The sequence below is a fragment of the Streptomyces sp. NPDC059861 genome (genome assembly GCF_042731435.1).
Lineage (GTDB): Bacteria > Actinomycetota > Actinomycetes > Streptomycetales > Streptomycetaceae > Streptomyces.
In genome coordinates, this window is sequence record NZ_JBHWJQ010000016.1 from 1 (window position 1) to 109,409 (window position 109,409).

The 109,409-nt window shown below is 72.1% G+C and carries 108 protein-coding genes and 3 pseudogenes (1 of these 111 running past the window's edge); 50 read left to right on the top strand and 61 right to left on the bottom strand.

The window, feature by feature from the left end; all coding sequences use genetic code 11:
- Window positions 1–155 precede the first annotated feature (155 nt).
- Entirely contained in the window at window positions 156–2,495 is a 2,340-nt protein-coding gene (locus ACFV6X_RS16250) for an ATP-binding cassette domain-containing protein (protein WP_385383438.1), read from the bottom strand.
- A 163-nt stretch (window positions 2,496–2,658) separates the two neighbouring features.
- Between ACFV6X_RS16250 and ACFV6X_RS16255 the strand changes: the two genes are divergently transcribed.
- Window positions 2,659–5,130 (top strand): ATP-dependent Clp protease ATP-binding subunit, encoded by a 2,472-nt coding sequence (locus ACFV6X_RS16255; RefSeq protein ID WP_385383441.1) that lies wholly within the window; start codon window positions 2,659–2,661, stop codon window positions 5,128–5,130.
- Here ACFV6X_RS16255 and ACFV6X_RS16260 read toward each other — a convergent pair.
- Entirely contained in the window at window positions 5,125–6,123 is a 999-nt protein-coding gene (locus tag ACFV6X_RS16260) for an LLM class flavin-dependent oxidoreductase (protein WP_385383444.1), read from the bottom strand. The genes ACFV6X_RS16255 and ACFV6X_RS16260 overlap by 6 nt on opposite strands.
- 358 nt (window positions 6,124–6,481) lie before the next feature.
- Between ACFV6X_RS16260 and ACFV6X_RS16265 the strand changes: the two genes are divergently transcribed.
- Entirely contained in the window at window positions 6,482–6,973 is a 492-nt protein-coding gene (locus ACFV6X_RS16265) for a hypothetical protein (protein WP_385383447.1), read from the top strand.
- 11 nt (window positions 6,974–6,984) lie between these two features.
- Here ACFV6X_RS16265 and ACFV6X_RS16270 read toward each other — a convergent pair whose 3' ends face one another.
- Window positions 6,985–7,200: a dodecin gene (locus ACFV6X_RS16270; RefSeq protein ID WP_365448582.1), complete on the bottom strand. Its 216-nt coding sequence runs from the start codon at window positions 7,198–7,200 to the stop codon at window positions 6,985–6,987.
- A 222-nt stretch (window positions 7,201–7,422) separates the two neighbouring features.
- On the opposite strand from ACFV6X_RS16270, the gene ACFV6X_RS16275 reads away from it, so the two are divergent.
- Complete coding sequence (locus tag ACFV6X_RS16275) at window positions 7,423–8,682, top strand: extracellular solute-binding protein (protein ID WP_385383450.1); 1,260 nt, start codon at window positions 7,423–7,425, stop codon at window positions 8,680–8,682.
- On the opposite strand, the gene egtD is transcribed toward ACFV6X_RS16275, so the two are convergent.
- From egtD to egtA, 4 genes are read right to left on the bottom strand one after another with little or no spacing between them, the layout of a single operon-like run.
- The gene (gene egtD, locus ACFV6X_RS16280) at window positions 8,683–9,645 is read right to left on the bottom strand and encodes an L-histidine N(alpha)-methyltransferase (protein ID WP_385383453.1); all 963 of its coding nucleotides are present in this window, start codon (window positions 9,643–9,645) and stop codon (window positions 8,683–8,685) included.
- Window positions 9,642–10,433, bottom strand: coding sequence for an ergothioneine biosynthesis protein EgtC (gene egtC / locus ACFV6X_RS16285; protein WP_385383456.1), 792 nt, complete (start codon window positions 10,431–10,433; stop codon window positions 9,642–9,644). Before egtC ends, egtD begins: the two co-directional genes overlap by 4 nt.
- Window positions 10,433–11,773, bottom strand: a complete 1,341-nt coding sequence (gene egtB / locus ACFV6X_RS16290) for an ergothioneine biosynthesis protein EgtB (protein WP_385383458.1) — start codon at window positions 11,771–11,773, stop codon at window positions 10,433–10,435. Before egtB ends, egtC begins: the two co-directional genes overlap by 1 nt.
- Entirely contained in the window at window positions 11,770–13,071 is a 1,302-nt protein-coding gene (gene egtA / locus ACFV6X_RS16295) for an ergothioneine biosynthesis glutamate--cysteine ligase EgtA (RefSeq protein ID WP_385383461.1), read from the bottom strand. Before egtA ends, egtB begins: the two co-directional genes overlap by 4 nt.
- 256 nt (window positions 13,072–13,327) lie before the next feature.
- Between egtA and ACFV6X_RS16300 the strand changes: the two genes are divergently transcribed.
- Window positions 13,328–14,149 (top strand): TIGR02452 family protein, encoded by an 822-nt coding sequence (locus ACFV6X_RS16300; protein ID WP_385383464.1) that lies wholly within the window; start codon window positions 13,328–13,330, stop codon window positions 14,147–14,149.
- On the opposite strand, the gene ACFV6X_RS16305 is transcribed toward ACFV6X_RS16300, so the two are convergent.
- The 5 genes from ACFV6X_RS16305 to ACFV6X_RS16325 all read right to left on the bottom strand — a co-directional run bounded on the left by ACFV6X_RS16305 (window position 14,134) and on the right by ACFV6X_RS16325 (window position 19,026).
- Window positions 14,134–14,622: a type II toxin-antitoxin system PemK/MazF family toxin gene (locus ACFV6X_RS16305; RefSeq protein WP_385383467.1), complete on the bottom strand. Its 489-nt coding sequence runs from the start codon at window positions 14,620–14,622 to the stop codon at window positions 14,134–14,136. The two genes, ACFV6X_RS16300 and ACFV6X_RS16305, sit on opposite strands and share 16 nt — an antisense overlap.
- Window positions 14,623–14,677: 55 nt before the next feature.
- Window positions 14,678–16,102, bottom strand: coding sequence for an amidase (locus ACFV6X_RS16310; protein WP_385383469.1), 1,425 nt, complete (start codon window positions 16,100–16,102; stop codon window positions 14,678–14,680).
- Between the two features lie 138 nt (window positions 16,103–16,240).
- Window positions 16,241–17,008: an NPP1 family protein gene (locus ACFV6X_RS16315; protein WP_385383472.1), complete on the bottom strand. Its 768-nt coding sequence runs from the start codon at window positions 17,006–17,008 to the stop codon at window positions 16,241–16,243.
- 25 nt (window positions 17,009–17,033) lie between these two features.
- Window positions 17,034–18,176: a glycoside hydrolase family 19 protein gene (locus ACFV6X_RS16320; protein WP_385383475.1), complete on the bottom strand. Its 1,143-nt coding sequence runs from the start codon at window positions 18,174–18,176 to the stop codon at window positions 17,034–17,036.
- Between the two features lie 289 nt (window positions 18,177–18,465).
- Window positions 18,466–19,026, bottom strand: coding sequence for an NAD(P)H-dependent oxidoreductase (locus ACFV6X_RS16325; RefSeq protein ID WP_385383478.1), 561 nt, complete (start codon window positions 19,024–19,026; stop codon window positions 18,466–18,468).
- Window positions 19,027–19,138: 112 nt separating this feature from the next.
- Between ACFV6X_RS16325 and ACFV6X_RS16330 the strand changes: the two genes are divergently transcribed.
- Together ACFV6X_RS16330 and ACFV6X_RS16335 are read left to right on the top strand one after the other, a co-directional pair.
- On the top strand, window positions 19,139–19,861 hold the full coding sequence (locus ACFV6X_RS16330) for a TetR/AcrR family transcriptional regulator (RefSeq protein WP_385383481.1): 723 nt from the start codon (window positions 19,139–19,141) through the stop codon (window positions 19,859–19,861).
- A gap of 101 nt (window positions 19,862–19,962) precedes the next feature.
- Complete coding sequence (locus ACFV6X_RS16335) at window positions 19,963–20,997, top strand: LacI family DNA-binding transcriptional regulator (RefSeq protein WP_385383484.1); 1,035 nt, start codon at window positions 19,963–19,965, stop codon at window positions 20,995–20,997.
- 151 nt (window positions 20,998–21,148) lie between these two features.
- Here the strand turns inward: ACFV6X_RS16335 and trxA are convergent, their stop codons facing one another.
- Window positions 21,149–21,532, bottom strand: a complete 384-nt coding sequence (gene trxA, locus ACFV6X_RS16340; protein ID WP_365448609.1) for a thioredoxin — start codon at window positions 21,530–21,532, stop codon at window positions 21,149–21,151.
- Between the two features lie 146 nt (window positions 21,533–21,678).
- Between trxA and ACFV6X_RS16345 the strand changes: the two genes are divergently transcribed.
- On the top strand, window positions 21,679–23,112 hold the full coding sequence (locus ACFV6X_RS16345; protein WP_385383487.1) for a dihydrolipoyl dehydrogenase family protein: 1,434 nt from the start codon (window positions 21,679–21,681) through the stop codon (window positions 23,110–23,112).
- A 10-nt stretch (window positions 23,113–23,122) separates the two neighbouring features.
- On the opposite strand, the gene ACFV6X_RS16350 is transcribed toward ACFV6X_RS16345, so the two are convergent.
- Window positions 23,123–23,770, bottom strand: a complete 648-nt coding sequence (locus ACFV6X_RS16350) for a peptide deformylase (protein WP_385383490.1) — start codon at window positions 23,768–23,770, stop codon at window positions 23,123–23,125.
- Window positions 23,771–23,897: 127 nt separating this feature from the next.
- Between ACFV6X_RS16350 and ACFV6X_RS16355 the strand changes: the two genes are divergently transcribed.
- Complete coding sequence (locus ACFV6X_RS16355) at window positions 23,898–25,328, top strand: PepSY-associated TM helix domain-containing protein (protein ID WP_385383493.1); 1,431 nt, start codon at window positions 23,898–23,900, stop codon at window positions 25,326–25,328.
- Window positions 25,329–25,390: 62 nt separating this feature from the next.
- Here ACFV6X_RS16355 and ACFV6X_RS16360 read toward each other — a convergent pair whose 3' ends face one another.
- From ACFV6X_RS16360 to ACFV6X_RS16405, 10 genes are all read right to left on the bottom strand, one after another.
- Complete coding sequence (locus tag ACFV6X_RS16360; RefSeq protein ID WP_365448617.1) at window positions 25,391–25,741, bottom strand: tetratricopeptide repeat protein; 351 nt, start codon at window positions 25,739–25,741, stop codon at window positions 25,391–25,393.
- A gap of 64 nt (window positions 25,742–25,805) precedes the next feature.
- Window positions 25,806–26,927, bottom strand: coding sequence for a PP2C family protein-serine/threonine phosphatase (locus ACFV6X_RS16365; RefSeq protein ID WP_385383496.1), 1,122 nt, complete (start codon window positions 26,925–26,927; stop codon window positions 25,806–25,808).
- Window positions 26,928–27,045: 118 nt separating this feature from the next.
- Window positions 27,046–28,002, bottom strand: a complete 957-nt coding sequence (locus tag ACFV6X_RS16370; RefSeq protein ID WP_385383499.1) for an alpha/beta fold hydrolase — start codon at window positions 28,000–28,002, stop codon at window positions 27,046–27,048.
- Window positions 28,003–28,089: 87 nt separating this feature from the next.
- Entirely contained in the window at window positions 28,090–29,085 is a 996-nt protein-coding gene (gene dhaK / locus ACFV6X_RS16375; RefSeq protein ID WP_385383502.1) for a dihydroxyacetone kinase subunit DhaK, read from the bottom strand.
- 72 nt (window positions 29,086–29,157) lie between these two features.
- On the bottom strand, window positions 29,158–29,814 hold the full coding sequence (gene dhaL / locus ACFV6X_RS16380; protein WP_385383505.1) for a dihydroxyacetone kinase subunit DhaL: 657 nt from the start codon (window positions 29,812–29,814) through the stop codon (window positions 29,158–29,160).
- Between the two features lie 22 nt (window positions 29,815–29,836).
- On the bottom strand, window positions 29,837–30,694 hold the full coding sequence (locus tag ACFV6X_RS16385; RefSeq protein ID WP_385383508.1) for an HAD-IA family hydrolase: 858 nt from the start codon (window positions 30,692–30,694) through the stop codon (window positions 29,837–29,839).
- A 4-nt stretch (window positions 30,695–30,698) separates the two neighbouring features.
- Complete coding sequence (locus ACFV6X_RS16390) at window positions 30,699–31,559, bottom strand: class II fructose-bisphosphate aldolase (RefSeq protein WP_385383511.1); 861 nt, start codon at window positions 31,557–31,559, stop codon at window positions 30,699–30,701.
- A 302-nt stretch (window positions 31,560–31,861) separates the two neighbouring features.
- Complete coding sequence (locus ACFV6X_RS16395) at window positions 31,862–32,743, bottom strand: helix-turn-helix domain-containing protein (RefSeq protein WP_385383514.1); 882 nt, start codon at window positions 32,741–32,743, stop codon at window positions 31,862–31,864.
- 50 nt (window positions 32,744–32,793) lie between these two features.
- Window positions 32,794–33,642 (bottom strand): oxidoreductase, encoded by an 849-nt coding sequence (locus ACFV6X_RS16400; protein WP_385383517.1) that lies wholly within the window; start codon window positions 33,640–33,642, stop codon window positions 32,794–32,796.
- Between the two features lie 726 nt (window positions 33,643–34,368).
- A complete protein-coding gene (locus ACFV6X_RS16405; protein ID WP_385383520.1) occupies window positions 34,369–35,073 on the bottom strand; it encodes a LuxR C-terminal-related transcriptional regulator in 705 nt (234 codons plus the stop codon).
- A gap of 381 nt (window positions 35,074–35,454) precedes the next feature.
- On the opposite strand from ACFV6X_RS16405, the gene ACFV6X_RS16410 reads away from it, so the two are divergent.
- Window positions 35,455–39,774 (top strand): GH92 family glycosyl hydrolase, encoded by a 4,320-nt coding sequence (locus ACFV6X_RS16410; protein ID WP_385383523.1) that lies wholly within the window; start codon window positions 35,455–35,457, stop codon window positions 39,772–39,774.
- 172 nt (window positions 39,775–39,946) lie between these two features.
- Complete coding sequence (locus tag ACFV6X_RS16415) at window positions 39,947–40,465, top strand: hypothetical protein (protein ID WP_385383526.1); 519 nt, start codon at window positions 39,947–39,949, stop codon at window positions 40,463–40,465.
- A 48-nt stretch (window positions 40,466–40,513) separates the two neighbouring features.
- Here the strand turns inward: ACFV6X_RS16415 and ACFV6X_RS16420 are convergent, their stop codons facing one another.
- Window positions 40,514–40,861, bottom strand: coding sequence for a winged helix-turn-helix transcriptional regulator (locus ACFV6X_RS16420; protein ID WP_385383529.1), 348 nt, complete (start codon window positions 40,859–40,861; stop codon window positions 40,514–40,516).
- Window positions 40,862–40,925: 64 nt separating this feature from the next.
- Between ACFV6X_RS16420 and ACFV6X_RS16425 the strand changes: the two genes are divergently transcribed.
- On the top strand, window positions 40,926–41,825 hold the full coding sequence (locus tag ACFV6X_RS16425; RefSeq protein ID WP_385383532.1) for an LLM class flavin-dependent oxidoreductase: 900 nt from the start codon (window positions 40,926–40,928) through the stop codon (window positions 41,823–41,825).
- Window positions 41,822–43,882: an FAD-binding protein gene (locus ACFV6X_RS16430; RefSeq protein WP_385383535.1), complete on the top strand. Its 2,061-nt coding sequence runs from the start codon at window positions 41,822–41,824 to the stop codon at window positions 43,880–43,882. The genes ACFV6X_RS16425 and ACFV6X_RS16430 overlap by 4 nt, the downstream gene beginning before the upstream one ends.
- A 55-nt stretch (window positions 43,883–43,937) precedes the next feature.
- On the opposite strand, the gene ACFV6X_RS16435 is transcribed toward ACFV6X_RS16430, so the two are convergent.
- From ACFV6X_RS16435 to ACFV6X_RS16445, 3 genes are all read right to left on the bottom strand, one after another.
- On the bottom strand, window positions 43,938–44,363 hold the full coding sequence (locus ACFV6X_RS16435; RefSeq protein WP_385383538.1) for an SsgA family sporulation/cell division regulator: 426 nt from the start codon (window positions 44,361–44,363) through the stop codon (window positions 43,938–43,940).
- A 108-nt stretch (window positions 44,364–44,471) separates the two neighbouring features.
- The gene (locus ACFV6X_RS16440; protein ID WP_385383540.1) at window positions 44,472–44,855 is read right to left on the bottom strand and encodes a hypothetical protein; all 384 of its coding nucleotides are present in this window, start codon (window positions 44,853–44,855) and stop codon (window positions 44,472–44,474) included.
- 168 nt (window positions 44,856–45,023) lie between these two features.
- Complete coding sequence (locus ACFV6X_RS16445) at window positions 45,024–45,743, bottom strand: hypothetical protein (protein WP_385383543.1); 720 nt, start codon at window positions 45,741–45,743, stop codon at window positions 45,024–45,026.
- Window positions 45,744–45,938: 195 nt separating this feature from the next.
- On the opposite strand from ACFV6X_RS16445, the pseudogene ACFV6X_RS16450 reads away from it, so the two are divergent.
- Window positions 45,939–46,115, top strand: a pseudogene (locus ACFV6X_RS16450) (LLM class flavin-dependent oxidoreductase); the annotation flags it as partial.
- 141 nt (window positions 46,116–46,256) lie between these two features.
- On the opposite strand, the gene ACFV6X_RS16455 reads toward ACFV6X_RS16450, so the two are convergent.
- From ACFV6X_RS16455 to ACFV6X_RS16475, 5 genes and pseudogenes are all read right to left on the bottom strand, one after another.
- Window positions 46,257–46,478 carry a DUF2180 family protein gene (locus ACFV6X_RS16455; protein ID WP_385383545.1) on the bottom strand — a complete coding sequence of 74 codons (222 nt, stop codon included), beginning with the start codon at window positions 46,476–46,478 and terminating at the stop codon, window positions 46,257–46,259.
- Between the two features lie 36 nt (window positions 46,479–46,514).
- Window positions 46,515–46,988 (bottom strand): VOC family protein, encoded by a 474-nt coding sequence (locus tag ACFV6X_RS16460; protein ID WP_385383548.1) that lies wholly within the window; start codon window positions 46,986–46,988, stop codon window positions 46,515–46,517.
- A gap of 145 nt (window positions 46,989–47,133) precedes the next feature.
- Window positions 47,134–48,039 (bottom strand): LysR family transcriptional regulator, encoded by a 906-nt coding sequence (locus ACFV6X_RS16465; RefSeq protein ID WP_385383551.1) that lies wholly within the window; start codon window positions 48,037–48,039, stop codon window positions 47,134–47,136.
- A 111-nt stretch (window positions 48,040–48,150) separates the two neighbouring features.
- Window positions 48,151–48,330, bottom strand: a pseudogene (locus ACFV6X_RS16470) (DUF1062 domain-containing protein); the annotation flags it as partial.
- Window positions 48,331–48,343: 13 nt separating this feature from the next.
- A complete protein-coding gene (locus ACFV6X_RS16475; RefSeq protein WP_385383553.1) occupies window positions 48,344–49,309 on the bottom strand; it encodes a pirin family protein in 966 nt (321 codons plus the stop codon).
- 107 nt (window positions 49,310–49,416) lie between these two features.
- Between ACFV6X_RS16475 and ACFV6X_RS16480 the strand changes: the two genes are divergently transcribed.
- The 5 genes from ACFV6X_RS16480 to ACFV6X_RS16500 all read left to right on the top strand — a co-directional run bounded on the left by ACFV6X_RS16480 (window position 49,417) and on the right by ACFV6X_RS16500 (window position 53,591).
- The gene (locus ACFV6X_RS16480) at window positions 49,417–50,523 is read left to right on the top strand and encodes a CapA family protein (protein ID WP_385383556.1); all 1,107 of its coding nucleotides are present in this window, start codon (window positions 49,417–49,419) and stop codon (window positions 50,521–50,523) included.
- 67 nt (window positions 50,524–50,590) lie between these two features.
- Window positions 50,591–51,043, top strand: coding sequence for a YbhB/YbcL family Raf kinase inhibitor-like protein (locus ACFV6X_RS16485; protein ID WP_385383558.1), 453 nt, complete (start codon window positions 50,591–50,593; stop codon window positions 51,041–51,043).
- A gap of 400 nt (window positions 51,044–51,443) precedes the next feature.
- On the top strand, window positions 51,444–52,127 hold the full coding sequence (locus ACFV6X_RS16490) for a transcriptional regulator (RefSeq protein ID WP_385383561.1): 684 nt from the start codon (window positions 51,444–51,446) through the stop codon (window positions 52,125–52,127).
- On the top strand, window positions 52,124–53,101 hold the full coding sequence (locus ACFV6X_RS16495; protein WP_385383564.1) for a threo-3-hydroxy-L-aspartate ammonia-lyase: 978 nt from the start codon (window positions 52,124–52,126) through the stop codon (window positions 53,099–53,101). Before ACFV6X_RS16490 ends, ACFV6X_RS16495 begins: the two co-directional genes overlap by 4 nt.
- Window positions 53,102–53,231: 130 nt before the next feature.
- The gene (locus tag ACFV6X_RS16500; RefSeq protein WP_365448657.1) at window positions 53,232–53,591 is read left to right on the top strand and encodes a cupin domain-containing protein; all 360 of its coding nucleotides are present in this window, start codon (window positions 53,232–53,234) and stop codon (window positions 53,589–53,591) included.
- Window positions 53,592–53,636: 45 nt separating this feature from the next.
- On the opposite strand, the gene ACFV6X_RS16505 is transcribed toward ACFV6X_RS16500, so the two are convergent.
- A complete protein-coding gene (locus tag ACFV6X_RS16505) occupies window positions 53,637–54,611 on the bottom strand; it encodes an NAD(P)-dependent alcohol dehydrogenase (RefSeq protein WP_385383567.1) in 975 nt (324 codons plus the stop codon).
- 189 nt (window positions 54,612–54,800) lie between these two features.
- On the opposite strand from ACFV6X_RS16505, the gene ACFV6X_RS16510 reads away from it, so the two are divergent.
- Complete coding sequence (locus tag ACFV6X_RS16510; protein WP_385383569.1) at window positions 54,801–55,502, top strand: SDR family oxidoreductase; 702 nt, start codon at window positions 54,801–54,803, stop codon at window positions 55,500–55,502.
- Here the strand turns inward: ACFV6X_RS16510 and ACFV6X_RS16515 are convergent, their stop codons facing one another.
- Together ACFV6X_RS16515 and ACFV6X_RS16520 are read right to left on the bottom strand one after the other, a co-directional pair.
- Window positions 55,503–56,855: a VWA domain-containing protein gene (locus ACFV6X_RS16515; protein WP_385383572.1), complete on the bottom strand. Its 1,353-nt coding sequence runs from the start codon at window positions 56,853–56,855 to the stop codon at window positions 55,503–55,505.
- Window positions 56,852–57,709 carry an AAA family ATPase gene (locus tag ACFV6X_RS16520; RefSeq protein WP_385383574.1) on the bottom strand — a complete coding sequence of 286 codons (858 nt, stop codon included), beginning with the start codon at window positions 57,707–57,709 and terminating at the stop codon, window positions 56,852–56,854. The genes ACFV6X_RS16515 and ACFV6X_RS16520 overlap by 4 nt, the downstream gene beginning before the upstream one ends.
- 144 nt (window positions 57,710–57,853) lie before the next feature.
- Here ACFV6X_RS16520 and ACFV6X_RS16525 point away from each other — a divergent pair, with 144 nt between their 5' ends.
- Window positions 57,854–58,432, top strand: coding sequence for a TetR/AcrR family transcriptional regulator (locus tag ACFV6X_RS16525; RefSeq protein ID WP_385383577.1), 579 nt, complete (start codon window positions 57,854–57,856; stop codon window positions 58,430–58,432).
- 324 nt (window positions 58,433–58,756) lie between these two features.
- On the opposite strand, the gene ACFV6X_RS16530 is transcribed toward ACFV6X_RS16525, so the two are convergent.
- A complete protein-coding gene (locus ACFV6X_RS16530) occupies window positions 58,757–60,067 on the bottom strand; it encodes an FtsX-like permease family protein (protein WP_385383580.1) in 1,311 nt (436 codons plus the stop codon).
- A gap of 3 nt (window positions 60,068–60,070) precedes the next feature.
- Window positions 60,071–60,856 carry an ABC transporter ATP-binding protein gene (locus ACFV6X_RS16535; RefSeq protein ID WP_385383583.1) on the bottom strand — a complete coding sequence of 262 codons (786 nt, stop codon included), beginning with the start codon at window positions 60,854–60,856 and terminating at the stop codon, window positions 60,071–60,073.
- 167 nt (window positions 60,857–61,023) lie between these two features.
- On the opposite strand from ACFV6X_RS16535, the gene ACFV6X_RS16540 reads away from it, so the two are divergent.
- From ACFV6X_RS16540 to ACFV6X_RS16550, 3 genes are read left to right on the top strand one after another with little or no spacing between them, the layout of a single operon-like run.
- Window positions 61,024–61,701, top strand: coding sequence for an ABC transporter permease (locus ACFV6X_RS16540; RefSeq protein ID WP_385383586.1), 678 nt, complete (start codon window positions 61,024–61,026; stop codon window positions 61,699–61,701).
- The gene (locus ACFV6X_RS16545; RefSeq protein WP_385383589.1) at window positions 61,698–62,369 is read left to right on the top strand and encodes an ABC transporter permease; all 672 of its coding nucleotides are present in this window, start codon (window positions 61,698–61,700) and stop codon (window positions 62,367–62,369) included. The genes ACFV6X_RS16540 and ACFV6X_RS16545 overlap by 4 nt, the downstream gene beginning before the upstream one ends.
- On the top strand, window positions 62,366–63,316 hold the full coding sequence (locus tag ACFV6X_RS16550) for an ABC transporter substrate-binding protein (RefSeq protein WP_385383592.1): 951 nt from the start codon (window positions 62,366–62,368) through the stop codon (window positions 63,314–63,316). Before ACFV6X_RS16545 ends, ACFV6X_RS16550 begins: the two co-directional genes overlap by 4 nt.
- A 55-nt stretch (window positions 63,317–63,371) precedes the next feature.
- Here the strand turns inward: ACFV6X_RS16550 and ACFV6X_RS16555 are convergent, their stop codons facing one another.
- Window positions 63,372–64,526: an ABC transporter ATP-binding protein gene (locus tag ACFV6X_RS16555; protein WP_385383595.1), complete on the bottom strand. Its 1,155-nt coding sequence runs from the start codon at window positions 64,524–64,526 to the stop codon at window positions 63,372–63,374.
- 208 nt (window positions 64,527–64,734) lie between these two features.
- On the opposite strand from ACFV6X_RS16555, the pseudogene ACFV6X_RS16560 reads away from it, so the two are divergent.
- Window positions 64,735–65,180 (top strand): annotated as a pseudogene (locus tag ACFV6X_RS16560) (alpha-L-rhamnosidase C-terminal domain-containing protein); the annotation flags it as partial.
- On the opposite strand, the gene ACFV6X_RS16565 reads toward ACFV6X_RS16560, so the two are convergent.
- The 6 genes from ACFV6X_RS16565 to rhaI form a co-directional block, all read right to left on the bottom strand.
- Window positions 65,153–65,821 (bottom strand): lactate utilization protein C, encoded by a 669-nt coding sequence (locus tag ACFV6X_RS16565; RefSeq protein WP_385383598.1) that lies wholly within the window; start codon window positions 65,819–65,821, stop codon window positions 65,153–65,155. The pseudogene ACFV6X_RS16560 and the gene ACFV6X_RS16565 sit on opposite strands and share 28 nt — an antisense overlap.
- Window positions 65,818–67,302 (bottom strand): lactate utilization protein B, encoded by a 1,485-nt coding sequence (locus tag ACFV6X_RS16570; protein ID WP_385383601.1) that lies wholly within the window; start codon window positions 67,300–67,302, stop codon window positions 65,818–65,820. The genes ACFV6X_RS16565 and ACFV6X_RS16570 overlap by 4 nt, the downstream gene beginning before the upstream one ends.
- Window positions 67,299–68,054, bottom strand: coding sequence for a (Fe-S)-binding protein (locus tag ACFV6X_RS16575; RefSeq protein WP_365459036.1), 756 nt, complete (start codon window positions 68,052–68,054; stop codon window positions 67,299–67,301). Before ACFV6X_RS16575 ends, ACFV6X_RS16570 begins: the two co-directional genes overlap by 4 nt.
- Window positions 68,055–68,125: 71 nt before the next feature.
- Window positions 68,126–69,574, bottom strand: a complete 1,449-nt coding sequence (locus ACFV6X_RS16580; RefSeq protein ID WP_385383605.1) for a rhamnulokinase family protein — start codon at window positions 69,572–69,574, stop codon at window positions 68,126–68,128.
- Window positions 69,571–71,610: a bifunctional aldolase/short-chain dehydrogenase gene (locus tag ACFV6X_RS16585; protein WP_385383608.1), complete on the bottom strand. Its 2,040-nt coding sequence runs from the start codon at window positions 71,608–71,610 to the stop codon at window positions 69,571–69,573. Before ACFV6X_RS16585 ends, ACFV6X_RS16580 begins: the two co-directional genes overlap by 4 nt.
- A 116-nt stretch (window positions 71,611–71,726) precedes the next feature.
- Window positions 71,727–72,893 carry an L-rhamnose isomerase gene (rhaI, locus tag ACFV6X_RS16590; protein ID WP_385383610.1) on the bottom strand — a complete coding sequence of 389 codons (1,167 nt, stop codon included), beginning with the start codon at window positions 72,891–72,893 and terminating at the stop codon, window positions 71,727–71,729.
- 259 nt (window positions 72,894–73,152) lie between these two features.
- On the opposite strand from rhaI, the gene ACFV6X_RS16595 reads away from it, so the two are divergent.
- The 10 genes from ACFV6X_RS16595 to ACFV6X_RS16640 all read left to right on the top strand — a co-directional run bounded on the left by ACFV6X_RS16595 (window position 73,153) and on the right by ACFV6X_RS16640 (window position 83,433).
- Window positions 73,153–74,667 (top strand): sugar ABC transporter ATP-binding protein, encoded by a 1,515-nt coding sequence (locus ACFV6X_RS16595; RefSeq protein WP_385383613.1) that lies wholly within the window; start codon window positions 73,153–73,155, stop codon window positions 74,665–74,667.
- Between the two features lie 91 nt (window positions 74,668–74,758).
- A complete protein-coding gene (locus ACFV6X_RS16600; RefSeq protein ID WP_385383616.1) occupies window positions 74,759–75,799 on the top strand; it encodes an ABC transporter permease in 1,041 nt (346 codons plus the stop codon).
- Window positions 75,792–76,766 (top strand): ABC transporter permease, encoded by a 975-nt coding sequence (locus ACFV6X_RS16605; protein ID WP_385383619.1) that lies wholly within the window; start codon window positions 75,792–75,794, stop codon window positions 76,764–76,766. Before ACFV6X_RS16600 ends, ACFV6X_RS16605 begins: the two co-directional genes overlap by 8 nt.
- Before the next feature lie 94 nt (window positions 76,767–76,860).
- On the top strand, window positions 76,861–77,943 hold the full coding sequence (gene rhaS, locus ACFV6X_RS16610; RefSeq protein ID WP_385383622.1) for a rhamnose ABC transporter substrate-binding protein: 1,083 nt from the start codon (window positions 76,861–76,863) through the stop codon (window positions 77,941–77,943).
- Window positions 77,944–77,960: 17 nt separating this feature from the next.
- Window positions 77,961–78,281, top strand: a complete 321-nt coding sequence (locus ACFV6X_RS16615; RefSeq protein WP_385383625.1) for an L-rhamnose mutarotase — start codon at window positions 77,961–77,963, stop codon at window positions 78,279–78,281.
- Window positions 78,282–78,462: 181 nt separating this feature from the next.
- Window positions 78,463–79,506: a LacI family DNA-binding transcriptional regulator gene (locus ACFV6X_RS16620; protein WP_385383628.1), complete on the top strand. Its 1,044-nt coding sequence runs from the start codon at window positions 78,463–78,465 to the stop codon at window positions 79,504–79,506.
- A gap of 158 nt (window positions 79,507–79,664) precedes the next feature.
- On the top strand, window positions 79,665–80,966 hold the full coding sequence (locus ACFV6X_RS16625; RefSeq protein ID WP_385383631.1) for an alpha/beta fold hydrolase: 1,302 nt from the start codon (window positions 79,665–79,667) through the stop codon (window positions 80,964–80,966).
- Window positions 80,967–81,002: 36 nt separating this feature from the next.
- Complete coding sequence (locus tag ACFV6X_RS16630; protein WP_385383634.1) at window positions 81,003–81,746, top strand: PIG-L deacetylase family protein; 744 nt, start codon at window positions 81,003–81,005, stop codon at window positions 81,744–81,746.
- Between the two features lie 40 nt (window positions 81,747–81,786).
- Window positions 81,787–82,617 carry a pentapeptide repeat-containing protein gene (locus ACFV6X_RS16635; protein WP_385383636.1) on the top strand — a complete coding sequence of 277 codons (831 nt, stop codon included), beginning with the start codon at window positions 81,787–81,789 and terminating at the stop codon, window positions 82,615–82,617.
- Window positions 82,618–82,707: 90 nt separating this feature from the next.
- The gene (locus ACFV6X_RS16640; protein WP_385383640.1) at window positions 82,708–83,433 is read left to right on the top strand and encodes a DUF2470 domain-containing protein; all 726 of its coding nucleotides are present in this window, start codon (window positions 82,708–82,710) and stop codon (window positions 83,431–83,433) included.
- Here ACFV6X_RS16640 and ACFV6X_RS16645 read toward each other — a convergent pair.
- The 3 genes from ACFV6X_RS16645 to ACFV6X_RS16655 form a co-directional block, all read right to left on the bottom strand.
- Window positions 83,401–84,597, bottom strand: coding sequence for a lactonase family protein (locus ACFV6X_RS16645; protein WP_385383643.1), 1,197 nt, complete (start codon window positions 84,595–84,597; stop codon window positions 83,401–83,403). The genes ACFV6X_RS16640 and ACFV6X_RS16645 overlap by 33 nt on opposite strands.
- Window positions 84,598–84,804: 207 nt before the next feature.
- Entirely contained in the window at window positions 84,805–86,058 is a 1,254-nt protein-coding gene (locus ACFV6X_RS16650) for an aromatic acid exporter family protein (protein ID WP_385383646.1), read from the bottom strand.
- A 116-nt stretch (window positions 86,059–86,174) separates the two neighbouring features.
- Window positions 86,175–86,669, bottom strand: coding sequence for an FBP domain-containing protein (locus ACFV6X_RS16655; protein WP_385383649.1), 495 nt, complete (start codon window positions 86,667–86,669; stop codon window positions 86,175–86,177).
- A gap of 321 nt (window positions 86,670–86,990) precedes the next feature.
- Here ACFV6X_RS16655 and ACFV6X_RS16660 point away from each other — a divergent pair, with 321 nt between their 5' ends.
- Complete coding sequence (locus ACFV6X_RS16660) at window positions 86,991–88,277, top strand: ROK family protein (protein WP_385383652.1); 1,287 nt, start codon at window positions 86,991–86,993, stop codon at window positions 88,275–88,277.
- Between the two features lie 84 nt (window positions 88,278–88,361).
- Complete coding sequence (locus ACFV6X_RS16665) at window positions 88,362–88,643, top strand: hypothetical protein (RefSeq protein WP_385383655.1); 282 nt, start codon at window positions 88,362–88,364, stop codon at window positions 88,641–88,643.
- Window positions 88,644–88,696: 53 nt separating this feature from the next.
- On the opposite strand, the gene ACFV6X_RS16670 is transcribed toward ACFV6X_RS16665, so the two are convergent.
- The 3 genes from ACFV6X_RS16670 to ACFV6X_RS16680 form a co-directional block, all read right to left on the bottom strand.
- Complete coding sequence (locus ACFV6X_RS16670) at window positions 88,697–89,725, bottom strand: SDR family oxidoreductase (protein WP_385383658.1); 1,029 nt, start codon at window positions 89,723–89,725, stop codon at window positions 88,697–88,699.
- A gap of 320 nt (window positions 89,726–90,045) precedes the next feature.
- Window positions 90,046–90,711, bottom strand: a complete 666-nt coding sequence (locus ACFV6X_RS16675) for an HAD family hydrolase (protein ID WP_385383814.1) — start codon at window positions 90,709–90,711, stop codon at window positions 90,046–90,048.
- Between the two features lie 157 nt (window positions 90,712–90,868).
- Complete coding sequence (locus ACFV6X_RS16680; protein ID WP_385383661.1) at window positions 90,869–91,903, bottom strand: PHP domain-containing protein; 1,035 nt, start codon at window positions 91,901–91,903, stop codon at window positions 90,869–90,871.
- Between the two features lie 110 nt (window positions 91,904–92,013).
- On the opposite strand from ACFV6X_RS16680, the gene ACFV6X_RS16685 reads away from it, so the two are divergent.
- Window positions 92,014–92,250, top strand: coding sequence for a hypothetical protein (locus tag ACFV6X_RS16685; protein ID WP_385383663.1), 237 nt, complete (start codon window positions 92,014–92,016; stop codon window positions 92,248–92,250).
- Window positions 92,251–92,299: 49 nt separating this feature from the next.
- On the opposite strand, the gene ACFV6X_RS16690 is transcribed toward ACFV6X_RS16685, so the two are convergent.
- Window positions 92,300–93,529: a ricin-type beta-trefoil lectin domain protein gene (locus ACFV6X_RS16690; RefSeq protein WP_365454474.1), complete on the bottom strand. Its 1,230-nt coding sequence runs from the start codon at window positions 93,527–93,529 to the stop codon at window positions 92,300–92,302.
- A 129-nt stretch (window positions 93,530–93,658) separates the two neighbouring features.
- Window positions 93,659–94,105, bottom strand: a complete 447-nt coding sequence (locus tag ACFV6X_RS16695; RefSeq protein ID WP_385383817.1) for a VanZ family protein — start codon at window positions 94,103–94,105, stop codon at window positions 93,659–93,661.
- 455 nt (window positions 94,106–94,560) lie between these two features.
- On the opposite strand from ACFV6X_RS16695, the gene ACFV6X_RS16700 reads away from it, so the two are divergent.
- From ACFV6X_RS16700 to ACFV6X_RS16725, 6 genes are read left to right on the top strand one after another with little or no spacing between them, the layout of a single operon-like run.
- Entirely contained in the window at window positions 94,561–94,743 is a 183-nt protein-coding gene (locus ACFV6X_RS16700) for a hypothetical protein (protein ID WP_385383666.1), read from the top strand.
- Complete coding sequence (locus ACFV6X_RS16705) at window positions 94,740–95,192, top strand: monovalent cation/H+ antiporter complex subunit F (RefSeq protein ID WP_385383669.1); 453 nt, start codon at window positions 94,740–94,742, stop codon at window positions 95,190–95,192. Before ACFV6X_RS16700 ends, ACFV6X_RS16705 begins: the two co-directional genes overlap by 4 nt.
- The gene (locus ACFV6X_RS16710; protein ID WP_385383672.1) at window positions 95,185–95,445 is read left to right on the top strand and encodes a hydrogenase subunit MbhD domain-containing protein; all 261 of its coding nucleotides are present in this window, start codon (window positions 95,185–95,187) and stop codon (window positions 95,443–95,445) included. Before ACFV6X_RS16705 ends, ACFV6X_RS16710 begins: the two co-directional genes overlap by 8 nt.
- Complete coding sequence (mbhE, locus tag ACFV6X_RS16715) at window positions 95,442–96,182, top strand: hydrogen gas-evolving membrane-bound hydrogenase subunit E (RefSeq protein ID WP_385383675.1); 741 nt, start codon at window positions 95,442–95,444, stop codon at window positions 96,180–96,182. The genes ACFV6X_RS16710 and mbhE overlap by 4 nt, the downstream gene beginning before the upstream one ends.
- Window positions 96,179–96,538: a sodium:proton antiporter gene (locus ACFV6X_RS16720; RefSeq protein WP_385383678.1), complete on the top strand. Its 360-nt coding sequence runs from the start codon at window positions 96,179–96,181 to the stop codon at window positions 96,536–96,538. Before mbhE ends, ACFV6X_RS16720 begins: the two co-directional genes overlap by 4 nt.
- Window positions 96,538–98,319 carry a complex I subunit 5 family protein gene (locus ACFV6X_RS16725; RefSeq protein ID WP_385383681.1) on the top strand — a complete coding sequence of 594 codons (1,782 nt, stop codon included), beginning with the start codon at window positions 96,538–96,540 and terminating at the stop codon, window positions 98,317–98,319. The genes ACFV6X_RS16720 and ACFV6X_RS16725 overlap by 1 nt, the downstream gene beginning before the upstream one ends.
- Here ACFV6X_RS16725 and ACFV6X_RS16730 read toward each other — a convergent pair whose 3' ends face one another.
- From ACFV6X_RS16730 to ACFV6X_RS16740, 3 genes are all read right to left on the bottom strand, one after another.
- On the bottom strand, window positions 98,320–98,970 hold the full coding sequence (locus tag ACFV6X_RS16730; protein WP_385383684.1) for a DUF4230 domain-containing protein: 651 nt from the start codon (window positions 98,968–98,970) through the stop codon (window positions 98,320–98,322).
- A 126-nt stretch (window positions 98,971–99,096) separates the two neighbouring features.
- Complete coding sequence (locus tag ACFV6X_RS16735) at window positions 99,097–99,549, bottom strand: anti-sigma factor antagonist (RefSeq protein WP_385383686.1); 453 nt, start codon at window positions 99,547–99,549, stop codon at window positions 99,097–99,099.
- A gap of 130 nt (window positions 99,550–99,679) precedes the next feature.
- On the bottom strand, window positions 99,680–100,630 hold the full coding sequence (locus tag ACFV6X_RS16740) for an NADP-dependent oxidoreductase (RefSeq protein ID WP_385383689.1): 951 nt from the start codon (window positions 100,628–100,630) through the stop codon (window positions 99,680–99,682).
- A gap of 71 nt (window positions 100,631–100,701) precedes the next feature.
- Here ACFV6X_RS16740 and ACFV6X_RS16745 point away from each other — a divergent pair, with 71 nt between their 5' ends.
- The 3 genes from ACFV6X_RS16745 to ACFV6X_RS16755 all read left to right on the top strand — a co-directional run bounded on the left by ACFV6X_RS16745 (window position 100,702) and on the right by ACFV6X_RS16755 (window position 103,060).
- A complete protein-coding gene (locus ACFV6X_RS16745; RefSeq protein WP_385383692.1) occupies window positions 100,702–101,649 on the top strand; it encodes a GlxA family transcriptional regulator in 948 nt (315 codons plus the stop codon).
- A gap of 68 nt (window positions 101,650–101,717) precedes the next feature.
- Window positions 101,718–102,578 (top strand): hypothetical protein, encoded by an 861-nt coding sequence (locus ACFV6X_RS16750; RefSeq protein WP_385383695.1) that lies wholly within the window; start codon window positions 101,718–101,720, stop codon window positions 102,576–102,578.
- 89 nt (window positions 102,579–102,667) lie between these two features.
- On the top strand, window positions 102,668–103,060 hold the full coding sequence (locus tag ACFV6X_RS16755; protein ID WP_385383697.1) for a VOC family protein: 393 nt from the start codon (window positions 102,668–102,670) through the stop codon (window positions 103,058–103,060).
- Window positions 103,061–103,072: 12 nt separating this feature from the next.
- Here ACFV6X_RS16755 and ACFV6X_RS16760 read toward each other — a convergent pair whose 3' ends face one another.
- The gene (locus tag ACFV6X_RS16760) at window positions 103,073–103,375 is read right to left on the bottom strand and encodes a DUF4235 domain-containing protein (protein ID WP_385383700.1); all 303 of its coding nucleotides are present in this window, start codon (window positions 103,373–103,375) and stop codon (window positions 103,073–103,075) included.
- Between the two features lie 73 nt (window positions 103,376–103,448).
- A complete protein-coding gene (locus ACFV6X_RS16765; protein WP_385383703.1) occupies window positions 103,449–104,480 on the bottom strand; it encodes a glutathione S-transferase family protein in 1,032 nt (343 codons plus the stop codon).
- Window positions 104,481–104,679: 199 nt separating this feature from the next.
- On the opposite strand from ACFV6X_RS16765, the gene ACFV6X_RS16770 reads away from it, so the two are divergent.
- Window positions 104,680–105,648 carry a cation diffusion facilitator family transporter gene (locus tag ACFV6X_RS16770; RefSeq protein WP_385383706.1) on the top strand — a complete coding sequence of 323 codons (969 nt, stop codon included), beginning with the start codon at window positions 104,680–104,682 and terminating at the stop codon, window positions 105,646–105,648.
- A 97-nt stretch (window positions 105,649–105,745) separates the two neighbouring features.
- Here the strand turns inward: ACFV6X_RS16770 and ACFV6X_RS16775 are convergent, their stop codons facing one another.
- The gene (locus ACFV6X_RS16775; protein ID WP_385383709.1) at window positions 105,746–106,195 is read right to left on the bottom strand and encodes a nitroreductase family deazaflavin-dependent oxidoreductase; all 450 of its coding nucleotides are present in this window, start codon (window positions 106,193–106,195) and stop codon (window positions 105,746–105,748) included.
- 189 nt (window positions 106,196–106,384) lie between these two features.
- On the opposite strand from ACFV6X_RS16775, the gene ACFV6X_RS16780 reads away from it, so the two are divergent.
- Window positions 106,385–106,831, top strand: a complete 447-nt coding sequence (locus ACFV6X_RS16780; protein ID WP_385383712.1) for a nuclear transport factor 2 family protein — start codon at window positions 106,385–106,387, stop codon at window positions 106,829–106,831.
- Window positions 106,832–107,063: 232 nt separating this feature from the next.
- Here the strand turns inward: ACFV6X_RS16780 and ACFV6X_RS16785 are convergent, their stop codons facing one another.
- Window positions 107,064–107,648, bottom strand: coding sequence for a TetR/AcrR family transcriptional regulator (locus ACFV6X_RS16785; protein ID WP_385383715.1), 585 nt, complete (start codon window positions 107,646–107,648; stop codon window positions 107,064–107,066).
- A 136-nt stretch (window positions 107,649–107,784) separates the two neighbouring features.
- Here ACFV6X_RS16785 and ACFV6X_RS16790 point away from each other — a divergent pair, with 136 nt between their 5' ends.
- Window positions 107,785–108,243, top strand: a complete 459-nt coding sequence (locus ACFV6X_RS16790; protein ID WP_385383718.1) for a DUF1348 family protein — start codon at window positions 107,785–107,787, stop codon at window positions 108,241–108,243.
- A gap of 9 nt (window positions 108,244–108,252) precedes the next feature.
- Window positions 108,253–108,771 carry a flavoprotein gene (locus tag ACFV6X_RS16795; RefSeq protein WP_385383721.1) on the top strand — a complete coding sequence of 173 codons (519 nt, stop codon included), beginning with the start codon at window positions 108,253–108,255 and terminating at the stop codon, window positions 108,769–108,771.
- Here ACFV6X_RS16795 and ACFV6X_RS16800 read toward each other — a convergent pair.
- On the bottom strand, window positions 108,768–109,409 hold the 3' portion of the coding sequence (locus tag ACFV6X_RS16800; protein WP_385383724.1) for a CE1758 family FMN-dependent luciferase-like monooxygenase. 492 nt of this gene lie beyond the right edge of the window; the window shows 642 of its 1,134 coding nt (coding positions 493–1,134); its start codon lies off the right edge, out of view; the stop codon is at window positions 108,768–108,770. The two genes, ACFV6X_RS16795 and ACFV6X_RS16800, sit on opposite strands and share 4 nt — an antisense overlap.

Here is a 109,409-nt window from a genome sequence, read left to right on the forward strand (position 1 = left end):
CCTTCACGCCTACAACTACCATCGGTGCCACACCGCACTCGGAGGCCAACCCCCGATCAGCCGAGTCAACAACCCTGCGGGTCAATACACCTAGGACCTGGCCGGCCGAGGGTCTTCCGGTCGCCGTGGGGCGTCCACCGGCGGCCGGAGGGGCACTACCGTCCCCGCGCCAGCACGCGCGCCAGATAGGGTGCGGTCCGGCTTCGGCGCGCCGTCGCCACCTCCCTGGGCGGTCCGGCCGCCACGACGCGGCCGCCCGCCTCGCCGCCGCCGGGCCCGAGGTCGACGACCCAGTCCGCGCCGGCGGCCACGGACATGTCGTGCTCGACGACGACCACGGTGTGGCCGGCGTCCACGAGACCGTGCAGCTGGCGCATCAGGACCTCGACGTCGGCGGGGTGCAGCCCGGTCGTGGGCTCGTCGAGGAGGTAGAGGGTGTGGCCACGGCGGCCACGCTGCAACTCGCCCGCCAGCTTGATGCGCTGGGCCTCCCCGCCGGACAGCTCCGTCGCGGGCTGTCCGAGCCGCAGATAGCCGAGGCCCACGTCGAGCAGCGTGCCGAGACTGCGCGACACCGCGGGGTTGTCCGCGAAGAACTCCGCGGCGGCCTCGACGGTCAGGTCCAGCACCTGTGCGATGTTCCGTCCCCGGTACGTCACCTGGAGGGTCTCGGGGTTGTACCGGGCCCCGCCGCAGTCCGGGCACGGCGTGTACGTGCTGGGCAGGAACAGCAGCTCGACGCTGACGAACCCCTCTCCCTGGCAGGTCTCGCAGCGTCCGCCCGCGACGTTGAAGGAGAACCGCCCGACGCCGTACCCCCGTTCGCGTGCCGCATCCGTCGCGGCGAAGACCTTGCGGACGACGTCGAACAGGCCCGTGTACGTCGCCAGGTTGGAGCGCGGGGTGCGGCCGATCGGCCGCTGGTCGACCGAGACGAGGCGCCCCACGCCCGCCGGCTCCCGCGTGATCTCGCCGATGAGCGTGGACTTCCCCGACCCCGACACCCCTGTCACCGCCGTGAACACCCCCAGCGGGAACTCCGCCGTCACCCCGTGCAGGTTGTGCCGCGTGACCGGCCCGACCTTCAACCACCCCCGGGGCGTCCGCACTTCACGCACCGGCGCGGGGGAGTCGTCGAAGAGGAAACGGGCCGTCGCCGAGTCCGCCACCTCCGCGAGACCGGCGACCGGACCGCTGTACAGCACCTCGCCGCCGTGCTCCCCGGCGAGCGGGCCGACGTCCACGATCCAGTCGGCGTCCCGCACCACGTCGAGGTGGTGCTCCACCACGAACACCGAGTTCCCGGCCGACTTCAGCCGGCCCAGCACCGTGAGGAGGGCCTCCGTGTCCGCCGGGTGCAGCCCCGCCGACGGCTCGTCCAGGACGTACACCACGCCGAACAGCCCCGAGCGCAGCTGGGTCGCGAGGCGCAGTCGTTGCAGTTCGCCCGCCGAGAGGGTGGGGGTGGCGCGGTCGAGGCTGAGGTAACCGAGGCCGAGTTCGGCGACCGGGGCGATCCGGGCCTTGAGGTCGGCGGTGAGGAACCGGGCCGTCTCGCCGGTGGCGACGAGGGCGTCGGCCAGACGGGACAGCGGCAGCGCGGCCAGCTCCGCGATCGTACGGCCCCCGAACGTCACCGCCAGCGCCTCGGGCCGCAGCCGGCTGCCGCCGCAGGCGGGGCACGGCGCGCCGGTCAGGAACCGCTCCGCCCTTGCCCGCAGCGCCGGGCTCCTGGAGTCGGAGAAGGTCTTCATGACGTAGCGCCGGGCGCTCATGTAGGTGCCCTGGTACGGGCGCTGGATGCGGTGCGCGTCGCGCACCGGGTGGACGGTGACCACGGGCTGCTCGTCCGTGAACAGGACCCACTCCCGCTGCTCGGCGGGCAGTTCCCGCCACGGCCGGTCCACGTCGTACCCGAGGGCGTCGAGGACGTCGCGCAGGTTCTTGCCCTGCCAGGCGCCCGGCCACGCGGCGATCGCGCCCTCGCGGATCGACAGCGACGGGTCGGGGACCAGCAACTCCTCAGTCGTGCGGTGCACTTGGCCGAGCCCCTGGCACCGCGGGCACGCCCCGGCCGCCGTGTTGGGCGAGAAGGCGTCCGAGTCGAGCCGCTCGGCGCCCGGCGGGTGGTCGCCGGCCCGGGAGAAGAGCATCCGCAGCGAGTTGGAGAGGTTCGTGACCGTGCCGACCGACGAGCGGGACGTCGGTGCCGAGCGGCGCTGCTCCAGGGAGACCGCCGGAGGCAGGCCGGTGATCTCACCGACCTTCGGCGCGCCGACCTGGTGGATCAGCCGGCGGGCGTACGGCGCGACCGACTCGAAGTAGCGCCGCTGGGCCTCCGCGTAGATCGTGCCGAACGCCAGTGACGACTTCCCGGAGCCGGACACGCCGGTGAACACGGTCACCACGTCGCGCGGGACGTCGACGTCGACGCCCTTGAGGTTGTGCTCTCGGGCGCCGCGCACCCGGACGTAGGGATCGTGGGGGTCGGACATGGGAACGCACTCCGGCCTTCGGCTCCGGCAGGGGACAAACCCCGCGATTCTATGCGACGCGGCCCGGTGACACCCAGTGACCGGCGCGGGTGCGGCGCCTACGGCTCTGTGCGAGTTTGGAAAGCACGATGCCCGTCGACACACGCATGGAAGGTCCGTGACCATGACTAGTCCCGGTTTCGGTTTCGGACGCAGCCCCTTCGAGGAGTTCGACGAGCTGATGTCCCGGTTCTTCGGCGACGCGGCACCGGCCTCGTCCGCCCGGCGGATGCAGCGCGTCGACATCGGCAGCCTGCTGTCGGAACGGGCCCGTGAACTTGTCGCCCAGGCCAGGAACATCGCCGCCGTGGAGGGCAGCGAGGAACTCGACGCCCGGCACCTGCTCGCCGCGGCCACCGAGCACGACTCCACCCGGCGGCTGCTCACCGAGGCGGGCGCCGACCCCGACCGGCTGCGCGAGCGGCTCCGCGGCGCCACCGAGGGGGCCGAGAAGACCGAGCCCGGCACGCTCACCCCGGCCGCCAAGCGGGCGCTGCTCGACGCCTACCGGATATCCCGCGCCGAGGGCTCCTCGTACATCGGCCCCGAGCACCTGCTGCGCGCCCTCGCCGCCAACCCGGAGTCGACGGCCGGCGAGGCGCTCGCCGCCGGCGGCTGGGAGGGCGCCAGGCTGCCCAGCGAGGGCCCGGGCGAGCGCAAGGGACCCAGCAACACGCCGACCGTCGACGAGTACGGCCGTGACCTCACCGAGGACGCCCGGGCGGGCCGGCTCGACCCCGTGATCGGCCGGGACGAGGAGGTCGAGCAGACGATCGAGGTGCTGTCCCGGCGCAGCAAGAACAACCCCGTCCTCATCGGCGACCCCGGCGTCGGCAAGACCGCCGTCGTCGAGGGCATCGCCCAGCGCATCGCCGCCGACGACGTGCCGAAGACGCTGGCCGGCAAGCGGCTGGTCTCGCTCGACCTGGCCGGGATGGTGGCCGGGACCAAGTACCGCGGCGAGTTCGAGGAGCGGCTCAAGAAGCTGCTCGAAGAGGTCGGCGAGCACGCCGACGAACTGGTGCTCTTCCTCGACGAGATGCACACCGTCGTCGGCGCCGGTGGCGGCGGCGAGGGCGCGCTGGACGCGGGCAACATGCTCAAGCCCGCCCTGGCCCGCGGCGAACTGCACCTCATCGGCGCCACCACGGTCGACGAGTACCGCAAGCACATCGAGAAGGACGCCGCCCTGGAGCGCCGCTTCGCCCCGATCCTGGTCGGCGAGCCGTCGGTCGACGACACCGTGGAGATCCTGCGCGGCCTGCGCGACCGCTACGAGGCCCACCACCAGGTCCGGATCACCGACGAGGCGCTCGTCGCGGCCGCTGAGCTGTCCGACCGGTACATCACCTCCCGCTTCCTGCCCGACAAGGCGATCGACCTGATGGACCAGGCCGCCGCCCGGGTCCGGCTGCGCGCCCGGACGCCGCTCGCGGACACCCGCGAGATCGAGGACCGGATCGCCGCCCTGAACCGGGAGAAGGACCAGGCCGTCGCCGACGAGGAGTACGAGCGGGCCAAGGAGCTGCGCGACCGGGTCAAGGAGGCCGAGGAGCGGCTCGCCGAGGCCGGCAAGGCCGAGGCGCAGACCCCCAGGGCCACCGCCGACGACATCGCCGAGGTCGTCTCCCGCACCACCGGCATCCCCGTCGCCGAACTCACCGAGGAGGAGCGGGAACGGCTGATGAAGCTGGAGGAGCACCTCCACGAGCGGGTCGTCGGCCAGGAGGAGGCGATCACCGCGGTGGCGCGCGCCGTACGCCGGGCCCGGGCCGGCATGAGCGACCCGAACCGCCCCGTCGGCAGCTTCCTCTTCCTCGGCCCGACCGGCGTCGGCAAGACCGAACTGGCCCGGGCCCTCGCCGCCGCGCTGTTCGGCGACGAGCACCGGATGATCCGCCTCGACATGAGCGAGTTCCAGGAGCGGCACACCGTCTCCCGGCTGGTCGGTGCCCCGCCCGGATACGTCGGCCACGAGGAGGCGGGCCAGCTCACCGAGGCGGTGCGCAGGCAGCCGTACGCCGTGCTGCTGCTGGACGAGGTGGAGAAGGCGCACCCGGACGTGTTCAACACGCTGTTGCAGCTGCTGGACGACGGCCGGCTGACCGACGCCCAGGGCCGCACGGTCGACTTCAAGAACACGGTCGTGATCATGACGTCGAACATCGGCGCCGACCGGATCCTCGCCGCCGGTGTCGAGGACTACGCCACGGTGCGCGAGTCGGTGACGGACGTGCTCAACCAGCACTTCCGGCCCGAGTTCCTCAACCGCATCGACGAGATCATCGTCTTCCGCGGCCTGGACCGCGCCCAGCTGCGCGAGATCGTGGAGCTGCTGCTGGAGCACACCCGGCGCCGCCTGCGCGCCCAGGACGTCACCCTGGAGGTCACCGAAGCCGCCGAGGACCTGCTGGCCGACATCGGTCACCAGCCCGAATTCGGCGCCCGCCCGCTGCGCCGCACCATCCAGCGCGAGGTCGACGACCGCCTCGCCGACCTGCTGCTGTCCGGCGACCTGAAGCCGGGCGACCGGGCCCGGGTGGACGCCGTCGACGGGGTGGTGGAGGTGCGGGCCGAGCAGCCGGCCGAACTATGAGCGGACGACCGCGGCCAGCCGCCGGTAGGAGTCCAGCAGCGCCTCGCGGTCGTACGTGCTGGTGGTGACGAGCACCTCGTCGGCGCCCGTCTCCTTCAACACCGTCTCCAGCTCGTGGGCGACCTGTTCCTCGGTGCCCGCGAGGTGGCCGGTGAGGCCGGAGTCGTAGAAGCCGCGCTCCTTGTCCGTCATGGGCAGCCCTTCGACGCGCTCGGCGGGCGGCAGTGGCGGGAAGGTGCCGTGCGTGCGGGAGTACGCCATCGACCAGGCCTCGGGAATCAGCAGCCGCCGGGCGTCCTCGGGGGTCGCCGCCACGGCGACGGTGCCGGAGACGACGACGTACGGCTGTCGCGCCCACTGCGACGGGCGGAAGTGGGTGCGGTAGTGGTCGATGCCGCGTCGCATCCTCTCCCGGTCGCGGAGGTCGCCGATGACCATCGGCAGGCCCGCGCGGGCCGCGATCGCGGCGCCCTCGCCCATCGCGAGCACGAAGGGCGGCACGCTCAGGCCCTCCGCGGGACGGGCGTGGACCCGCGTCGGGGAGGTGCCGCGGAACCAGCCGAGCAGTTCCTGCAACTGGGCCGCGAAGTCCTCGGCGTGGTCCTTGTCCCGGCCGAGCGCCCTGCGCACACCGTCGGTGAATCCCACCGAGCGTCCGAGCCCCATGTCGATCCGGCCCGGGAACAGGGACTCCAGCACGCCGAACTGCTCGGCGACGACCAGGGGCTGGTGGTTGGGCAGCATGACTCCGCCGGTGCCCACCCGGATCGTCCGGGTCGCGCCGGCCACGGCGGCCGCCAGCACCGTCGGCGCGGATCCGGCGACGCCGGGCACGCCGTGGTGCTCCGACACCCAGAAGCGGTGGTAACCGAGTTCCTCGAGCTCCCGCGCCAGCCGGACGGTGTCACGCAGCGCCTCCGGCGCCGTGTGCCCCTCGCGGGTACGCGAGCGGTCCAGCACGGAGAAACGGGTCGAGGCGATCAAGGAGGTCACCCACCGTTCAACGCCTGACGGGGCCCGGCATTCCCGCCCCGGCGGCCGCGAGCAGCCGGCAGGTGTATGGGCTTGCGCTCGATTCGTCGGTACGCGTGCACCATGCCGAGGGCCTGTCACCCTTCGGGGCAGCGCGTCGCCTCGTGGATCTCGGTCACCCCGGCCTCCTTCCGGCAGACGGAGGACTTTCCGCCGGTGGATCGGCGAGGGCGGGCACGGCTACGAGCGACGGGCGCGGATCGTGACGGTCGCGTGCCCGTCGCAGGTCCGCCTCAGCGCGGCTGTCGCCCTGCTGTCGCGGGGCGCGACGCGGGGTGGTCGTGGGAGGACGGGGCCGCAGTCTGTCTAGGGTGGGCGTGTGACAGCTCGCGACCAACGCCCGATCGCCGTGTTCGACCTCGACAACACCCTCGCCGACACGGCCCACCGGCAGCGCTTCCTGGAGGGAAGGCCGCGGGACTGGGACGGCTTCTTCGCCGCCGCGCCCGCGGATCCGCCGCTCGCCGAGGGTGTCGCGATGGTGCGGGCGAGCGCCGGGGAGTGCGAGGTCGTGTATCTCACCGGGCGGCCCGAGCGGTGCCGGCAGGACACGCTCGACTGGCTCGCCGCCCAGGGACTGCCCGAGGGGCGGGTCCACATGCGGCGCGACGCCGACCGCAGGCCCGCCCGGCACACCAAGCTGGAGACGCTGCGCAGGCTCGCCCGGACCCGGGAGATCCGGATGCTCGTGGATGACGACGAACTGGTGTGCGAGGACGCGGAGCGGGCCGGGTTCACCGTCGTACGGGCGCGCTGGGCGACCCCGTCCGCGGAGCTCAAGGTGGCGCAGGAGCGCGAGGGGCGGACCTGACAGGTCCGGACTCAGCCGGTCTCCTCCAGCCGGAAGCCGACCTTCATGCTCACCTGCCAGTGCGCGATCTCCCCGTTCTCCAGCTGGCCCCGCACTTCCGTCACCTCGAACCAGTCGAGGTTGCGCAGGGTCTGCGAGGCACGCTCGATGCCGTTGCGGACGGCCTGTTCCATGCCCTCGGGTGAGGTGCCGACGAGGTCCGTGACCCGGTAGGTGTGATTCGACATGCGGTTACTCCTCTCCGCGCGGTGACGAAGGCGTCAGATGCCTCCCGCGTCACTCCACCGTGCCCGAAGTGGCTGCGGAGCGCGAGGCGTCGGCCACCTTTCCGGAATCGCTTGACCTCCGTATTGGTCCATACCAAAATTCAGACACCCGTACGAGTCCCTGCTCGTTCCCCCCACGTCGGGCCCCCCTTTCCCCTGTCCTCCAGTCAGAACAGGACCGCCGTGAAGCTTCGTCTCCTCGCCCTCGCCTGCGTCTCCGCGTCCCTCCTCGGCGGGTGCGCGCTCGTGCCGTCGAGCGGGGCCGAACGGCGCACGGTGACCGTCTGGCTGATGAAGGGCAGCGCCTCGGCGCAGTTCCTGGAACGGTTCACCGAGGAGTTCGAGCGCACGCACGAGGACCTCGACCTCGACATCCGTATCCAGGAGTGGACCGGCATCGGCGAGAAGGTGCAGGCGGCGCTGGAGGCCGAGACCCCGGACGGACCCGATGTCATCGAGGTCGGCAACACCCAGGTGCCGCAGTACGTCGACGGCGGCGGCCTGCTCGACCTGACGCTGGAGTCGCTGCGGGACTGGGGCATGCGCGACTGGCTGCCAGGCCTCGCCGAACCGGGCCGGCAGCGCTCGACGCAGTACGGCATCCCCTGGTACGCGGCCAACCGTGTCGTCATCTACCGCAAGGACCTGTTCGAGCAGGCCGGGATCGCCGGCCCACCGAAGACGCGTGAGGACTGGCTCGCCGCCACCGAGAAGCTCAACTCCGGCGGGAACCAGGGGATCTATCTGGCCGGAGAGGACTGGTACACACTCTCCGGATTCATCTGGGACGAGGGCGGCGACCTCGCGAATGAGAGCGGCGGCGTCTGGACCGGCACCCTGGACACCCCCGCCGCCCTGCGCGGGATGGACTTCTACCGCCGGCTCCAGGCGCTCGGCGGCGGACCGGTCGACGCCGACGAGGAACACCCGCCGCAGGCCGAGGAGTTCGCCAAGGGCAGGATCGCCCAGATCGTGGCCGTACCGGGCCAGGCCCGCGCCATCGTCCAGCAGAACCCCGAACTGGCTGGCGAGCTGGGCTTCTTCCCCGTCCCCGGCACGTCCGCCGGCAAGCCCGGCGCGGTCTTCACCGGCGGCTCCGACCTCGTCGTACCGAAGCGCACCGACCAGCGCGACGGCGCCGTCACCGTCGTCGAGGAACTCACCGGCGCCAAGTGGAACACCGAACTGGCCCGGGCCATGAACTACGTTCCCAACAAGACGACCCTCGCCGCGGCCGTCGCCGGTGAGGAGGGGGTCGCCGCCATGGCGGCGGGTGCCGCGCAGGGGCGGGCGACCCCCAGTACGCCCGAGTGGGCCGCCGTCGAGGCGGACAACCCGATCAAGCAGTACATGACCAGGGTGCTCACCGGCGCCGACCCGGCGACGGAGGCCCGCCGCGCCTCCCGGCGGATCACCGAGGCGCTGGCGGTCCCCCTCGGCTGATCAGCCGGCGGTGCTCAGCGACAGCGCGAAACGTCCCTCACCGTCCGTCCACCAGTGGGACAACTCCAGTCCGGCGGCAGCCAGTTCGGTGCGCACCCGCTCCTTGCGGAACTTCGCCGACACCTCGGTGCGCAGTTCCTCGCCCGCCGCGAAGTCGACGGCGAGGTCGAGGGAGGGGATCTTCACGGTCTGCGAGGTCAGGGAGCGCAGCCGCATCTCGATCCACTCGTTCCCCGCGTCCCACAGGGCCACGTGGGCGAAGGCGCCGGGGTCGAAGTCGGCGCCCAGCTCGCGGTTGACGACCGACAGGACGTTCTTGTTGAACGCGGCTGTCACGCCGGCCCCGTCGTCGTACGCCCTGACCAGCACCTGCTCGTCCTTGACCAGGTCGGTGCCGAGCAGCAGCGCGTCGCCGGGGGAGAGCAGGGAACGGATCGAGGCGAGGAACGCCGCGCGCTCCTGCGGCAGCAGGTTGCCGATCGTGCCGCCGAGGAACGCCACCAGCCGCGGACCCGGTGTGTCCGGCAACTCGAGCGCCACCGTGAAGTCGGCGATCAGCGCGTGCACGTCCAGGCCGGGCCGTTCCGCGACGAGCGCCTCACCGGCCTGGGTGAGGGCGCTGTCGCTGACGTCGACCGGGACGTACGTGTGCAGCCCGGTCAGCGCGTCGAGCAGGTGCCGGGTCTTGTCGGAGGAGCCGGATCCCAGCTCGACCAGGGTGCGGGCGCCGCTCGCCGCGGCGATCTCGGGGGCGCGGTCGATGAGGATCTCCCGCTCGGCCCGGGTCGGGTAGTACTCGGGCAGTTCCGTGATCTGCTCGAAGAGCTCGCTGCCCCGGGCGTCGTAGAACCACTTCGGCGGCAGTGTCTTGGGCGAACTCGTCAGGCCCTTCAGGACGTCGGCGCGCAGTGCGGCCTCCGTGGCGTCCTCGGGCAGGGTGCGGGTGAGAAGGAACGGACTCACGTGCGGGGCTCCTTCGAGGGTGGGGCCGCCGAGGCGTCGCTCGGCTCCTTGAGCGGGGTGAGCTGCACATCGGTGCCGCTCGCCACCAGCAGGGCGTGGTCGGGCACCTCGTGCCAGCGGGGATCGTCGTCGTACGGCTCCGAGGCCACGACCGTGCCGCCGCCCGGCGGGCGGAGGTACCAGAGGGTGTCGCCCCAGGCGGTCGCGGCGATGGACTCGCCGTCGGTCAGCAACAGGTTCAGCCGGGAGCCCGGAGCCGCCGCCGCGACCTCGGGGACCGTGTCGGCCAGCGCCCGGCCCGGGTCGTCGCCGGCACGCAGCCGGGCGAGGACGAGCGCCCACACGAGCGCGGAGTCGTTGCGTGCCTCCAGGGACAGCAGGTCCACGGGGGGCAGACTCCGGGCCACTTCGGCGAGTGAGTGGGGCCAGCCCACGACCGCGCCGTTATGGCTGAACAGCCAGGATCCGGCGGCGAACGGCGCCGCCGCGGCCTCCGCGTCGGCACCCGCAAGCGTCGCGTCCCGCACGGCGGCGAGCAGCGTCCGGGTGCGGACGACCCGGGCCAGATCGGCGAAGGACAGATCCGCCCAGATGGGCCCGGCCCGCCGGTAGCGGGCCGGCAGCGGATCGCCCTGCGCGTACCAGCCCACCCCGAAACCGTCGGCGTTGACGGTTCCGTACCGCTGCCGCCGGGGCGCCCAGGACTGCCGGTACAGGCCGAACGGGGGCTCCACCAGCAGCCTGGCGAGGGACTCCTCGGGTCCGGTGTACGCGAGGTGACGGCACATCAGACGTCCCCCGTGCGAGCCGTGCGGAAGCCGGAGAAGATCTGCCGCCGGATCGGAAGGTCCCAGTTGCGGAAGGTGCCCCGGCAGGCCACCTGGTCCACGGCGAAGGAACCTCCGCGCAGCACCTTGTGCTCCGGGCCGAAGAAGACTTCCGAGTACTCCTTGTACGGGAACGGCCGGAAGCCCGGGTACGGCTGGAAGTCGCTGGCCGTCCACTCCCACACGTCACCGATCAACTGCCGTACGCCCAGCGGCGACTCGCCCTCGGGGTAGCTTCCGGCCGGTGCCGGGCGCAGATGGCGCTGGCCGAGGTTGGCGTGCTCGGGCGTCGGGTCGGCGTCACCCCACGGGTAGCGCGTCGAGCGGCCGGTCGCCGGGTCGAACCGGGCGGCCTTCTCCCACTCGGTCTCGGTGGGCAGCCGGCGCCCGGCCCAGCGGGCGTACGCGTCCGCCTCGTACCAGCACACGTGCACCACCGGCTCGTCGGGCGGGACCACCTCGGTGACGCCGAAGCGGCGCCGCAGCCACTGCCCGCCGTCCCGGTGCCAGAACAGCGGCGCCTTGATGGCGGTGCGGCGGATGTGCGCCCAGCCGTCCGCCGTCCACCAGCGGTCGCCGTCGTAGCCGCCGTCCTCGATGAACGCCTGGTAGGCGCCGTTCGTCACCGGCGTGGTGTCGATCCAGAACGACGCCACCTCGCGCCGGTGCGCCGGCCGTTCGTTGTCCAGCGCCCAGGGCTCCGTGGAGGTGCCCATGGTGAACGGGCCGTCGGGCATCAGGACTTCGGCCGGCCCGGTGAACAGCGGCACGGGCTCGGGGTCGGGGGCGTGCAGGGCCTGGGGGCCCTTGCGGAGCTGGTGGGTGATCAGCATGGTCTCGTCGTGCTGCTGTTCGTGCTGCGCGATCATGCCGAAGGCGAAGCCCGCCTCCGTGAGCCGGGTGCCGTGGAACGCGGTGCCGGCCAGCACGTCCAGGGCCCGGCCGCGCACCTCGGCCGCGTACCGGCGGGCCTCGCCAGGTGCCAGCAGCGGCAGCGTGGGCCGTTCCGCGCGCGGGTGCTCGAAGGCGTCGTACAGGCTGTCTATCTCGGGCCGTATCGCATCCTGGCCGGCGACCGCGCGCAGCAGCCAGAGCTCTTCCTGGTTGCCGATGTGCGCGAGGTCCCACACCAGCGGGGACATCAGCGGCGAGTGCTGTGCGGTCAGGTCGGGTTCCTCGACACAGCTGGTGAGCAGCGTGGTGCGGTCCCGCGCGGCGACGAGCGACGCCAGGGCGCGGTCCCGGAAGGCCTCGCTGTCGATCTCGCTGTCCGTCTCGGTGCCGATGACGGGGTCGGTCATGTGCGCGGGTCCTTCCCTTGCGGGCGGCGGCCGTTGCCGCGCTGCCTGTCGAGCAGATCGTCGGCGGGGCAGCGGCCCCGGAGGACATAGCGGTCCCGGTAGGCGGCGACGGCGTCCGTCACCGCGGTGGACGCGCCGAGCCGCGGCAGTGCCCGCAGCGCCGCCGCGAAGCACGCGACGGCCACCTCGTGCAACTCCGGGTCGGCGAGCCCGTACCGGGCCGCGTCGAGCCACAGCGGGTTGTGCGGCGCCGGCAGGGCCCCGGTGCGTTCGGTCAGCGGTTTGACCGTGCGGTACGCGGTCTCCGCGGCCTCCGGGTCGTCGAACAGCGCCGTCGTCACCGCGAGCGGCACGATCCACCCGTCCTCACCGGGCTGCGCGTCCATCATGCGCAGTTCGAGATGGCCGCGCGGCCGGACCGGCGGGAACAGCGTGGTGAGGTGATAGCCGAGGTCGTCCCAGGTCGGCGGCCTGGGCACCCCCGATCTGGTCCATTCCCGGAAGGTCAGTCCGTCCGGCACGTGCCACGGGCCGTCGTCCTGCCGTACGCACATCACCTGGGAATCCAGGACGTGCCGGGCCCAGGTGCCGCGCGGCTCGGCGTCCAGGGCGGGCGCGCCCGCCCGGCCCGCGCCGATCTGGACCCAGCGCAGCTGTCGGGTGGAGAGCCAGCCGGTGGGTTCGCGGCCTGCCAGCGGGGAGTTGGCGAACGCCGCCAGCAGTACGGCGCCCAATTGGTGCGCCAGCCACCAGCGCCGGACATGGCCGAGCGGGCCGGGCTCCTCGTACCCGGCGTCCAGGCACACCTGGACCGACGCCGAGGTGCACATCATGGCGCGACCGGCCGGGCCGGTGCGGTCGAGGAAGGTCTCCATCGCCTCGTAGCGCGGCTCCCGCAGGAATCTGCGGGGGGAGTGCCACGGGTCGTGGCCGATGCCGAGGAGGCCGAGATCGTGCTCGCGCAGTGCCGCGCGAACGGCGTCCAGATCGGCGGAGACGGTGTCCACGCACTCCATCAGGGAGGCGGCGGGCGGAGAACTCAGCTCCAGCTGGCCGCCGGGTTCGACGGTCAGCGCCGACCTCAGAGGGACCGTGCGCAGTGCGGCGTAGGCCGCTTCGAGTCGTTCGGGTGTCACGGGAAGCTGCGGACCGCGCAGCTCGTGGACGAGCCATTCCACTTCTACGCCGACGGTGCGCGGCGGTCCGGTCTTGAAGCAGATGCCCCGGACCAGGGCCTCCACCTCGGGTTCGGTGACGGCTGTACGTGGCTCCGTACAGTCGCTTATTGAGTCGGACATGTCGGGATCCTCCTGAGATTCCACCATGCCGCCGGACCGCCAAACGGCAAGTCGGACCGGCACACTCGTCCCACCCAAGCCCCTCGTGTCGCTTCGCACAAGGGTGCACATCCGGACTTCCTGGACCGGATGCCCGCGCCTCGGGGCCGGGGGAAACTCTGTTGCACCGCAGGACCAGCATCGCTCACGATGCGTTCATGAGCACGACGGGGGAGATCGCGGGGCGCGCGGTCGTGGCGCCCACGGGGGTGGCGCCATGAGCGCGCGGCTGCGCGGCATCGCGCGGGAGACCGAGGGAATCGTGGTCGCGGGCGCCTATCAGGTGTCGAACGGGCGTACGGTTTCGATCGCGGCGGCGGTGGCGGCCGCGCGCGACGGGACCCGGATGCACGGCCCGGAGCCGGTGCCGGTCGCGGCCGCGCCCGCGGTCGACACGATCGTCGAGGTCACCGGCGAGAGCAGCCTGGAGGCGGCCCGCCGGATCGGCGACGCGGCGGTGCTGAACTTCGCCTCGGCCCGCAACCCCGGCGGCGGCTTCCTGAACGGCGCCCAGGCGCAGGAGGAGGCCCTGTGCCGCGCCTCCGCGCTGTACGCGTGCCTGCGGCGGGTCCCGGAGTTCTACGACCACCACCGCACCCACCGCGACCCGTTCTACACCGACCGTGTGATCCACTCACCGGCCGTCCCGGTCTTCCGCGACGACCGCGGCCGCCTGCTGGAGGAGCCGAGCACGGCCGGTTTCCTGACGGCGGCCGCCCCCAACGCCGGGGTCGTGCGCCGTACGGCACCGGAGCGGGCGGCCGACCTGCCGCGCGCCGTCGCCGCGCGCGCCGAACGCGTCCTGGAGGTCGCGGCCCGCCACGGCTACCGGCGGCTGGTCCTGGGCGCCTGGGGCTGCGGGGTCTTCCAGAACGATCCGGCGCAGGTCGCGGGCGTCTTCCGGGACCTGCTGGGGCCGGACGGGCGATTCTCGGGGAGGTTCGCGCACGTGGTCTTCGGCGTGCTGGACCGCACACCGGGGGCGGTCACCCGCCGCGCCTTCGAACGCACGTTCCCGGAGCGTCAGCTCCAGCCGTAGCGCTCGCGCAGCCGGTGCCGGACCGAGTTGAAGCGCATCCGGTCCAGGGCACACGCCTCCCGGCGCATGCCCTTCTCGTGCAGCCGCAGCACCCGGTCCACATCCACCCAGGAGTCCCGCCCCGACCGGTCCCACGGCCCGTGCCCTATCGGCACCCACCGGGGCAAGCCCCGGCTCCCCTGGAGCGGCTTCGCCGCGCCCCCTGCTACACCGTCGTGCCGCCTGCTGGACAACTGCACGGCAAGGAACGTGCCGGCGGCTTCCCGGGCCACCACCAGCACCGGCCGGTCCTTGCCCCGCCCGTCGTTCTCCTCGTAGGGCACCCAGGTCCACACGATCTCCCCCGGGTCGGGGTCGCCGTCGTGCGCGGGCGAGTACTCGGTGCGCACCCGGCCCACCTCGCGCGGGTCGGCCTGGGTGGTGGCGGTGGGGCCGAAGCGGCCGGGGACGTTCTCGTCCGTGAAGGCAGTCACGGGGTCACGGTAACCGGCGGCCGTGACACCCCGGCCGACGGGCGGGCGAACACCCCTATGCCGCCGGGGACTCCGAGGCCAGGGGCTCCGGCGGGCGCAGCTCGTGCCAGCGCAGCTCCGCCTCCAGCTGCGCGGCGAGCGAGACGAGCAGCGGTTCGCTGTGCGCGGGACCCAGCAACTGGGCACCGACCGGCAGACCGCCGGTGACGAAGCCCGCCGGGATGTTCACGCCGGGCCAGCCCAGCACGTTCCACGGCCAGGCATAGGGGCAGGCGGCGATCATCGCGCGGTCGGTGGCCAGCCCGCCGAGCCGCAGCATGGCACCGATCCGGAGCGGGGGAGCGGCCGTGGTCGGCGCCAGGATCACGTCGTACGACGAGAAGAACGCGCCGATCCGGCGGTGCAGCGCCGCCTCCGCGCGCCGGGCGGCCCGCAGCGGCGCCCCGCCGAGCAGCCGGCCCAGCCGCGCGGCGTCCCGGGTGCGCGGGTCGAGCAGGGCGGCGTCGGGGGCCTCACGGACCCAGTCCGCGACACCGGCCGTGGCGCGGGGCACGAAGGTCAGCCCGATCTGCCCGTAGGGCGGGTCGGCCTCCTCGACCGTGTGGCCCGACGCGGCCAGTTTCCCGGCGAGTTCGACGACCCGGGCGCGGATCTCGGGGTGCAGCCGGGCGGGCACCGCGGTGAACGGCGGCTTCAGCGCGAGGGCGATGCGCAGCCGCCCGGGGTCACGGCCCACCGCCCCGGACACGTCGACCGTGGGCGGGCGGTGCGGATCCTGGTCGTGGTTGCCGCAGGCGGAGTCCAGCAGCAGGGCCGCGTCCGCGACGGTACGGGCCAGGGTGCCGTTGACCGTGATGCCGTGGAACGATTCGCCCCGCGGCCAGGTCGAGATGCGCCCGCGCTGCGGCTTGATGCCGATCAGGTGCGTCCAGGACGCCGGGATGCGCACCGAACCGGCGCCGTCCGAGCCGAGCGCCGCCGGCACCAGCCCCGCCGCGACCGCCGCCGCCGAGCCACCCGAGGAACCGCCCGGCGTGTGCTCGGTGTTCCACGGATTGCGGGTCGCGCCGAACGCGGGTCCCTCGGTGAACGGCCACTGCCCGAGTTCGCAGGTGTTGGTCTTGCCGACGATCACCGCACCGGCCGCGCGCAGCCGCCGTACCGCCTCGCAGTCCTCGGCGGCCGGGGCGAACGTGCCCGGGCAGCCGAACGCGGTGGGCTCGCCGGCCACGTCCATGTCGTCCTTGACGGCGACGGGCACCCCGAGGAGCGGCCGTCGCGCCCCGGCGGCCAGTTCGCGGTCGGCGGCCTCGGCCTCGGCGAGCGCCGCCTCGGCCCGCACGATCCGGAAGGCGTTGAGTGTCCCCTGCGTCGCCTCGATCCGGGCCAGGACCGCCGCGACGAGCGCGCGCGAGGTCATCTCGCCGGCGGCGAGCGCGCGGGCGGTCTCCGCCAGACCGGCAAAAGGGTCGAGCGTCATGCGGACACCTCCGGAGCGTGTGGTCTACCGAACGGTAACGTCAGGAGGCCCGCGGGGGAACGGGGTTGGGGCAAAGGGGTGGGGGCATGGACGGCCGGTGCCCTCGCGGTCCTGCGGGGGCACCGGCCGTGGTGGGTGTCAGGCGTTCGGGTCGAAGGGGATTCCGGCGGGCATCGAGTGGGCGAGGGCGTACTGGAAGTCGCCGTCGTCGATCTTGATGGTGGCCGAGCCGAAGTCCGCGCTCAGCAGCTTGTCGCGGTATCCGGCCGGGTAACCGTTCCAGCCGACGAGTCGCGGGAAGAACCAGCCGCCGGTGGCGTTCTCCGGCGGTTCGTCGTTGCCGCCCGCGAACCGGAAGCAATGGCTGCCGGCGCCGTCCTTGTGGTACACGATCTTCGGATGGGTGCCGTCGAAGCGGATCGACGAACGGGCGGCCACCTCGTAGGTGTTGTGCCGGGACACCGACACGTACCGGGCCTCGTTGTCGTTGACCCACACCACCACGTGCTCCCAGTCGTGGATGTGCCCGATGGCCGCAGGACCGAGGGTCACCTGGTCTTTTTCGAAGTAGCTGGCGTACATCACCGCGCACCAGCCGTTGTTGCACTTGGCGCGCGAGTACGTGTTGGCGTTGGCCAGCTGGGCGTGGTCGTGGCAGCGGCCGTTGACGTCACCGCCGAGCTCAAGACCGGGATTGAGGGTGCCGTCGGCGCCGATGGCAGCGGTGGCGTAGCAGCCGTCGCCGTCGTAGTCGTAGGCGGGGGAGAAGGTCTGTTCGAGCCCGTCGGCGTTCTGGGGCAGCAGTTGCAGAACGTTCGCGTGGGCACTCGCCGGGACGGCCACGAGCAGCGCCATCGCGCCGAGCGCGCCGAGGACGGCTCTGGCGAGGGGTCTCGCGTTGCGCATCACACCTCCTTGGTCGGCGCTGCCGTCAGCAATAGAGGTTGCCGCCCGGCGAGACCCCGAGGATGGAGGTGAACCGGTGGTAGGCGTCCACGCGGCTCTGCACCTGGGCCGGGTTCCTGCCGTCGCACTCCAGGGAGCCGTTGATGCTGCGGATCGTCTGGCCGAAACCGGCGCCGTTGACCATGGCGTTGTGCGGGGTCATGGTGCCGGGGCCGGACTGGGTGTTCCAGTACCACAGGCCGGTCTTCCAGGCCACGGCCGGGTCGTTCTGCACCAGCCAGGGGTTGTTGAGCAGATCGATGCCGAGCGCGTCGCCCGCGGCCTTGTAGTTGAAGTTCCAGCTGAGCTGGATGGGACCGCGCCCGTAGTAGGCCGCCTGGCCGGCCGGGCAGCCGTACCACTGGCCCCAGTCGCAGTAGTGCGGGTAGTTGGCCTGGTTCTGCTCGACGATGTGGACGAGGCCGCCGGTCTCGTGGTTGACGTTGGCGAGGAAGGCGGCGGCCTCCTGCTTGCGCACGGTGTCGCTGCCGGTCTTGGCGAAACCGGGGTAGGCGCTCAGGGCGGCGGTCAGTCCGCTGTAGGTGTAGAACGAGTTCCGGCCCGGGAACATCTGGTTGAACTGGGCTTCGGAGACGACGAATCCGGACGGGTTGCCGCCGCCACCGCTGCCGGGCGCGTTCCACTTCTGGTTCGCGGCGCCGGTGCAGCTCCAGATCTGCAGCCGGGTGCCGTTGGCGCTGCTGTTGTCCCGGACGTCGAGGCACTTGTTCGCGGCCGGGTTGACGATGTCCCGCGCTCCGGTGACGACCCACTGCTGGTTGGCCCCGCCGGAGCAGTCCCACAGCTGTACCGCCGCACCGTCGGCGGTGCTGCGTTCGACGACGTCCAGACACTTGCCGAGCGCGCGGAGGGTTCCGTCACCCGGGTTGGACCAGACCTGGGCGCCGGTCCCGTTGCAGTCGTAGAGCTGTACGGCGGTGCCGTTGGCGCTGCCGGCGCCCGCCACGTCGACGCACTTTCCGGCGAGCCCGGTGATCGTGCCGTCGGCGGCCTGGGCGGGGGTCGCGGTGAACAGGGCGGTGACGACGGCGGAGAGGGCGGCGAAGGCCGTGAACCGGCCGATCAGGCTCCGTCGGGTACCGGGACGTCTGAGGTGGGAGATGCGCATGCTGGACGACGCTCCTTGGGTGGGGGTTCGCGTCATCACGCGCTCGGACGCCCTGCGGAAGGTTCGTCAGGTGGCAACGTTCGGGGCCACGTTCATCCTGGGGACGGCCGAGTGCGCGGACGGGGGAGGTATCGTCCGGTGAAACTAAAGGTATGGACCATTTTAGTCAAGGCGTGAAGTAAGAGCTGAGGTAAGGGAGTTGAGCTGGGTACAGGCCCTCGGAAACGCGAACGGCCGGCTCCGACCCCCGCTCATGCGGGTCGGAGCCGGCCGGGTTCGGGGCCGGTGATCAGGCGGCCTGCGGCACCGCCTGCCCGTGCACGCGCGCCACGACCTCCGTGAGCTGCGCGGCGACCTCGGCGTCGTCGGCCGGGTGGGTCTCGGCGAAACGGGTCACGGAGCCGGGGATGGAGAGCTTGATGTCCTCCAGCACCGTGGCGCCGGCGATGCCCAGCGCCTTGCGGGCCTCGTCCTGTGCCCAGACGCCGCCGTACTGGCCGAAGGCGGTGCCGACCACGGCGACGGGCTTGCCGCCCAGCGCGCCGGCGCCGTACGGGCGGGACAGCCAGTCGATGGCGTTCTTCAGCACGGCCGGGATGGTGCCGTTGTACTCGGGGGTGAACAGCAGCAGGGCGTCGGCCGAGCCGGCGGCCTCGCGAAGACGTGCGGCGGCGGCCGGGACCGTGCCCTCGACGTCGATGTCCTCGTTGTAGAAGGGGATCTCGGCCAGGCCCTCGTACAGCTGGACGTCGACACCCTCGGGAGCGAGCTTGACGGCGGCCTCGGCGAGCTGGCGGTTGTGCGAGCCGGCGCGGAGGCTGCCGACGAGGGCGAGGATGCGTACAGACATGGGAACTCCATGGGGGATGCAACGTGGGGTATCCGGACCGAGGTCCGTTTAAATTTCTATCACCCTAACCGGACCGCGGTCCAGTTTCTTCCTCGTGCTTTACGCTGTCTTCATGTCCGCCTCCCTGCCGCCCCTCCCGGAGTCTCGTGAGCCGCTGGGTGCATCCGAGTTGCTGGAACTCGGCCCCTCCGTCGAGGAGCAGTGCCTGCGCGCGGACGCCGCGCGCAACCGCGCCCGGCTGCTGGAGGCCGCGGGCCGGCTGGTGGCGGAGCACGGCGCGGCGGCGCTGACCATGGAGGCGGTGGCCACGGCCGCGTCGGTGGGCAAAGGGACGGTCTTCCGCCGCTTCGGGGACCGGGTCGGCCTGCTGACGGCGCTCCTCGACCACTCCGAGAAGAAGTTCCAGGCCGCGTTCCTCGGCGGACCGCCACCGCTGGGGCCCGGCGCGCCGCCCGTGGAGCGGATGCGCGCGTTCGGCTGTGCCTCGCTGCGCAGGTCGGTGGAGGAGCTGGACCTCCAGCTCGCCGCCGAGGGGACCCCCGACCGCCGGCACAGCGCGGCGCCCCGGCAGCTGCTCCACCAGCACCTGGTCATGCTGGTGCGGCAGGTGGTGCCCGACGCGGACTGCGCCCTGCTCGCCCAGACGCTGATGAGCTACCTCGACCCGGCCGTGGTCCACCACCTGACCAAGCGCTGCGGCATGCCGCTGGAGCGGCTGGAGGCCGGGTGGGTCGACCTGGTGGCGCGCATCACGCGGACCGAGTGCCCGCCCGCCGGAGCCCTGACCGAGCAGCCCCACGCCGCCGAGCGGTCCTGTACCGAACCGCCCTGCTGAGTCCCCGGCGGCCTGTTCGGCACGCCTTCGTTCGTTGAAGGCGGGAGCACGTTCCCCCGCCCGCCTCCCGTGCCGCCGCCTCTGCCAAGATGCGGTAGGTCATGGTGCAGATACCGAACACGCCCGCGTCCGCGCCGCCCGCTCGGCGCTCCGTGCCCACGAGCGCCGATGTGGCCCGCCTGGCCGGCGTCTCGCGTGCGACCGTCTCGTACGTCCTCAACAACACCAGCGCCGTACGGATCAGCGAGCCCACGCGCCGCCGGGTCCACGAGGCCGCGAAGGAACTCGGATACGTCCCGCACGCGGCCGCCCGCAGCCTGCGCGCCGGGCACAGCCGGATGGTCCTGATGCCCTCCCCGGCCATCCCCGCCGGGCCGCTGTACGCGCGGTTCATCAACGAACTCCAGTGGGCCCTGAGCCGCCTCGACTACACGGTCGTCCAGTACGGCACGCTCGGCCCGCACGGTGACGAAGCCGCCCGCGCCTGGGCCGAGTTGCGGCCGGTCGCCGTGCTCGTGCCCGGCCAGGGCCTCGGCCCGCAGGGCGTGGCGGTGCTCAAGCGCTCCGGCGCCCGGGCGGTGGTCACCCTCGGCCCGGCGAGCGTCGAGGGCGCGCACGCCCTGCTCATGGACCAGACGGCCGTCGGCCAGGTGGCAGGGCGCCATCTCTACGAACGCGGAAGCCGTCACGTCGGCGTCGTGGCGCCCGCGGAACCCGGCCTGGAGGCCTACTCCCGGCCGCGTCTGGACGGCGTACGGCAGGCACTGCACGGCACGGACGCCGTCGTCACCGAGCTGCCCCTCGCCTACGACGAGCAGGCCGCCGCACACCTCGCCACGCGCTGGCGCGAGCTCGGTCTCGACGGGGTGTTCACGTACAACGACGAGTACGCGATGCTGCTGATGCGCGCCCTGCAGGACGAGGGCGTACGGATCCCCGAGGACGCGGCGGTGATCGGCGCGGACGACCTGATGCTGGGCCGGCTGCTGAGGCCGCGCCTGAGCACCGTCCACATCGAGCTGCCGTCCGGCCGGGAACTCGCGGAACTGGTCGACCGCGCGGTACGCGACCCGGGCGCCGCGCCCGAGAGGCACGAGGTGCTGGGCGCCGCGGTGGTGCACCGCGACTCCAGCTGACACCGGGCGGCGGGGCCGCCGCGTCGCTCGCCGTCGCCCGCCGCGGCGGCGAGGCCGATCGGCGGGCCTTCACCGGCGTGCACCGGGCGCCGGCAGGCGCGGATGCGGCGCGTTACCCCTGCCAGGTGCCGGACCGACTGTGCCGACCCGCTTACTGGGCCTCGCCCTCCTGCGCCTGCTGCTCGGCGACCGCCTTGCGGACCTCGTCCATGTCCAGCTTGCGGGCCTGGCCGATCACGTCGGTGAGGGCGGCCTCCGGCAGGGCGCCGGGCTGGGCGAACACGGCGACCCGGTCGCGCACGATCATCAGCGTCGGAATCGACTGGATGCCGAAGGCGGCGGCCAGCTCCGGCTGCGCCTCGGTGTCCACCTTGCCGAACACCAGGTCCGGATTCTCCTCCGCGGCCTTCTCGTACACGGGGGCGAACTGCCGGCACGGCCCGCACCAGGACGCCCAGAAGTCGATCAGGACGAACTCGTTGTCCGTGACCGTCTGGTCGAAGTTGTCCTTGGTGAGCTCAACTGTCTGGCTCATGGCGTGATCCCTACTTCCTGGTGTGGGGGCGAAGCCGTCGGCAGAACACGGCCGGACCGCCGGGTATTCCGGGCGTCCGATCGATCATGTAACGGCGCGCGTACCCATGTGGCCGACGCGTCACACCACCCATCAGACTGACCACCATGACGGAAAAGCAATCCATCGCCTACGACGTCGTTGTGCTCGGTGCCGGACCGGTGGGGGAGAACGTCGCCGACCGCACCCGCGCGGCCGGTCTGACCACCGCGGTCGTGGAGAGCGAGCTGGTCGGCGGCGAGTGCTCCTACTGGGCCTGCATGCCCAGCAAGGCCCTGCTGCGCCCGGTCACCGCACGCGCGGACGCCCGCCGGGTGCCGGGGCTGAGCCAGCTGGTGCAGGGGGACCTCGACGTGACCGCGGTGCTCGCCCACCGCGACTACTACACCTCCCACTGGAAGGACGACGGCCAGGTCGCGTGGCTCGACGGCATCGGGGCCGACCTGTACCGGGGCCACGGCCGCCTCGCCGGACCGCGCACGGTCGTCGTCACCGGCCCCGACGGCGAGGAGAGCACCCTCACGGCACGCCACGCCGTCGCCGTCTGCACCGGCAGCCGCGCCCAGCTGCCCGAGCTGCCCGGACTCGCCGACGTCAGGCCCTGGACCAGCCGGGAGGCGACCAGCTCCCCGGAGGTGCCCGGGCGGCTCATCGTCGTGGGCGGTGGCGTGGTCGCCACCGAGATGGCCACCGTCTGGCAGGCCCTCGGCTCCCGCGTGACCGTCCTGGTGCGGGGCAAGGGGCTGCTGAACCGGATGGAGCCCTTCGCCGGCGAAATGGTCGCCGAGGCGCTCACCGAGGCCGGCGCGGACATCCGTACCGGCACCTCGGTCGAGTCGGTGACCCGGGAGAACGGCACGGTCGTGGCCGTCACCGACCGCGGTGACCGCATCGAGGCCGACGAGATCCTCTTCGCCACCGGGCGCGCCCCGCGCACCGACGACATCGGCCTCGACACCGTGGGCCTGGAGCCGGGCTCCTGGCTGCCGGTCGACGACAGCCTCCAGGTGCCCGGCACCGACTGGCTGTACGGCGTCGGCGACGTCAACCACCGTGCGCTGCTGACCCACCAGGGCAAGTACCAGGCCAGGATCGCGGGCGCCGCCATCGCCGCCCGGGCCTCCGGCGAACGGACCCTGGATTGCGGCCCTTGGGGCGCGCACGCCGCCACCGCCGACCACGTGGCCGTACCGCAGGTCGTCTTCGCCGACCCGGAGGCGGCGTCCGCCGGGCTCACCCTCGCGGAGGCCGAGCGGGCGGGCCACCGGGTCCGCGCCGTCGACGTGGAGCTCTCCTCGGTCGCCGGAGCGGGCCTGTACGCCGACGGTTACCGCGGGCGCGCCCGGATGGTCGTCGACGTGGAGCGCGAGATCCTGCGCGGGGTGACCTTCGTGGGCCCGGCCGTGGCGGAGCTGATCCACTCGGCCGCCATCGCCATCGCCGGTGAGGTGCCGCTGAGCAGGCTCTGGCACGCGGTGCCGTCCTACCCGACGATCAGCGAAGTGTGGCTGCGGCTGCTGGAGAGCTACCGGGACAACTGAGCGGGACCCCTCATTCCGGCAGAGCGAAGCCCAGCTCCCGCGCCGCCTCCTCAGGCGTCGGCTGCGCCCAGCGCTGAGCCACCGTCCCGTTCGCGGACAGGGAGCGCAGCTCGGCGCGGTCGACGTACAGCACGCCGTCCAGGTGGTCCGTCTCGTGCTGCACGATCCGGGCGGGCCACCCGGTGAACACCTCGTCCACGGCACTGCCGTGCTCGTCCGAGCAGGTCAGCCGTACCCGGGTGGGCCGGGCCACCACCGCCTGCCAGCCGGGCAGGCTCAGACAGCCCTCGAAGAACCCGGCACGCGCCGCGCCGGCCGACTCGTACGACGGATTCACCAGTACCCGGAACGGCAGCGGCACCCGCCCCCGCGCCAGCCGCACCTCCTCCGGCACCGGAGCCGGGTCCTCGATCACCGCGATCCGCAGCGGTACGCCGACCTGCGGTGCCGCCAGACCGACGCCCGGGGCCGCGTGCATGGTGACGCGCAGGGCCTCGACGAACCGGGCCAGCGTCGCGGGCTCCAGCTGGCCCCCGAACGGCTCGGCGGGCTGCCGCAGCACGGGATCGCCGGCCGCCACGATCGGCAACGGGCTGCCTGTGGCGAGGAGTTGCTCGACATGCTCGGCGAGCGGCATACGGTCACGGGGTGCAGACATCGGGCCAGGATGCCATGACTCCTGTCGTGTGACGCAGGCCACTGAAATCTCCGGGAACTCCCTGCGCCCCCGCCCCGACTACTGCACCACTACGGCCGAAAATCGTCCCCCGCTCCCCGGAGACCCCATGACCACAGCTCCCCCGACCAGCACGGACGCGCCCCCGCAACCCGCCGCGCCACCGCCGAGACCGAGCCCGTGGGCGCCTTTGCGCCCGCTCGTGCTGCGCCTGCACTTCTACGCCGGGCTCCTCGTCGCCCCGTTCCTGCTCGTCGCGGCCACCACCGGTTTCCTGTACGCCGGTTCGTTCCAGGCCGAGAAGATCGTGTACGCCGACGAGATGACCGTCCCCGAGGCCGGCGGCACCGAACTGCCCATATCCGCGCAGGTGGCCGCCGCCCGCGAGGCGCACCCCGAGGGAACGGTTTCGGCCGTGCGGCCCGCGCCGGAGGACGACGCCACCACCCGCGTCATGCTCTCCGGGGTGCCCGGCGTCGACGAGGACCACACGCTCGCCGTGTTCGTCGACCCGTACACGGGGAAGGTGCGGGGGGCCCTGGAGCAGTACGGCTCCACCGGGGCGCTCCCGCTGCGCACCTGGATCGACGAGTTCCACCGTGACCTCCACCTCGGCGACAGCGGACGCCTCTACAGCGAACTCGCCGCGAGCTGGCTGTGGGTGATCGCGGGCGGCGGCCTGGTGCTGTGGTTCTCCCGCCGCCGCGCCCGGCGCAAGGTGCGCGGCACCACCGGTCGGCGCCGCACCCTCGGCCTGCACGGCACGATCGGTGTCTGGGCCGGGATCGGCTTCTTCTTCCTGTCCGCGACCGGCCTGACCTGGTCGACGTACGCGGGCGCGAACATCGACGAGCTGCGCACCTCCCTAGGCCACTCCACGCCGTCCGTGTCGGCCTCGGCGGGCGGCGACCACGGGGGCCACGGCGCCGCCGCGGGGACCGGAGGTTCCGGCGAGCACGGTGTCGGGCTCGACAAGGTGCTGACCTCCGCCCGGGCGCAGGGGCTGGGCGACCCCGTCGAGATCGTGCCGCCGGCCGACGCGGGCTCGGCATACGTCGTGAAGCAGGTGGAGCGTGGCTGGCCCGGGAAGCAGGACTCGGTCGCCGTCGACCCGGCCACCGGCGAGGTCACCGACGTGCTGCGGTTCGCCGACTATCCGCTGCTGGCGAAGCTGACCCGGTGGGGCATCGACCTGCACACCGGCGTGCTGTTCGGGGTGGTGAACCAGCTGGCCCTCATGCTGCTCGCGCTGTCCCTGGTCGTGCTGATCGTGCTCGGCTACCGCATGTGGTGGCAGCGGGGCCGCGGATCCGCCTTCGGCCGGCCGATCCCGCGGGGCGCCTGGGCGCAGGTGCCGCCGCAGATCCTGGTCCCGTTGCTGGCCGTGGTCGCCGTCGTGGGCTACTTCGTGCCGCTGCTCGGCATACCGCTGGCCGCCTTCCTCGTGGTGGACGTGATCCTGGGCGAGATCGCGCACCGGCGGGGGCGGCGGACGTACGGCACCGGGGGAGGGGCGGGCGGGGAAGCGGCCGCCGGATGAGCGCCGGCCCGGCCTCTCGGAAAGAGGCCGGGCCGGCATCGCCGTCAGGGTGAGTGCACCGGTCAGACGCGCTCCTCGAAGTCACCGGCGAGCGCGGCGGCGATCCGCAGATGCGGCTCCGCCTCCGTCTGCCGGCCCTGGCGTTCGAGCGTACGGCCCAGCATCAGCCGGGCGTACTGCTCCACCGGGTCGCGCTCCACGATGGTGCGCAACTCGTCCTCCGCGCGGCGCAGTTGGGCCGAGTGGTAGTAGGCGCGGGCCAGCAGCAGCCGCGGTCCCGTCTGCTCCGGCACCTCCTCGACCAGCCCGTCCAGGACGCGTGCCGCCGCCGTGTACTCCTTGGCGTCGAAGAACATCCGCGCGCGGTCCCAGCGTTCGGCCGCGGTTCCGTGGTCGTAGTACGTCGTGTCCACTCCTGACCTCCTTCGAGCGACTCAACCGACCCGAGTGGTTGAATATTCCACTACTTGGGGCGCGTCAGGGCGGGCCCTCGCGAGGCGTCCGTCCGGTGTCCGGGGAGTCGCCCCGCCGGAAGGCGACGAGCGCGGCGTCGTCACCGAGGTTTCCGCCGCCGGTGTAGTGCAGCAGGTCGGCGCGGAGGAAGGAGACGAGCGACTGCGGGTCACCGCGGGGCCAGGTGCGGATGCGGTCGGGCAGGGGGTAGAACGCGCCGGCCCGATCCCGCGCCTCCAGGACGCCGTCGGTGCACAGCAGCACGACGTCGTCCGGCCCCAAGGGGAAGGATCCGGTGCGGCCGTACGCGGTCGCCAGGCCGAGACCGAGCGGCGGGGCCGGGTCGGGCAGCGCCGGTTCCACGGGGTGGCCGTCGCGGATGACGAGCGGCGGGGGGTGACCGCAGGAGAGGCAGCTGATCGGGCCTGCGTCGTCGGGCACGTCGAGCAGCAGTGCGGTGACGAAGTCCTCCCCGGCCGCCCGGTCCGGGGTCCTGGGCGTCGCGGCGAGCGCGCCGTCCACGGCCGCGGCGAGCGTGGGCAGGCCGGGCTCGCGGTGGGCCGTGGCGTGGAACGCCCCCAGGACGAGGGCGGCCTCACCGACGGCGTCCAGGCCCTTGCCGCGCACGTCGCCGATCATGAGCCGGGTGCTGTGCGGTCTGCGGGCGGCGGCGTACAGGTCGCCGCCGATGACCGCCTCGGCCTCGGCCGCGAGGTAGACGGACGCGATGTGCAGCGGGCCGGCACGTTCGGGCAGCGGCCGCAGCACCGCCTTCTGGGCGGTCAGGGCCAGGGAGCGTGCGTGGCGGTAGTGCCGTGCGTACTGGTCGCGCAGGTAGGCGAAGAAGACCACGACGGCGGAGACGGCTGCCAGCGCGAGGGTGGCCACGCTCTGGTTGAGGGCGGGCGGTCCCTGAGTCATGTCGACGGCGACCTCCGCGCCCAGGGCCAGAGCCGCGACAGCCGCGGTGAGCCGGGCGCCGGCGAAGGAGGCGGTGATCGCCGGCGCCACGACGAGGAAGGGGCTGAGGCGGACCTGCGGCGGTGTCAGCACATCCACGAGGGTGATGACCGCGATCAGCACCAGCGGCACGGCAACCCATAACGGTCGCCGCCCGTCGCGCGCGCTCAGGAGATCGAAACTCATGAGCCAGCAATACTCGCCCCGCGTGCGCCGGGCCCAGGTGGTACGTGTGTCGGCACCCGTATGGCGGGCAGAGCACGGGAAGTGACGTCGCGGCCCTACCGGCAGCGCCGGCGCGGGCTCAGGCGACGGCTGTCAGGAACTCGATGAACGCGGCGTTCACCTCGGCCGGGCGTTCCTGCTGGGTCCAGTGGCCGCAGCCCGCCAGTTTGAGGGGCTCGCGCCGCAGGCCGGGCATCAGGGCGGGGAGCCTCGCGATGAGTTCGGGCGTGCCGGGGAAGGCGGGGACGACGTCGCGGTCGCCGTAGACGTACAGGGAGGGAGGGGTGACGACGGCGCCGTCCCAGGGGGCCGTCAGTTCCCAGTTGCGGTCCAGGTTGCGGTACCAGTTGAGCGCTCCGGTGAAGCCGCCGGAGAAGCTCTCGGTGAGCGCGTCGAGATCGTCCTCGGTGAACCACTCGGGCAGTGTCCCGGGGTCCGGCATGGTCGCGAGCCAGCCCACCTCGGGGTCGACCAGCGGCTGCTCGACCGCGCGGGGGGCCTCGCCGGAAGCCCAGCAGATGAACTTCCGCAGGGCGGTGCGGGTGTCCGCGGCGAACTCGGCGTCGGCGACACCCGGGCGGTTGAAGTAGTTCCAGTAGAAGCGGCCGCCGAACCTCCTGCCCATGGCGACCAGCGGAGGCTCCGGGCCCCGGAACGGAGGGGGCACGCTCAGGCCGGCCACCCCGAGCACCATGTCCGGCCGCAGCAGGGCGGTGTGCCAGGCGACCGGCGCGCCCCAGTCGTGGCCGACGACGTACGCCTTCTCCTCGCCCAGGGCCCGGATCAGGCCGACGACGTCGCCGACCAGGTGCAGGATGCTGTAGGCGTCGACATCGTCGGGGTGCTCGCTGCGGCCGTAGCCACGCTGGTCAGGGGCGACCACCCGGAATCCCGCGGCGGCCAGGGGAGCGAACTGCCGGTGCCAGGAGTGCCAGGACTCGGGGAAGCCGTGCAGGAGCACCACCAGGGGGCCTTCGCCTTCCTCGGCGATGTGCAGCCGGATCCCGTTCACGTCGACCATGCGATGCTCAACCATGCGCCCGAGGGTACGCGTCGTGATCTTCGCCGCGGTGCCGGACGCGCGACGCGACGGGGCGGTCCGGCCGCACCGAGGCCGGGTCCGTCAGAACACGCGGATCGGGATCTCGGCCGGGTCGGCGAGCAGTTCGGCGATCTCGTCGTCCAGCCGGACCAGTGTGACGGAGGCGCCGGCCATGTCGAGCGAGGTGCAGTACTCGCCCACGTAGCTGCGCGCGATCTCGATGCCTCGCCCGGCCAGCTGCTTGTGGGCTCGTCCGTACACCAGGTAGAGCTCGCCGATCGGGGTGCCGCCGAGGCCGTTGACCATCAGGGCGACACGGTCGCCGGAGGAGTACGGGAGGTCGTCCACCACCGCGCTGACGAGTTCGCCCACCATCGCGTCGGCCGGCTGGAGCTTCTCCCGCTTCCGGCCCGGCTCGCCGTGGATGCCCACGCCCATCTCCACCGCGTCGTCCGGCAGGTCGAACAGCGGGGAGCCCTTCGCGGGCGGCGTGCACGCGGTGAGCGCCATGCCCATGGTTCTGGTGACGGAGTTGACCTTCTCCCCGATCCGGTGCACCTCGTCGAGGTCCGCGCCGCGCTCGGCGGCGGCGCCGACGGCCTTCATCACGAAGAAGTTGCCCGCCACCCCGCGCCGTCCGACGGTGTAGGTCGAATCCTGTACGGCCACGTCGTCATCGATGAAGAGGGTACGGACCGTCACCCCCTCGGCCTGGGAGAGCTCCTCGGCCATCTCGAAGGCCATCCGATCCCCGGTGTAGTTGTTGACCAGCAGCAGAACGCCCTTCGGGGAGGCGACCAGCTTGACCGTCTCGTAGACGAAGTCGGCCGGCGGCGCCGCGAACACGTCGCCGGGGCAGGCCGCGTCGAGCATCCCCCTGCCGACGGTCATCACATGTGCCGGCTCGTGACCGGACCCGGAGCCCTGCACGAGGGAGACCTTGTTCTCCTGCGGGGCGTCGGCGCGCATGATCAGGTTGTACTCGGGGACGTACTTCAGGGTGCCGGGGTTGGCGAGGGCGAGCCCCTCCAGCATCTGTGCGACATAGTCCTTGGGGTCGTTCACGAACTTCTTCATCCCGCAACTCCTTCGTGGTGCCGGTGCCCGCCGCTGAGGTGCGATTCGGGGAGCGGGGCCCGCTGCCCGCCGTCAGTCGCGTGCCTCCCACTCGGCGGCGACGCGCTCCGCCATCACCGCGACCGCCACCGCGCCCGGGTCCGGCGAGCCGATACTGCGCTCCCCGGTGTAGCTCTGGCGGCCACGCCGGGCCTGCATGGAGGTCGTGGCGTCGGCCGCGGTGCGGGCCGTCTCGGCGGCCAGCCGGGCCAGTTCTGCCGCCTCGGCTCCCGGTCCGCCGTCCGCCAACCGCTGCTCCAGGGCGTCGGTCATCGGTATCAGCGCGTCCAGCAACGTCTTGTCGCCGAGGTCGGACCTGCCCCGCGCCTTGATCCCCTCGGCCGCGGCTCGCAGCATGGCCACGGCATCCGCGGCCGCCGGTTCCGGCCGGTCCTTCACGGCCCCCGACGCCCGCAGGAAGGCTGTGCCCCAGAGCGGCCCCGACGTACCGCCGACCCGCTTGGAGATCACCAGGGCGACCTTCTTCAGGAATTCGGCCGGCGAGTCCGATGTCAGGGTGTCCCACTCGGCGAGCACGATCTCGAAGCCGCGCGCGAGCGAGTACCCGAAGTCCCCGTCACCCGCGACGGCGTCGAGGTCACCGAATTCCTTCTCGTTGTCGACCGCCGTCCGGGCAATGGTCCGGACGACGAAGGCGAGGTCGTCGACGGGTGTCGATGGCGAGGACATGACTCTCCTGACTGCCGCGGTGTCAGTGCGAAGGAGGAGGCGGACCGGGCGGCGCCAAGTCCGGCGGCCCAGCTCCCGACGGACCCGACGCGATGTGGTCGCCGCCGTCGGGGAGCAGGGCGGCCAGGTCCTCGAGCTCCATCCACGGCCCCGGGCGGACGCCCAGCGGATCGCTCAGCACGCTGGTGACGGTCTCCTTCGGGGGCGGATCGCCCAGCGAGGTGACCACCAGGCGTGCCCCGGTGAAGTCCTCCTCCTCGGTGTAGGCGCTGGTGGTGACGGCGCAGGCCAGCCCCGCGCCGAGCGCGGACAGCATGCCGTTGCGGCTGTCCTCGATCGCGACGACGCGCGCCGGATCGAGGTCCAACCGGCGCACGGCGACTGCGTAGATGTCGGGGGCGGGCTTCTTCCGCTGGACCAGGTCGCCGGCGAACACACCGAAATGGGCGGCCAGTTCGGGCCCCATGGCGAGTTCGAGCACGCTGCGGACGGACACCTCCGCGGAGGTGGAGGCGACCGCGAGCGTCCACCCGGCCTCGTGGGCCTGCTCGGCGACCCGCCGTACGCCGGGTCTGGGCGGGATGTCTCCGCTGCGGATGATCCCGGTGTAGATCTCGGTCTTGCGCCGGTGCCAGGCGGCGACCTGCTCCTCCAGTGCGGCCGGGTCGGCGGGCAGACCGGCGGCGGCGACGAACTCGGGGGTCAGCAGTGTGCGCATCCTCTCCTTGCCGCCACCGACCTTCACCCTCTGCGCGTACTCCGCGTCGCTCCACCGCACGGGCAGACCGAACTCCTCGAAGGTCGCGTTGAAGGCGGGCAGGTGACCGTCGCGTTCGGTGTCGGCGAGCACCCCGTCGCAGTCGAAGATGAGCGCGGGCATGGCCTCAGCCCGCCCGACCGGCGCTGCCGAAGAGCCGCATCAGGGAACCGGTCAACTCGATGACATCCTGACGTACGGCCCGGAACAGCGACGGCGGATCCCACTTCTGCCGCTCCGCAGCCGTTTCCAGGAAGGCCAGATTCGACTTCATGTACGTCTCCTTGAGGGCGGTCGAGATGTTGACCTTCGCGCACCCCCGGGAGATCAGGTCGCGGAACTGCTCGTCGGACAGTCCGCTGCCGCCGTGCAGGGCGATCGGTACCGGATGGGCCGCCACCAGGTCGGAGACGCGCTGGGCGTCGAGCACCGGCGCCTGCTTGTACGACCCGTGGGCGTTCCCGATCGCCGGTGCGAAGACGTCGACCCGCGTGGTCCGCAGGAACTCCAGCGCGACCGCGAGGTCCTGCCGCGCGGCGGCGACGTCACTGCCGATGCCGTCCTCCACACCGGTGATCGATTCGATCTCGCCCTCGACCGCGGCTCCGTACGTACGAGCCTCCGCGACGACCTCGACGGTCTGCCGCATGTTCTCCTCGACCGGCAGGCTGGAGGCGTCGAAGAGCACCGAGTTCCACCCCCGCCGCAGGCACTCGGTGATGACCTCGCGCTCCGGACAGTGATCGAGGTGCAGGGTGACAGGCACCTCGATACCGGCGGTCATCGCGGTCCACAGGGCGAAGAGCACGTCACTGCCGATCGACCTGACCGTCTTCACGGAGGTCTGCACGATCAGCGGCGACGCGTTCTCCACGGCGGCCGCGAGCACGGCCTCCAGCGTGAGGTCGTTGAAGACGTTGATGGCCGGCACGGCGTAGCGCTCTTCGAAAGGCCCGGAGAGGATCTCGGTCAGCGGTTCCACACCCACGGCGCCTCCACGTGTCCGCCCCTTCCCCCTCCATTCGACGCCCGCGCATGACACCCCGCCACTCGTAGTCCCTGGCACGTCCTTCTCGCGGACCTGCGCCGTTCCCACCGGGTCGGCGCAGGCGGATACCCAAGGTGTCCGCGTGAACACGGTGCGCCGCCACGACCTGGGTGACGAGGTCGGCTCCACGGCCGCGTGATCCGCGTGTGTGCCGACCCGCGTCTCTTCCGACACCCTGACAGCTTCTTCACACCGACACACCACACTTCGGTGTCACCGTGGCTGTCCGCCGCTTCCGGTGTTCAGGCCTCTTTGTTGTGAGTGGTGCTGGCCGACGCGGCAGGGTTGTGCGTGGTGATCCAGTTGGCCAGGAACGTCAGGGCCTCGGCGGAGCCGGAGCCGGGTTCAGCGGTGTACACCAGAAGTGACTGGTCGGTTCCACCCCTGACGTCCAGCACCTGGAAGTCCAGGTCGAGCTCGCCCGCGATCCGGTGATGGAACTTCTTGCGTCCCTGCCGCTGGGCCCGTACACGGTGGCCGGACCACCAGGAGCCGAAGTCGTCGTCCTTCAGGGACAACTCCCCGACGAGCTGGGCGAGCTCGGGGTCGTCCGGATACCGCGCGGCGTCCATCCGCAGGTACGCGACGCATTCCTGCGCGACCTTCGCCCAGTTCTCGTACATGCCGCGAACCTGGGGATGCAGGAACGTCAGCCATATGTGGTTGCGCTGGCGTTGCGGCAGCTCGGCGAAGTCGGTGAACAACGCCGCTCCGAGCTCGTTCCAGGCGAGGATGTCCATACGTCGTCCGAGGACCAGGGCAGGAACATTGACCAGGCTCTCCAACAGCACGCGGGTGCCCGGGGAGACCTGCTGCCCGCGCGTGCCGGCCGGCCGGAACCTCTCGGGGACGGTGGCGTCCTCCGCGGCGACCCGCAGCAGGTATTCCTTCTCGTCCGCCTGCAGATGCAGCGCTTCAGCCAACGCCAGGAGAATCGTCGGTGAAGCGGACTTCACGCGGCCCTGTTCGAGACGCACGATGTAGTCCACGCTGATTCCGGCGAGAGAAGCCAGTTCCTCCCGGCGCAGGCCCGGTACGCGCCGGCGGCCGACGGCGGGCAGGCCCACGTCCTCGGTGCGGATCCGCGCCCGGCACGCACGTAGGTAGTCGCCCAGCTGGGTCATGTGACACTCCTCATCGATCAGTTCGACCGCGCACTTCGACGGCGAGCGGATCAGCCGCGCACCGCGACGTCGTCGTGGTCCGTCGAGAGCGCCAAGTAACGCCAGGCGCGCGCCTCCTGGGCCAGCTGCGCGACCTTCTGGTCCATCGCGTCCGCGCAGTCACTGCCGAGCTGCGCGCGCAGCGGCGGCTCGTCGGCGTCGACGATCGTGAGGATCGCTGTGGCGCCCTTCACCGGGTCGCCCGGCTGGGCATGGTTGAGACCCGGCACGGCTCCACGCACGGCGCCGGCCGTGGCCTCGTAGTCACTGATGACCCGCTCCGCGACGTGAAGGCTGGTGCCGTCCAGGAAATCGGTGCGGAAGTATCCGGGCTCGACGACGGTGACCTTGAGCCCCAGCGGTGAGACTTCCTGGTGCAGTGCCTCGGACAGGCCCTCGACGGCGAACTTCGTGGAGCAGTAGACGCCGAATCCGGCCACGCCGTTGAATCCCCCGACGGAGCTGAGGTTGACGACGTGGCCACGCCCCTGCCGCCGCATCACGGGGAGCACGGCCCGGGTCACGTTGAGAAGGCCGAAGACGTTCGTGTCGAACACGGCGCGGGCGGCGTCGTCGGACGTCTCCTCCACGGCACCCAGCACGCCGCGACCCGCGTTGTTGACCAGCACGTCGATTCCGCCGAAGACGTCCGTGGCGGCCTGCACGGCCGAGGCCGCCTGCGCTTCGTCCGTGACGTCCAGAGGGACCGCCAGCAGACGATCTCCGTGACCGGCCAGCGCCTGCTCCACCCCCTCCGGCCGCCGGGCGGTGGCGACGACCCGGTCGCCCCGCTCCAGTGCCTGGCGCGCGAGTTCGAGGCCGAACCCGCGGGACGCGCCGGTGATGAACCAAACAGTCATGAAGCTCTCCCTCACAAGTAGCTGTGCATCGCGTAGGTCAATCGTCTGCCACCCGTCCGTGACCAGCCAGGGAAGGATGTGCATAGGCTTACGGGCCCGTGCCTGAGGTCCTCCTCGGGACCTGGAACCCCTGCCGGGGGCGATGAAGCAGAGGCCGGATCCGGCGCCTGTCATGGCTGCGCCGTCGAAGAACACACCGGCCTCGGCGTCGGCGTACCCCAGCACCGACGGGCCCAGGCCTGCGACGAGCAGCGCGCACCCGGCCAGGGAAGCCGACCGATCGCTCACGCGCTGGAGGCCGGCGCTGCTGACGCAGCCCATAGAGGGCCGGTGCAGCGCTGCTCGCCCGGCGAGGAGAGGGCAGGAGCGGCGACCGCTGGGGCGTGGAGGTTTCCCGCCGTGCCGGGGGTCATGGGTGATCCCTTCGATCCGCTCGCCGACCGGGGAACGCGGTACCAGCATCCGGCGACATCCGGATCATGCCCCTGCACGTTGGCAGTGTGATCGCCGGAACACACCACGGTGTCACACTGCCACCGACCCGGCGCACGGGGGACCGAGGGGCGGACAGGGGGCGCGGGCCCGACTGTACGGGGGATCAGGCGGGCCCGCTTACGCACCACGGTACTGGCGGAGAACCGAACACACTGCACGTCGGCGAAGAGTGGGGACGATCGGGAAGACCACACTTCCCCAACGGTCAGCGACCGAGGATCCGGACTGCTGTCAGAGGATGCCGAGCCGGGCGCCGTGGCCCACGGCATGGGCACGGTTACGGAGGCCGAGCCGGACGTTCAGGGAGTGGAGCGCGTTCTTGATGGTGCGCTCCGAGTAGCCGAGTTTTTCGGCGATCTCCTCGGTCGTCCAGCCCTCCGCCAGAAGCCTGACAATATCGATCTCACGCTCGGTGAACCCGACCGGCGAGGCCCCTGCCCCCTGCAGCACCCGCAGATCTTCGATCAGGTTGCGCACGAGCGCCGCCGGAAGACGGGCGTTACCCGCCCAACCGTCCAGGACCGCGGCAAGGATCTGCTGCATCCCCGTCTGCCGGCGGGGCAGGAAGCCCACCAGCCGATGGCCGATCACGTCCTTGAGCTGACGCTCCGTGATGCTGTTGGCGACCAGGACGATCCGCATCTCCGCATTGGCCGACCCCTGCGCCTCACTTCGGATCTCGGCGAGGGTGGTGGAGGTGACATCGGTGTCGAGGACGACCAGCATGTCCGCCCGCGCGCTGTCTTCGCGCTCCAGGACGTCGACCTGAGGGCGGGAGCGGAGGTAGGCGACCACACCTTGTTGTGTGAGGGGGTCGCCGGCCAGGACGGCGACGGTCGGCGACCGTGTGATGCGCCGATGGGGGAGCGGGGTGCCGTCGGTACCCTCGTCGCACGAGCCGCGCGAACTGGCCCGGGGCAGGGCATGTGGTTGCATGGAAGGTCTTCGCCACTCTCAAGAGCTGGGGCTGCGATCGGCCGGTCGAGGCGAGAGGGCCCTGATCACCTTCGACAGTCTGCCTCGCCGACACCGGCCTCGTCCACACGAGTTGCGGCTCCACCGCCCGACACGGCGGTGAAGGTCGACACCGACTCCATGTGTCGTGTGTTCACGCGCCGTCCGTCACCTGCCTGCCACCGGAACCCACCATCGACGGCGGACCGCATGTCACCGGTCGCGTCGGGGTTCTCTTCAGCCTCTGTTCACAAAGCTGTCGTTCGCACGACCGACGAGCGAACCCCTGGGCAGTGAGCGTGAGTCGGTCATGACGTCGCATCCACGACGAGTGGTCATTCATCGAAAGGCGCCGCATCCCAGATGTGGACATCCTCTGGGCGGTCGCTCCTCAAGCGCACGCCCTTCTCCTGGCCCCACGGCCGCAGACTCGCTGCGGCCGCACTCGCCCTCAGTTCCCTCGCCGTTGTTCCGCCCGTCGCGCACGGTGCCGAAGCCGCGTCCCCGATCAGCGCGTTCGACGCGGTCGATCCGTTCATCGGAACCCGGCTCGACGCTTCACAGAACAAGGGCAACAGCGCCTACGGCAACACCTGGCCCGGGGCGACCGTTCCCTTCGGCATGGTGCAGTCGAGCCCCGTGACCTACCGGACCTCCGACCGCGACCAGAAGGGCGGGTACGAGTACACCGCCGACAAGCTCCGCGGCTTCGGCATGACGCGCCTGTCCGGCACCGGCTGCGAGGGCCGCTTCAGCGGCTTCGACTTCCCGCTGCTGCCGTACACGGGGGCGCTGCCGGACGGCGCCCTGCCGACCAGCCCGGCAAGCGACATCACCGACTACTACCTCGGCTTCGACCACGCCCGTGAGGAAGCGGAACCCGGCTACTACTCCGTCACGACTGACAACGATGTCACAACGGAGCTGACCGCCAGTACCCGCACCGCGGTCAGCACCTTCGACTTCCCCGAGGCCGACAGCTCCACCCTGATCCTCGACGTCGCCGGCTCCAACAACCGGGTCTTCGGCAGCGAGGTGACCGTCAAGAACGGCAACACCGTCGAGGGCTGGGTCGAGGCCGCCTCCATCTGCGACGAGGGCGGGCGCTACCGCGCCTACTTCTCCGCCACGTTCGACAAGCCGATCCGCTCGTACGGCACCTGGGAGGGCGGCGACGTCACCCCCGGCTCCGCCACCGCGCGCGCCGCCGAGGCCAAGCACGGCGCCGGCGCGTACCTCGTCTTCGACAAGGGCGCCAAGGTCACTTCCAAGGTCGGCCTCAGCTACGTCGGCATCGCAGGCGCCACCGAGAACGCCGCCCACGAGGTCTCCTCACGCGACGACTTCGACGACGTCCGCGAGGACGCCGAGGACAGCTGGCGCGACGCCCTGGACACCGTCCGGGTCGACGGCGGCACCGACGAGGAGCGGACGAAGTTCTACACCGCCCTGTACCACGCGCTGCTGCACCCCAACACGTTCGACGACGTCAACGGTGACTACCAGGGGTACGACGGCAAGGTCCACAAGGTCGCCGAGGGACGTCACCACTACGTCACCTACGCCGGCTGGGACTCCTACCGCAGCCAGGCGCAGCTCGTCGCGCTGCTCTTCCCGAAGGTCGGCAGCGACGTCAACCAGTCGATCACCGACATGGTGACGCAGAGCGGGAAGTGGCCCAACTGGCCGCACCTGAACCAGCTCCAGCAGAAGATGAGCGGCGACTCGCTCCAGTCCCTGCTGTCCTCCGTCGACGCCTTCGGCAGCACCGACTACGACCGCCGCGCCGCCCTGGAGTCGATGAAGGCCACCCAGACGCTGCCCGCCGACCGCACGCTGCGCCGCCACGGCTACCAGTACATGAGTGTCGGCTTCATCGAGAACCGCAAGGCGGACGCGGCCACCTCCAAGACGCTCGAGTACGCGGTCGACGACTTCGGCATCGCCCAGCTCGCCAAGCGTCTCGGCGACAAGGCGGCGTACGACCGCTACATGGCCCGCGCGCAGAACTGGCAGAACGTCTTCGACGAGACCAGCCGCCACATCCGCCCCCGGGACCGCAACGGCTTCGACCGCGGCTTCAACCTCGGTGAGCGCGGCGACCAGTTCGAGCAGGCCACCGGCTGGCAGTACGGCTGGATGGTCCCGCACAACGTCGGCACGCTGATCGAGAAGCGCGGCGGCCAGGACATCTCCACGACCGCCCTGGACGAACACCTCAGCGCCCTCGACGCGGGTGTCTACAACACCCGCGGCGCCTACCTCAGCAACCAGCCGAGCTTCGGCGCGCCGTACGTCTACCACTGGCTTCGCCAGCCGAACAAGGCCCGTGACGCCCTGCGCCGAGCCTCCACCCAGATGTACGACACGACGCCCTCCGGTCTGCCGGGCAACGACGACCTCGGGTCGCTCAGCTCCTGGTACGTGTGGGCCAACGTCGGCCTCTACCCGGCCATCCCCGGCACCGCCGACCTGGTCGTCAGCGGCCCGCGGTTCGACCGTGTCGTGATCGACAGCGCCGACAGCCGGCGCCGCATCGAGATCGACGCGGACGGCGCCGCCACGAAGCCGTACGTCACCGGCATGAAGGTCGACGGCCGCCCCACCACCCGTTCCTGGCTGGGTGAGGACTTCGCCCGCGAGGGCGGCGACATCCGCCTGACCATGTCGACGCGCCAGGGCACCTGGGGCGCCCGGCAGTCGGACGTGCCCCCGTCGTACACCGACGGCAGCGACGCGCGGAACAACGTGGGCACCACGCCGGACGGCGCGGGCAACACGGGGTCGCTGGACGTCAGCGACAACTCCCTCTCCCGCGAGCGCCTCGCCGCGGCCGGCGCCGCCCCCGGCGCGCGGATCCCGCACGGCGACACCGGAGTCACCTTCACCTGGCCCGACACGGCGCCGGGCCGGCCCGACAACTGGATCCCCCACGGCCAGCGCGTCGACATGGGCGGCGTGCGGGCGACCGGCGTCTCCTTCCTGGGCCTGGCCACCAACGGTCCCTCCCAGGGCACCGCGGTCGTCGAGTACACCGACGGCTCCACCCAGCAGGTGGGTGTGCAGTTCACCGACTGGACCCCGGGCACCAACTACCAGTTCGGCAATACCCCGCTGGTGACCACCGTCGGCCGCAACCGCGCCGCCGGCGGCAGCGACACGGTGGAGACCAAGGTCTTCGGCACCGTGCCCCGGCTGCTCGACCCGTCCAAGCGCGTCGCCTCGGTCGTCCTGCCCCAGAGCACCGACCGCGGCATCATGCACGTCTTCGACGTCGCGCTGACCACCAAGCAGGGTCTCCAGGTCCCCGGCACGACCTCCGAGCGGATCGTGCTCACCCCGACCGGTACGCCGCACTCCTCGCAGGCCGTCACCTGGCGCACCGGCGCCGGTGTGACCGCGGGCGAGGTGCGGTTCCGCAAGGCCGGCGACCGCGACTGGCGCACCGCCGAGGCGCGCGGCAACGAGGAACTCGTCAGCGCGGGCGTCCCGACCCGCACGCACTCCGGCGTCATGAGCGGCCTGCGGCCGGGCACCGCGTACGAGTACCAGGTCGGCACGGGCGAGTGGTTCAGCCCGGTCCACACCTTCACCACGGCCGAGCGCCCCGGTGAGGACTTCACCTTCCTCTACTTCGGCGACGCCCAGAACGACCTGTCGTCGAAGTGGGCGCCGGTGGTGAAGCAGGCCTACGAGCGCTACCCCGACGCCGTCGGCAGCGTCAACGCGGGCGACCTGATCAACTCCAGCGGCAACGACAGCGAGTGGCGCGACTGGTTCGGCGCCATGAACGGCTACAGCCAGACCACCAACGTCATCGCCGCCCCGGGCAACCACGAGTACTCGGGCGACACCTTCCTGCGCACCTGGAAGTCGACGTTCGAGTTCCCGGACAACGGTCCGCGAGCGGACAAGGTCGCCGGCACCACCCCTGCCGAGCGCCGGCGCGCGGTCTACGAGGCCCACATGGCCGAGGTGATCGCGGAGACCGCGTACTACACCGACTACCAGGGCGTCAGGTTCATCACCCTCAACGCCAGCACCGGTGACGCCCGTTCGATGATGACGCCGCCCTGGCTGCCCGTGTGCAGCCAGGACTGCCCCGATCCGGAGAAGTTGTGGCTCGAACTCCAGGGGCGCTGGCTGGACCATGTCCTGGAGAACAACCCCAACAAGTGGGCGGTGGCGGTCTTCCATCAGCCGGTGTTCTCGGCCGCCGAGGGCCGGGACGAGAAGCCGGTCCGTGACGCGTGGCTCCCGGTCTTCCAGCGCAACGACATCGACCTGGTGCTCATGGGTCACGACCACGTGTACTCGCGCGGCTACGTCGACTCGGACGCCACCGGCACTCCCGGCGTGACCACCGGACCCGTCTACACCGTGGCGGTCTCCGGCCCGAAGTACTACGAACTGGCCCCCGAGAACGAGAGCGTGTGGAAGCGCAACGGCGCCACCGAGGTCGTGCGCGCCGGTCACACCTCGACCTTCCAGGGCATCAAGGTCACGAAGAACCAGTTGCGCTACGAGGCCGTCGTGGCCGCGAAGTGGGACGACCGGTCGACCACCGACAAGGAGGTCGGCGAGGTGCTGGACGCCTTCACCATCACCAAGTACGACGACGGAACCAAGTACGTGACGGAGGACGGGGTGGCCGTGCCCGGACGGCCACGCTCCACACACTGACGAGGTGCTCGTCGGTCGATGAGCCAAGTGGCCTGCCGGACGTCCCTGCGGAGTCCGGCAGGTCGCTCGCTCGACGACGCCCGCACCACGGCCCCGTACTCACCCCCGCCGCCGACCAGGACGGGCCGCCCTATGCTCGTCGCGGGGAGAGACTCAGGAGCAGGGAGCACACATGTCAGCGCCAGGACCGACGGCGAACAGCATCGAAACGGTGACGGCGTTGCTTCAGTCGGAGCTGGTTCAACTGGAGGAGCAGCAAGAAGAGCTCTACATGCAGCAGCAGTCGGTGCAGGCGCAACTGGCAGTCGTCTCGAGCCACATGGAATCCATCCGGGGAGCCCTGGCCGCACTGCACACCCTTCCGTCGGCCGCGCCGGCTCGGGTCGACGGTGCACCTGCCGAAGGTGCGCCCGCCGAGGGTGCGGGGACGGGAAGCGAACGCGCGGCGAAGACGGGCCACTCGGTGCCCGATCTGCAGGGCCGCGGCTTCACGGAACAAGTGATCGCCGTGCTCACCAGCAAACCCGGTGCTGTCCTGCGGGCCCGGGATGTCGCCGAAGCCCTTGGCCGCGATGGGACCGCGGGCAGCATCAACGCCGTTCGCAGTACCCTCGACCGCCTCGTCGCCACCTCCCGGGCGCATCGGGTCGGACGAGGTCTCTACCAGGCTCCGGCTCCCGGGCGCCGCTGACGGAGGCTTGCACGGACTCGGCGGAGCCGAAGTGCCGTTCACGTCCACCTAAGCGACCGGGACCCATCCCGGGCCCCGGGTGCCGGAACGCCGCATGCTCCACCGCCCGAGCGGCATCAGGGCCTCCACCAGTTCCTGGCCCTCCGGTGCCAGCCGGTAGTGGATCTGCACGGGCGTCGAGGGGATGACGGTGCGCTCGATGAGGCCCTCGGCTTCCAGCTCCTTGAGCCGCTGGGAGAGCAGGCGATCGGAGATCCCGCTGATCAGCGCGCGGTACTCGCCGAAGCGCCGGGCGCCCCGGCCGGCGGCGTGCAGTACCGAGCCCGTCCAGCGGCGTCCGACGAGTTCGAGGGTGGCCTCGAAGCTCGGGCAGGTGTCGTCATGAATGGAGTCCACTTACAAAAGATTAGCACCTTACTCGACATTTGGCCGGGCGAATGGTTCCACGCATCGTGGAGGCATGACCGACTACGAACGCCCGCTCTCCTTCGGCGTGAGTCTCGACCCCGCTGCCCAGACGTGGCCGCGGACCCTGCGGCTCGCGCGGACGGCGGAGCACCGCGGCCTGGACCTCCTCGCCGTCCAGGACCACCCGTACCAGCCAGGCCACCTCGACGCCTGGACCCTGATCTCGCACCTGTCCGCCTTCACGGACCGCATCTCCTTCCTCACCGACGTCGCCGACCTGCAGCTGCGGCCGCCGGTGATGCTCGCCAAGGCCGCCACGTCCTTGAGTGTGCTCACCGGCGGACGTGTCCGGCTCGGTGTCGGCGGGGGCGGCATCCCCGACGCCATCGCCTCGATGGGTGGGCCGGCTCGACGGGGCCACGACATGGTGGCTTTCGCCGAGGAGTCGCTGGGGCTGCTGCGAAAGGCCCTGAACGGGGACGCCGTGCGGCTGCACAGCCCGTATCACAGCATCGGCGGGTACCAGGCCGGACCGGTGCCCCCCAGGCCCGTCGAGCTCTGGCTCGGAGCGCAGAAGCGCCGCATGCTCACCCTGGCCGGTCAGCAGGCGGACGGCTGGATCTCACCGCTGAACATCTACGTCCCTCCGCGCGAGGTGCCCGCACGCCAGCGGATCATCGACGAGGCGGCCGCCGGGGCCGACCGCGATCCGAGGACCTTGCGGCGCGTCTACAACGTGATCGGTGTGATCGGCAGCCACGGAGGCGCTCCCGGCCTCGTCGGTGACGTGTCGCGGTGGGTGGACACCCTCACCGAGTGGACCGTCGAGCTCGGCTTCGACACGTTCGTCCTCTGGCCGGCCGCCGACCCCGAGCAGCAGCTCGCCCGCTTCGCCGACGAGGTCGTGCCGGCGGTGCGCGAGAGCGTCGCGAAGATCCGGGGCGGGCGATGAGCGGAGGTGTCGGCGACGCGCCGACGGAACTCGCGGGCAAGATCGTCACGCCCGGCGACAGGCGTTACCAGCGGGTCCGCTCCACCTACACGACGGTCGGCCGGCCGGCCGTCGTGGTCCTGCCCGAATCCGCGCGGGACGTCGCGGCGGCGCTGCGGTTCGCGCGGGACAGAGGGTTTCCGGTCGCGGTCCGCAGTGGGGGTCACGGTCTGGCAGGCACCGGCACGAACGACGACGGGCTCGTCATCGACCTGAGAGCGCTGAACCGTGTCGACGTCCTCGATCGTCGCACCCGACTGGTCCGGGTCGAGGCGGGCGCACGCTGGGCCCAGGTCGCCCAGGCGCTCGCCTCGCACGGGCTCGCCATCAGTTCCGGCGACCACGGAAACGTCGGTGTCGGCGGCATCGCGACCGGCGGTGGTGTCGGCTGGCTGGTACGGAAGTACGGGCTCACCATCGACCACGTGCGCGCGTTCGAGGTCGTCCTGGCCGACGGGACGATCGTCCGCGCCGATGCCCGAAACGAGCCCGACCTGCTGTGGGTCATGCGTGGAGCCGGTGCGGGCGCCGGCGTCGCGGTCGCCTTCGAGATCGAGGCCATGGACCTCCGTGACGTCGGCCATGCGCAGCTGGTCACGGCGGTGGATCCGGCCGGGGAGACGCTGCGGCGCTGGGCCGACGTCATGGCTCGGGCGCCGCGCGAGCTGTCGACGGAGGTCAGGCTGGCGTCGCAGAACGACGGCTCCACCGTGGCCGTCATCACGGCCGTCGTGGCCTCGGACAGCCCGTCTGTCATCCGCGAGGCGCTCGAACCTCTTCTGGAGGTCGGCGACGTGATGGGGCAGCAGGCCCACCTCGTCCCCTACACCGACCTGGTGTCACCCCTCCACCTCCACGAGAACACCGGGCAGATGCCGGCCAGAACCACCAACGGACTTCTCGCCGAGATGTCCGCGGGCGCCGCAAGCGCCCTGGTGAAGGCGTCGGCGGCCCGCGACCCGATCCTCGTGCAGATGCGCTCGCTCGGCGGCGCGACCCACGATCCGGATTCCGCCGCCACCGCGTTCGCGCATCGCCATCAGAACGTCCTCGTCATCGGCGCGGGGTTCCCACCGGACGCGCGAGGCACCTTGCGCACCGGCTGGGCGCCGCTCGCCCCCTTCATGGACGGCGCCTACGTCAACTTCGAGAGCTCCCCCGACCAGACGGCGTTCGCCCATTTCTACCCTGGACCGACCGGCGCCCGCGTGGCCGACCTGTGGAAGCGCTATGACCCCGAGGGCGTCCTGCGTTCCTGGCCGCGGCCTGACACGGCCGACGACCTCGAAGCGAGCCCGATCTGGAGGGGTGCCTCATGTTACGCTGGGCGCATGACCGAGCGAACCGTGTCCCGCGCGCAAGAGGCTCAGGCCAAGCCGCGACGGCGTGACGCCCAGCGCAATCGCGACGCGATCGTGGCGGCGGCGCGCGTGGCCTTCGCGGAGCAGGGTCTGGAGGCGTCCCTGGAGGGCATCGCCCGCCAGGCCGGCGTCGCGATCGGAACGCTCTACCGGCATTTCCCGACCCGGCTCGCCCTGGTCGAGGAGCTCTTCGCCGAGAAGTTCACCTCTCTCCTGGACACCGCCGAAGAGGCGGCCGCCATGGATGACGCCTGGGAAGGGTTCTGCTCCTACCTGGAGCGGTTCTGCGAACTGCAGGCGTGTGACCGCGCGTTCAACGCCATGGCCGCCGCCCGGCTGCCGGTGAACACCCGCAGTGGGCAGCTCAACGAGCGCGTCAGGGAGATGGGTATCGGGATCCTTCACAGGGCCCAGCAGCAGGGTGTCGTGCGCGCTGACGTCACCCCGGAGGACATCGCCTTCGTCGCCTGGTCCCTGGAAGGCATCATCCAGGCCACGCGGACCGTCGCCCCCCGCGCCTGGCGCCGTCACCTCTCCTTGATGCTGGACGCCTTCCGCGCGGGCTGCGCCCACGAGTTGCCCGAGCCGCCGCTCAGCCCTCAGCAGGTCAGACAGACCATCGAAGCGCTCGAGTGCTGCGTGGCGGACGACTGCTGAGGGGGTCGGCCGCCGGGGAGGCGGGACATGCGGCGCGACGACGGCCGCGGAATGCTCAGCTGTCCGCCAGAAGGTGTGCCAGCTCGGCGTCCATGTCGAACTGCTCGGACTCGGCCCCCAGCGGCACCATGGACCGCGTCCTGCTCAGAAAGGACTTCATGTCCAGCAGGGGAGCCTCGAGCAGGGCCGAACCCGCGGGCGAGTCGAGCGCGATGTACACCACGTCGCGCCCGGGGCCGATGGCCGCCGGCCACACCCGGACGTCGCCCTGACCGGCGTGGCGCGTCAGACCCTCGGCGATCACATCACGGCTGAAGACCCACTCCACCGACCCGCTGCCGTCCGCGGCGCCGAAGGTGGCCGTGAGGGCATAGGGATCGTGGGCGGCGTAGTGCAGCCGCATCCGGACAGGAACGGATTCGGTGAAGGACCGCACCAACTGCACGGGCAGGTCGATCTCTGTGGTTCTGGTCGATTCCATGATTCCATCCGTTGTACCCCCGCGTGAGAGGGAGAACGCAGCAGGCGGTACGGAGCCGCCCCCGCATGAGTTGCGTCTCCGTACCGCGATTCCTGAAACGTGGCGGCCTCAGCGCGCGAACGCGAGCACCTGGTCCACGTACCAGCGGTCCACCTCGCCGTTGCGGGACGGCGTCACATCGATCCAGCGGCCGTCCACCAGCTGGTGGAGGCGGTGACCGTCCCAGCGGTACTGCACGTGGTGGTGCCGGTCCCGTGCGTCGTCACGGTGGTCGTGGTCGTAGCGCCAGGTCCGGTAGTGGTCACGGTGGTCGTCGTCCGAGTACCGGGCGCGGTGTCCGTCGCGCCCGTCGTCGCGCTCCTGGTACGAGCCTCGGTCGTGCCCGGCGTCCGGGGTCGCCGCCGATGCCGTGCCTCCGGCTCCGAGGATCGCGCCGCCCGCGATGGCCACGGACGCGGCGGCGATCGGCAGTCGCTTGATGAGCTTCTTCATGGTCGTCTCCCTGTGCTTCGCTGAACCGGAGGGGGTCCTCACGTTCTCTCCCGGCCCAGCGTAACTGAGGGCCCCCTCATGTTTCTCCATGTGCGAGGTGAAGCTGCTCACAGGCGGGTGCAGGCTATGGAGGAGGGCTCGCGCAGGGTGCCGGCGGGTGTCGCCCCCTCACACGAAGCGGACGTCGCTGAGGTCGATCCAGACCATGAGCTGGTCCGGCACGGGGCGGCCGTCGGGGGCGCGGCGGTGCGCCCGGCGCTTGGTGGGGAGCAGGATGCCGTCGGCTTCCACGTAGTCGTGGACGTACTGCGCGGCGGCGAATCCGCCCGCGATGTCGACGTGGTAGTCGTGACGGCGCAGGAGGCCGTCGGCGCCGAAGTAGAAGTCCTGCTCGGTGCTGTGGCCGGCGATTTCGGGTGGGAAGGTCGCGCGCAGCCCTGCCCAGCTTTCGTCGGCCTCCTGCCAGGGGTCGATCCCGGTGACGGTGAAGCCGGGCATGGCCAGGAGGAAGGGGGTGGTGAGGTAGGTCCACAACGCGTAACCGTTGAAGTAGGCGCGGTCCAGCGGGTCCCAGGGGGTCTGCAGGGTGTGACCGGCGAAGGACGCGCGAGGATCCTCGCGTTCCGCCACCACGCGCCCGTCGAGCTTTTCGATGCCCACCCGTCCCGGAGTGAAGTCGGTCCTCTGGTCGGGGGCGCCGAAGGGCTTCACCGACGCGTGTTCCTCGTGCAGCCGGACGGTCATCTCGCGTGCGGCGGAATCCTGCGGCAGGCCCTTGGCGGCGAACAACTCGCCACCGCTGACGAGGGTGGCCCGCACCTCGGTCAGTTGATTCCAGCGTGTGGCCCCGCCGTGGGCTTCGATGGCTCGGGTGAGCAGCTCGTTCATGTGCACCTCTATAGGTGCCCTCGCCGGCCGGTCCCGTCAGGCGCGCCGGATCCTCGCGCGATGCGACCACCGTCGGGCGCGCGCCGGTCCGACGTGGAGGGCCTCTGCGGGACGGGGTGGTGAGTGACAAGATGGGAGGGAGCCCGGGCAGTCAGCCAGAGGGAGCTCGGAATGGAATCTTCCGAAGCGTCTGGGATGCAGTTCGGCATCTTCACCGTCGGCGACGTCACGCCCGACCCCACGACAGGGCTCACCCCCACCGAGTCGGAGCGCATCCAGGCCACCGTCGCCATCGCGCGCAAGGCCGAGGAGGTCGGACTCGATGTGTTCGCCACGGGCGAGCACCACAACCCGCCAGGGGCGCCGAATTCCTCACGCCACCGATCGACCGCAGCCGAGATCCGGTGCTACCTGCGCGACCCTGACGGCTATCTCGTCGAGGTCGGGCAGTCCACAGGTCTGATGAAGGGCATCCTCGCCGATCCACCCGCCGGCGAGAACTGACGTGCACCGCTAGGCAAGACCTGCGGCCGCACGCTCCGCCTCATAGCAGATTCCGCACGTCATCCGTCTGGCCTCGGGTGCCTGGGCGGAGGCGCCGGCAGTGCCGGGAATCGGAACTCTGGTGGCATGCAGATGCCCGCTGCACATCCCGGCCCCGCACCGGGCGCAGACGGCCACAGCGGGGGACTGGACCGGTCGAAGCGCGTCAGCGGCGCAGTCGTAGCAATTCATGGCGGCCGACCTTTCTGGATCTGACCCAGGGCGTTGTCACCGGCCGGGCTGGCGCTCGGTGATCTCCTGAAGCACCCAGCCGTTGCCGTCCGGGTCGCTGAAGGTGGCGTAGGAGGCATAGGAGGTGCGGTCGGGGTGCGGCCCGGAGAGGCGCTCCTGCCCGGCGCCGCTGTGAACGGCGTCCCCGGCCTCGTGGCCGTGGTGGAGGAGCCCTCCGGCGTCGTGGAACACCTCGCTCACCTCGACGCCGCGGTCGACGAGTTCCGCGCGGGCCTGTTCGACGTCCGAGACGATGAGGTACAGGCCCTGGGCGGATCCGGGGGTGGCGGAGATCGTTCCCTTGCCGAAGATGATCGAGCACTGGGAGCCGGGTGGTGTGAGGTGCACCAGTCGGTAGTCGTCGCTGAACGTGTTGTCGACGTCCATCCGGAATCCCAGCGACTCGTAGAAGTTCTTGGACCGATCGACGTCGGAGACGGGCAGCACGACGACTTCGAACTTCAGATCCATCTTTTTCACCTTCTGGGAATCGGGACTCTCACCATCCCCATGTGGTGCTTCGCCACTGGTGGAGAGGCTCACGAAGGCGGCCGGTCGTCGCTTTCCCAGTCTCTCTCGACCATGACGGGGGCGCATTCCGGAGCCACGCCCGCCGTCAGGGTGCCGTGTCGCCCGGGGCCGGTGGGACCTCCCCGGCCTCCGTGAGCGCCATGACGAACTCGTCCAGGTCGGCCCCGAGGGGTGTCTCGCAGTCCCAGACGGCCTCGTACGCGATCTCGACGGGTTCCCCGGCCTGGAGGAGGGGACGGCAGCTCGTGTGCTCGTGCGTGATTTTGGAGCGGGGCAGGAGTGCCGCACCGAGGCCCATGGCCGCCCATTCGTCCACGGCCCGGAAACTGGCGGCCTCTCCCGGGTACGTGAGCAGTGGGAGGTCGTGGCCGCGGAAGAGGTCGGTGGTGAAGGTGGTCAGTCCGCAGGTGCTGGGCCCGAGGATGAAGGCCGCGTCCGCCACGGCCTTGAGCTCCACCGGGTTTTCGTCCCGGGAGGCGGCGGGGTCGACGACGACCACCGGCTCGCGGGCGATGACACGGTGCCGGAGCGTGGGCATGCCGGGCACGGCGGGGACGAGGACGATGTCCAGGCGACCTTCTCGGAGGTCGACGCTCAGGGGGTCGAGGTCCGCTTCCCTGAGGACCAGGTCGCGCGGGCGCTTCAGGGTGCGGGCGGCTTGGAACGCCCGCGCGACCAGGTCGGCCCCGATGATCGGTGACACACCCATGCGGATCGTGTCGGTGACCGGAAAGGCCAGCCGCCGGGTCTCGGCGACAAGGTTGTCGAGGGCGCTGAGGACCTGGTCGATGAGAAGCAGGGTCTGCGCGCCGTGCGCGGTGGGTCTGACTCCGCGGGGTGAGCGGTCGAAGAGCTTGACGCCGAGTTCGTCCTCCAGCCGGGCGACGCCGTTCGACAGCGCCGGCTGAGTCACCCCGTAGGCACGCGCGGCGGCACTGAAGGACTTCGTCCGCGAGACAGCCTGGGCGTAACGCAACGCCTCGATGTTCACGATGACCATTATCCCCTCGGGTCACGTCCGAGGGGAACCTCTTTCGGTCATGCCCCGTGGAGGCCCTGTCCGGCGGCTCCCGCCGGACAGGCCCCGGGTCCCGAGGAGGGCTCAGCGCTCGAGCGTGAAGGTGAAGTCGCCGGAGAGCCTGCCGCTCAGCCGGACGGCCGAAACGAGCTTCCTCTCCGTGATCGCTCGCTCCACCTCGGCCCGCGGAAGACCGCACCCTTCAGCGATCAGCCGCACCGGCCGGACAGGGATCCGCGCCGCGAAGCGGACCGTCACGTCGATCTTCCCGCCGAGCTCAGCGCACCCTTCCTCGTGGCTTCAGCGGCAGCGGCGGCAGTTCCGGGGCGGGCAGCGGGGCTCCGTCGTAGCCCTTCACGTCACCGAAACGCGTCCCCTTCGTCCAGTCCTCGCGAGCCCGCACGATCTCCTCCTGGGAACGGCCGACGAAGTTCCACCACATGATCAGCTCCTCCGCGAACGGTTCGCCGCCGAGGAGCATCACGGCCGCGTCCGACTCTGCGCGCAGCGGCAGTTCGGTGCGGCCGCAGCCGAGGTAGAGCATCGAACCCGGCAGCACCGGCACGCCGTCGACGTGCACCTCGCCGGACATGGACAGCACCCCGTACTCGAAGTCGGGTACGAGCGGCAGCCGGACGTCCGTGCCGCGGGTGAGCGCGAGATCGGCGCCCACCAGGGGGGTGTACGTCGTGCCGGGCGACGTCGCGCCGTCGATGTCGCCGAGCAGGACGGTCGCCGTGAGGCCCGGCGCGGTGACCGTGGGCAGCTCGGCGTGGTGCTCGAACCGCGGGTCGGTGTGGCGGTGGGCGTCCGGCAGCGCGACCCAGAGCTGGGCGCCGTGCAGGAACCGGGCGTGCGGCTTCGGGCTCTCCTCGGAGTGGCTGATCGCCCGGCCCGAGGTCATGAGCCCGAGCTCCTTCGGCCTGATCGTCTGCAGGCTGCCGGTCGAGTCCCGGTGCAGCACCTCGCCCTCGTGCAGCCAGCTGACCGTCTGGAGCCCCATGTGCGGATGCGGGGGCACCTGCATGCCGGCCTCGTCTGTGATGTCGTCGGGACCGTAGTGGTCGACGAAGGCCCACGCGCCGATCATGCGCCGGCCGAGGTTCGGCAGCAGCCTGCGCACCTCGGTCGACTCACCGAGCTGTACGTGCCGCGGACTCAGCAGCTCGCGGACAGGTTCGGCGACGACGAATCCGCGTCCGCCGCACACGCTGGGCACGGGCGCGCGGTCAAGGTTGCTCATGCGGCACAACCTAGCCGTGCGGGGACGGCGGCGCAGGCAGTCCGGTGCCGTGGCACGTGCCGTCGTCAGGACCGCCCTGGACACCCGGGGACACCTAGGCTGGAGGTGTGGGCCGCGGTGTCGTGACGCTGTTCCTGTGCGGGGACGTGATGCTCGGGCGCGGCGTGGACCAGATCCTCGCGCACCCCGGCGATCCTGGGCTGCGGGAGGGGTACGTCACGGACGCCCGCGACTACGTGGCGCTGGCCGAGGCGGTCAGCGGCCCGATCCCCGTGCCGGTCGGCCCGGCATGGCCGTGGGGCGAGGCGCTGCCGGTACTGGACGAGGCCGCGCCGGACGTCCGGATCGTGAACCTGGAGACGGCCGTGACGAGCGGTGGCTCCTTCGCGCCCGGCAAACAGGTGCACTACCGCATGCACCCGGCCAACCTGCCCGCGCTCACCGTCGCCCGCCCCGACGTCTGCGTGCTGGCCAACAACCACGTCCTGGACTTCGGCCGGCCCGGCCTGGAGGAGACCCTGGACGCGCTCGACGGCGCCGGTCTGCGGACGGCGGGCGCCGGTCGCGACGCCGACGGTGCGCGGGCCCCCGCCGTGGTCCCGCTCCGCACCGGCGGCCGCGTCCTGGTCCTCGCCCTCGGCACCCGCTCCAGCGGGATCCCGCCCGGCTGGGCGGCGACCGGGGACGCACAGCCCGGCCTCGCGTACGCCGCCGGCCCCTCACCGGGCGCGGCGGAGGCCGTCGTGCAGCGCGTACGACGGGTCAAGCGGGCCGGTGACCTCGTGGTCGTCTCCGTGCACTGGGGCTCGAACTGGGGCTATCTCGTCCCCCGCGACCAGGTCCGCTTCGCGCACGCCCTGGTGGACGGCGGTGTCGACCTCGTCCACGGCCACTCCTCGCATCACCCCCGCCCGCTGGAGGTCTACCGGGACCGGCTGATCCTCTACGGCTGCGGCGACTTCGTCGACGACTACGAGGGCATCCCCGGCAACGAGGAGTACCGCGACGACCTCCGCCTCGCCCACCTCGCCACGCTGGAAGCGGACACCGGGCGCCTGACCGGCCTGCGGATGGTGCCGCTGCGGGCCCGGCGGATGCGGCTGGAGGCCGCGCCCGAGCGTGACCGCAGATGGCTGTGCGGCATCCTCGACCGGATCAGCGCGGGCGTCCACGTGGATCCGGCGCCCGACGGGACGCTGACGCTGGCGCGGTGAACCCCCGGCGACGCCTGGGCACCGTGCGGCACGTGAGTTCTGGTCCCTGCGCGGTTACTCGGACCTCATGGCTGGCATCGACATCAGAAGTAGCGCATTCGACGACCACTCCTTCATCGCGCGGCACTACGCGTACGAGGGGGAGAACGTCTCGCCCCCGCTGGCGTGGAGCGGCGTCCCGGACGACGCGACGGAGCTGGTGCTGCTGTGCGAGGACCCCGACGCCCCGTCGGGCACGTTCGCGCACTGGATCGTGGTCGGCATCGATCCCCGCAGCGAGGGTGTCGACGCGGGTAAGGTCCCGCCCGGCGGCACCGAACTCGTCAACGGCTACGGCGAACGGGGCTGGGGCGGCCCGCATCCGCCGCCGGGCGACGACGCCCACCACTATTTCTTCCGGCTCTACGCCCTGTCGGAACCCTGCGCGCTCCCCGACGCGCCGAACGCCGCACAGGTGCGCGAGACGGTCGGTGAAAGGGAGGTGGCCGACGGCACGCTGGTGGGCCTCTACCGGCGCTGAGACCGGGCCCGCGCGGAAGCCGCCTCACGGACTCGAGGGGCGCCGGGCCGGAGCGGATCGGGGCAGGTCAGAACGGGTAGTGGGGGTGCTCGGTGGCCAGGGTCACCCAGCGGGTGTGGGAGAACGCCTCAATAGTCCGGACGCGGCGGGCACGTCCTTGCCGCCGATGAACGGTCACGGGTGAGGGCCATGGGGTCAAATCCGTCGTCCGCTGGGTGTTCGCCAAGTGAAGGCGAGTTCAAAACTGCTGGAGGCGAGTCTCCGGGCGACGGCGCGGAGCGGTGTCAACGACCGCGGCGCACGTCAGGGGCTCGTCTGCGCCGTCCCCCTGGCTGCCTCGGGATCCGGTCGTTTAGACTGCACGTCCAAGCACTGGATTTCTAGTCCAATGAGGTGGCCGATGCCCGAGCCGGACCTGGATGCCGAACGGAACGCGATCCTCGCCGCGCTGGTCCCGGTCGCCGACGGCATCGCCGCCACTTTCGGGCCGGTGTGCGAGGTGGTGCTGCACGACTACCGGCGGCCGGAGACGTCGGTGGTCGCCGTCGCCGGTTCGGTGACCGGGCGGGCGGTGGGCGGGGCGATGAGCGAGATCGGGATGCGCGTGCTCGCCCGCGGCGACGAGGCCCGCGACGAGCTGAACTACGTCACCCGCACCGGCGCCGGACAACTGCTCAAGTCGTCCACAATGGTGCTGCGCGACTCCACGGGCGCGGTGTTCGGTGCCCTGTGCGTCAACCTGGACGCCGGCGCCGTCCAGCAGGCCCAGGCACTGCTCGGCGCGCTCGCCGGTACCGGCGAGGCGGTTCAGGCGCCGGTCACCACCTTCGGGAACGACATCGACTCGGTGGTGGACGCGATCCTCGACGCCCACCGGCTGCGGCAGCACCAGAGCTGGGCCGGCCTCGACCGCGCCGAGCGTCTCGAACTCTTCCGCGGCCTCGACGAGCACGGGGTGTTCGCGGTCCGCCGCGCGGTCGAGCACGTCGCCACGCGCCTCGGGATCTCCCGTGCCTCCGCCTACAGCTACCTCTCCCAGGCCCGCGCCACGACCGACCCCGCTTCCGAAGGAGCCCGCCCGTGACGACCTCCACCCCGCCCGTCACCCTCGACGACGTCCGGGACGCCGCCGCGCGGCTGAAGGGCGTCGCCCACCGCACGCCGGTCCTGCGCTCCCGCACCCTCGACGGCCTGGTCGGCGCCGAAGTGCTCCTGAAATGCGAGAACTTCCAGCGGGTCGGCGCCTTCAAGTTCCGCGGCGCCTACAACACCGCCTCGCGGCTCACGCCCGGGCAACTGGCCCGGGGCATCGCCACGTACTCCTCCGGCAACCACGCCCAGGCCGTCGCCCTCGCCGCCCGCGAACTGGGCACCACCGCGGTGATCGTGATGCCCGACGACGCCCCGGCCTCGAAACGGGCCGCAACCGAGGGATACGGCGCCGAGATCGTCACGTACGACCGCTACACCGGCGACCGGGTCGCCCTCGCCGAGGCCCTGGCCGCGGAGCGGGGCCTGACCGTCATCCCGCCGTACGAGCATCCGCACGTGATCGCCGGGCAGGGCACCGCGGCGCTCGAACTCCTCGAAGAGGTGGGGGAGCTGGACGCGCTGATCACTCCGGTCGGCGGTGGCGGGCTGATCGCCGGCAGTGCCACCGCGGCCAAGGGGCTGCATCCCCATGTCCGGGTGATCGGTGTCGAGCCGGAGGCCGGCGACGACACCAAGCGGTCGCTGGAGGCGGGCCGGCGCGTCAGCATCCCGGTGCCGCACACCATCGCCGACGGACAGGCGCTGTACACGCCGGGCGAGCTGACCTTCTCCGTCAACCGGCGGCTCGTCGACGGCATCACGCTGGTCTCCGACGACGAGATCCGGGCCGCGATGAGGTTCGCCTTCGAGCGGCTGAAGATCGTCGTCGAGCCCAGCGGCGCCACCCCGCTCGCCGCCCTGCTCTCCGGCCGCGTCGAGCGCCTGCCACGCCGGATCGGTGTGATCGTCTCCGGCGGCAACATCGACGCCGACCGCTTCACCCGCCTCTGCGGGAACGCCGGCTGAGCGCTGGGTGGCGGGCCCGGGCCGGGCGGGCGGACGATGAGAAAGAGGGCTCGGCCGTCGCCGCTGCCGCTCACGAACTCCCGGAGCGGGCGGCGCGGACCGGTGCCCCGGCCGGAAAGGAGGAGCGGTCATGCTAGAGGTGAAGACGCTGGACAAACCGGACGAGCGGCGCGACTTCCCGCGCGGCCACCTGGAAGCGGTCCACCTTTCGGGGCTGGACTTCGCGGTGGCCACGTTCGAGCCGGGCTGGCACTGGACGGAGTCCGTCGCGCCCCTCGCGGGCACCGACTCCTGCCAGATCCACCACAACGGCTATGTCCTCCAGGGCAGGATGCGTCTGCGCATGGACGACGGCGCAGAACAGGAGGTCGGCCCCGGCGACGTCTTCGTCTGCACGCCCGGGCACGACGCCTGGGTCGTCGGGGACGAGCAGGTCATCGTCTACGACTTCGCGGGATCCATGGCCCGGGACTACGCCAAGGGGGAGTAGGGCGAGGGGCGTACGGACGACTCCGTGCGCCCGCCGCACCGGCCCTCAGACCACCACGACTATCTTCGCGCGCGCGTGCTCCTCCTCCAGGTGCCGTATCGCCCGTGGTGCCTCGCTCAGCGGATAGGTGCGTTCCACGACCGGGGTGACCTGCCCCGACTCGACGAGGTCCCGCAGCGCCGCGAGATTCTCCTTGCTCGCCCGCGCCGGGAGTTCGAGCAGTCGCTGGCCGACGAAGGGCGCCAGCATGCGCCGCCTGAGGAACAGCGCCATCGGGCCGAGGAGGCTGCCGCCCTCGTAGAAGCCGCCGCCGGACAGGACGAGCGTGCCGTCCGGGGTCAGGGCGCGCCGGAATTCGCCCAGGGACCGGTTGCCCACCAGGTCCAGCACGACGTCGTGGCGCCGCCCCGCGCGGGTGAAGTCCTCCCGTGTGTAGTCGACGACGTGGTCGGCGCCGAGCGAGCGGACCAGGTCCGCGTTCCGCGTGCTGCACACGCCGGTGACCTCCGCGCCGTACGCCTTGGCGATCTGCACGGCGAACGTGCCCACCCCGCCCGACGCGCCGTTGACCAGCACCGTTTGGCCCGCCCGCACTCCGGCCACGTCGCGCAGGCCGACAAGCGCGGTGTTCGCGGCCAGCGGCATCGCGGCCGCCTCCTCGAAGGTGAGGCGGCCCGGCTTGCGGTCCACCGCGCCGTCCGCGACACACACGAACTCCGCGAACGCCCCGTCGGCCTCGCCGTACACCTCGTCGCCGGGCGCCAGTCCCTCGACCGCGCCGCCGACGGCTTCCACCACACCGGCGAAGTCCCGGCCGCGGACGGCCGCCTTCGGTCTGCGGAGCCCGAACGCCGCGCGGGCGATCTTCGGGTCGCCGTGCATGTAGTGCCAGTCGTAGGCGTTGACCGAGGCCGCGCGCACCCGCACCAGCACCTCGCCCGCCGCGGGCACCGGCCGCGCGACCTCCCGGCACTCCAGCGTGTCCCATCCGCCGTACCGGTCCTGAACCACTGCCTTCATGGGTGTCCCCCTCCGTTGCGGCGAGCGTAGGGAAGGACCGGCGCCGCGCACATCAGGGTCGAACCCCGAATCATCCCGGAAGAGCCGACGACTTGCCCCGGGAAACCGATCGGTTTACAGTCTGGAGGGTGAGGGAAACCGATCGGTTTCCCCCGCCCTCCCCTGGCGCCGAGACAGTAAGGCAGACCCATGACCACCCTCGAAGGCTCCGTCGCCCTCGTCACCGGCGGCAGCCGCGGCATCGGTAAGGCGCTGGTGGCAGCCCTGTACGAGCGCGGCGCGGAAAAGGTGTACGCCACCGCCCGCGACCCCCGCACGGTCACGCACCCCGACGCCGTACCGCTCGCGCTGGAGGTGAGCGATCCCGCGTCCGTCGCGGCCGCCGCCGCGCAGGCGCAGGACGTCACGATCCTGATCAACAACGCGGGCGCCTCGGTGAACGCGAACTTCCTCGACTCGCCGGTGGAGGACGTGCGCCGCGAGTTCGAGACCAACTTCTTCGGACCGCTCCTCGTGACCCGCGCCTTCGTCCCGGTCCTGGAGCGCAACGGCGGCGGCCACATCCTCAACTTCCACTCGGTGCTGTCGTGGGTCGGCCTCGCCGGCTCCTACAGCGCCTCGAAGGCGGCCTTCTGGTCGCAGACCAACTCCCTGCGCCTGGACCTCAGGCCGCGCGGCATCGAGGTCACCGGCCTGCACGTCGGCTACGTCGACACCGACATGGCGGCGAAGGTCGACGCCCCCAAGTCCACGCCCGAGAGCGTCGCTGCGCAGGCCCTCGACGGCATCGAGTCGGGCGCGTTCGAGGTGCTGGCCGACGACATCTCGCGGCAGGTCAAGGCGGGCCTGTCGGCCGACCTCGCGACGCTCTACCCGCAGCTCGCCGCCTGATCAGACCGGCAGCAGGCGGGCGATCAGCCCGCTGAGCTGCCGGGCGTTGCGGCACTCGTGCATCTCGACGAGCTCGGCGTAGGCGGGCGCGGCGGAGTCGCCGGTGCCCCACTGGGAGCGCGGCTCGGGATTCAGCCAGTGGACGCGGCGGGCCCGCCCGCCGATCCGCCGCAGCGCCGCCAGGTTCGGGTCGCTCATGTTCGTCCGGGCGTCGCCGAGGACGAGCACCGTCGTCCGCGGGCCCACCGCGTCGCCGTACCGCTCGGCGAACTCGCCCAGCGAGACGCCGTAGTCACTGCTGCCGTGCCAGCCGGTGAGCGTCGCCTCGGCGCGGATGCGCGCGCTCAGGCCCCCGGAATCGGCGGCGCCGTGCACCAGCAGCCCGGTCACCTCGTCGATCCGGTTGACGAACGCGAACACGCGCAGCTTGCTGAACTGGTCGTGCAGCGCCTGCACCAGCAGCATCGTGAAGTCCGAGAAGCCGGACACCGAGCCCGACACGTCGCACAGCAGCACCAGTTCGGGCCGGACCGGACGCCGTCTGCGCAGTACCGGCCGCATCGGCACGCCGCCCGTGGACAGCGAGCCGCGCAGGGTGCGCCGCAGGTCGATGCTGCCCCGCGCGGCCCGCCGACGCCGGGCGGCCAGCCGGGTGGCGAGCTTGCGGGCGAGCGGCTGCACGGCCCGGCGCAGCTGAGCCAGCCGGTCCTGGCCGGCGTACAGGAAGTCGACCCGGTCGGCGGTGGGTGCCACCGCGCGCCGCGCGATCTCGTCGCGGCCCCGTCGCTCGGCCACCCGGCGCCGTGCCTCCGCCCCCACCAGGGCGCGGAAGGCCTCGATACGCCGCCGGATCTCGTCGTCCAGCAGCCGGTCCGCGAACCCCGGCTCGCCCGCCCGGCCCCGCACGTCGGCGCGGACCCGGGCGAGCAGCGTCTGCGGGCGGATCCGGTCCAGTGCCTGGTACGCCGACCAGCCGTCCGAGCCCGGCGAACTCCCGTACCCGCCGAAGCCGTCGACGGCCTCGATCGCCAACCGGCCCAGCAGCGCGCCGTCGTCGGCGGTGAGCGCCGCCGCGAGCCGCTCGCGCAGATCGTCGCGGTCCGTCGCCGCACTGTCCGGGCCGCCCACGCCGCGCGGGAAGTAGAGGTCGAAGACCGGGTCGAACACCGGCCGCTGCCCGTGGGTGTGCAGCAGCGTCGCGGCGAGTCCCTCGCGCAGCAGCTCGCGGTCGGCGAGTCCCAGCGCCTGCACCGCCCGCGCCGCGTCCACGGTCTCGCCGGTGCCGACGCGGACGCCGTGCGCGCGCAGCGCGGCCACGAAGTCCGTCAGCCGGGAGGCGACGTCGGAGGTCATACGGCGTCCAGGTCCAGCTTGGCCGCGGCCTTCAGCACGTCGTCCTGGTGCTTGAGGAGCACACCCAGGGTGTCGCGCACCACGTTCTCGTCCAGCGTCGCGGCGCCCAGCGCCAGCAGGGTGCGGGCCCAGTCGACGGTCTCCGCGACCGACGGTGCCTTGCGCAGATCCATCGCGCGCAGCGCGCCCACCACCCGGACCACCGACCCGGCCAGCGCGGCGTCGATGCCGGGCACCTTCAGCCGGACGATCCGGCGCTCCAGCTCCTCGTCCGGGAAGCCGATGTGGAGGAACAGACAGCGGCGGCGCAGCGCCTCCGACAGCTCGCGGGTCGCGTTCGACGTGAGCACCACGAAGGGGCGGCGCGTCGCGGTGACCGTGCCCAGCTCCGGAACGGTGACCTGGAAGTCGCTCAGCACCTCCAGCAGCAGTCCCTCCACCTCGACGTCGGCCTTGTCGGTCTCGTCGATCAGCAGCACCTTGGGCTCGTCGCCGCGGATGGCGGTGAGCAGGGGCCGCGGAAGCAGGAACTCCTCGCTGAAGATGTCGGTGCGCGCCTCGTCCCACGTCTCGTCGCGGCCCGCGCTGATGCGCAGCAGCTGCTTGGCGTGGTTCCACTCGTACAGCGCGCGGGACTCGTCCACGCCCTCGTAGCACTGGAGCCGTACCAGCCGGGCCCCGGCGACCTGGGCTACGGCCTTGGCGAGCTCCGTCTTGCCGACGCCCGCCGGGCCCTCCACCAGGAGCGGCTTGCCGAGGCGGTCGGCGAGGAAGACGGTCGTGGCGACCGCGGGCGACGCCAGGTAGCCGGTCTCGGCGAGGCGGGCGGAGACATCGTCGACGGAAGTGAACAACCGGGCCTCCGGCGGTGGCGGCGGACGGGGATCGGCTCCTATCTAAGCGCTTGTTCAGCACTCCTGTCACCCCTTGCCCGGCGTGATCGGGTCGCGGTATACCGATCGGTTTCCTCTGCTGCGTCCGCGCGGTAACCTCGCACTATGGCCACGACAGACAAGGCGTCCCCCCGCGACCGGCTGCTCGACGTCGCCGCACAGCTGTTCTACCGCGACGGCGTCTCCATCGGCGTCGAGGCGCTGTGCCGGGCCGCCGGGGTGTCGAAGCGGTCGATGTACCAGCTCTTCGACAGCAAGGACGAGATGCTCGCCGCGAGCCTGGAGCGGCAGCTCCCGCGCTACGAGGCGCAGCTCGCGCCCGGGCCCGGGGACGCGGACGCCGGGCCCCCGCGGGAGCGGGTCCTGCGCGTCTTCGAACTACTGGAGGAGGCCTCGGTGAGCGCCGACTACCACGGCTGCCCCTACCTCGCGGCACTGATCGAGCTGAAGGACCCCGAGCACCCGGCGAGCGTCGTCGCCCGCGCCGTCAAGGAGCGGCTGAAGACCTTCTTCCGCACCCAGGCCGAGCGCGGCGGCGCCCAGGATCCCGAGCTCCTCGCCCGGCAACTCCTGCTGATCTTCGATGGCGCGAGCGCCCGCTCCGGCGCCCGCGTGGAGAGACTCGACGACGGCCTGACAACGGCGACGGCGAGCGCACTGCTGGACGCGGCGGGTGTGAAGTAGCGGATGCCGGCGAAGAGCCGCAGCGGAGGGTGGACTGCGGGGCTCGCCAAGCCGGGGGGAGGGTGGTCGGGTGCGTGGGGAGGCAAGCCAAGCGGGGGCGAGGCCGGACGGGGCACGTTGTGAGGCTCGCCCAGCCGGGCACGAGGCCCGGACGGGCTGCGACGTCGGACCGGCGGGCCGCGACGCCGGAACGGCAGGCCGCGACGCCGGAACGGCAGGCCGTGAAGCTGGACGCGCGGCCTGCGAAGCGGCACCGGCGGCCTGCGGAGCATGGCGAGCGGGTGGCCGCCGAAGCAGCCACCCACCCTTTTGTGTCCTCGCCGCTCACGCGGTCACCGCCACCGCCCCCACCGCCGGTGTCCTCAGCACCCGCCGGGCCGTCAGCAGGCTCGTCCCCAGCGTCACGGTCGCCGCGGTCGCGACGACGGCCGCCCAGATGCCCAGCGTCTGCCCGGGCAGCACCTCGTCGGTGCGCACGACCGTGAACGGGACGATTCCGGCCAGCGCGGCCAGCGTGCCGAAGAAGGCGCCCGTGAGGGTCAGGACCAGTCCTTCGGCGCCGACCATCCCCAGCACCTGCCCCGGCGTCGCCCCCGCGAGGCGCTGCTGCCCGAACTCCCGGGCCCGGTAGGTGGTCGCCGCGTACAGCGAGTTGACCAGCATCACGCACACGAACACCACGATGATGCCGACGACCGTGAAGTTGAGCGTCTCCAGGTTCTTGGCGTCGACCGACTTCACCAGCCCCGAGGACTCGATCGCCTCGCTCTCCACGGCCTGCATCGTCAGCGTCGCCGTGGACACCGCGGTGAACAGGACCAGCGACACCAGGATCCCGGCGAGCCGCGCGGCCCGCTCGCGCAGATTGCGCACCGCCAGCCAGCCGCTCGCACCGCTCGGCGACAGCCCGCCCAGCACACCCTTCAGCAGCCGCGGCGACAGCGACGCGAACCCCACCGACAGCAGGATCGCCCCGTACGCGCACGGGGCCATCAACGCCTCGTCGGACGCCGAGAACGCGAACGCCGAGGTCACCGACGCGGCACCGGCCACCAGAGCGCCGTACGCGAGGAACGTCCGCGCCCGGCCCCGCGGTTCCCGCCTGTGTGTGGCCCGCCGTACCGCGAGGTAGGCCGCGCCCGCCGACGCGAGCAGGGTGACGCCGAGGCCCGAGGACAGCGCGACCGGCCCGAAGGCGGCGCCGACCGGCTCCGCGACCTGACCGCTGTCCTGGAACACCTCCAGCAGCACCCGCCCGCCCAGCACCGCCGGGCCGATCGCCGGCGTGGCACCCAGCAGGGCGACGGCCACCGCCTCACCCACCACCATCCGCCGCAGCTGCCCCGGTGTCGCCCCCGAGCAGCGCAGCAGCTCCAGCTCGGCGGCCCGTTGCCGCACGTTGACCGTCAGGGTGGACGCGACCGCGAAGAAGACGAGCAGCGTGCCGTAACCGCCGACCACGCTCGCCGAGATGGTCAGCGTCTCGGCGCTCACCGGGTCCACGCCGGACTGCCCGGCCGTGTCGTGCAGCGAGTTGAACGTCATGATGATCGCCGCGCCGAGGAACGCCGCCAGCAGCGTCGCGAGGAACCGTCCGGGGCGGTGCCGGATCGACCGCATCGCCAGTACGAACATCGCTCACACCCCCGCCGCGACGTCGTCGCCCAGGTGCGCCAGCCGCTCGGCCACCGCGTCCGGCGTCGGCGCGTCCAGCCGTCCGGCCAGCCGCCCGTCGGCCAGGAACAGCACCGAGTCGGCGTAGGAGGCGGCGACCGGGTCGTGCGTCACCATCACCACGGTCCGCCCGTGCACCCGCACCGTGTCCCGCAGCAGCCGCAGCACGTCCCGGGCGCTGCGCGAGTCCAGCGCGCCCGTCGGCTCGTCCGCGAAGACCACCCGGGGTTCGGTCACCAGCGCGCGGGCGATCGCGACGCGCTGGCGCTGACCACCGGACAACTGGGCGGGCCGGTGCCCGAGCCGGTCGCCGAGCCCGACCGCCGTCAGCACCTCCTGGGCCCGCCGCCGGTCCACCCGCCGCCCGGCGAGCCGCAGCGGCAGCACCGTGTTCTGCGCGACGGTGAGGGTGTCGAGCAGGTTGTACTGCTGGAAGACGAAACCGACCCGCTCCCGCCGGAACCTCGTCAGCTCGGCCTCCGTCCCCCCGGTCATCTCGGCGCCGTCCACGTGCACGATGCCGCTGTCCGGCCGGTCGAGCCCCGCCGCGCACTGCAGCAGCGTGGACTTGCCCGAGCCCGACGGGCCCATCACGGCGGTGAAGGTGCCGCGCGCCAGAGCGAGCGTCACGCCGTCCAGCGCGGTCACCGCGCCGTCGCCGCTGCCATAGGACTTGGTCACCTTGACCAGCCGCAGCGCCTGAGCGGCGGGCCCCGTCTCGTGCCTCTGTCGTGAGCTGGTGCGAAACATCGTCGTCGCCCTCCGTACGGCACTCCCTGTGCCTCGTCCATGACGCTACGGACGGCGCGGACCGGGCACACGGGGCGCAGAACCCGTATCGCGGGGTGTACTCGGCGACACCCCGGACGGGTCACCAGAACAAGCCGACCCGGCAGGCCGCCCGATGCAATGGACGGGTGACCGCGCCCCCGGACGACTGCCTCGCGCGCAACGAATGGATCTGCGGCGACTATCTGAGCACCCGCCGCGAGATCCTCCTCGACGCCGTGGGCCAGCACCTCCAGCTGACGTCCGTCTCGGTGCTGATCGGTCTCGCCCTCGCCCTGCCGCTCGCGGTGCTGGCCCGCCGCTGGGGCTGGGCGGCCGGTCCCGTGCTCGGTGTGACGACGATCCTTTATACGATCCCGTCCCTGGCGATGTTCTCGTTGCTGCTCCCCGCCTACGGACTCTCGGCGACCCTGGTGATCGCCGGGCTGGTCCTGTACTCGCTGACCCTGCTGGTCCGCAACGTTCTCGCCGGCCTGCGGGCCGTGCCCGAGGAGACCCGGCAGGCCGCCCGTGGCATGGGCTACGGACCGATCCGCCTCCTCCTGACCGTCGAGCTGCCGCTCGCCCTGCCGGCCGCCATGGCCGGGCTGCGCATCGCCACCGTGTCCGCGGTCTCGCTGGTGACGGTCGGCGCCATCGTCGGCTTCGGCGGGCTCGGCAATCTCATCTACGCGGGCATGAACACCTTCTTCAAGGCACAGGTGCTGACGGCCTCCGTGCTGTGCGTGGTCATCGCGGTCGCGGCCGACCTGCTCCTGCTGGGGGTCCAGCGGCTGATCACCCCCTGGACGAGGGCCCGTGCATGAACACGCTCACCGAGACCTGGGACTGGCTCACCGACCCCGCGCACTGGTCGGGCGCCGACGGCATCTGGCAGCGGCTGCTCCAGCACCTGGTGCTCACGGTGGTCTGCCTGATCGTCAGCTGCCTGATCGCCCTGCCCGTCGCCGTGGTCCTCGGCCACCTCGGCAAGGGCGGGGCGCTCGCGGTCAACATCTCCAACGTCGGCCGCGCCGTCCCCACCTTCGCGGTGCTGGTCCTGCTGCTGCTGACCCCCGTCGGTGCCTGGGGCGAGGGACCCACGGTCGTCGCCCTGGTGCTGTTCGCCGTACCTCCCCTCCTGACGAACGCGTACGTCGGCATGCGCGAGGTCGACCGCAGCACCGTGCAGGCCGCGCGGGGCATGGGGATGACGGGACGCCAGGTGATGCTCCGGGTCGAAGTGCCGCTGGCCTCCCCGATGATCCTGAACGGGATGCGCGTCGCCGCCGTGCAGCTCGTCGCGACCGCCACCATCGCCGCCCTGGCGGGCGGGGGCGGCCTGGGCCGGATCATCACGGCCGGCTTCAACCTCGCCAGTACGCCGATGGTGGTGGGCGGCGCGGTGCTCGTCGCCGTGTTCGCCCTGATCGTCGAAGGACTCTTCGAGATCGCCGAACGCCTGGCACCGGCGTGGGCGAGGGGAACACCGTGAACGCCGGAAGAGGCCGTATTCGGCCGGCGGCCGCGCTTCTGCTCCTGGCGACCGGCTGCTCCACCGGCCCCTCCCTGGAGAGCCAGGGCGAGTTGACCGCGCCGCCCGGCGACAGCCACCACCTGACCGTCGGCTCCGCCGGGTTCACCGAGAGCGACCTGCTCGCCCAGATGTACGCCCTGCTGCTGGACCAGGCCGGCTACCGGACGTCCCTGATCACCGTCGCCAACCGCGAGCTGTACGAACCCGCCCTGGAATCGGGCCAGATCGACGTCGTCCCGGAGTACGCGGCCACCTTCGCCGACTGGCTCAACGCCAAGACCAACGGCCCCGACGCACCGCCGGTCGGCTCACCCGACCTGGCCGCCACCATGAAGGCCCTGCGCGGACTGGCGACGCCGCGCGGCCTGACCGTCCTGAACCCGGGCCGGGCGGTCGACCAGAACGCCTTCGCGGTGAGCGCGTCGTACGCACGCCGACACCACCTCAAGACCCTCAGCGACCTGGGCGGATCCGGTCTGCGAGTACGGCTCGCGGCGGGCGACGAGTGCGTGCAGCGGCCCTACTGCGCCCCCGGTCTGCGCAAGGTCTACGGCATCGACATCGTCGCCGTCGACCCCAAGGGCGTCGGCACCACGCAGGCCAAACGGGCGGTGCAGAGCGGTCACGACCAGATGGTCCTCACCACCACGACGGACGCCACCCTCGGCGAGTTCGGCCTGGTGATCCTCGCCGACGACAAGCACCTGCAGAACGCCGACCACGTCGTCCCGGTCGTCAACCGTGCCCGCGCCGGCGCCCCCGGCGTCGCCAAGGCCCTCGACAAGCTCAACGCCGTCCTCAACACGGCCGACCTCGCCTCCATGAACCAGCAGGTGGACAGCTGGCGCCGCCTGACCACCGACGTGGCCCGCACCTACCTGGAGGACAAGGGCCTCCTGAAGTGACGCCGGTACGCCCGCCGATGAGCGGGACGGCGGTCGCGTGGGCGTGCCACCGGTCTCACGCGTCCGCCACCGAGTCGAAGTCCACCTGTTCCCTTGACACGCCCTGGGCGTCCGCGTCCACCGAGCGGCGCAGGGCCTCGTGCAGCTTGGCGGGGGTCAGGACGCCGAGGAAGCGGGAGCCCTGAAGCACCGCGACCCAGCCGGCGTCGTGCTGGAGCATCACGCCGAAGGCCTGTTTCAGCGGGGCGCCCACCGGGACCCAGGCGTTCATACGGTGGGCCAGGTCCCCGACGGAGGCGCTCGTGCCGAGCTCGTCCAGCCCGACCCAGCCGTGCAGGTCGCCGCGCGCGTCCAGGACCACCGCCCACCGGGCACCCTCGGCCCGCAGCCGCCGCGCCGCCCGGCCGGACGGCTCGTCCAGGTGCGCGACGGGCGGCTGTTCCAGATCGCCGGGCTCGATCGCGGTCACCGACAGCCGCTTCAGCCCCCGGTCGGCGCCGACGAACTCGGCGACGTACGGCGACGCCGGTGTGCCCAGCACCGCCCCGGGCGTGTCGAACTGTTCGATCCGCCCCTGCCCGTACACGGCGATCCGGTCACCGAGCCGCACCGCCTCCTCGATGTCGTGCGTGACCATCAGCACCGTCTTGCGCACCGCGGCCTGCATCCGCAGGAACTCGTCCTGCAACTGCTCCCGCACCACCGGGTCGACCGCCCCGAACGGCTCGTCCATCAGCAGCACCGGCGGGTCCGCCGCCAGCGCCCGTGCCACCCCGACCCGCTGCCGCTGGCCGCCCGACAACTGGTGCGGGTAGCGCGGCCCGTACGTCTTCGGATCCAGCCCGACCAGTTCGAGCAGCTCCGCGGCCCGCGTCCGCGCCTTCGTCCGCTTCCAGCCGACCAGTGACGGCACGGTCGCCGTGTTGTCGAGGACGGTGCGGTGCGGGAAGAGGCCGACCTGTTGGATGACGTAGCCGATGCGCCGCCGCAGCCGTACCGGATCGACCGAGGCGATGTCCTCGCCGTCCACCAGGATCCGGCCCGAGGACGGCTCGATCAGCCGGTTGACCATCATCATGGTCGTCGTCTTGCCGCAGCCCGACGGGCCGACGAGCGTGACGAGTTCGCCCTCGGCCACCTCGAAGGAGAGCTCGTCCACCGCGGCCGTGCCGTCCGGGTACCGCTTGGTGACCTGCTCGAACCGGATCATGACCTCACGCTAGCCGTGGCGCCCGCAGCGCGCTCCTCCGTGCGGACCGGCACCTGCCGAATGGCTGACTCCGTTTTTGAACGGTTTCAATCCCGGGGATGTCAACTCCTGTTCCGGGCACTTCCCCCGAAAACTGCCGGACATTCAAGCTGCTGGCGTGGTGGGCACCTGCCCCAGCTGCCACTAGCTTCAACCGCCGACCGACTGAAACTCGTACTCCGAGGAGGACGGCTTCGGCCCGGTCGAGATGAACTCGTTCAACCACTACTCCTACGGCGCGATCATGGAGTGGATGTACGAGAGCATGGCCGGCATCGCGAAGGACCCGGCGCACCCCGGCTTCAAGCACTTCTTCCTCCGGCCGCACCTCGACCCGACGGGGCGGATCACCCAGGTCGCCGCCTCGCACCTGTCGCGTACGGCGAGATCGTCAGCGCCTGGACGGCGGCCGGCCACCGCCTGGCCTACCGCGCCGCCGTGCCCGCCAACAGCACGGCGACCCTGCGCGTCCCGGCCGCCGATCCGGCCTCCGTCCGCGAGGGCAGGACCCCCCTCTCCCGCGTCCGGGGCGTGGAGTTCCTGGACTTCACGGACGGCACCGCCTCCTACCGGCTCCCGTCCGGGCGCTACGAGGTGACGTCGGCGCTCGCCTGATCGCCCACCAGCACCACCTCCAGGGTGCGCGGACCGTGCACCCCCTCGACCCGGTCCAGCTCGATGTCGCTGGTCGCCGACGGACCGGAGATCCACGTCAGCGGACGGACCGGGTCGAGGCGTTCGAGGGCCTGCGGCACGGAGGCCACGACCTGGTCGGGAACGCGTACGACGCAGATGTGGTGGTCCGGTACGAGCGTGATGCGGCGGCGGCCCTGGTCGGGGCCGCCGTCCAGGACGAGGGTGCCGGTCTCGGCGATGGCGAGCGCGCAGCCGGTGACCACGCTGGCGACCTTGTCCAGCTCGTGCGGTGTGCTCACGGCGCGGTCGTGCACACGGGTGGGATCAGCCGCGGACATCCACTCGGGCGGCAGCCCGGGAGGCACGAGCACGTACCGCGGTCCCCGCTCGGCCAGCAGCCGCATGATCAGGTACGGCAGTTCCTCCTCGTCCGTGCGGTGCACGATCGCCCGGTAGTCCGCGAGGTTCTCCGCCAGCAGATCCACCGTCCGCCCCGCATCGCGCTCGCCGTGCTCGCGCAGATAGTCCCGCGGAACCGCCTGCTCGTACGGCGTGCCGTCCTGCCCGACGTCCGCCAGCGCGCGCCGCACCCGACCCAGGATCCGGTCCCTGCTGCTCACTTCGCCCCGTCCTTTCCGCTGCCGCCGTGCGTGCGCTGCCACCAGTCCCGGAACGGCTCCGCCGGCACCGTCGGCAGATCCCGGGTCCCGCTCCACGCGCCGCCCGGCCCCGGGAGGGTGCGCGGATGGAAGCGCCGGGTGCGCGAGGCGAGCCGCTGACCGGTGCGCAGGACGCCTGGGTGGGCGAACGCCCAGCGGGCCGCCCGCATCGCCGCCCGCTCGGCGGCATGCCCCTTGGCCGGCTTGAGCACGACCTTGTTGCCGCCGCGGACCACCGGGCCGCCCGCCACCACCCGCTCCCGCAGATGCACCAGCACCTCGGGGATGTCGATGGCCACCGGGCAGACGTCGTAGCAGGCCCCGCACAGCGAGGACGCGTACGGCAGCGAGGCGTCGATCTCGCTCGCCGTGCCCCGCAGTTGAGGGCTGAGGATGGCGCCGATCGGGCCCGGGTAGACCGAGCCGTACGCGTGACCGCCCGCCCGCTCGTAGACCGGGCACACGTTGAGACACGCCGAGCAGCGGATGCAGCGCAGGGCCTGGCGGCCGACCTCGTCGGCGAGCGTGTCGGTCCGGCCGTTGTCGAGCAGCACCAGATGGAAGGCGCGCGGCCCGTCTCCGTCCGTCGTGCCGGTCCACATGCTGGTGTACGGGTTCATGCGCTCGGCCGTCGAGGAGCGGGGCAGGGTCTGCAGGAACACCTCCAGGTCCCGCCAGGTCGGCACGAGCTTCTCGATGCCGACGACCGAGATCAGCGTCTCGGGGAGGGTGAGGCACATCCGTCCGTTGCCCTCGGACTCGACGACCACCAGCGTGCCCGTCTCGGCGACCATGAAGTTGGCGCCGGAGATGCCGACCTTGGCGCGCAAGAACTTCTCGCGCAGGTGCAGCCGGGCGGCCTCGGCCAGTTCGGCGGGCGTGTCGCTGAGGCCGTCGGGCGCCGGGCGGCCCCACTTCGCCATCTCGTGGGCGAAGATGTCCCGGATCTCACCGCGGTTGCGGTGGATCGCCGGGACCAGGATGTGCGAGGGCCGGTCCTCGCCCAGCTGCACGATCAGCTCGGCGAGATCCGTCTCGTACGCCCGGATGCCCTCCGCCTCCAGCGCCTCGTTGAGCCCGATCTCCTGCGTGGCCATCGACTTGACCTTGACGACCTCGGACTCGCCGGTCTCCTTGACCAGGCCGGCGACGATCCGGTTGGCCTCGTCGGCGTCGACGGCCCAGTGGACGGTGCCGCCCGCCGCCGTCACCGCCTCCTCCAACTGCACCAGATAGTGGTCGAGGTGACGCAGCGTGTGGTCCTTGATCCGCCGTCCCGCCTCGCGCAGCTGTGCCCAGTCCGAGACCTCGGAGACCGCCTTCTCGCGTTTGGCGCGGATGGTGTGCGTGGCGTGCCGCAGATTGCCGCGCAGGGTGGGATTTCGCACCGCCTCGCGCGCGGCCGCCGGAAAGGCCGGCATGCCGACAAAGGTTCCGCTCACAGTGCCGGTTCCTCCTCCGTGCTCGCCAGGATCTCCGCGATGTGCACCGGCCGCATCCCGGTGCCGAGCCGGGTCATGGTGCCGCCGATGTGCATCAGACAGGAGTTGTCCGCCGCGCACAGCACCCCGGCGCCCGTCGACTCGGCGTTGCGCACCTTGTCGGCCCCCATGGCCGCCGAGACGTCGGCGTTCTTCAGCGCGAAGGTGCCCCCGAAACCGCAGCACTCGTCCGCGCCCGGCAACTCGACCAGCTCCAGTCCCTTCACCGCCTCCAGCAGCCTGCGCGGCCGGTCACCCAGACGCAGCCCGCGCAGCCCGTGACAGGTGGGGTGGTACGTCACCCGGTGCGGGTAGTGCGCCCCCACGTCCGTCACCCCCAGCACATCCACCAGGAACTCGGTGAGTTCGTACGTCTTGTGCACCACCGGCGCCAGGGCGGTCGCCAGCGTGCTCCCCCGCCCCTCGGCGCGGGCCCGCGCGCCGATCCGTGGATACAGCTCCCGCACCATCGCCCCGCACGACCCGGACGGCGTCACGATCGCCTCGTACTCCCCGAAGACATCGGAGAAATGCCGGGCCAGCGGCTCCGCCTCACGTCGGTAGCCCGTGTTGTAGTGGGCCTGCCCGCAGCAGGTCTGGGCCATCGGGAAGTCGACCTCGACGCCCAGTCTGGTCAGCAGTTTCACCACGGCGCGCCCCGTGTCCGGATAGAGCGTGTCGTTGACACAGGTCAGGAACAGGGCGACACGCATCGCGGCTCCTTGGGGTTGATCATCCGATGAGTGCAGGGTAGTGCGGCGGCGCGGTCCGGGGGAGACCCCGCTCACCCTCCGGCGAGCCGGGCCCCGGCCGCCCGCCAGGGTGCCCGGTCGCCACGCGGTTCGTAGCGGGTGAGCGGCTGGGTGCGGGACAGCAGCCGCCGCATGTCCGTCCGGTCGCCGACGAGCCCGTGGGCCCGCGCCTGCACCAGTACGTTCCCGAGGGCCGCCGCCTCCGTCGGGCCCGCCACCACCGGCAGCCCACAGGCGTCGGCGGTCAGCTGGCACAGCAGCGCGTTGCGCACCCCGCCGCCCACCACATGGACGACGTCCACGGCGTGCCCCGCCAGCCGCTGGGCGTCCTCGACCGCCCGCCGGTGGGCGACGGCGAGCGAGTCGAGGATGCAGCGCGTGACCTCGGCCGGCGTCCCGGGCACCGGCTGCCCGGAGACACGGCACGCCTCGGCGATCCGCTCCGGCATCCGCCCCGGCGCGAGGAACGCCGCGTCCCCCGCGTCCACCACCGACCGCAGTCCCGGCACGCCGGCCGCGGCCCGCAGCAACTCGTCGAGCTCCGGCTCGCCCCAGGCCCGTACGCACTCCTGGAGCAGCCACAGGCCCATGATGTTGCGCAGGTAGCGCACCGTGCCGTCCAGCCCCAGCTCGTTGGTGAAGTTGGCGGCCCGGCTCTCCTCCGTCAGCACCGGCGCGTCCAGCTCCAGCCCGGCCAGCGACCAGGTGCCGGTGCAGATGTAGGCGAAGCGCTCCCCGGACGCCGGTACGGCGGCCACCGCGGACGCCGTGTCGTGCGAGGCGACCGCGGTCACCGGAACGGGACCCTCCAGCCCCGTCTCCTCCAGTACCTCGGGGCGCAGCACCCCCGCCGGGTCGCCCGGCCGGCGCAGCGGCGCGAACAGGCCCAGGTCGACCCCGAGCCGCGCGGCCACCGCGTACGACCAGTCCCGCGTCCCCGGATCGACGAGCTGGGTGGTGGAGGCGTTGGTGAGCTCGGTGCCCTGCTCCCCGGTGAGCCAGTACGACAGCAGGTCGGGAATCAGCAACAGGCGTTCCGCAGGATCGAGGTGACCGGCCGAACGGGCGGCGGCGAGCTGGTACAGCGTGTTGAAGGGGGCGTACTGCACTCCGGTCGCCGCGTACAGCTCGGCGGCCGGTACGCTCGCCCACACCTTCTCGGCGACGCCCTCGGTGCGCCCGTCCCGGTAGTGCACGGGATTGCCGAGCAGCGCCCCCTCGGCGTCCAGCAGCCCGTAGTCCACGGCCCAGCTGTCGATGCCGACGGAGTCGACCCGTCCCGCCGCCCGCAGTCCGTCGAGGACACCGGCGTACAGCCCGAGCACGTTCCAGCGCAGCCCTTCCGGCACCCGCACCGGCCGGTTGGGGAATCGGTGCGCCTCGGTCAGCTCCAGCTCGTGCCGTCCGACGCGGCCGACCATGACGCGTCCGCTGGACGCGCCGAGATCGACCGCGGCGTACGACGTCACGGCGCTGCTCACCGCAGGAACGCGGCGGCCACGCCGGCGTCGACCGGGACGTGCAGCCCCGTGGTGTGCGTCAGCTCCCCGCCGGTCAGCGCGTACACGGCGGCCGCCACATGCTCCGGCAGCACCTCGCGCTTGAGGATCGTCCGCTGGGCGTAGAACTCCCCGAGCTTGTCCTCCGGCACTCCGTACACGGCCGCCCGCTGGGCTCCCCAGCCGCCCGCGAAGATCCCCGAACCGCGCACGACGCCATCCGGGTTGACGCCGTTGACCCGGATCCCGTGTTCGCCCAACTCGGCTGCCAGCAGGCGCACTTGATGAGCCTGATCGGCCTTGGTGGCGGAGTAGGCGATGTTGTTGGGCCCGGCGAACACGGCGTTCTTGGAGGCGATGTAGACGATGTCACCGCCCAGCCCCTGAGCAATCATCACGCGCGCCGCCTCCCGCGAGACGAGGAAGGAGCCGCGCGCCATGATGTCGTGCTGGAGGTCCCAGTCCCGGGCCGAGGTCTCCAGCAGCGGCCTGGAGATCGAGATGCCCGCGTTGTTCACCACGAGGTCGACGCCGCCGAAGGCGAGCAGGGCGGCCTGGAACGCCTCGGCGATCTGCCCCTCGGAGGTCACGTCGACGGTCACGGCGACGGCCTTGTCGCAGCCGCCCAGTTCCTCGGCGACCCGGGCGGCGTTGCCGGAGTCGAGGTCCGCCACCACGACACACGCGCCCTCGGCCACCAGCCGGTGTGCGATCGCCCTGCCGATCCCGCTGCCCGCGCCGGTCACCAGCGCCACCCGCGTGGCGAGCGCCTTGGGCTTCGGCATCCGCCGGAGCTTGGCCTCCTCCAGCGCCCAGTACTCGATACGGAACTTCTCCGACTCCTCGATCGGCGCGTACGACGACACGGCCTCCGCCCCGCGCATCACGTTCACGGCGTTGACGTAGAACTCGCCGGCGACCCGGGCCGTCTGCTTGTCCTTGCCGAAGCTGAACATGCCCACACCCGGCACCAGCACGACGGCGGGGTCGGCGCCGCGCATGGCGGGGGAGTCGGGCAGGGCGTGCCGCGCGTAGTAGGCGGCGTACTCCTCCCGATAGACGGCGTGCAGCTCCCGCAGCCGCGCGACCGTCTCGTCGAGCGGAGCCGCCGGCGGAAGGTCGAGGACCAGCGGCCGGACCTTGGTGCGCAGGAAGTGGTCCGGGCAGGACGTGCCAAGCGCGGCGAGCCGCGGATGCTCGGCGCGCGCGAGGAAGTCGAGCACGACGTCGGAGTCGTCGAAGTGCCCCACCTGCGGCCGGTCCTGCGAGGCGAGGGCACGGACGTAGGGCGCCAGCGCGGCCGCCCGCGCCCGCCGCTCGGCCTCGGGCAGCGCCTCGTACCGCTCGACGACCGCCCCGAACGGCTCGGGCCTGCCCCGCTCGGCGAGGAACGCCTCCGCGGTCCGGATGATGTGCAGCGAGTTCCGCTCGCACTCCTCGGCGGTGTCGCCCCAGGCGGTGATGCCGTGCCCGCCCAGGATCACGCCGACCGCCCGCGGATTGGCGGCCTTGACGGCGGCGATGTCCAGCCCGAGCTGGAAGCCGGGCCGCCGCCACGGCACCCACACCACGCTGTCCCCGAAACACTCGGCGGTCAGCTTCTCCCCGTCCGCCGCACAGGCCAGCGCGATCCCGGAGTCGGGGTGCAGGTGATCGACGTGGGCGCAGTCCACGAGCCCGTGCATCGCCGTGTCGATGGAGGGCGCGGCGCCCCCCTTGCCGTGCAGGCAGTAGTCGAACGCGGAGACCATCTCGTCCTCCCGTTCGACCCCGGGGTACACCTCGACGAGCGCCCGCAGCCGGTCAAGCCGCAGCACCGCCAGCCCCGCCTCGGTGAGCGTCCCGAGATCCCCGCCGGACCCCTTGACCCACATCAGCTCGACATCACCCCCGGTCACCGGATCGGTGGCGGTGCCTTTGGCGGAGGCGTTGCCCCCGGCGTAGTTGGTGTTCCGGGGATCGGAGCCGAGCCGATGGGAACGGGCGAGCAGGGCGGCGGCCTCGGGGTGGGTCGACATGGATGTCCGGTCCTTTCAGGAGGAGGTGCGGGTGTGGTGCCTTCCAGGGGCGCGGGGAACTGCGCGACCGGCGACACACGGCCCGCACCCCGCGGAGAACAGAACCCGGCGGACGCTCACGCGCCCCAACCGGCCTGCCGCCCCCCGACCCGCTCGGCGACGATCTTCTCGGCCCACCCGGACCGGGCGTACGCGGCCAGCGGCTCGGCGTCCAGTCCCATCTCGCCCCGCACCTCACGAAGCAACGGCCGCACATCCGTGTTGTAGGCGTCCATCAGCACGGCATTGGCCCCGAGCACATCCCCGTCCCGCTGAGCCGCGGTCAGCGCCCCCCGGTCGACCAGCAGGGCCTTGGCCGTGGCCTCCTGCACATTCATCACCGAGCGGATGATCGCCGGGATCTTCGCCTCGATGTTGTGACACTGGTCGAGCATGAACGCGACCCCGGACCTGGCGCCGAACCCGCCCCCCCGCACGACCTCGTACATGATCCGGAACAGCTGGAACGGATCCGCCGCCCCCACCATCAGGTCGTCGTCCGCGTAGAAGCGGGAGTTGAAGTCGAATCCCCCGAGCTTCCCCTCCCGCAACAGCGTCGCCACGATGAACTCGATGTTGGTTCCCGGCGCGTGATGCCCCGTGTCGACCACGACCTGCGCCTTCGGGCCGAGCTTCAGGCAGTGCGCGTACGCCGTCCCCCAGTCCGGCACGTCCGTCGTGTAGAACGCCGGCTCGAAGAGCTTGTACTCCAGCAGCATCCGCTGCCCCTCGCCCAGCCGCCCGTACACCTCGGCCAGCCCCTCCGCCAGCCGGTCCTGCCGCTCGCGCACGTCGTCCTGCCCGGGATAGTTCGTCCCGTCCGCGAACCACAGCTTCAGGTCCCGTGACCCGGTCGCGTCCATGATGTCGACGCACTCCAGCAGGTGGTCGACCGCCTTGCGCCGCACCGCCGCGTCCGGGTGGCAGATGCTGCCGAGCCGGTAGTCGTCGTCCTGGAAGGTGTTGGAGTTGATCGCGCCCAGTTTCACCCCGCGCTCCCCGGCGTGCTTCGCCAGCGCCGCGTAGTCGTCGACCCGGTCCCACGGGATGTGCAGGGCGACGGTGGGGGCGACACCGGTGAACTCGTGCACCTTCGCCGCGTCGTCCAGTTTCTCGCGCGGATCGCGGGGCACGCCCTGCTGGGCGAACACCTTGAACCGGGTCCCCGAATTGCCGTACGCCCACGACGGCGTCTCGACTGCCTGGGTCTTGAGCGCGGCCTTCACCGCGGCGAGATCGCTCACTGCTGGGCTCCTGTTGCGTCACGACATGATGAAACGATTCAGACCCGCAAGCTATGAGCCCTGTGAAGGAGTGTCAAGCGGTCCGGCCGAGCCTGTTCTTCGTATTCAGCAGTGACCATCGGCTATCGAAAACTTTTCGAACCCGCCCATTGACGTGACATGCCCGGCCCGCCTAACGTCCCGGCAATCCAGTTGAAACCTTTCACGACGCGAGCGGGCCGCCTCGCCGCCCGCGCGCCGCGTCGTCGAGGAGCCCCTCATGACCCACCCGTCCGACACGGGGCCGGCCCCGGTAGTGGCGCTCAAGGGCATCTCCAAGTCCTTCGGCGCGGTACGCGCCCTGCGGGACGTGTCCCTGGAGTTGTTCCCCGGAGAGGTGCACGCTCTCGCCGGTGAGAACGGCGCGGGCAAGTCGACCCTCATCAAGACGCTCGCCGGCGTGCACCGGCCGGACGCCGGCCAGGTGCTGCTCGACGGCGAGCCCGTCGTCCTCCACGGCCCCGGCGACGCCCGTGACGCCGGTATCGCCGTGATCTACCAGGAGCCCACGCTCTTTCCCGACCTGTCGATCGCCGAGAACATCTTCATGGGCCGCCGGCCCCGGCGCGCCCTCGGCCGCATCGACCACAAGGCCACCCGTGCCGCGACGCTGGCGCTGATGACACGCCTCGGCGTCGCACTCGATCCCGACCGCCCGGCCCGCGGCCTGTCGATCGCCGACCAGCAGATCGTCGAGATCGCCAAGGCGCTCTCCTTCGACGCCCGCGTCCTGGTCATGGACGAGCCGACGGCCGCGCTCACCGGCAGCGAGGTGGCCCGCCTCTTCGGCGTCGTGCGCACGCTCCAGGAGCAGGGCGCCGCCGTCCTGTTCATCTCGCACCGCCTGGAGGAGATCTTCCGGATCTCCCGCCGGGTGACCACCCTGCGCGACGGCGCCTGGATCGCCTCGGAGCTCATCGACGGCATGACCGAGGACGACCTGGTCCGCAGGATGGTCGGCCGCGACCTCGACGAGCTCTACCCCAAGCAGGACGTCCGCCCCGGCGAAGTCGCCCTGAGCGTCCGCCGGCTGACCCGCGAGGGCGTCTTCACGGACGTCTCCTTCGAGGTGCGGCGCGGCGAGATCGTAGGACTCGCGGGCCTTGTCGGCGCCGGGCGCACCGAGGTGGCGCGGGCCGTCTTCGGCATCGACCGCCGCGACGCCGGCGAGGTCGAGCTGGACGGGCGCAGGCTGCTGAACGGCGCCCCCTCCACCGCCATGGCCGCCGGGCTCGCCCTCGTCCCCGAGGACCGGCGGGCCCAGGGCCTGGTGATGGGCATGTCCATCGAGCGCAACATCGGCCTGACCGGGCTGCGGACGACCGTCAGGGCAGGCCTGATGGACCGGGGCGCAGAACGCAGCCGCTCCCTCGACTGGGCCGTCAGGCTCCAGGTCAAGTACGCCCGGATCGCCGACGCCGTCTCCACACTGTCCGGCGGCAACCAGCAGAAGGTCGTCCTCGCCAAATGGCTCGCGACCCGGCCGAAGGTGCTGATCGTCGACGAGCCGACCCGCGGCATCGACGTCGGCACCAAGGCGGAGGTGCACCGGCTGCTGTCCCAGCTCGCGGCCGACGGCGTGGCCGTGCTGATGATCTCCTCCGACCTGCCCGAGATCCTCGGCATGGCCGACCGCGTGCTGGTGATGCATGAGGGCCGGCTCACCGCCGAGATCCCCCGCTCCGAGGCCACCGAGGAAACCGTGATGGCCGCAGCCACCGGGAGGGCCGCGTGAGCGACGTACGCGCGGCGGCCGGGCCCCGCACGACCACGACGCCCGCACCCGCCCGCCGCACGGGCGCAGAAGCGAACAGGAGGGGCACAGCATGACGGTGACCACCCCGCAGCCGGCCCCCGTCGCCGAGGTGCCCCGGTCGAGCGGCACCCGCCTGGTCGACCGCGTCTTCAAGATGCGCGAACTCGCCATCCTGGTCGTCTTCCTGGTGATGATCGCCGTCACCCAGGCGGGAAACAGCGAGTTCCTGTCCGCGCAGGGCATCAAGGACCTGCTGCTCAACGCGACGATCCTGGTCCTGGTCGCCACCGGCCAGTCGCTCGTCGTCATCACCCGCAACGTCGACCTGTCCGTCGGCTCCACCCTCGGCATCAGTGCCTTCGCCGCCGGCACCTACCTCCAGGGCGGCGGCAACCCCGTGCTCGCCGTGGCGCTGGCGGTGCTGACGGGCATCGGCTTCGGACTGCTCAACGGCCTGCTGGTCAGCCTCGGCCAGGTGCCCGCGCTGGTGGTGACCCTGGGCACGCTCTACATCATCCGCGGCATCGACTCCATCTGGGTCGGCTCCCGCCAGATCACCGCCGCCGACCTGCCCGGTGGATTCGTGGACTTCGGCTCCGGCGGCATCTCGGCGGTGCCCTGGCTCGCGCTGATCGCCCTCGCCGTCCTGGTGGCCACGGCGTACTACCTCAAGCACTTCGGCAGCGGCCGGGAACTGTACGCCCTCGGCTCCAACCCCGAGGCCGCGCGGCTCGCCGGCATCCCGGTCAGGAAGCGGATCCTTGCGGCGTACACCTTCTGCGGGGCGCTCGCCGGGCTGGCCGGCGCGATGTACCTGGCCCGGTTCGGCAACGTCGACTCCGGCACCGGCAACGGCTACGAACTCACCGTCGTCAGCGCCGTCGTGGTCGGCGGCGTCGTCTTCACCGGCGGCTCCGGCAGCGTCTACGGCGCGGCCCTGGGCGCACTGCTGCTGACCTCGATCAACAGTGTGCTCCCCGCGCTCGGCGTCAGCTCGGTCTGGGTGCTCGCGATCAACGGCATCCTGCTCATCCTCGCCATCGCCGTGGACCGTGTGGTCGCCCTGCGTGTGGCGTCCGCCCTGAAGAAGAGGAACGCCCGCCATGCCTGAGTCCTTGACGCGCGCCGTCCGCTGGGACACGGTCGTGGGCGCCCTGCTGATCGTCGTGCTGCTGCTGTCGTTCGGCTTCGTCGACGGCTTCGGAAACGCGCTGAACCTCTCGTTCCTCATCGGCAACACCCTGCCCATCGCACTGATCGCGCTGCCGATGACGCTGCTCGTCGTCGCCGGCGAGATCGACCTGTCCGTCGCCTCCACCGCCGGGCTGTCCGGCGCGGTCATGGGCGCCCTGTGGAACCAGGGCATGACCATCGAGACGATCATCCCGCTGTGCCTGCTGCTCGGCGTGGTGTGCGGGCTGGTCAACGGCCTGCTCGTCACCCGGCTCGGGCTGCCGTCGCTCGCCGTCACCATCGGCACCCTCGCCGCGTACCGGGGCATCGCGCAGATCGTGCTCGGCTCGGACGCGGTGACCGACTTCCCCTCCCCGTACCTGGACTTCGCGGCCGGGCGGATCGGTGACACCTTCCTCCCGTACGCCTTCCTGCCGTTCCTCGTACTGCTGGCGATCGCGGTGGTCGCGCTGCACGCCACGCCGCTGGGGCGGTCGCTGTTCGCGATCGGCGCGAGCGCGGAGGCCGCGCGGTTCGCCGGGATCAGGGTCAAGCGGCAGAAGCTCGTCCTGTTCACGGTGACGGGCCTGATGGCCTCGCTCACCGGTGTGTTCTGGGCGCTGCACTACGCCAGTGCCCGCTACGACAACGCCACCGGCCTCGAACTCTCGGTCGTGGCGGCCGTGTTGCTCGGCGGGATCGACTTCGACGGAGGCAAGGGCACGTTGGGTGGCGCCATCGCCGGGGTGTTCCTGCTGGGCGCCCTCCAGAACGTGATGAGCCTTCAGGACGTGTCCGCGCAGTCGCAGATCGTCGTGACCGGTGTGCTGCTGGTCCTCTCGGTGCTCGGCCCACGGGTCGCACGCCAGATCACCGCCGTGAGGGCGGCACGCTCCACCGGCTAGGCCGTGGCGAGCCGCGGGCCGTACGTGGTCGCTCGCGCAGTCCCCCGCGCCCCTGACGGGGCGCTCAACCCACCTTCGTCGCAAAGGACCCGTCATGCGTAAGACATCCCTCCGCCGTACCTGCGCGGCGCTCGCCGCCGCCACCTCCCTCGCGCTCGCCCTCACCGCCTGCGGCGGGACCACCAAGAAGGACGTGGCCGAGGAGGGCGGCTCCGCCGCCGCGGCCGGCAAGGCGGACCCGAACGCCGAGCTCAAGAAGGGCCTGACCGTCGGCTTCCTGCCCAAGCAGGTCAACAACCCCTACTTCACCAGCGCCGACAAGGGCGGCGAGGCGGCTCTGAAGGAGCTCGGCTCCAGCTACAAGGAGGTCGGCCCGTCCAGCGCCACCGACACCTCCGGCCAGGTCTCCTACGTCAACACGCTCACCCAGCAGCAGGTCGATGCCATGGCCGTCTCCGCGCAGGACCCGGGTGCCCTGTGCACCGCGCTCAAGCAGGCCATGAGCAACGACATCAAGGTCGTGACGTACGACTCCGACACCAAGCCCGAGTGCCGCAACGCCTTCGTCTCGCAGGCGTCCGCCGAGGACCTCGGCCGCACCGAGGTGCAGTTGCTCGCGGAGCAGATCGGCTACAAGGGCGAGATCGCGATCCTGTCCGCCGCGCAGACCGCGACCAACCAGAACACCTGGATCGAGTTCATGAAGGACGAGCTCGAGGATCCCAAGTACAAGGACATGAAGCTGGTCAAGATCGCATACGGCAACGACGACGCGCAGGCGTCCTTCCAGCAGACCCAGGGCCTGCTCCAGGAGTACCCGAACCTGAAGGGGATCATCTCCCCGACCACCGTCGGCATCAAGGCCGCCGCCCAGTACCTGTCCGGCTCCAAGTACAAGGGCAAGGTCAAGCTGACCGGCCTCGGCACCCCCAACGACATGCGCAAGTACGTCAAGAACGGCACCGTCGAGGCGTTCGAGCTGTGGGACCCGGCGAAGCTCGGCGAACTGGCCGCCCGTACCTCCGTCGCGCTGGTGTCGGGCCAGATCACCGGCAAGGAGGGCGAGACCTTCACAGCCGGCGACATGGGCGAGTACACGATCGGCGCGGACGGCGTGATCAGCCTCGGCAAGCCGACCGTGTTCGACGCCGGCAACATCGACCGGTACGACTTCTGAGCGCCCGGGGTCCGTTGATGCAGCGTGTGTGTTTTCTGCTGAAGGTGCGGGCGGACCGCCTCGACGAGTACCGCGAGCGGCACGCCGCCGTGTGGCCGGAGATGCGCGACGCGCTCTCGGCCACCGGCTGGCACAACTACTCGCTCTTCCTGCGCGAGGACGGCCTGCTGGTCGGTTACCTGGAGACCGAGGACTTCGCCGCCGCCCGGGCCGGGATGGAGGCCACCGAGGTCAACGCCCGCTGGCAGACCGAGATGGCGCCGTTCTTCGAGTCGCCGGACGGCGCCCGGCCCGACGAAGCGATGAAGCCCCTGACCGAGGTCTTCCACCTCGCCTGAGCCGCGGAGCCGCCGGTGGTGCCGGTGCACCGAGCCGCTCCTGGACGAGTACGTGCAGCGCCCCTCGCGCCGCATGTCATCGGCCTCCCGCTGCCCGCGTCACCGCTGCTGTCCCCGAGCGGCGTGAGGGTAGTGTGAAGGCCTTCCCGTCGCCCCTTGTTCTCCTGGAGGTCGCTGCCCGATGGCCCAGTCGGTGGGTATCAAGGACGTCGCCCGAGCCGCCGGCGTGTCCGTGGGCACGGTCTCGAACGTCATCAACCGGCCGGAGTCGGTGGCCATCGAGACCCGGGCGCGCGTGCAGTCCGCCATCGACCGGCTGGGCTACGTCCGCAGCGAGTCCGCGCGCCAGTTGCGCGCGGGCCGCAGCCGGATCATGGGCCTGCTCGTCCTGGACATGGGCAACCCCTTCTTCGTCGACGTGGCCCGCGGCGCCGAGCGCGCCGCCCGCGAGGCGGGCCTCGGCGTGATGGTCTGCAACAGCGCCCAGGACGCCTCGGAGGAGGCCGACTACCTCTCGCTCTTCGCCGAGCAGCGGGTGCGCGGCGTCCTGCTCACCCCGGCCGACGCGACCGGCCGCAACATCGAGGGTTTCCGCCGCCACAACATCCCCTTCGTCCTCGTCGACCGGGTCGCGGAGGGCGCCACCGAGTGTTCCGTCTCCGTGGACGACGTGGCGGGTGGCGCCCTGGCCGTACGCCACCTGGTGGACGCCGGGCACCGCTCCGTCGCGTACGTCAGCGGACCGCCCGGCCTCACCCAGGTGCGCGACCGCCGCACCGGCGCCCTGAACGCCCTGGCCGAGGCGGGCCTCGGCCCCGAGGCGCTGCGCGAGCTGCCCACCGAGCGGCTCGACGTCGCCGCCGGCCGCGACGCCGGCGCCCGGCTGCTCGGCCTCGCGGACCGCCCCAGTGCCGTCTTCTGCGCCAACGACCTGCTCGCGCTCGGCGTCCTCCAGGCGTTGTACGCGGCCGGCGTGAGCGTCCCCGACGACCTCGCCCTCGTCGGCTACGACGACATCGAGTTCGCCGCCGCGGCCGCCGTACCCCTCACGTCCGTACGCCAGCCCGCCGTCACGATGGGCGCGCTGGCCGCCGAGCTCCTTCTGGAGGAGACGGAGACGGAGGCGGACACCGGGGCGCGGAACGGCACGCCCCGGCACGAACACCGCCGGGTCGTGCTCCAGCCGGAGCTGGTGGTCCGCCGCTCCAGCCTGCCGGGCCGCTGAACGGCCGCACTGACCGGGCGTTCAGCACCACCGCGATCCAGCCACTGCACCGGCATTCAGCGGCCGTTCATGATCCCCGGCGGTGGCGGCCGGCCGGCGATGTGCTGAACTGGGACGCGGTCCGCACCGTCGTCACTGTCGTCACACCGGGAGCCCTGTTGAGCGCCAGCTACCGCCAGCCCGGCGTCGTCCTCACCGACCGCCACTTCTCCGTGCCCCTGGACCACGACGACCCGGCCGGGGAGACCATCGAGCTCTACGCCCGTGAGGTCGTCGCGAGCGAGAAGGCGGGGCAGGACCTGCCGTGGCTGCTCTACCTCCAGGGCGGCCCGGGCTTCGGGGCGAATCGTTTCGTCGGAAAGCAGGCCTGGCTCGGCCGGGCCCTGAAGGAGTACCGCGTCCTCCTCCTCGACCAGCGCGGCACCGGCCACTCCACGCCCGCCGGCCGCCAGACGCTCCCGCTGCGCGGCGGCCCCGCCGAACAGGCCGACTACCTCACGCACTTCCGCGCCGACGCGATCGTCCGCGACTGCGAGGCCGTCCGCCGCGAGGTCACCGGCGGCGCGCCCTGGACCGTGCTCGGCCAGAGCTTCGGCGGCTTCTGCACCGTGCACTACCTGTCGAGCGCCCCCGAGGGCCTGGCCACCGCCGTCATCACCGGCGGCCTGCCCTCCCTCGACGCGCACGCCGACGACGTCTACCGCGCCGCCTACCCGCGCATCGAGCGCAAGGTCGCCGCCCACTACGCCCGCTACCCGCAGGACGTCGAGCGGGCCCGCCGGATCGCCGACCACCTCCTGACCCACGACGTGGTCCTGCCCAACGGCTACCGGCTCACCGTCGAGGCATTCCAGTCCCTCGGCATCGTCCTCGGCGGCAGCGAGGGAAGCCACCGCCTGCACTACCTCCTGGAGCACGCCTTCGTCCGCACCCCGCAGGGTTCCGTCCTCTCCGACGCGTTCCAGGACGAGGTCCAGGGTCTGCTCTCGTACGCCGGGCACCCGCTGTACGCGCTCGTCCACGAGGCCTGCTACGGCCAGGACCACCGCCCGACCGCGTGGTCGGCCGAACGGATCCGCGCGGACTTCGCGCAGTTCGACGCCGCCAAGGCGCTCGCGGGCGACGGACCGCTGCTCTTCACCGGAGAAACGATCCACCCCTGGATGTTCGACTGCGACCCGGCGCTGCGCTCGCTGCGCGAGACCGCCGAACTCCTCGCCGCCCACACCGGCTGGCGGCCCCTGTACGACCCCGCGCGCCTCGCCGCCAACGAGGTGCCGGTCGCGGCCGCTGTCTACCACGACGACATGTACGTCGACACGGCCCACTCGCTGGAGACCGCCCGTGCCGTCCGCGGTCTGCGCACCTGGGTCACCGACGAGTTCGAGCACGACGGCGTGCGGGCCGGCGGGCCCCGGGTCCTCGACCGGCTGCTGGCGCTGGCGCGAGACGAGGTCTGAGGTCAACCCGCCCTGACCACGGGCTAGTCTGCGGGCATGACCGAGCCGACGCTCCCTCAGCTCCAGCCCATGCCCGACGACTGGCAGCGCGCCCTGGCCGTCGTGGCGCACCCGGACGACCTCGAATACGGCTGCTCGGCGGCGATCGCCGCCTGGACCGACGTCGGCCGTGAGGTGACGTACGTGCTGGCCACCCGCGGCGAGGCGGGCATCGACACGCTGGAGCCCGGGCAGTGCGGCCCGCTGCGGGAACGGGAGCAGCGGGCGAGCGCGGCGGTCGTCGGGGTGACGGAGGTGGAGTTCCTCGACCACCGCGACGGTGTCATCGAGTACGGCACCACTCTGCGCCGGGACATCGCCGCCGCCATCCGCCGACACCGGCCCGAGTTGGTGATCACCCTCAACCATCGGGACACCTGGGGTGGCGTCGCCTGGAACACCCCGGACCATGTCGCCGTGGGCCGGGCCACGCTCGACGCGGCGGGCGACGCGGGCAACCGGTGGATCTTCCCGGAGCTGGTCGCACAGGGCTTGCAGCCGTGGAACGGCGTCCGCTGGGTCGCGGTCGCCGGCTCCAGCAGCCCGACCCACGCCGTGGACGCCACGCCCGGCCTGGAGCGCGCGGCGCACTCCCTGCTGGAACACCGGACGTACATCGAGGTGCTGACGGAGGAGGACCCGGAGACCTACGTGCGGGACTTCCTGACCGGATACGCCGAGAAGACGGGGGAGCGGTTCGGAGGGCGGCCGGCGGTGGCGTTCGAGCTGTTCACCCGCTAGGCGAGAACGGGGTCGCCTGGCCGGTCATTAGGCTGTCGGTATGCACGATCGTCCCGGCGACCTCACCGACCTGCGCGGAGACTGCGCGAACTGCTTCGGCCTGTGCTGCGTGGCGCTGCCCTTCACCGCCTCGGCCGACTTCGCGTTCGACAAGGACGCCGGGAAGCCCTGCCCCAACCTGCGGGGCGACCATCGCTGCGGCATCCACGCCGAGCTGCGGCAGAAGGGCTTCACCGGCTGCACGGTCTACGACTGCTTCGGCGCCGGGCAGCGTGTCTCGCAGGTCACCTTCGCCGGGCAGGACTGGCGTACCGCCTCCCGGGAGCACGCCCGGCTGATGGCCGAGGTGTTCCCCGTCGTACGGCAGCTGCACGAGCTGCTCCGGTACCTCACCGAGGCGCTCGCCCTGCCCGCCGCCCGTCCGATCCACGCCGATCTGCGCGGCGCCCTGGACGACACCGAGCGGCTGGCCCGGCAGACTGCGCAGGAACTCGCCGCGCTGGACGTGGGCGCCCACCGGCAGCAGGTCAACGTCCTGCTCCTGAAGACCAGCGAGCTGGTCCGGGCCGGGACCCGAGGCCGGAAGAAGGACCGCCGGGGCGCGGACCTGATGGGGGCCCGGCTCGAAGGCGCCGATCTGCGTGGCGCGAACCTGCGCGGCGCCTGTCTCATCGCCGCCGACCTGACCGGCGCGGATCTGCGCGGTGCCGACATGATCGGCGCGGACCTGCGCGGCGCCGACCTCACGGACGCCGACCTGACCGGGGCGTTCTTCCTGACGCAGCCTCAGGTCAACGCGGCCCGGGGTTCGGCGGGTACCGAGGTGCCGCGGTCCGTGTCCCGGCCCGCGCACTGGACGCCCCTTCGCTGAAGCACAGGAAACCGGCGGGTACCCGCTGGTTGGCGTGCGCCTGGATCTTCGATAGGTTAGGTGAGCCTTACCTAATAAGGAGGAACTGGGATGGGTGACAGCCAAGCCTGGACGGCCGCGCCCGCCGCGGCGGAACGGGCCCGGTCGGTGCTCGCCGGCTCGTGGTCCTGCGCGGTGACCGCGGAGGGCGTGCGCGAGGAGCTCGTCGGCGCGCACACCGTGGAGGAGGACGGCCGGATCGTCCTGCACGTGCCGGAGGACAGCGCCCTGCTCGCGGCCACCATCTGCGCTCCCCGGGGTGAGCCGTCGGCCGTCCTGGAGTTCGCCGACGTGGCACCCGTCCCGATGCGCAACCGCATCCGCGCCCGGCTCTGGCTGGCCGGCTGGTTCAGCATCGAGGAGGGCCACCTCGCCTTCGAGGCCACCCGGGTGGTGCTGCGCCAGCCGTCCGGTGCCGTGGTGATCGACCTCGACGAGTTCGCCGCCGCCGCGCCCGACCCGCTGGCCGGCGCCGAGGCCCGGCTGCTGACGCACCTGGCCGAGGCCCACCCCGACGCGGTCGAGAGGCTCACCCGGCTGGTCGAGCCGGGCAGCCTGCACGGCGTGGTGCGCGTCCAGCCGCTCGCCGTCGACCGGCACGGACTGACGCTGCGCATCGAGCGCCGCCGCGCCCACGGCGACGTACGGCTGCCCTTCCACATGCCCGCCGACGGGCTCGCGCAGCTCACCGAACGCATGCATGTGCTGCTCGCGCAGGCGAGCGCGGCCTCCTGCCCCCGCCCGCTACAGCGGCAGCGCACAGACGGCGACGGGTGAGGCGAACGGCTCACCGGCGAGCCGCAGGCCGCCGCTCGCGCCGTCCACGTGGAAGACGCTGACACTGCCGGACCGCTGGTTCGCCGCGAACAGCAGCCGCCCGTCGGGCGAGAAGGCGATCTGCCGGGGGAAGTCGCCCGCGACCGCGACCGTGCCGAGCAGCCGCAGCCGGGCACCGTCGCCCTCCACCGCGTAGCGGGCCAGGCTGTTGTGGCCCCGGTTGGCCAGGAACGCGTAGGCGCCGTCGGCGGTCACCAGGATCTGCGCCGGGTAGTTGGTGCCCCCGCCGGTCCCGGTGGGCTGGGGCTCGCCGATCGTCAGGCGCCCTGTCGGCGGGTCGTAGGCGCAGACGGCGACCGTGTTGTCGACCTCGTTGGCCAGGTAGGCGTACCGGCCGCCGGGGTGGAAGGTGAGGTGGCGCGGACCCGCCCCCGGCCGGGTGTGCGCCTGCCCGACCTCGCGCAGCGTGCCCTTTCGCTGGTCCAGGAGGTAGCTGTGGACGGTGTCGGTGCCGAGGTCGACGGCGAGGACGTGACGGCCGTCCGGGCTCGTGACGACCTGGTGGGCGTGCGGGCCGTCCTGACCGGGCCCCGGCGCCGGAGTGGAGTGTGTGACCAGGTCGGTGCGCTCGCCCAGTGCGCCCGAGGACTCGATCGGGTGCACTGCGACGCTGCCGGAGGTGTAGTTGGCGCTGAGCAGCCAGCGTCCGCTCGGATGCACGGACAGATGGCAGGGGGCCGCGCCTCCCGTGCCGCGGCTCCCGAGGACCTTGCGGTCGGCCGGCCGCACGGCGGTCACGGCACCGTCCTCCCGCTCGTTCACCGCGTACAGCGTGCGGCCGTCCGGGTGCACCGCCAGATACGACGGGTCGGTCACGCCGGTGAGCGTGCCGGTCCCGGTGATGCGGCCCGTCGCCGGGTCGTAGGTCGCCAGGCCGATGCCCGTGCCGCCGCCCTCGACAGAGGTGTAGGTGCCGACGTAGAGCGGGCGGGGGCCGGACGGCCTGCCCGCGGCGGTCGGTGAACCGCGCTCGGCGGGAGCCTCGGGTGTCCTGGTGGCGGGCGGTGTCCCGCAGGCGGCCGAGGCCGGCAACGCCGCCCCCGCGACGGCCCCGACGAAGCGCCGCCTGCTCCAGCCGCCGCCCGCCCGCGCGTCCTCGCTCATCTCCGCACCTCAGCTCGTCGCCCGCACCAGGACTCGTCGGTGGTCCCGGGCGTGACAGCCACCTTCGCGCGGATCACCTGCCAAGTGCAAGAACGGCAACAGGCGTTGCGCAAGACGCAACAGGCGTACGGACCGGTACGGCAGAACGTGCGTCCCGGTCTCCGGCAGGCGCGGCGTACGGATGAACCGCACGGTCCCGTGGCTTCCTCACCAAGAACGCCCGCCCGCCCCGGTGCGGTCCCGCCACAGCCGCTCCTGCACGCCCAGGCGCTCGCGCAGCCGGGTCAGCCGCGGCATGCGCTCGCGCTGCTCCCGGGTGTGGCGGTCCAGCTCCTCCAGGAGCCGGCGCGAGCGGTGCTCGGTGTCGAGTTCGTCGAGGATGCGGTTGACCTCGGTGAGGACGGCGCCGTACAGCTGCCACTCGTGGCTGTCCCGCCGGACCTCCTCCAGCAGCATCTGGGCCAGCTTGTCGCGGGTGGCCGCGGCCGTCTGGAGCTCGGCGGCCAGCCGGTCCTCGGCCGACTCGGCGCTCGCGCTGACGCTGGTGGTGACCAGCACGGAGAAGCTCACCACCGCGTCGCCGATCTCGGACAGCAACTTCTCCACGACGGATCCGGTCTCCCCCTCGAAGAGGGTCTCCGGGTCCCGCGCCTTCGCCAGATCCGTGAGGCTGCGCGTCAGGACCCGCAGCACCACGGTGCAGATCTCCAGGGTGTCCAGACCCGTGCGCAGGACCACCCGGTTCAGCAGCCCCTCGCGCACCCGTGGATTGAACCGCAGACTGTCCTCGGCCTGCCGCAGCGCCGCGTCGACCTGCACGATGTCGTGGTCGAGCCGGCGTGCCTCGTGCAGGCGCTCCGCCGCGTACTCGACGGGGGTGCGGCCGCCGGCCTCCTCGCCGACCCGCAGCATCAGCTGCCGCATGCGGCGGGCCAGCCCCTCGATCGACGCGCCTGCCTCGCCCACCCACACCGGCGGCGCGATCAGGAGATTGCAGGACAGGCCGACGACCGCGCCGATCAGCGTCTCCACGATCCGCGCCCAGGCGGTGTCCCCGACGGTGGTGACACCGAGCACCAGCATCGCGCTGATCGCCACCTCGGGCACGTACTCGTGGACCCGGACGAGATGCCCGACGGCCAGCGCCGCCAGGATCACCAGCGCGAGGCTCCACCAGGTCAGGCCCACCAGCAGACTGAAGGCGATCGCGACGAGCACGCCGGCCACCACGGAGTTCACGCGGCGGACGCCGTTGGTGAGCGTGGCGTAGAGGGTCACCTGGACGACCAGCAGGGCCGTCAGCGGCGCGGTGAGGGGTGCGGCCTCGGGGCTCAGGCGCAGCGCGATCACGTACGCCACGGTCGCCGCGACCGTCGACCGCATGGTCTGGACGACCACGGGGTCCCGCTGCCATTTCCTCAGGCGCGCGCGGTACACCGACCAGTCTCGTTCAACTCGCATCCCTTGGCCTGTTCCCCGTCACCTGGGGCACCGAACGTCTCGCCAGTATCGAGCGGCTCAGGGGGGAGCGGCTCGTGGAGGCGAGCAATGAGGGATTTTCCTCAAATGCCGCCGCCTCAGGCGGTCAGCCTGTCCAGGAAGGCGAACAGGTTGCCCGTCATACGGGCGATCTGCTCCTCCGGCGTCAGGCTCTCCTCGAAGCGCGCCCCGGACTCCGAGATCTTCTTGCCGCGGACGTAGAGGGAGCAGGCGAGGTCGGCGCACATGTAGACGCCGGCGGAGTTGCCCTCGCGGCCCGCCGCGCCCGCCTTGCGGGCCGTCATCAGGGCGACGCCGCCCCGCGGGTGGCCGGTCAGGCAGAGGGAGCACAGGCTGCGGTGCAGATAGCCGCGCCGCGGGGGCGGGAAGCGCAGGGTGACGCCGGTGAGCCGCCCGTCCCGTTCGGCCACGAGGTAGCTGCGGTCGGGCGCCCCGGGATCCCGCCAGCCCAGGAAGTCCAGATCGTCCCAGGGCCGGTCGGTGAGGTCACGGGGCACGGCCAGCCGCTTGGCCTCTCCTCTGGTGCAGTTGATGAAGGAGTTGCGGATGTCCTGCTCGGTGAGCGGCTGCATGGGAGTGCCTCCTGAGGGTGCCGGGCACGGCTGCCGAGGTCGTGCTGGAAACCTAGGGGTTCTAGGTTTTTGCCTAGGTTAGATAGATAGTTCTCGTGGAGCTTATTTTCGTTACCAGGATGCGGGCCTCGACCGGGGCGGCCCGCCCCCGGTGTGCGGGACGCGTTCCGTACGCTGTACCGGGCGCGCACCCCCGGCGCCGACATCGGTCACCGATCTCCGTCCCGCTTAGCTCATACCCTGAATTAAGGGTTGGAGTAATATCCCCTGGGTGGCCCGGCCGGTGGTGTCGCCGGTCGGGCAGGGGTCGGAAGGAGCCACATGGCGGGGCGGAACGGGCGCACGGTGCGTGACCTCAGGCGAGCCAACCGGACGGCCGTGCTGCAACGGCTGTACTTCGACGGACCGCTCAGCCGTTTCGAGCTGGGCCCGGCGACCGGCCTGAGCTCGGGATCGGTCAGCAACGTCGTCGCCGACCTGGTCACCGACGGCCTGGTCGAGGAGGCCGGCAGCGTGGACTCCGACGGCGGCCGCCCGCGCACGCTGCTGCGGGTGGCGCCGGGCAGCGGCCACATGATCGGCGTCGACGTCGGCGAGACCCGGGTGCGCATCGAGCTCTTCGACCTCACCCTCACCGAACTCGCCCGTGCCGAACGGCCGCTGGAGCACCAGCGGTACGACGTCGAGGTGATCGTCGGCCACATCCGCGACGGCATCACGGAGGTGCTCGCCGCCGCCGACGTGGCTCCCGAGCAGCTGCTCGGCGTGGGGATCGGCGTCCCCGGCATCGTCGAACGCACTCCGGACCGGGGCGCCGTCGTGCACGGCCAGACGATCGGCTGGGACGCGGTGCCGCTGGAGGCGCTGCTCCGCTCCACCTCCCGCCTGCCCGAGAGCGCCGCTTACTTCATCGACAACGGCGCCAAGACGCTCGGCCAGGCCGAGATGTGGTTCGGCGGCGGACGCGGCGCCCACAACGCCGTCGTCGTCCTGTTCGGCTCCGGCGTCGGCGCGTGCCTCGTCACCCACGAGGTGGACCACGGACGGGCCGTCGAGTGGGGCCATCTGACGGTACGGGTCAGGGGTCGCCGCTGCCGCTGCGGTGCGGTCGGCTGCCTGGAGGCCTACGCGGGCGCCGAGTCGCTCCTCGAACGCTGGCGCGAGGAGGGCGGGCAGCCGCCCGAGGGCACCGACGAGGAGACCGCGCTCACCGCGATGCTGGCCGCCGCGTACCCGCCCGAGGGCGCCGCCGACCCCGTGGCGCTGGCCGTGCTGGAGGAGACCGCCGAGTACCTCGGCGCCGGCCTGTCCGACCTGATCAACCTGTTCCAGCCGGAGCGGATCCTCATCGGCGGCTGGGCGGGCCTCCAGCTCGGCGCCGGGTTCCTTCCCGCCGTACGCCGTCACGCGGTGGCGTACGCCCTGCGGTATCCGGCCGAGAAGGTCACGATTGAGCTGGGCCGGCTCGGGCCCGACGCGGTCACCGTCGGCGCGGCGATCCTGCCGTTGGCCGACTTCTTCGCCCGCGGCGGCCGCCGCCCCGAGCCCGTGCCCGAGGGGCCGCCGCCGGCCTGGCGCGCGGTACTGGAGGAGCGGGCGCCGCACTGACCGCGCGACGTGCACGACGTGCGGTTTCGCCCGCCGTTCCCGGAGGTACTCGCGGGTGCTCCGGACCCCCGAAGGGAGTACGTCGTGACCGATCACCGCCACCAGGAGCCGGGCCGTAGCCCCGACCCCGTACCGCGTGACCTGCCCGACCAGCAGGCAGTGACGGACGAGGAGGACCCCCTGGAGGTGTCCTCGGCCGAGAAGGACCGCGCTGACGAGGACGCCGAGAGCGCCGCCGCGGGCGGCGAGGAGGACGAGGGCGCCGCCGACGTGCCCGACACGGACGAGGCGGGCACGGGCAGGCGGGCGCCGCGGTCCGCCACGGTCCATCCCGAACACCCGGTGCCGGACGAGTCACCGGACTGACGGAGCCGGGGCGCGGCCCTTTCAGGGACGGGCGGCGGAGCGTGCCGGGTGTTTCAGCCCACCTTCCGCCCCCGCATCGGCTCCGTCCGCGCTCCCGCACCCTCCTGGAGCCCGTGCAGGAACTCCTCGATCACCTCGGGTGCCGTGCGCGTCGGCCCCCAGCCCAGCTCCGTGCGGGCGCGTGTGCAGTCCATCAACGGCAGCCGCAGGACGGCGTCGAAGAGGTGCGGGGAGGCGGGCAGCAGATGCAGCCCCCACGCGGCGGCGATCGCCGAGCGGGCCGCGGTCCGGGGCAGCCGTACCGGGCGGCTGCCCAGCAACTCGGCCAGGAGCGCGGCGTCGACCGGCGGGTCGGCCGCGAGGTTGAAGGCGCCCCGCACGTCCGAGCCCACCGCCTGCTGGTACGCCCTCGCCGCGTCGTCGGTGTGCAGCGCCTGCACCCGCAGTCCCGGGATGTCCGGCAGGAACGGCAGCAGCTCGGGACGCGCCAGCGGCCCCGGCAGGAACTTGCCGGCGAAGATCCGCCGCTGCTCGCTCGCCGACTCCCGCTTGAACAGGAACGCGGGCCGCATCCGCACCACCCGCACCCCGGGGTGGTCCCGCTCGAAGGTGTCCAGGGTGCGTTCCAGATAGGCCTTCTCCCGGCAGTACGCGGCGTCCGGCCAGCCGTGCGTCGGCCAGGACTCGTCCACGGCGTGGTCCTTGGGCCCCGGCGAGTACGCGCCCACCGAGGAGGCGTGGACGAGGGTGGGCACGCCGGCGGAGGCGGCCGCGTCGAACACCCGGATGCTGCCCAGCACATTGGTGCGCCAGGTGCGCGCGGGATCGTGCGTCGGCTGGAAGGCCCAGGCCAGATGGATCACGGCGTCGGCGCCGAGGAACTCCTTGACGAGATCGGCTTGTTCCGAGGCCACGTCGACCGCCGCCCAGTCCGTCTTCGGCGGCGCCCACGCGGGAAGCCGGCGCGCCAGGCCCCGTACCGAGCCGACCTGCGGATCCTCGGACAGGAGTCGCACGACGCTGGTACCCACGTTGCCGGTGGCGCCCGTGACCACGATCCTGCTGCCCGCTTCGATGCTCACGTCGCTCTCCTCTCGGGCATGCCCCCGCGGTGGAGCGCTCCGAGTACCCGGCCGCGGCGGCCCGCACGCGCACCGGAGGGCGCGAGAGGGAAAAGAGAAAGCCCCGACCGGACGGGGGATTCCGGTCGGGGCGGTCTGTGGGTGGGCACGGATGGCGGTCGCCTCTCGGCGAAAGGCTCCACAGGGCTTCAGCCGAACGATCGTCCCTGGGGGCAAAAGGTGAGGCCCGGGGACACTGTCCCATCCGCACCCACGTGTGGTTCAACGGGCAACCGCCCCCCGGTGTTCCACCACGCCCCCCACGATGGGCGTGACCTCCGTCACCTGGGCATCCCGCCGCTCAGCTCCGGAAGAGAGGCGAGCAGATGCGCGGGATCGTCGTAGACGGCGTCCGCCCCGGCCTCCTCCAGGTCGGCCCGCGGAATCCCGCCGCACAGCACGCCCACGCACCGCACCCCGGCCCGGCTGCCGGCCCGCATGTCCCACACGGTGTCGCCGATGAACACCGCCCGCTCGGCGGGCACACCGGCGAGTTCCAGCGCCTGCTCGACCGGCTCCGGCGAGGGCTTGCCCTCCGCCACGTCGTCGGCGCTCGTCGTCGCGGTGATCGCCTCGTCGGCGTCGATCGCGCGGCGCAGCGCGGTCAGTTCCGCGCCGCCCGCCGAGGTCGCGAGCACCACGGCCCAGCCGTCCCGGTGCAGCCGGCGCAGCAGCAGGCCGGCGTCGGCCAGCGCGGGCAGCCGGTCGAAGTACTGCCCGTAGAGGACCTTGTGGGCGGTGCTCAGCTCCTCGTCCTGACCTTTGTCCCGGTCGTCGCCGAGCAGATGCGCGATCAGGTCCGAGGAACCCAGGCCCACCGCCCGGTGGATGGCGTGCGTCGGGATCCGATGACCCGCCTGCCGGAAGGCCTCCCACCAGGTCACGACATGCAGGTGATTGGTGTCGACGAGCGTCCCGTCGACGTCGAACACGGCGGCGCGGTCCATGGTGGTCTGTCCGCTCCCTTCCTCACCGGCGTGCGTCGGCACGCGTCGGTCCTGGTCGTCGATCCCTCACGGCCGCCCGAGTACCACCCGCGCGGCCCGATAAGCAGGCAGCCGTCCGGTGAGCAGGGACGGGGCCCGGTGAGCAATGGGGGCGGCCTCATCCCACCCCGGCCGGCACCCGTCCCTCCCGCGTCCAGGCCAGCAGTTCACCGGCCGACCAGGTGGTCACGACGCGCTCCGCCGGTACGCCGCACTCCTCGGCCCGGGAGCAGCCCATGACCTGCCAGTCCAGCTGCCCCGGCGCGTGCGCGTCGGTGTCGATCGAGAAGAGCACGCCGGCCGCCACTGCCCGGCGCAGCAGCCGGCGGGGTGGGTCGAGCCGTTCGGGGCGGCTGTTGATCTCCAACGCCGTGCCGGACTCGGCGCACGCGGCGAACACCTCGTCCGCGTCGAACTCCGACTCCGGCCGCCCCCGCCCGGTCACCAGCCGCCCGGTGCAGTGCCCGAGGACGTCGGCGTGCGGATCGCGGACGGCCCGCACCATGCGGCGGGTCATGGCGCGCGCGTCCATGCGCAGCTTCGAGTGCACGGACACCACCACGACGTCCAGCCGCGCGAGCAGCTCCGGGTCCTGGTCGAGCGAGCCGTCGTCCAGGATGTCGCACTCGATGCCGGTGAGCAGGCGGAACGGCGCCCAGGTCTCGTTGAGGGCGGCCACCACGTCCAGCTGCTCGCGCAGCCGCTCGGCCGACAGCCCGCGCGCCACGGTCAGTCTGGGGGAGTGGTCGGTCAGCGCGGTCCACTCGTGGCCGAGCGCCGCGGCGGTCCGGCCCATCTCGTCGATCGGGCTGCCGCCGTCCGACCAGTCGGAGTGCACATGGCAGTCCCCGCGCAGCCGCGCCAGCAAGGCCTCACCGCCCTGTACGGGCCGAGCCCGCCCGGCCTCGTCCTCCAGCTGCGCCAGATACCCCGGCACCTGCCCGGCCAACGCCTCCCGCACCACCTGCGCGGTCTTCGGGCCGATGCCCTTGAGTGACTCCAGCGACCCCGCCGTCACCCGCGCCCGCAGCTCCTCCTCGGGCAGCTCGGTCACCACGCGGGCGGCGGTGCGGAAGGCGCGCACGCGGTACGTCGGCGCCAGCGACCGCTCCAGCAGGAAGGCGATCCGGCCCAGGGCCTCGACGGGATCCATCGCCACCTCCTCCGGGTCACCCTCCAGCGTTCCCCAGCCCCACGGGGGCCGCCACCGGCCGGCCACCGCACAACGGTCGCGATGGCCGGATCCGCTCTACGCTCTATGTCATGACCGAAATCGCGAGCCCCTACATCTCCCATCCGCGGATCATGGTGCTCGGCGTCCAGCCCGGCAGCCCACCGTTTCGCATCGTGGAGATCGACGGTGAAGTGGTCGGTGCGGCGCGCGCCGTCACCGACGTCCTGGAGACTGCCGCCGCCTTCGGTATCACGGTCCACGACCTGGACGACCCGGACGTGGTCCGCTGGGTCGGCGGCGACAAGTTCCACTGGACCCCGCGCTAGGGCCAGTCCCGCGGATCATGCCGCCGGCGCGGGGTTCGCAGGGCCCGCCTCAGCCGACGGTCCACTTCTGGTTGGCCGCGCCGGTGCAGGTCCAGATCTGCAGCCGGGTGCCGTTGGCCGAGTTGTTGCCGCTGACGTCGAGGCACTTGTCGGCCTGCGGATTGACGATGTCGCGTGCCGCGGTGACGACCCATCTCTGGGCGGCCGAGCCGTTACAGTCCCACAGCTGGACGAGTGAGCCGTCCGCAGTGCCGCCGCTCGCGACGTCCAGGCACTTGCCGAGGGCACGGATCGTGCCGTCGCCGCCCACCGACCACGTCTGGGCGGCGGTGCCGTTGCAGTCGTAGAGCTGGACGGGGGTGCCGTTGGCGGAGCTCGCCCCGGCGACGTCCACGCACTTTCCGGCCAGGCCCCGGATTCCGCCGCCCGTCGGGGAGTCGCTCGTGGACACCGTCACGTGGTCCACCACCAGCTGCTGCGGGAAGACCGTGGAGCCGTTCGGGTCGCCCGGCCAGTAGCCGCCGACCGCGAGGTTGAGGATCAGGAAGAACGGCTTGTTGAACACCCAGGACCGCCCGCCCAGGTCGGCGGGGGTGCGGCGCTGGTACACGTTGCCGTCCACGGACCAGGTGATGGAGTCGGGCGCCCAGTCGACGGCGAAGGTGTGGAAGCCGTCCGCGAAGGCCTGCCCGTTCGGCAGGGAGTACGCCGCGCCTATGCCGCCCGAACCGGAATAGCCGGGGCCGTGGATCGTGCCGTGCACGGTCGAGGGCTCGAAGCCGACGTTCTCCATGATGTCGATCTCGCCCGAGTCCGGCCAGTTGACCGGGGTGCCGAGCATCCAGAACGCCGGCCACATGCCCTGCCCGCGCGGGAGCTTCATCCGGGCCTCGACGTGCCCGTACTGCGCGGTGAACTTCCCGGCGGTGTTGAGCCGGGCCGAGGTGTACTCGCAACGCCCGTACCAGCATTGGTAGTTCGCCGGGTTCTCACGCTTGGCGGTGATCACCAGATGGCCCTGGCCGTCGAGCGCGGCGTTGTTGGTGCCGGCCGTGTAGTACTGCCGCTCGTGGTTGTTGACGTTGTCGCCGGTCTCGATCTGCCACCTTGAGGAGTTGACGCCCGCACCGGCGGGACCGTCGAAGGTGTCGGAGAACGTCACCGCCTGGACGCCGGCCGGTTCCGCCTGGGCGGCGGGCGCGGCGACGGCGGCGGAGGCGACCAGTACGGCGGACAGCGCGCCGAGCAGGCATCTGCGGAACAGTCGTGGGGAAGCCACGGCCTTCCCTTCCGGCGGCGCCCCGCGCACGGGAGCGCCGACTGAGGTGGGGGGTGAAGGATTCCCCTTGATTTAAGAGATGAGGTAAGGGCGCGTCAATACCTTGGCCCAGACCAGGACTTGAGCCCCTCAGCGCCGCGCGTGCACCGCCCGTCCGAGGCGGCGCCCCACCAGCAGGTACCCGGCCAGCGCGCCCGCCGTGTTGAGGATGACGTCGTCGATGTCGAAGGCGCGGCCCGTGATCATCGCCCCCTGGACCAGCTCCACCGCCAGCATCACGACCGCGGTGAGCAGCAGCACCCGGACGATCCCCCGGGCCCGCGGCGCGAGCACCGGCACCAGCACCCCGAAGGGCACCCCGAGCAGCAGGTTGCCGCCGATCTGCTTCACCGCGTCGCGCAGTTGCGGCTGGTCCAGATAGGCCTGCAGGGAGTCGCCGGGACGCAGGTTGGTGTGCGTCAGCGCCTCCGACGCCGGGGAGGGTTGCAGGGTCAGCTTGGCCAGCACCACGGCGAAGGCGACCATGAAGGCGAAGGCACAGGTCATCGCCACCGCCCGGCCGATCACCGCGAGCAGCGGGCGCCGCGGCTTCGGATCCCCCTTGGCGGACCGCTCGGCGGAGGTCTTCCCGGACCGCTTGGCGGATGTCTTCGCGGGCCGCTTCGCGGCTGCCGGGGCGGACCGCTTGGCGGACGGCTCGACGGACCGCTTGGCAAGGGCCCTGGTGAACCGCTTGGCGGCGGATGGAGTGGCGGTCCGCCCGGCGGCGGGCTCGGCGGCGGACCGCTTGGCGAGTCGCGGGCGCGTCAGAACGCGGGACAGCAATGCTGCACGGGCCACTCGGTCCTCCAGAGGTCAACTTGCCTTGGCCAACAACGCGATTACCCCCGGACCCCGCAGAGATGCGGTACCGGTTTCCCTTTGTCCCGCAGGGGCACTCCGCCCGGGACCCGCGCGCCGTCCCGCGCATCTGGGGGGCCGGTGCTTTGATGACGCGCAGTGACCTGAAGAGCCCGCGGAGGTGGCCACCCATGACCCGGCGTACGAAGCTGCTCGCCGTGGCCGAGGTGCTGTCCTGGTGGGTGCTGCTCGTCGGCCTGTGGCTGGCCCTCATCAACGCGGTCGACACCCTGGAACTCGTGGTGGGCGCGGGCGCCGCGGGCCTGGCCGCACTGGCGGCACGGGCCGCGCGCCGGGCGGTGACCGGCCGGTGAACGGCTGGCTGCTCGCCGCGGCCGTCACACTGGGTGGCGGCCTGACGGCCACCCTGTGGGGCGTGGCCACCGGCCCGCTCGGCCGCCGCGTCGTGGCGCAGAACCTCGCCACAGCCGTCGCCTGCCCCGGCCTGCTCCTGCTCTCCCAGGCCTACGGGCGTCCGGCCTACGTCGATGTGGCGCTGGCCCTCGCCGTGCTCGGCCCGGTCGGCACGCTCGTGTTCGCCCGGCTCCTCGCCGACGAACTGGCCGAGCACCCGCCGCGCGGCTGGTGGCCCACCTGGGCGACGGCCGCCCTCGGAGCGGTCGTCGTGCCGGCGCTGTGCGCGGTGACCGCTCCCGGCCGGGCGACGGTCAAGCTCCTGGTGGTCGGGGCGCTGCTGGTCGGCGGTAACGTGGTCGCCACCCGTGCGCTGACCGGCGGCATCCAGGGGGTGCGCGGTGGCTGACCCCGTCGTCGTCGTGGCGCTGCTGCTCGTGGCCGGCTGCGCGACCCTCGCCGTCGCGGTCCGCGACCCGGTGCGCCAGGCGCTGGTGCTGGCCGTCCTCGGTGTGGTGCTCGCCGTGCTGTTCACCGCCCTTCAGGCCCCCGACGTCGGCCTGTCGCAGTTGGCCGTCGGCTCCGCAGTCACCCCGCTGTTGCTGCTGCTCACCGTCCGCAAGGCCAGACGCCGCGGCCGGCGGAAGGGACGTGAGCGGTGAACCGGCGCGTCCGGCTGTGGCTGCTGGCCGTCGGCGGCGCGGGGCTGGCCGCGCTGCTCGTCGCCGCCTGCCTGGAAATGCCGGCTTTCGGCGGCGCCTCGCACCCGTACGGCGATCGGGCCGTGCGTGCCTCCCTCGCCCGGCACACCGCCAACACGATCTCCTCCGTCAACTTCGACCAGCGCGCCTTCGACACCCTCGGCGAGATGACCATCCTGTTCGCCGCCGTCCTCGGCTGCGTGGTCCTGCTGCGCCAGACCCGTGACGAACACCGCGCCCGGCCCGAACCCGCCGACGTCGAGCCGCCGGTACGCCGCTACGCCCTGATCGTGCTGCCCGTCGCCCTGATCGTCGGCCTGTACGTCGTCGCGCACGGCCAGCTCAGCCCCGGCGGCGGCTTCCAGGGCGGCGTGGTCGCCGCCACCGCCCTGCACCTGCTCTACCTCGGCGCCGACTACCGCGCCCTGGAACGCATCCGCCCCGTCGGCCTGTACGAGGTCGGCGACGCGGCCGCCGCCTGCGCCTACGCCGTCCTGGGCCTCGCCGGCGTCCTCGCCGGCACCGCCTTCCTCGCCAACACCCTGCTGCCGTACGGCACCTTCAACACGCTGTCCTCGGGCGGCACCGTCCCCCTGCTGAACGCGGCCATCGGCATGGAGGTCGCCTGCGCGGTCGTCGTCCTGCTCGCCCGCTTCCTGGACCAGGCCGTCGAGATCGAGGAGGAGAGGCGCACATGAGCGCGCTGCTGGACGTGCTGCCCTATCTGGTCGCGGTGTGGGTCTTCCTGGCCGGCTGCTACGGACTGGCCACCAGCCGCAACCTGATCCACGCCGTCGGCTGTCTGTCCGTCTGCCAGGCCGCCACGTACGTGTTGCTGCTCGCCGTCGGCTACCGCGACGACGCCACCGCCCCCGTGTTCTCCGACATCGAACCGGGCTCCCGTCCGGTCGTCGACCCGGTCGTGCAGGCCCTCGCACTCACCGACGTCGTGGTCGGCGCCACCGTCACCGCCCTGCTGCTCGCGCTGGTCGTGCAGATCTCCAAGCGGCACGGCACCGTCGACCCCGACGAGTTGTCGGAGTTGCGCGGCTGATGCACCACCAGCTGCCGCTCCTCGTCGCCGTCCCGCTGCTCGGCGCCGGCCTGCTGGTCGCCGTGGGCCGGGCCCTGCCCCGGGTCGCCGCCGACATCGTCGGCTGTGCCGTCTCGGCCGGTACTGCGGCGCTGGCCGTCCTCCTGCTGCTGAACTCCTCGCCGCCGAGGACCGAATGGGTCGGCGGCTGGAAGCCCGTGGACGGCCGCGGCATCGGCATCGTGCTGACGGGAGACGGCCCCGGGCTCGGTATGGCCGCCCTCGCCTCGCTGCTGACCCTGGCGGCCCTGGCGTACTCCTGGCGCTATTTCGAGGAGCCGGCGCGTCGGCACGCCGGCTCGTTCCCGGCGCTGATGCTGCTGTTCCAGGCCGGCATGTGCGGCTTCGCGATCGCGGGCGACCTGTTCGACGCGTTCGTGTTCTTCGAGCTGATGAGCGTCGTGGCGTACGCCCTGACCGGCTACCGCGTCGAGGAGGCCAAGGCCGTGCAGGGCGCGCTCACCTTCGGCGTCGTCAACTCGCTGGGCGCGTACGCCGTGCTGATGGGTATCGTCCTGCTGTACGCGCGCACCGGCGAGCTGTCGATGTCGCTGATCGGCCGGGGGCTGGACGCGCACGGCGGGCCCGACGCGCTGGTCCTCGCGAGCTTCGTCCTGGTGCTCACCGGTCTTCTGGTCAAGTCCGCGGCCGTGCCCTTCCACTTCTGGCTGCCGGACGCCCACGCCGTCGCCCCGACCCCCGTGTGCATGCTGCTGTCCGGCGTCATGGTCGAGCTCGGCGTCTTCGGCGTCTGGCGCGTGTACGGGACGGTCTTCGCCGGACCCGGCGGGGTCCCGGCCGCCGACCTGGAGCGGGTGCTCGTCGTGCTCGGAGTACTGACGGCGGTCGTGGGGGCGGTCATGTGCTGGTACCAACGGCACATCAAGCGGCTCCTGGCGTACTCGACCGTCGCCCACACCGGGCTGTTCCTGATCGGCATCGGCGTCCTCACCCCGGAGGCCGACGACGGGATCGCGCTGTACATCCTCGGCCACGCCGGGGTGAAGGCCGCCCTGTTCGCCTGCGTGGGCATCCTGCTGGACCGGTACGGCAGCGTCGACGAGCACGCCCTGCACGGACGGGCCCGGGAACTGCGCACGGTGGCCGTGCTGTTCCTCGTCGGCGGCCTGGCCCTCGCCGGGCTGCCGCCGTTCGCCGGGTCGCTCGGCAAGTCGGTCGCGGAGGAGGCGACGGGCGGCCCGCTCGCCGGGCTTTACGTCGTCGCCTCGGCGCTCACGGCGGCCGCGGTCCTGCGGGTCGCCGGGCGGGTCTTCCTGGGCCTCGGACCCCCGCCGCCGGAGGCGGGGGAGCACGAGGCGCAGGCGGGGAGGTACGAGACCACCGGCTCCGGCGAGGAGCCGGAGACCCGGGGGCGGCTCGGTGCCGTCCCCGACACCATGACCGCCGTCCCGGCGTCGCTGCTCGCGGGCGCGCTCGCCGCCGGGGTGGTCCCCGGCTTCGCCGAGGCGGTGGCGCACGTGGTGAACGAGGCGGGCTCCGGCGGCGCCGTCGTGCCCGTGCACTGGACGCCGCTCGGCGTCGTGCTGGGCCTCCTCTCGACGGCGCTCGCCGTGGGGCTGGCCGCGGTGGCCGCGACCCGGCCGAAGCTGCTCGCCGCCCCGGACTGGGCGCTGCCGCTGCGGCGCCTGCAGTCCGGGCACGTCGGGGACTACGTGGCCTGGCTGCTGGTGGGCGCCACCCTGCTCGGCGCCCTCGCCCTGCCCGGAGTCCTTGGGCCCTGATCAGGTTCCGTAGGTGACCTCGACCTCCTTGAAACCGAGCGAGCCCAGCAGGCCCTTGAGCATGCCGGTCGTGTTGCTCTCGGCGCGCCTGGTGAGTTCACTCTCCTCGGCCGCGTCACGGATGTGGCGCACCGCGAGCTGCTGCACGGCCTGTTCGCCGTTGGGGTTGTCCGAGAAAAGGTCGCCGAGCCGGTCGAACAGACCGCGTTGCTTGGAGACGGCGTAGGAGCGGTCGGGGTCAAGTGCCGGCCTGCCGAGTGCCGCGTGCGGCAGCCGCAGCGTGGCGGACGTACGGCCCTCGTCGACCGTCACGTCGTCCTCGCCGATCTTGCCCAGGTCGACGTAGGCGTCGACGGTGCCCGCCCCGATGTACAGGGTGCGGGTGCCGCGGATGGCGTCGGGCAGGTACTTGGTGTCCTTCTCCAGGTCCACGACGACCTGGAAGTTGCCGGAGGCGGCGTCGTAACGGCTCATGTCCTGGATCGACTTGAGCAGGGCCGGCCCCGAGCGGTCGTGGGTCTCCGTCCCGAACAGGTCCTTCAGGCCCGGCAGCACACTCAGCCGGATCCCGGCGAACAGCACGACGAGCACCACTACGAGGGCGCTCAGTGCCTTCGCCCAACCGGGCATGCGCTTGATCGAAGTCGTCATGGGCGACGGTCCTCCTTCCTGCTCTCCCCCATGCCCGCCAAATTCTGCCCCAGTCCGGTTGGTTGACGCATGTACGACCGATGCGGGTGCAGTGGGGGAGACGGGGAGCGCGCCGGCGGCCCGGCGTCAGACCGTGGGCGTCCCGGGCCGCCGGAAGGCCGCGTCCAGCGTGGGCAGCGGCGGCAGCAGGCGGTGCAGCCCGGTGACCCGCAGCACGCGCAGGGTCATGGGGTGGTCGCACACCAGGTGCAACTGCCCGTCGTGGGCGAGCACCCGGCTGTGCGCCCGGGACAGCAGGCGCAGCCCGGAGCAGTCGAAGAACTCGACCGGGCCGAGGTCGATCACGATCCGGGCGCCGGGTCGCGCGGTCAGGTCGTCCAGGTGGGGGAGGATCTCCGCCGCCGCCGCGATGTCGATCTCGCCGCGGAACTCCAGGACGGTGTGCCCGTGTTCCCGGTGGACCCGCAGATGACGGGTGAGCGGCGCGGTGTTCCGCTCCACGTCGACCTCACCTCCCACCGGTGCCGGTGGACCCGCAACTGCGGGCCCTGCCCTGCAAGTTACCTCGATGGAAAGCATTGCAGCATGTTCGATTGACATATGTCTTCGAAACGCGACCGAGTTTCTTCGCTACTTGAACGAAGTGTTACGAGAGGGCCCGCCAGATCCTGGTGAGGCCTGGCGGGCCGACGGTCGTCGCGCGCTCGGGTCAGTCGCCCAGCAGCACCAGCTTGCCCGTGGTCCGGCCGGCGTCGCCGATCTCGTGCGCCTTGGCGGCCTCGGCCAGCGGGAAGGTCCCCGCGATCGTCGGCCGCAGCCGCCCGTCCTCGACCAGCTCCGCGATCGCCTTCATGCCGTGCTGGTCGGCGTCCACCAGCATCCGGATCGCCCGTACGCCGAGCCGCCCGGCCTCCTCGAAGAAGTCGTCCGACCCGACCGGCAGGAGCGACACCACGATGCCGCCCGGGCGCAGCACGCGCAGCGAGCGCACGGAGTGGTCGCCGCCGATGGTGTCGAGCACCACGTCGACGTCGTGGACGGCCTCCTCGAAGGCGGTCGTCCGGTAGTCGACCGGCTCGTCCACGCCGATCTCGCGCAGGAAGTCGTGCTTGCCCGCGCTCGCCGTGCCGACCACGTACGCGCCCCGGGCCTTGGCGATCTGCACGGCCACATGCCCGACGCCGCCCGCCGCGGCGTGGATCAGCACCCGCTGGCCGGGCCGCAGGTCCGCCCGCTCCACCAGCGCCTGCCACGCGGTCAGCGAGACCAGCGGCAGCGCGCCCGCCTGCGTGTGGTCGAGCCCCGCGGGCTTCGGGACGAGGGCGCGGGCCGGGGCGATCACGTACTCGGCGTGCGAGCCGTGGCCGAAGGGGTAGGGCAGCATGCCGAAGACCTCGTCGCCCGGCTGGTGGAGGGCCACGCCGACACCGGTCGCCTCGACGACGCCCGAGACGTCCCAGCCGAGGGTGAAGGGCGGTTCGCCGAGGAAACCGCCGGTGGCGCGGTGCTTCCAGTCGGTCGGGTTGACGCCGGCGGCCCGTACCCGGACCAGCACCTCGTTCGGCCGCGGGGCCGGCCGCGGCACCTCTGTCCGCCGGAGGACCTCGGGGCCGCCGAGGGCGTCCTGGGTGATGGCTCGCATGGTGTTCACATCGCTCATGGTGACCCAGCCTGCCCGGGCCCGCCCGCTCGGGAAATGGCACGATTGCCAACCTTCGATAGGATCGTGCCATGCAGCGTGTGGAACGGGTCGTGGTGCTGGCCCTCGACGGCGTGTACCCCTTCGAACTGGGCATCCCCAGCCGGATCTTCGGCGCGGCGGACGGCCGGTACGACGTCAGGACGTGCAGCGCGGACGGCGGGCCGGTACGCACCAACGCCGACTTCTCGATCACCGTCGAGCGGGGTCCCGATGCCCTGGCCACGGCAGACACGGTGGTGATCCCCCCGGTCGGGCAGGAGTTCCTGACCGACCACGTGCCGGACGAGGTGCGGGCCGCGCTCGCCCGGATCCGGCCCGGCACCCGCATCGTCTCGATCTGCACCGGCGCCTTCGTGCTGGCCGCCGCCGGCCTGCTCGACGGCCGCAGGGCCACCACGCACTGGCACCTCGCCGACCTGTTCCGGCGGATGTTCCCGCACGTCGAGCTCGACCCCGACGTCCTCTTCGTCGACGACGACCCCGTCCTGACCTCCGCCGGAGCCGCCTCCGGTGTCGACGTCTGCCTCCACCTCGTGCGCAAGGACCACGGCAGCCGTCTCGCCAACGCCGTCGCACGGCGCTGTGTCGTGCCGCCGTTCCGGGAGGGCGGCCAGGCCCAGTACATCGAGCGGCCGGTGCCCGACACCGGTGCCACGAGCACGGCCGCCACCCGCGTCTGGGCCCTGGAACGCCTCGGCGAACCGCTGACCCTGTCCGACCTCGCCGGCCACGCCCGGATGAGCCTGCGCACCTTCGCCCGCCGCTTCCACGACGAGGTGGGTGTCAGCCCCGGCCGCTGGCTCATCCAGCAGCGCGTCGCGCGTGCCCGGAACCTCCTGGAGTCCAGCGACCTCCCGGTCGACAGCATCGCCGGCCAGGTCGGCTTCGCCACCGGCGCGTCCCTGCGCCAGCACCTGCACGCCGCGATCGGCGTCTCACCGCAGGCGTACCGCCGCACGTTCCGGACGACGCGCTGACCAAACGTTCCGGGCGGCTGCCGCGTCGTAGGAGGACGACGGCGGGCGCACGGACAGAGGTGGCACACATGCGCAAAGGGCTGAGGGCGGCGGTGGCGCTCCTGACAGCGGTGACAGCGGCGACGGCGACGGGATGCGACCCGGGTCCCGGCGACCGCAAGGACCTGGTGATCACCGGCACACCTCCGGCGAAGCCCTACGACGGGCCTCTGCGCATCCCCGCACGCCCCCTCGGCGAGCGCGCCGAACCCGCCCCGCGCCTGGACTCGGGCGCCGCGGGCCGGGCCCTGGAGTGTGACGGGGAGATCTACACGGGCGGTTCGAACGGAGGCTGGGGCGAGGCCGACGGAGGCGCCACACCCGAGGAGGGCCTCGCGGCCTACTTCGACCTCGAACAGCCCGAGGAGCCGGACCACGGGTATCGCGCGGAACGCGAGACGGCCGACCGCGTCCTGTACTCCTTCGACGTGGCCGGCCGGACCAAGGTCGCGGTCGTGGTTGCCAAGGACCGCCCGGACTCCCCGGGGTGGGGCCCGGAGACGAGCGCCGCGTGCGACCCGGCCGAACTCCCGGCGTCGTTCACCGACACCCAGCCCTACGACATCTGGACCGACGCCCACGGCGACCGCGTGCCGTTCACCGAACTCCACACCACCCGGGGCGACGCGCACTGCGGGTGGCGGTCGGTCACCTTCCTGGAGACCCGAGGCGCCACCTACGCCCGTGACCCCGAGGGCGCCCTCCCCACCACCATGCTCACCGGCCCCTACCTCCCCACCGCCCGCCTCCCCGCAGACGCCCGCGACACCGGCCACCACCTCGGCGAACGCCGCCTCTGGCGGACCGCCGACACCGCGGCCGTGTACGTCGGCACCTCCGGCGAGGTGGAGTCCTGGCCCCGGGTGCAGCCCGGTCCGGGCTGCAAGTGAGCGGCCTGATTCCGCAGGGCCGGGACAACCGCAAGGACAGGGCGGCGGGACAGCATCGTCCCGCGCCCACGGACCCTTCGGAGGAAGACATGTCAGTGGTGACCGCGGGCGTCTTGGTGCTCGACTGCGCCGAGCCCGAGAAACTCGCCGTGTTCTACAGGGAGCTGTTGGAGGCCGAGGAGACCGACGCGACCGCCAACCGCGTGGAGATCCGCAACGCCGACGGCACCCGTCTGGCCTTCCGGCGCGACGTCAACGCCACGCCGCCGAGCTGGCCGCGCCCCGAGAACTCCCTCCAGGCGCACCTGGAGTTCGTCGTGACGGACCTGGACGCCGCCGAGCGCCGCGTCGTCTCGCTGGGCGGACGCCCCGTGGACACGAAGGACTCCGCCGGGCCGTCCGAGGAACGCGGCTACTCCGACCCGGCGGGCCATTCCTTCACTCTGCGCCGTGCTGTGCCGACGGCGCCGAAGCAGGGCTGACCAAGGTCGGCGTCAGTCCCGGCCGCCCTTCTGCGCCGCCGGCCACACGCCGGTCGAGCGCTCGATGGCCTTGGCGCCACCGCGGTCCACGGCGCTGCGCACCGCGGCGAAGATGGCGCCCTGGACCGCGGCGGCCAGCAGGATCTCGCCCCACTTGCGGTCCGGGTCCAGCGCGTCCGGCGCGTCCTCCTCGTGCCGGATCGCCATCCACGTCTTGCGGAAGGCGAGCCCGGCCAGCCAGCCGCCGGCCCACCCCAGCAGCCAACCGACGGGCTGGTAGGCGACGGGGAGCTTCTGCTTCTTCTTCTTGGCCACCTGGGTCTCCTTGGTTCGATCGTGAGCTACGGGCTACGGGCTACGGGCTACGGGGTCACGGGGCCACGCCGGCTCAGGGCCGGCCGGTCACCGGGACCTCCTCACCCGGGCGCACCGGCCCCGGTGGGGTGCCGTCACCGAACGGGCGCCCGCCGAGTTCCTCCCGGTGATGCTGGGCGAGCCAGCCCCCGAGGTCCGGGCCGCGTGGCACGATCCCGGTCGGGTTGATGCCGGTGTGCACCTGGTAGTAGTGCCGCTTGATGTGGTCGAAGTCGACGGTGTCGCCGAAGCCGGGCGTCTGGAACAGGTCGCGGGCGTACGCCCAGAGCACCTGGTTCTCCGTCAGCTTCCACCGGTTGCACTTGAAGTGACCGTGATATACGGCGTCGAACCGGACCAGCGTGGTGAACAGCCTGATGTCCGCCTCGGTGATCGTGTCGCCGACCAGGTAGCGCTGCCCTGCCAGCCGCGGGGTCAGCAGCTCCAGCCGGCGGAAGACGTCCGAGCAGGCGGCCTCGTACTCCTCCTGTCCGGTGGCGAAACCGGCCCGGTACACCCCGTTGTTGACGTCCTGGTAGACGCCCGCCATCACCTCGTCGATCTCGTCCCGCCGGCTCTTCGGATACAGGTCCGGCGCCCCCTCCCGGTGCAGGGCGGTCCACTCGGTGGCGAGGTCGAGGGTGATCTGCTGGTAGTCGTTGGTGACGAGCTGCCCGGTGGGCACGTCGACGACGGCCGGCACGCTGACACCGCCCGGATAGCCGGTCTCCCGCCTGTCGTACGCCTCGCCGAGGAAGCGGATGCCGAGGACGGGGTCACGGGCGTCCGGTTCGAGGGTGAAGCGCCAGCTGCGGTCGTCCTGGATGGGGTCCGCGACGGCCATGGACAGGGCCTCCTCCAAGCCCAGCAGCCGGCGTGAGATCACCGCCCGGCTCGCCCACGGACAGGCACGGCTGACCACCAGACGGTAACGTCCCGCCTCGACCGGCCAGCCGTCCCGGCCGTCCGCCGTGATCCGGTCCGCGAAGTGGCTCTTGGACCGCCGGAACGACTTGTGGCCGTACGCGCTGTTGCCGTCGCCCTTCCCGTCACCCTGGCCGCTCATGACCTCTCTCCTCACTGCCGTGGGCGTGCTGTCGACCCGGGTTCCCCGAGTTCCCCCGTTTCCGCCCCTGGCACTGTGTGATCTGCGCCGGCGGGGGCAATCGGCGGTGGTGAACGGGACATCCGCGGAATCAGCGAAGGACGGAGACCAGGAGCGGGCGAAGGCCCGGGGGAGGAAGGCGGATGCGGGCACGGAGCCCATGACCGACCGCAGGACCGACCACGAGGCCGACCGGAAGACCCGTGTCACCGTGCTGGTCGCGCTCTCGGCCAACCTGGTGATCGCGGTGGCCAAGGCGATCGGCGGTGTGATCGCCGGCTCGCCGGCCCTGCTGTCGGAGGCGGCGCACTCCGTGGCCGACAGTCTCAACGAGGTCTTCCTGCTGGCCGCGCTACGCCGCAGCCGCCGCCCCGCCGACCGGCGGCATCCCTTCGGCTACGGCAAGGAGCGGTTCTTCTGGTCGCTGCTCGCGGCCGTCGGGATCTTCGTCATGGGCGGTTGCTTCTCGTTCTTCCAGGGCGTCGAGGCACTCGCCAAGGGCGGCGAGGAGAGCTTCGGCGGCTATCTGGCCGGCATGATCGTCCTCGGTGTCGCCCTCCTCGCCGAGGGCGCGTCCCTGCTCCGTGCCCTGCACCAGCTGCGCGGGCAGGGCTTCGCCGACGGCCTGCGCGACCCGGCGCTGCGCACCGTCGTCGCCGAGGACGGCACCGCGGTGCTCGGTGTGACCCTCGCCCTCATCGGCATGGCGCTGCACATGGTCACCGGCGAGGTGGTGTGGGAGGCGTCCGCGTCGCTCGCCATCGGCGCGCTGCTGGTCTACGTGGCCTACCGGCTCGGCAAGGACGCCCGCACCCAGCTCATCGGCGAGGCCGCGGACCCGGAGTCGAGCGACAGGATCTGCTCGCTGCTGCGGGCGCAGCCCGAGATCGACAGCGTGGAGGCGCTGTTCACCATGAAGACCGGCATCGACTCGGCGCTCGTGGCCGCCCGCGTAGACCTGGTGCCCGGTCTGGACAGCGAGCGGGTCGAGGAGGTCGCCGTGCGCATCAAGCGGTCGATCGCCCGCGCGGTGCCGGAGGCCGGCCAGATCTTCCTCGACGTGACCGACCGGCCCGCCCAGGAGGCACGGGAAAGCCCCGCCGCGACGGGGGAACGCGGCGGGGCCTGACGTGCGGGTGCCCGGCACCCTCACCTTCATGCATGCCGGGCCGGGAACGGTTTCCGGGCCACGGGGGGCGTCGATCCCGGGCCTGGGAACCGCCGGCTCAGTCCCCGTCGACCGGTTCCAGCACGAACACCGGGATGACCCGGTCGGTCTTCGTCTGGTAGTCGGCGTAGGGCGGATAGGCGGCGACGGCACGCTCCCACCACGGCTCCTTCTCCGCGCCGGTGACCTCCCGGGCCCTCATGTCCCGCTTCACCGGCCCGTCCTGGAGTTCCACCTCGGGATGGGCCTTGACGTTGTGGTACCAGACCGGATGCTTGGGCGCTCCGCCCAGCGACGCCACGATGGCGTAGACGCCCCCGTGCTCGACCCGCATCACCGGCGTCTTGCGGATCTTGCCGCTCTGCGCGCCCAGCGTCGTCAGCACGACGACGGGCAGCCCGGTGTCCAGCAGGGTCGTCCCCTCCGTTCCGCCGGAGCTCTCGTACAACTCCACCTGTTCGCGAACCCACTGCTCGGGGCTGGGCTCGTACTCACCCTCAAGAGGCATGGCAACCGTCCCATCGTCATGTACCGAAGCCGGCCAACACGGAGCCTCAACACTGGCAAACACCGGATTCATCCACCTCGCCGACACTCCCGGCTCCCACGATTACCTCCCGGGTAATCGCGCCGGCCGCGGGCCCACGGCAGAGTCGGGAGCGACCCCACCGGCCGCCGCCCGAAGGAGACGACCCCCATGACCGCCACCCCGACCGGGACCGCCACGACGACCCGTGCCGTGCTCGACGAACTGCTCCGCAGGATCGGCCAGGGGGACCCCGCGCACATCGCCGAGCTGTACGCCGCGCACGCCGACTGGAAGCTGAGCTGGCCGGACGACGACCACGGCCGCGCCGCCACCCCGTGGATCACGCAGCGCGGAGCGAACGGTGACGCCGCCGCCCACTACCGCGAGTTGGCCGCCCACCATGTCCCGGGCGCCGCGGACACCCGGATCGAGCGCGTTCTCGTGGACGGCGCCGACGCCGTCGTGCTGGGCGAGATCCGCCAGACGGCCCTTTCGACGGGGCGCGCCTACCGCGCCCGGTTCGCCCTGCACCTCACCGTCGAGGACGGCCTGATCGTCCGCCACCACGTCTACGAGGACAGCCTGTCGGTGGCCCGGGCCTTCAGCGCGAGCTGAGCCCGCCGAGCACCGCCAGCTCCAGCCGCCGCAGCCGATCCGGGTCGGCGACGACCTCGTACGAGCCGATCCGGTCGCCCTCGACGGTGACCGTGAGGGCGAGGAGCAGCCGTCCGTGCGGGCGACGACGACGCCGGAGCGCGACCGCCCGCGGGCCGCCCGCGCTCGGCCTCGAACCGCGACGCCAGCTCCTCCTGCCCGCCCATGGGTCACCTCTCTCCAGCCTGCTTCGTCACTCCTGCGACGGAACGGCCCCGGCCGAGGTGACATCGGCCGCCAGCAGCAGCCGGGCCCCCTCGCCTGCCTGCGCGGCGGGTTCCGCGCTCCCGGTGATCCCGGCCGTGGCCATGGCGCCCTCCGCCAGCAGGTACAGCGGCGCGGTGAGCGCGGCGGGCAGCCCGGCGTCGGCCACCAGGGTGCCGACGTACTCCCGGAAGGCCTGCTTGTGCGCCCGCACCTGCGCGGCCACCCCGTCGGAGACGGCGCCCAGTTCGCCGTAGGCGTTGATCCAGGCGCAGCCGCGGAAGTCCTCCTCGGTGAACCACTCGGCAAGCCAGTCGAAGACCGCGAGGATCCGCTCCCGGGGCTCCTCCCGGGCGGCCACGAACGTGGCGAGCCGCTCGCGCCAGCGCACGTCACGCCGCTCCAGATACGCCACGACCAACTGCTCCTTAGCCGGGAACAGCTGGTAGAGGCGTTTGAGCGAGACCCCTGAGGCGCCGCGCACGTCGTCCATGCCGACGGACTGCACACCCCGCCCGTAGAACAGCCGCTCGGCGGCGTCCAGAGCCCGCTCCCGGGCGACTGCGCTGTCCATGGGACGACCACTTCCTTGTCGTGAGAACGAGATGACCGTGTGTACCGGTTGACGTGAGAACGTGCGTTCTCCTAGCGTAGCAACGAGTTGGAGAACGCACGTTCTCCCTCGTGGCCCCGACTGTCGAGGAGAGCCCATGAGCACCCGCCCGCCCCTGCCGCCCTTCACCCGTGAGAGCGCCGCGCAGAAGGTGCAGGCCGCCGAGGACGCCTGGAACACCCGCGACCCGCACAAGGTCGCGCTCGCCTACTCCGAGGACTCGGTCTGGCGCAACCGCGGCACCTTCGTCACCGGCCGCGCCGAGATCGTCGAGTTCCTCACCGCGAAGTGGGAGCGCGAGCTGGAGTACGCGCTGCGCAAGGACCTCTGGGCGTTCGACGGCAACCGCATCGCGGTCCGCTTCCAGTACGAGTGCCGGGACGCCGACGGCCAGTGGTGGCGGTCGCACGGCAACGAGCTGTGGGAGTTCGACGAGAGCGGCCTGATGACCCGGCGCGAGGCCAGCATCAACGACGTGGCCATCGAGGACAGGGCGCGCCGTATCCACGGCCCGCGGCCGGCGGCCGAGCGCGGGTGGTCGTTCCCGGTTCAGTAGGGTTCCCGGGTGACCGAACAGGACGGGAAGCCTTTCCTCTACGTCGTCGTCTGCGCCGCCGGGATCGCCGCGGACGTGGGCGAACTGATCGCGGCCGCCCAGGAGCGGGGGTGGGAGGTGGGCGTCATCGCGACGCCCGTCGCGATGGGCGGTTTCTTCGACACCGCCGCCGTCGAGGCGCGGACCGGCCGTCCGATCCGGTCTGCCTGGCGCACACCGGACGATCCGCGCCCCTTCCCGCCTCCGGACGCCGTGGCGGTGGCGCCGGCCACCTTCAACACCATCAACAAATGGGCGGCAGGCCTGGGCGACACCCTCGCCGTCGCCACCCTCTGCGAGGCGTACGGACTGGGCGTCCCGATCGCGGTCCTGCCCTGCGTCGGGGACGCGCTGGCGGCCCATCCCGCCTACCAGGACAGCCTGATACGGCTGCGGGGGATGGGCGTCCGCTTCGGCGAACCGTACTCCGGCGAGGAGGCCCGCAACGCGTTCCGGTGGGAGCGCGCGCTGGACCTGCTCGACCGCTAGGGCTGGACGACCGCGGGTGTGCGCCTCGCCGTCGGGTCCGCCCCCCGCGGCGGCTGTGCGTGGCCCGTGGCGATGAGCGAGGCGTGGGTGGGCGCGTCCGGAACGTGCGCGGGACGCCCGAGGGCGAACTCCTCGCGCAGGACGGGCACGATCTCGCCCAGCAGCTCGATCTGTTCGAGCACGGTCTTGTGCGGGACGCCGATGCCGTCCACGTTGAACAGCTGGCGCTGGTAGTCGCCGCCCGCGTTCTCGCGGTAGGTGAGCACCCGCTCGATCACCTGCTGCGGGCTGCCGACCAGTACCGCCGTCCGCGCCATGGTGTCCTCCAGGGAGGGGCCGCTCCCGTAGCCGGCGGATCCGTCGAAGTAGGGGCGGAACTCGCGCAGGGCGTCCTGGGAGTCGGGGCGCACGAACAGGTGCGCGGCCAGGCCGACGACGGCCTGCTCGGCCCGGCCGTGCCCGTAGTACTCGAAGCGGCGCCGGTAGAGGTCGACCAGTTGCCGGACGTGTTCCTTCGGCCAGAAGAGATTGTTGTGGAAGAAGCCGTCGCCGTAGTAGGCGGCCTGTTCCGCGATCTCCGGGCTGCGGATGGAGGCGTGCCAGACGAACGGGGCCACGCCGTCCAGTGGGCGGGGGGT

Excerpts from the sequence above, each read along its gene's own strand:
- ACFV6X_RS16250 (WP_385383438.1), bottom strand. The coding sequence starts at position 2,495 with ATGTCCGACCCCCACGATCCCTACGTCCGGGTGCGCGGCGCCCGAGAG.
- ACFV6X_RS16255 (WP_385383441.1), top strand. The coding sequence starts at position 2,659 with ATGACTAGTCCCGGTTTCGGTTTCGGACGCAGCCCCTTCGAGGAGTTC.
- ACFV6X_RS16270 (WP_365448582.1), bottom strand. The coding sequence starts at position 7,200 with ATGTCGAATCACACCTACCGGGTCACGGACCTCGTCGGCACCTCACCC.
- egtC (WP_385383456.1), bottom strand. The coding sequence starts at position 10,433 with ATGTGCCGTCACCTCGCGTACACCGGACCCGAGGAGTCCCTCGCCAGG.
- egtB (WP_385383458.1), bottom strand. The coding sequence starts at position 11,773 with ATGACCGACCCCGTCATCGGCACCGAGACGGACAGCGAGATCGACAGC.
- egtA (WP_385383461.1), bottom strand. The coding sequence starts at position 13,071 with ATGTCCGACTCAATAAGCGACTGTACGGAGCCACGTACAGCCGTCACC.
- ACFV6X_RS16300 (WP_385383464.1), top strand. The coding sequence starts at position 13,328 with ATGAGCGCGCGGCTGCGCGGCATCGCGCGGGAGACCGAGGGAATCGTG.
- ACFV6X_RS16310 (WP_385383469.1), bottom strand. The coding sequence starts at position 16,102 with ATGACGCTCGACCCTTTTGCCGGTCTGGCGGAGACCGCCCGCGCGCTC.
- ACFV6X_RS16315 (WP_385383472.1), bottom strand. The coding sequence starts at position 17,008 with ATGCGCAACGCGAGACCCCTCGCCAGAGCCGTCCTCGGCGCGCTCGGC.
- ACFV6X_RS16320 (WP_385383475.1), bottom strand. The coding sequence starts at position 18,176 with ATGCGCATCTCCCACCTCAGACGTCCCGGTACCCGACGGAGCCTGATC.
- ACFV6X_RS16325 (WP_385383478.1), bottom strand. The coding sequence starts at position 19,026 with ATGTCTGTACGCATCCTCGCCCTCGTCGGCAGCCTCCGCGCCGGCTCG.
- ACFV6X_RS16330 (WP_385383481.1), top strand. The coding sequence starts at position 19,139 with ATGTCCGCCTCCCTGCCGCCCCTCCCGGAGTCTCGTGAGCCGCTGGGT.
- ACFV6X_RS16335 (WP_385383484.1), top strand. The coding sequence starts at position 19,963 with ATGGTGCAGATACCGAACACGCCCGCGTCCGCGCCGCCCGCTCGGCGC.
- trxA (WP_365448609.1), bottom strand. The coding sequence starts at position 21,532 with ATGAGCCAGACAGTTGAGCTCACCAAGGACAACTTCGACCAGACGGTC.
- ACFV6X_RS16345 (WP_385383487.1), top strand. The coding sequence starts at position 21,679 with ATGACGGAAAAGCAATCCATCGCCTACGACGTCGTTGTGCTCGGTGCC.
- ACFV6X_RS16350 (WP_385383490.1), bottom strand. The coding sequence starts at position 23,770 with ATGTCTGCACCCCGTGACCGTATGCCGCTCGCCGAGCATGTCGAGCAA.
- ACFV6X_RS16355 (WP_385383493.1), top strand. The coding sequence starts at position 23,898 with ATGACCACAGCTCCCCCGACCAGCACGGACGCGCCCCCGCAACCCGCC.
- ACFV6X_RS16365 (WP_385383496.1), bottom strand. The coding sequence starts at position 26,927 with ATGAGTTTCGATCTCCTGAGCGCGCGCGACGGGCGGCGACCGTTATGG.
- ACFV6X_RS16370 (WP_385383499.1), bottom strand. The coding sequence starts at position 28,002 with ATGGTTGAGCATCGCATGGTCGACGTGAACGGGATCCGGCTGCACATC.
- dhaK (WP_385383502.1), bottom strand. The coding sequence starts at position 29,085 with ATGAAGAAGTTCGTGAACGACCCCAAGGACTATGTCGCACAGATGCTG.
- dhaL (WP_385383505.1), bottom strand. The coding sequence starts at position 29,814 with ATGTCCTCGCCATCGACACCCGTCGACGACCTCGCCTTCGTCGTCCGG.
- ACFV6X_RS16385 (WP_385383508.1), bottom strand. The coding sequence starts at position 30,694 with ATGCCCGCGCTCATCTTCGACTGCGACGGGGTGCTCGCCGACACCGAA.
- ACFV6X_RS16395 (WP_385383514.1), bottom strand. The coding sequence starts at position 32,743 with ATGACCCAGCTGGGCGACTACCTACGTGCGTGCCGGGCGCGGATCCGC.
- ACFV6X_RS16400 (WP_385383517.1), bottom strand. The coding sequence starts at position 33,642 with ATGACTGTTTGGTTCATCACCGGCGCGTCCCGCGGGTTCGGCCTCGAA.
- ACFV6X_RS16405 (WP_385383520.1), bottom strand. The coding sequence starts at position 35,073 with ATGCAACCACATGCCCTGCCCCGGGCCAGTTCGCGCGGCTCGTGCGAC.
- ACFV6X_RS16410 (WP_385383523.1), top strand. The coding sequence starts at position 35,455 with ATGTGGACATCCTCTGGGCGGTCGCTCCTCAAGCGCACGCCCTTCTCC.
- ACFV6X_RS16415 (WP_385383526.1), top strand. The coding sequence starts at position 39,947 with ATGTCAGCGCCAGGACCGACGGCGAACAGCATCGAAACGGTGACGGCG.
- ACFV6X_RS16425 (WP_385383532.1), top strand. The coding sequence starts at position 40,926 with ATGACCGACTACGAACGCCCGCTCTCCTTCGGCGTGAGTCTCGACCCC.
- ACFV6X_RS16430 (WP_385383535.1), top strand. The coding sequence starts at position 41,822 with ATGAGCGGAGGTGTCGGCGACGCGCCGACGGAACTCGCGGGCAAGATC.
- ACFV6X_RS16435 (WP_385383538.1), bottom strand. The coding sequence starts at position 44,363 with ATGGAATCGACCAGAACCACAGAGATCGACCTGCCCGTGCAGTTGGTG.
- ACFV6X_RS16440 (WP_385383540.1), bottom strand. The coding sequence starts at position 44,855 with ATGAAGAAGCTCATCAAGCGACTGCCGATCGCCGCCGCGTCCGTGGCC.
- ACFV6X_RS16445 (WP_385383543.1), bottom strand. The coding sequence starts at position 45,743 with ATGAACGAGCTGCTCACCCGAGCCATCGAAGCCCACGGCGGGGCCACA.
- ACFV6X_RS16455 (WP_385383545.1), bottom strand. The coding sequence starts at position 46,478 with ATGAATTGCTACGACTGCGCCGCTGACGCGCTTCGACCGGTCCAGTCC.
- ACFV6X_RS16460 (WP_385383548.1), bottom strand. The coding sequence starts at position 46,988 with ATGGATCTGAAGTTCGAAGTCGTCGTGCTGCCCGTCTCCGACGTCGAT.
- ACFV6X_RS16475 (WP_385383553.1), bottom strand. The coding sequence starts at position 49,309 with ATGAGCAACCTTGACCGCGCGCCCGTGCCCAGCGTGTGCGGCGGACGC.
- ACFV6X_RS16485 (WP_385383558.1), top strand. The coding sequence starts at position 50,591 with ATGGCTGGCATCGACATCAGAAGTAGCGCATTCGACGACCACTCCTTC.
- ACFV6X_RS16490 (WP_385383561.1), top strand. The coding sequence starts at position 51,444 with ATGCCCGAGCCGGACCTGGATGCCGAACGGAACGCGATCCTCGCCGCG.
- ACFV6X_RS16500 (WP_365448657.1), top strand. The coding sequence starts at position 53,232 with ATGCTAGAGGTGAAGACGCTGGACAAACCGGACGAGCGGCGCGACTTC.
- ACFV6X_RS16505 (WP_385383567.1), bottom strand. The coding sequence starts at position 54,611 with ATGAAGGCAGTGGTTCAGGACCGGTACGGCGGATGGGACACGCTGGAG.
- ACFV6X_RS16510 (WP_385383569.1), top strand. The coding sequence starts at position 54,801 with ATGACCACCCTCGAAGGCTCCGTCGCCCTCGTCACCGGCGGCAGCCGC.
- ACFV6X_RS16515 (WP_385383572.1), bottom strand. The coding sequence starts at position 56,855 with ATGACCTCCGACGTCGCCTCCCGGCTGACGGACTTCGTGGCCGCGCTG.
- ACFV6X_RS16525 (WP_385383577.1), top strand. The coding sequence starts at position 57,854 with ATGGCCACGACAGACAAGGCGTCCCCCCGCGACCGGCTGCTCGACGTC.
- ACFV6X_RS16530 (WP_385383580.1), bottom strand. The coding sequence starts at position 60,067 with ATGTTCGTACTGGCGATGCGGTCGATCCGGCACCGCCCCGGACGGTTC.
- ACFV6X_RS16535 (WP_385383583.1), bottom strand. The coding sequence starts at position 60,856 with ATGTTTCGCACCAGCTCACGACAGAGGCACGAGACGGGGCCCGCCGCT.
- ACFV6X_RS16545 (WP_385383589.1), top strand. The coding sequence starts at position 61,698 with ATGAACACGCTCACCGAGACCTGGGACTGGCTCACCGACCCCGCGCAC.
- ACFV6X_RS16555 (WP_385383595.1), bottom strand. The coding sequence starts at position 64,526 with ATGATCCGGTTCGAGCAGGTCACCAAGCGGTACCCGGACGGCACGGCC.
- ACFV6X_RS16575 (WP_365459036.1), bottom strand. The coding sequence starts at position 68,054 with ATGCGTGTCGCCCTGTTCCTGACCTGTGTCAACGACACGCTCTATCCG.
- ACFV6X_RS16585 (WP_385383608.1), bottom strand. The coding sequence starts at position 71,610 with ATGTCGACCCACCCCGAGGCCGCCGCCCTGCTCGCCCGTTCCCATCGG.
- ACFV6X_RS16595 (WP_385383613.1), top strand. The coding sequence starts at position 73,153 with ATGACCCACCCGTCCGACACGGGGCCGGCCCCGGTAGTGGCGCTCAAG.
- ACFV6X_RS16600 (WP_385383616.1), top strand. The coding sequence starts at position 74,759 with ATGACGGTGACCACCCCGCAGCCGGCCCCCGTCGCCGAGGTGCCCCGG.
- ACFV6X_RS16605 (WP_385383619.1), top strand. The coding sequence starts at position 75,792 with ATGCCTGAGTCCTTGACGCGCGCCGTCCGCTGGGACACGGTCGTGGGC.
- rhaS (WP_385383622.1), top strand. The coding sequence starts at position 76,861 with ATGCGTAAGACATCCCTCCGCCGTACCTGCGCGGCGCTCGCCGCCGCC.
- ACFV6X_RS16615 (WP_385383625.1), top strand. The coding sequence starts at position 77,961 with ATGCAGCGTGTGTGTTTTCTGCTGAAGGTGCGGGCGGACCGCCTCGAC.
- ACFV6X_RS16620 (WP_385383628.1), top strand. The coding sequence starts at position 78,463 with ATGGCCCAGTCGGTGGGTATCAAGGACGTCGCCCGAGCCGCCGGCGTG.
- ACFV6X_RS16630 (WP_385383634.1), top strand. The coding sequence starts at position 81,003 with ATGACCGAGCCGACGCTCCCTCAGCTCCAGCCCATGCCCGACGACTGG.
- ACFV6X_RS16635 (WP_385383636.1), top strand. The coding sequence starts at position 81,787 with ATGCACGATCGTCCCGGCGACCTCACCGACCTGCGCGGAGACTGCGCG.
- ACFV6X_RS16640 (WP_385383640.1), top strand. The coding sequence starts at position 82,708 with ATGGGTGACAGCCAAGCCTGGACGGCCGCGCCCGCCGCGGCGGAACGG.
- ACFV6X_RS16645 (WP_385383643.1), bottom strand. The coding sequence starts at position 84,597 with ATGAGCGAGGACGCGCGGGCGGGCGGCGGCTGGAGCAGGCGGCGCTTC.
- ACFV6X_RS16650 (WP_385383646.1), bottom strand. The coding sequence starts at position 86,058 with ATGCGAGTTGAACGAGACTGGTCGGTGTACCGCGCGCGCCTGAGGAAA.
- ACFV6X_RS16655 (WP_385383649.1), bottom strand. The coding sequence starts at position 86,669 with ATGCAGCCGCTCACCGAGCAGGACATCCGCAACTCCTTCATCAACTGC.
- ACFV6X_RS16660 (WP_385383652.1), top strand. The coding sequence starts at position 86,991 with ATGGCGGGGCGGAACGGGCGCACGGTGCGTGACCTCAGGCGAGCCAAC.
- ACFV6X_RS16675 (WP_385383814.1), bottom strand. The coding sequence starts at position 90,711 with ATGGACCGCGCCGCCGTGTTCGACGTCGACGGGACGCTCGTCGACACC.
- ACFV6X_RS16680 (WP_385383661.1), bottom strand. The coding sequence starts at position 91,903 with ATGGATCCCGTCGAGGCCCTGGGCCGGATCGCCTTCCTGCTGGAGCGG.
- ACFV6X_RS16685 (WP_385383663.1), top strand. The coding sequence starts at position 92,014 with ATGACCGAAATCGCGAGCCCCTACATCTCCCATCCGCGGATCATGGTG.
- ACFV6X_RS16700 (WP_385383666.1), top strand. The coding sequence starts at position 94,561 with ATGACCCGGCGTACGAAGCTGCTCGCCGTGGCCGAGGTGCTGTCCTGG.
- ACFV6X_RS16720 (WP_385383678.1), top strand. The coding sequence starts at position 96,179 with ATGAGCGCGCTGCTGGACGTGCTGCCCTATCTGGTCGCGGTGTGGGTC.
- ACFV6X_RS16725 (WP_385383681.1), top strand. The coding sequence starts at position 96,538 with ATGCACCACCAGCTGCCGCTCCTCGTCGCCGTCCCGCTGCTCGGCGCC.
- ACFV6X_RS16730 (WP_385383684.1), bottom strand. The coding sequence starts at position 98,970 with ATGACGACTTCGATCAAGCGCATGCCCGGTTGGGCGAAGGCACTGAGC.
- ACFV6X_RS16735 (WP_385383686.1), bottom strand. The coding sequence starts at position 99,549 with ATGCTTTCCATCGAGGTAACTTGCAGGGCAGGGCCCGCAGTTGCGGGT.
- ACFV6X_RS16740 (WP_385383689.1), bottom strand. The coding sequence starts at position 100,630 with ATGAGCGATGTGAACACCATGCGAGCCATCACCCAGGACGCCCTCGGC.
- ACFV6X_RS16745 (WP_385383692.1), top strand. The coding sequence starts at position 100,702 with ATGCAGCGTGTGGAACGGGTCGTGGTGCTGGCCCTCGACGGCGTGTAC.
- ACFV6X_RS16750 (WP_385383695.1), top strand. The coding sequence starts at position 101,718 with ATGCGCAAAGGGCTGAGGGCGGCGGTGGCGCTCCTGACAGCGGTGACA.
- ACFV6X_RS16755 (WP_385383697.1), top strand. The coding sequence starts at position 102,668 with ATGTCAGTGGTGACCGCGGGCGTCTTGGTGCTCGACTGCGCCGAGCCC.
- ACFV6X_RS16765 (WP_385383703.1), bottom strand. The coding sequence starts at position 104,480 with ATGAGCGGCCAGGGTGACGGGAAGGGCGACGGCAACAGCGCGTACGGC.
- ACFV6X_RS16770 (WP_385383706.1), top strand. The coding sequence starts at position 104,680 with ATGACCGACCGCAGGACCGACCACGAGGCCGACCGGAAGACCCGTGTC.
- ACFV6X_RS16775 (WP_385383709.1), bottom strand. The coding sequence starts at position 106,195 with ATGCCTCTTGAGGGTGAGTACGAGCCCAGCCCCGAGCAGTGGGTTCGC.
- ACFV6X_RS16780 (WP_385383712.1), top strand. The coding sequence starts at position 106,385 with ATGACCGCCACCCCGACCGGGACCGCCACGACGACCCGTGCCGTGCTC.
- ACFV6X_RS16785 (WP_385383715.1), bottom strand. The coding sequence starts at position 107,648 with ATGGACAGCGCAGTCGCCCGGGAGCGGGCTCTGGACGCCGCCGAGCGG.
- ACFV6X_RS16790 (WP_385383718.1), top strand. The coding sequence starts at position 107,785 with ATGAGCACCCGCCCGCCCCTGCCGCCCTTCACCCGTGAGAGCGCCGCG.